The organism is Streptosporangium sp. NPDC002721, from assembly GCF_042888905.1.
In the GTDB taxonomy this organism is placed as follows: domain Bacteria; phylum Actinomycetota; class Actinomycetes; order Streptosporangiales; family Streptosporangiaceae; genus Streptosporangium.
Window position 1 is genome coordinate 11,893 of sequence record NZ_JBIAQI010000017.1, and the last position, 115,343, is coordinate 127,235.

Annotated in this window: 36 protein-coding genes and 2 pseudogenes (1 of these 38 running past the window's edge); 11 read left to right on the plus strand and 27 right to left on the minus strand. The window is 73.0% G+C overall.

The features are described from left to right. Positions 1-174 precede the first annotated feature (174 nt). From ACFYWM_RS24350 to ACFYWM_RS24365, 4 genes are all read right to left on the minus strand, one after another. Positions 175-2,946 (minus strand): AAA family ATPase, encoded by a 2,772-nt coding sequence (locus ACFYWM_RS24350; RefSeq protein ID WP_389917738.1) that lies wholly within the window; start codon positions 2,944-2,946, stop codon positions 175-177. 212 nt (positions 2,947-3,158) lie between these two features. Then, positions 3,159-3,446 carry a DUF5988 family protein gene (locus ACFYWM_RS24355; RefSeq protein WP_389917739.1) on the minus strand — a complete coding sequence of 96 codons (288 nt, stop codon included), beginning with the start codon at positions 3,444-3,446 and terminating at the stop codon, positions 3,159-3,161. Between the two features lie 63 nt (positions 3,447-3,509). Next, on the minus strand, positions 3,510-4,373 hold the full coding sequence (locus ACFYWM_RS24360; RefSeq protein ID WP_389917740.1) for an ABC transporter permease: 864 nt from the start codon (positions 4,371-4,373) through the stop codon (positions 3,510-3,512). Then, complete coding sequence (locus ACFYWM_RS24365; protein ID WP_389917741.1) at positions 4,370-5,215, minus strand: ABC transporter ATP-binding protein; 846 nt, start codon at positions 5,213-5,215, stop codon at positions 4,370-4,372. Before ACFYWM_RS24365 ends, ACFYWM_RS24360 begins: the two co-directional genes overlap by 4 nt. 206 nt (positions 5,216-5,421) lie before the next feature. Between ACFYWM_RS24365 and ACFYWM_RS24370 the strand changes: the two genes are divergently transcribed. The 5 genes from ACFYWM_RS24370 to ACFYWM_RS24390 all read left to right on the plus strand — a co-directional run bounded on the left by ACFYWM_RS24370 (position 5,422) and on the right by ACFYWM_RS24390 (position 11,312). Next, entirely contained in the window at positions 5,422-6,135 is a 714-nt protein-coding gene (locus ACFYWM_RS24370) for an ABC transporter ATP-binding protein (RefSeq protein WP_389917742.1), read from the plus strand. Next, the gene (locus ACFYWM_RS24375; protein ID WP_389917743.1) at positions 6,135-6,857 is read left to right on the plus strand and encodes an ABC transporter permease; all 723 of its coding nucleotides are present in this window, start codon (positions 6,135-6,137) and stop codon (positions 6,855-6,857) included. Before ACFYWM_RS24370 ends, ACFYWM_RS24375 begins: the two co-directional genes overlap by 1 nt. Further along, positions 6,854-8,074 (plus strand): sensor histidine kinase, encoded by a 1,221-nt coding sequence (locus ACFYWM_RS24380; RefSeq protein WP_389917744.1) that lies wholly within the window; start codon positions 6,854-6,856, stop codon positions 8,072-8,074. Before ACFYWM_RS24375 ends, ACFYWM_RS24380 begins: the two co-directional genes overlap by 4 nt. Positions 8,075-8,077: 3 nt before the next feature. Beyond that, positions 8,078-8,716: a response regulator gene (locus tag ACFYWM_RS24385; RefSeq protein WP_389917745.1), complete on the plus strand. Its 639-nt coding sequence runs from the start codon at positions 8,078-8,080 to the stop codon at positions 8,714-8,716. 118 nt (positions 8,717-8,834) lie between these two features. Next, positions 8,835-11,312: a PEP/pyruvate-binding domain-containing protein gene (locus ACFYWM_RS24390; RefSeq protein WP_389917746.1), complete on the plus strand. Its 2,478-nt coding sequence runs from the start codon at positions 8,835-8,837 to the stop codon at positions 11,310-11,312. A 139-nt stretch (positions 11,313-11,451) separates the two neighbouring features. On the opposite strand, the gene ACFYWM_RS24395 is transcribed toward ACFYWM_RS24390, so the two are convergent. From ACFYWM_RS24395 to ACFYWM_RS24415, 5 genes are read right to left on the minus strand one after another with little or no spacing between them, the layout of a single operon-like run. Then, entirely contained in the window at positions 11,452-12,429 is a 978-nt protein-coding gene (locus ACFYWM_RS24395) for a methyltransferase (RefSeq protein WP_389917747.1), read from the minus strand. Positions 12,430-12,483: 54 nt separating this feature from the next. Beyond that, positions 12,484-13,224, minus strand: coding sequence for a thioesterase II family protein (locus tag ACFYWM_RS24400; RefSeq protein WP_389917748.1), 741 nt, complete (start codon positions 13,222-13,224; stop codon positions 12,484-12,486). Then, positions 13,221-14,279: a Gfo/Idh/MocA family oxidoreductase gene (locus tag ACFYWM_RS24405; RefSeq protein ID WP_389917749.1), complete on the minus strand. Its 1,059-nt coding sequence runs from the start codon at positions 14,277-14,279 to the stop codon at positions 13,221-13,223. The genes ACFYWM_RS24400 and ACFYWM_RS24405 overlap by 4 nt, the downstream gene beginning before the upstream one ends. After that, entirely contained in the window at positions 14,276-15,340 is a 1,065-nt protein-coding gene (locus tag ACFYWM_RS24410) for a saccharopine dehydrogenase NADP-binding domain-containing protein (protein ID WP_389917750.1), read from the minus strand. Before ACFYWM_RS24410 ends, ACFYWM_RS24405 begins: the two co-directional genes overlap by 4 nt. After that, on the minus strand, positions 15,337-17,415 hold the full coding sequence (locus ACFYWM_RS24415) for a methyltransferase (protein WP_389917901.1): 2,079 nt from the start codon (positions 17,413-17,415) through the stop codon (positions 15,337-15,339). Before ACFYWM_RS24415 ends, ACFYWM_RS24410 begins: the two co-directional genes overlap by 4 nt. Positions 17,416-17,862: 447 nt before the next feature. On the opposite strand from ACFYWM_RS24415, the pseudogene ACFYWM_RS24420 reads away from it, so the two are divergent. Then, positions 17,863-17,922: pseudogene (locus ACFYWM_RS24420) on the plus strand (hypothetical protein); the annotation flags it as partial. Between the two features lie 234 nt (positions 17,923-18,156). On the opposite strand, the pseudogene ACFYWM_RS24425 reads toward ACFYWM_RS24420, so the two are convergent. The 16 genes and pseudogenes from ACFYWM_RS24425 to ACFYWM_RS24500 form a co-directional block, all read right to left on the minus strand. Next, positions 18,157-20,946 (minus strand): annotated as a pseudogene (locus ACFYWM_RS24425) (amino acid adenylation domain-containing protein); the annotation flags it as partial. Next, positions 20,943-27,284, minus strand: coding sequence for an amino acid adenylation domain-containing protein (locus tag ACFYWM_RS24430; RefSeq protein WP_389917751.1), 6,342 nt, complete (start codon positions 27,282-27,284; stop codon positions 20,943-20,945). The pseudogene ACFYWM_RS24425 and the gene ACFYWM_RS24430, both read right to left, overlap by 4 nt. 40 nt (positions 27,285-27,324) lie before the next feature. Then, a complete protein-coding gene (locus ACFYWM_RS24435; RefSeq protein WP_389917752.1) occupies positions 27,325-30,408 on the minus strand; it encodes an amino acid adenylation domain-containing protein in 3,084 nt (1,027 codons plus the stop codon). Further along, the gene (locus tag ACFYWM_RS24440; RefSeq protein WP_389917753.1) at positions 30,405-31,226 is read right to left on the minus strand and encodes a hypothetical protein; all 822 of its coding nucleotides are present in this window, start codon (positions 31,224-31,226) and stop codon (positions 30,405-30,407) included. The genes ACFYWM_RS24435 and ACFYWM_RS24440 overlap by 4 nt, the downstream gene beginning before the upstream one ends. Before the next feature lie 14 nt (positions 31,227-31,240). Further along, on the minus strand, positions 31,241-53,968 hold the full coding sequence (locus ACFYWM_RS24445; protein ID WP_389917754.1) for an SDR family NAD(P)-dependent oxidoreductase: 22,728 nt from the start codon (positions 53,966-53,968) through the stop codon (positions 31,241-31,243). 28 nt (positions 53,969-53,996) lie between these two features. Then, entirely contained in the window at positions 53,997-54,887 is an 891-nt protein-coding gene (locus ACFYWM_RS24450) for an FG-GAP repeat domain-containing protein (protein ID WP_389917755.1), read from the minus strand. 378 nt (positions 54,888-55,265) lie between these two features. Further along, positions 55,266-56,039: an ABC transporter permease subunit gene (locus ACFYWM_RS24455; RefSeq protein ID WP_389917756.1), complete on the minus strand. Its 774-nt coding sequence runs from the start codon at positions 56,037-56,039 to the stop codon at positions 55,266-55,268. Continuing rightward, positions 56,036-56,935, minus strand: a complete 900-nt coding sequence (locus tag ACFYWM_RS24460; protein WP_389917757.1) for an ABC transporter ATP-binding protein — start codon at positions 56,933-56,935, stop codon at positions 56,036-56,038. Before ACFYWM_RS24460 ends, ACFYWM_RS24455 begins: the two co-directional genes overlap by 4 nt. 30 nt (positions 56,936-56,965) lie before the next feature. Next, positions 56,966-58,474 (minus strand): isochorismate synthase MenF, encoded by a 1,509-nt coding sequence (locus tag ACFYWM_RS24465; RefSeq protein ID WP_389917758.1) that lies wholly within the window; start codon positions 58,472-58,474, stop codon positions 56,966-56,968. Positions 58,475-58,607: 133 nt separating this feature from the next. Further along, on the minus strand, positions 58,608-60,209 hold the full coding sequence (locus tag ACFYWM_RS24470) for a (2,3-dihydroxybenzoyl)adenylate synthase (RefSeq protein ID WP_389917759.1): 1,602 nt from the start codon (positions 60,207-60,209) through the stop codon (positions 58,608-58,610). Between the two features lie 84 nt (positions 60,210-60,293). Next, positions 60,294-69,872, minus strand: coding sequence for a type I polyketide synthase (locus ACFYWM_RS24475; protein WP_389917760.1), 9,579 nt, complete (start codon positions 69,870-69,872; stop codon positions 60,294-60,296). A gap of 31 nt (positions 69,873-69,903) precedes the next feature. Beyond that, on the minus strand, positions 69,904-80,859 hold the full coding sequence (locus ACFYWM_RS24480; protein WP_389917761.1) for a type I polyketide synthase: 10,956 nt from the start codon (positions 80,857-80,859) through the stop codon (positions 69,904-69,906). 44 nt (positions 80,860-80,903) lie between these two features. After that, positions 80,904-106,487 (minus strand): SDR family NAD(P)-dependent oxidoreductase, encoded by a 25,584-nt coding sequence (locus ACFYWM_RS24485; protein ID WP_389917762.1) that lies wholly within the window; start codon positions 106,485-106,487, stop codon positions 80,904-80,906. A 37-nt stretch (positions 106,488-106,524) separates the two neighbouring features. Beyond that, the gene (locus ACFYWM_RS24490; protein WP_389917763.1) at positions 106,525-107,268 is read right to left on the minus strand and encodes a thioesterase II family protein; all 744 of its coding nucleotides are present in this window, start codon (positions 107,266-107,268) and stop codon (positions 106,525-106,527) included. A gap of 16 nt (positions 107,269-107,284) precedes the next feature. Further along, positions 107,285-107,476, minus strand: coding sequence for an acyl-CoA carboxylase subunit epsilon (locus ACFYWM_RS24495; RefSeq protein WP_389917764.1), 192 nt, complete (start codon positions 107,474-107,476; stop codon positions 107,285-107,287). Continuing rightward, positions 107,476-108,993 carry an acyl-CoA carboxylase subunit beta gene (locus tag ACFYWM_RS24500; RefSeq protein WP_389917903.1) on the minus strand — a complete coding sequence of 506 codons (1,518 nt, stop codon included), beginning with the start codon at positions 108,991-108,993 and terminating at the stop codon, positions 107,476-107,478. Before ACFYWM_RS24500 ends, ACFYWM_RS24495 begins: the two co-directional genes overlap by 1 nt. Positions 108,994-109,615: 622 nt before the next feature. Here ACFYWM_RS24500 and ACFYWM_RS24505 point away from each other — a divergent pair. From ACFYWM_RS24505 to ACFYWM_RS24520, 4 genes are all read left to right on the plus strand, one after another. Next, positions 109,616-110,656, plus strand: a complete 1,041-nt coding sequence (locus ACFYWM_RS24505) for a MupA/Atu3671 family FMN-dependent luciferase-like monooxygenase (RefSeq protein ID WP_389917765.1) — start codon at positions 109,616-109,618, stop codon at positions 110,654-110,656. Between the two features lie 21 nt (positions 110,657-110,677). Continuing rightward, positions 110,678-111,178, plus strand: coding sequence for a flavin reductase family protein (locus ACFYWM_RS24510; RefSeq protein WP_389917766.1), 501 nt, complete (start codon positions 110,678-110,680; stop codon positions 111,176-111,178). Between the two features lie 258 nt (positions 111,179-111,436). Beyond that, positions 111,437-112,402 carry an acetylxylan esterase gene (locus ACFYWM_RS24515; protein WP_389917767.1) on the plus strand — a complete coding sequence of 322 codons (966 nt, stop codon included), beginning with the start codon at positions 111,437-111,439 and terminating at the stop codon, positions 112,400-112,402. A 63-nt stretch (positions 112,403-112,465) separates the two neighbouring features. Next, positions 112,466-113,002, plus strand: coding sequence for an NUDIX hydrolase family protein (locus ACFYWM_RS24520; RefSeq protein ID WP_389917768.1), 537 nt, complete (start codon positions 112,466-112,468; stop codon positions 113,000-113,002). 59 nt (positions 113,003-113,061) lie between these two features. Here ACFYWM_RS24520 and ACFYWM_RS24525 read toward each other — a convergent pair whose 3' ends face one another. Both ACFYWM_RS24525 and ACFYWM_RS24530 read right to left on the minus strand, forming a co-directional pair. Beyond that, entirely contained in the window at positions 113,062-113,460 is a 399-nt protein-coding gene (locus tag ACFYWM_RS24525) for a hypothetical protein (protein ID WP_389917769.1), read from the minus strand. Positions 113,461-113,588: 128 nt separating this feature from the next. Further along, positions 113,589-114,812, minus strand: a complete 1,224-nt coding sequence (locus ACFYWM_RS24530; RefSeq protein ID WP_389917770.1) for a helix-turn-helix domain-containing protein — start codon at positions 114,810-114,812, stop codon at positions 113,589-113,591. A gap of 292 nt (positions 114,813-115,104) precedes the next feature. Here ACFYWM_RS24530 and ACFYWM_RS24535 point away from each other — a divergent pair, with 292 nt between their 5' ends. Beyond that, on the plus strand, positions 115,105-115,343 hold the start of the coding sequence (locus ACFYWM_RS24535) for an endonuclease Q family protein (RefSeq protein WP_389917771.1). The gene runs 1,048 nt beyond the window's last position; 239 of the gene's 1,287 nt are visible here — the first part of the coding sequence; its start codon is at positions 115,105-115,107; the stop codon falls past the right edge of the window.

A 115,343-nucleotide genomic window follows, 5' to 3' on the forward strand; every position in this document is an offset into this window, starting at 1 on the left:
CGCGTGAACCCGCCGCGGACATGCGTGACTGGCCGCTCGTCCGACACGTGCCACGACCGCGTGAACCCGCCGCGGACATGCGTGACTGGCCGCTCGTCCGACACGTGCCACGACCGCGTGAACCCGCCGCGGACATGCGTGACTGGCCGCTCGGGCGAGCGGCCGGTCACGCCTTCAGCGGCCGGTGGCCGGCCCGGGCTGGTGTCGCGCCTCGCGCGCGAGGCCTGGGACGCGGCCGGGCTGGGCCGTCAGGTCCGGCGGCAGGTCCGAGCGCTGGCTGATGTTCAGCTTGCGGTACACGCGGGTCAGGTGCTGCTCGACGGTGCTCACCGTGATGAACAGCTTGGCGGCGATCTCGCGGTTGGAGTAGCCGACCGTGGCAAGGCCGGCCACCCTGCGCTCGGCGTCGCTGAGGATGGCCACCACCCTGCCCGCCTCGCCGTCCCCGTCGTCGGGGCCGCACTCGTCGGCGAGCGCCTGGCTCAGCGGGCGGGCGCCGCACTCCTGGGCCAGGGCCCGCGCGCGGCTGGCGATGATGCCCGCCCTGCGGAACTCGCCCACGCCGTGGTAGGCCTCGGTGAGGTCGATCAGCGACCTGGCCAGCTCGTAGCGGTCCCCGCAGGTCTGCAGGTGCTCGGAGGCCTGGCGCAGGAACATCGGCCGGTGCCGCACCTCGCTGGTGGCGGCCAGCACCCGCAGCGCCACGCCGTCGGTGCGCTCCGAGCCGGCGCCCGACCGGCCCAGCTGCTCCTCGACCAGCTCGCGGGCCTCCTCGTGCCTGCCCAGGGCGATGAGCGCCTCGGCCACGTCCGTACGCCAGGCGACGAACCCCGGGGTGTCCATCTTCCAGGAGGTCAGCAGTTCCCCGCAGAGCCGGAAGTCGCGCAGCGCCGCCACCGGGTTGTCCACGGCGAGCTGGTAGCGGCCGCGGGCCTGCAGGAACCGCACGCCGCACCTGGTCTGCAGCATCGCCTCGGGGAACGCCTGGTTGAGCTGCGCGAGCGCCTCGTCGTAGCGTCCCATCGCGGTGGCGGCGAGCATGAGGGTGGCCACCGGCCCGCCCACGGCCACGCCCCAGCTGCTCGGCGGGATGATCTCCAGGGCCTGGCGGGCGTACGACGCGGCCTCCTCCAGCTCTCCCTGGCGCAGCGAGAGCTCGGCCCGGATCGCGGTGAGGCGCGCCCGGCGGGCGGGCGAGCCCCCGGAACGCAGCTCCGCGATCAGCGCGTCGCACCGCGGCGCCGCCCGGTTGGAGCGCCCGGAGTACACCAGGGCGAGCAGCGCGCTCTCCACGGTGTCCATGGACATCTCGTCCAGGTTGGAGCCGCGCAGGATCCGCTCGGCCGTGCTCACGATCTGGTCGTGGGGGCCGCCGGTGAGCGCGCCGGCCAGCGCGTTGATCGACTCCAGGCGCCGGCTCACCTGGAACGGCAGCACCGCCTCGCTGATCTTCTTGCCCGCCCAGCTGCTCATGTGGGCCAGGAGGGGCGGCGCGTAGCAGCGCATCCACATCCTGGTGCTCACGCCCTCCGCGACCGTGTGCGGGTCGGAGTCGCCGAACTCCGCCGTACGCTCCAGGACGTCGCAGGCGACGTCCGCCCTGCCGTGCCACAGCAGCGCCCTGGCCAGGATGATCGCGTCACTTCCGCGCAGGCTCCCGTTGTGCAGCGCGTCGGTGAGCTCCTCCATGTGGCTGATCGGTGCCTTGGGGTCGATGCGCCACTCGGCGCGCATCAACATGGTCGCGATCGACGTGCGTTCCTGGTCGTCCAGGCGTCCGCGCAGGGCGAGCTTGAGATAGTCGACGGCCGACTCGACCTCGCCGTCGGTCAGCCTGCGGCGGGCCGCCGAGCGCAGCACGGGCACGGCCCAGGGGGCCTCGGCGTCGTCGGCCTTGCTCAGGTGCTCGGCGATCGCCAGGTCGGAGGCGCCCTCGCCGTTCAGCAGTTCGGCCGCGCGCCGGTGCATGTACTGGCGCTTGTCGGCCCCGAGGTCGGCCAGGACCGCCTCCTCGCCCGCCTCGTGGTGGAAGCGGCCGTCCGCCAGCAGCCCCGCCGTCTCCAGCCAGCGGATCGCCAGGGGGACCGAGGGCGTGTCCGAGCGGGCCAGCCGGTGGACGAGCGCGGGGTCGTCGATCGCCGCCACCCACCTGGCCACGTCCAGCAGGGCCGGATCGACCCGGTGCAGGCAGGACAGCACGGCCTCGCCGTACCGCTCCGCCGGCGCTCCCGTGCCGTTCCTCGCGAAGTCCTCCAGCAGCCCGTTCACGAGGATCGGGTTGCCACCGCTGAGGTCGTGCCACTCCGGCGCCAGCCGCTCGGCCGTCTCCTGCCCCAGCCGCTCGCCCACCATGCTCAGCACGGCGCCGTGCGAGAGCGGGTGCAGCCGGATGGCGGTGCAGTGCGGCTGCCGGATGATCTCGGTGGGGAAGAACCTGTCCGCCTGGTGCGGGTAGTCGGCGTGCCCGAACACCGTCATCACCGGCGACGACCTCGCCCGGCGCATGAAGTAGGACAGGCACATCTGCGAGGGGCGGTCGGAGTCGTGCACGTCGTCGACGACGATCACCAGCGGGAGCTGTTCCGCCAGGGAGAGCAGCACCCCGCAGAGCCCCTCGACGACCCGGGTGTCGATGTTCTCGCCGCTGTTCTCGCCGCCCTCGCGCAGGAGGTCCATCGCGCGCTCGCGCACCCGCTCGCCCAGGGGGGCGTTGTGGAAGAGCTGTCCCAGCACGCCGAGCGGGAGGTCGCTCTCGGCCCGCGACGCCGTCGCCACGAGCGGGAGCGCCCCGCGGTCGTAGACCCGCTCGGCGAAGGAGTGCAGCAGCTCGCTCTTCCCGGTGGCGACCACCCCGGTCACCATCGCGACCCTGCTCCTCCCCTCGATCGTCTCGGTGAGAAGCCTCTGCAGGGAGGCCGTCGCCGCTTCTCTCTCAAAGAACCCCATACCGAACACCCCTCACGAGAGTGAGAACGATTGCCCATGGCCCGAATAACCGGTTCATGACCAATAAGCTACGCCGCCCCTTATACGCCCACAACGGGGTGACCCTTAATAGCATCCGGTCTACAACTTTCGATTCCCCGCCCGCACAGAAAAGCGCCGCGCCCGGATTTCAAGGGGCGCGGCGCACGGAATCTGGCCTCTGCGGTGTCTGATTATTCAGCGATCCTCGTCCTGGTCGTCCAGCGGTAGATCAGTCCCTGGCAGTCGCCCGCGAGGTGGTAGTGCTCCTCGGTACGCTCGAAATGCTCGTAGCCGCTCCTGTACTGGATCTTGACCTTTCCGTCCGCCTTTTCCAGCCGTCGGGAACGGGCTTTCTCCGGAAAGTCGACGGGGCCGCCCAGGAGGAAGACATTGACATCGTACGGACCGTGGTCGGAAATTGTGCAATCCGCGTGAACCTCTCGTGTCGGGCTGGGGGCTGGGGTCACGGGCACCTCCATGGAATTGACTTTCAACACATATTAGAAAACTGTTTTCCAGGGGGCACCCCCGATCGACCCCTACTACTGGCTGTCGCGCGCGGTCCAGCGGAACGCGCGCAGGCAGAGGAGCAGGCCGACCACGCACCAGATGCCCAGTGCCAGGGCCACCATCGGGAGCTCCCAGGCGCCGCTCGGCTCCAGGGCGACCGCCTGCTCGGGCAGGAACACCGACCGCATGCCCTGGGTCATCCACTTGAGGGGGAAGATCGACGCGAACATCTGCAGGATCCACGGCACGTCGGAGAAGGGGATGTAGACGCCGGAGCAGAACTGCACGATGAGGAAGGGCAGCGTGATGATCGCGTTGGCCCCGCGCGTGGACTTCGGCAGGCTGCCGACCGCGATGCCCAGGAAGGTGCAGGCCATGCCGCCGAGGACGAGGACCCAGGTGAACGTGAGCCACTGACCGACGTTGTCGGGCAGCTGGATGCCGAACATCAGCACCCCGACCGTGATCAGGAGGATGACCTCGGCGACCATGCACACCAGGACCTGGATGATCTTCCCGCCGAAGTAGGCCGTGCGCGGCATGGGCATGCCGTACAGCCTCTTGAGCGTGCCGTCGTGGCGCTCCAGCGTGATGTTGATGCCCAGGTTCTGGAAGGAGGTGCCCATGATGCCGGCGCCGATCATGCCGGCGGTGAGGATCTGGGCTCCCGTGACGCCGGGGAGTCCCGGCCTGCTGGCCGACATGGCGCCCAGCAGCACCAGCATGATCGCCGGGAGCGAGAAGATGACGATGAACTGGCCCTTCGTGCGGAAGAAGCCCTTGAGCTCCATCGCGCCGCGTTTCAGGGCGAGCCGGCCGGCGCTGGGCATCCGCACCGTCTGCACCGGTCTGATGTCGGTCGGTTGCGCCGGTTGCATCGGCAACGTGGTTGTCACAACTGTTCTCCGATAAGGCCGAGGTAGGTGTCTTCGAGAGTCGGCCGCGTGACGGTCAACTCGGGGATCTCCCCGTCGAACTGCGCGATGAGGTCCGCGACGACCTTCGTGGGCGTCGGGGTCCTCACGCGGTGTTCCCCGGCGGGGGTCGACCAGCTGACCGTGGCGTCCGCCTCGGCGCGCCCGGCCAGCGTGGCCGGCTCGCCGATCGCGACGACCCTGCCTCCCGCGATCACCCCCACCCGGCTCGCCAGCGCCTCCGCCTCGTCGAGGTAGTGCGTGGTCAGCACGATGGTGGTGCCCTCGTCGGCCAGCAGCGAGATCAGGCTCCAGAACTGGCGGCGGGCCTCGGGGTCGAATCCCGTGGTCGGCTCGTCCAGGAAGAGCAGTTCGGGGTTGCCCACGACGCCCAGGGCCACGTCGACCCTGCGCCGCTGGCCGCCGGAGAGGTTGCGGATGTGGGCGTCGGCCTTGCCCGACAGGCCCACCAGCTCGATCACCGAGTCCGGGTCGCGCGGGCGCGGGAAGTAGCTCGCGAAATGGTGCACCGTCTCGCGGACGGTGAACTCGGCGGCGTCGGTGGCCGACTGCAGCACGATTCCGAGCTTGGACCGCCAGACGCGTCCGGCCCGGCCGGGATCCTCACCGAGCACGCTGACCTCACCGCCGTCCCGGCGGCGGTGACCCTCCAGAATCTCGACAGTGGTCGTCTTGCCCGCGCCGTTGGGCCCCAGGAGCGCGAAGACCTCCCCCCGGGCGATGTCCAGGTCGATGCCGTCTACGGCGGTTACGTCGCCGTATTTCTTACGCAGCTCACGTACACGTACTGCTGTGTCGCTCATGCTCCATAGGGTTCGAGATTGGCAGGATTTGCGATATTCATCCTTCGGAACCCCGTATCTACGTCCTTCGATACCCCTACGGGGATCCGTACCAGTTCAACGACCTGATTCGCCGCCCTCGCGGGCGGAACCCCGAGTCACCCGGCCGACCCCCATCAACCGTTCGGTGGATTACGGAGGCCCGGCACAGCGGGGATTCTCGACACATGACAGTCATCGAGATCAACGGCCTGCAGAAGAGTTACCGGACACGCAAGGTGCTGGAAGACGTCACCCTGACGGTCGAGCGGGGTGAGATCTTCGGCGTCCTCGGCCCCAACGGAGCCGGCAAGACCACCACGGTGGAGTGCATGTCCGGGCTGCGCAAGCCCGACGGCGGCACCCTGCGCGTGCTCGGCCTGGACCCGCGGACGCAGCGGCGCGAGCTGCTGCAGCGCGTCGGCACCCAGTTGCAGGAGGCCGCCCTGCCCGACGCCATCAAGGTCGGCGAGGCGCTGAAGCTGTACGCCTCCTTCTACGACAGGCCCGCCGACTGGCAGGCCCTGATGGAGGAGTGGGGGCTGGCCGAGAAGAGGAACGCCCGCTTCGCGGGGCTGTCCGGCGGCTGGAAGCAGCGCCTGTTCATCGCGCTGGCCCTGGTCGGCAACCCCGAGGTCGTCTTCCTCGACGAGCTGACCACCGGCCTCGACCCCTCCGCCCGCCGGCTGACCTGGGGCCTGATCCGTGACATGCGCGACCGCGGCGTCACCGTCGTGCTGGTCACCCACTTCATGGACGAGGCGGACGCCCTCTGCGACCGCATCGCCGTCATCGACCAGGGGCGCGTCGTCCACCAGGGCAGCCCCCGCGACCTCCTCAGCAGGGACTCCTCCGGCTCCCTCGACGACGCCTATTTCGCACTCATCGAGAGGACCGTGTGATGAAGGGTCTCGGCAACGTCATCGCGATCGAGCTCAAACTGGCCATGCGCGACCCGATGTCCGCCTTCTTCGCGCTGGCCTTCCCCATGGTCATCCTGTGGGTGAAGATGCGCAACGGCGGCTCACTGCCCAGCGGGCTGCCCATGATCGACGCCGTCGTCCCGATGCTCAGCGTCTTCGTCATCGGCCTGGCCTCCCTGGTCATCCTGCCGGCCACGCTGGCCCAGTACCGCGAACGCCGCGTGCTCAAGCGGCTGCGCGCCACCCCGGCCGCCCCCACCATGATCTTCGGCGCCCAGTGGGTCGCGCACATGCTGCTCGCGGTGCTCGGCAGCGTCCTGATCGCCGTCGTCGGCCTCGCCGTCTACGGCATGGGCGGACCGGTCGACCCGGTCAGCGTCGTCGTCGCCTGGGTCCTCGGCGCGCTCAGCCTGGGCTCCATCGGGCTGCTCATCGGCGCCCTGGTGCCCAGCGGCCGTACCGCCACGGTGATCGGCCTGGCCGTCTTCTTCCCCATGGTCTTCGTCTCCGGCGCCATGAGCGCCCGCGAGACGCTGCCGGAGTCGATGCGCTCCGTCGGCGACCTGACCCCGATGGCCCCGGCCGTCCAGGCCATTCGCGCCGCCTGGGAGGGCCAGCCCGCCTCCCCGCTCACCCTGGCCGTGATGGTCGCGATCTTCATCGTCGCGGGCGGGGTCGCGCTGAAAGCGTTCCGCTGGTGACGAGCGCCGAGGCCGACGTCTCGCGATGGGACCGTGCCTGGCCGGCCCTGCCGTACCTCTTCGTCCTGCTCCCGACGGTCTTCGCCCTGGTGCGGGACTGGAGGGCGGACGTGGTGGTCCTGGCGGTGTGCACCGGGGTCTGGCACTGGTTCATGGTCTCCTCGCGATTCAGCCGGATCGAGCGGCCGGCGGTGGCGATCGTCTACTTCGCCGTGATGCTCGCCTTCGTCGCGGCGCTGATCAGGATCGACCCGGTGTTCACGGTGGCCGGCCCCGGCGCGTTCATCCAGGCCTTCACCCTGCTGCGCGGCTGGACGGCCTACCTGGGGGTGGCCGCCGCGGCCGCCGTCCTGGTGGGCGTCCGCCCCGAACCCCGGCCGGTGAACGAGCTGGTCTTCTCCTTCCTGGTCGCCGTCCTGGTCGCCTCGACCGTCGGGCTGTTCATCCAGACCATCTCCAAGCAGAACCAGCAGCGCAAGGTGATGATCGCGCAGCTGAAGGCGACCGGCACCAAGCTGGCCGCCATGGCGGAGGAGAACTCGAACCTGCAGTCGCAACTGCTGACCCACGCCCGCGAGGCGGGCGTGCTCAGCGAGCGCCAGCGGATGGCCAGGGAGATCCACGACACGATCGCCCAGGGGCTGACCGCGATCCTCACCCAGCTGGAGGTCGCCGAGAACGTCATCGAGGACGTGCCCGCCGCCCGCTCCCGGCTGAACACGGTGCGCGGGCTGGCCAGGGACAGCCTCAACGAGGCCCGCCGGTCGGTGCTGGCGATGCGCCCCGCCCCGCTGGAGGAGGCCCAGCTCGCGACCGCGCTGGAGGACGTCGCGGCCACCTGGTCGCGGGCGTCCGGCGTGCCGGCCCCGGTGTCGGTCACCGGCGACGCCAGGCCGCTGCACGCCGAGGTGGAGATGACCCTGCTGCGGGTGGCCCAGGAGGCCCTGGCCAACGTCGGCAAGCACGCCTCCGCCAGCAGGGTCGCCGTCACCCTTTCCTACATGGAGGATGTGGTGGTGCTCGACGTACGCGACGATGGGAAAGGATTCGACCCCGAGACGGTAGAACCGTCCATCGCGGGCGGATTCGGACTTATCGCGATGCGTCAGCGCGTCACCCGGCTGGCAGGGGACTTCGAGATCGAGACCGCTCTCGGCCAGGGGACGGGCGTCTCTGCTACGGTGCCCGCCATCACCGCCGACTCCAGAAATGCGTGAGGCATGCCGATTCGTATCATCGTCGTGGACGATCACCCGGTCGTCCGCGACGGGTTGCGCGAGATCTTCTCCACCGACGAGGCCTTCGAGGTCGTGGGCGAGGCGGCCGACGGCCCGGAGGCTCTCGTACTGACACGCCAGACCAACCCCGACCTCGTGCTCATGGACCTGCGGATGCCGAAGATGAGCGGCACCGAGCTGATCCGCAGGCTGCGCGAGCAGACACCGGGCATCAACGTGCTGGTCCTGACCACGTTCGACAACGACGCGGACGTGCTGCCCGCCATCGAGCAGGGCGCCACCGGCTACCTGCTCAAGGACACCCCGCGTCTCGAACTGCTCCGCGCCGCGCAGGCGGCCGCCCGCGGCGAGACGGTGCTCTCCCCCACCGTGGCCGGGCTGCTCATGCAGAAGGTGCGCGCGCCCGAGCAGCAGACGCTGAGCCGGCGGGAGCTGGAGGTGCTCGGCCTGATCGCCCGCGGCGCCACCAACCGCGAGGCCGCCGCGAAGCTGTTCATCACCGAGGCGACGGTCAAGACGCACCTGCTGCACATCTTCGCCAAGCTCGGGGTGAAGGACCGCGCCGCGGCGGTGGCGACGGCCTACGAGACCGGGCTGCTCAAGCGGGCCTCCGAGACCTGACTCAAGGGCGCCGCTTAAGGGCGCCTAGGGGTGGGCCGCCTCGTCCGGTGATCCGTAGCGTGAACATGTCTGCCCTGTTCATGCGAGTGGACACCCCCGGGACGAATGGAGATGGTCCATGAACACGCTTGCGCTGGCCGACCCCCGTACCGAGCTGGAGACCGTGGGAGGCAAGGGCGAGTCCCTCGCCCGCCTGGCCCGCGCCGGGCTGCCGGTCCCGCCCGGCTTCCACGTCACCACCGACGCCTACCGCGCCTTCGTGGCCCGGTACGACCTGCGGGAACGGATCCTGTCCTGCGACGCGGCGGAGGCCGCCGCCCTGTTCGCCGCCCACGAGGTGCCACAGGACATCGCCGACGACATCAGGGCCGCCTACCGCGAGCTGGGCGACGAGCCGGCGGTGGCCGTACGGTCGTCGGCGACCGCCGAGGACCTGCCCGGGATGTCGTTCGCCGGGCAGCAGGACACCTACCTCAACATCCGCGGCGCCGAGCAGGTCCTGGACGCGGTGCGGCGCTGCTGGGCCTCGCTGTGGACCGAACGGGCCGTCGCCTACCGCGAGCGCAACGACGTCCCGCACGACGAGGTGGCCCTCGCCGTCGTCGTCCAGGAGCTCGTGCCCGCCGACGCGGCGGGCGTGATGTTCACCGAGGACCGCGACCACCTGAGCATCAACGCCGCGTGGGGGCTGGGCGAGGCGGTCGTCGGCGGGCTGGTCACGCCCGACACGATCACGCTCGACCGCTCCGACCACACGATCGTCGAGGAGCACGTCGCGACCAAGACCGTGATGACCGTCCGCGGGCCCGAGGGCACCCACGAGGTGGAGGTGCCGGAGACCGGGCGCGACCTGCCCGTGCTCTCGCGGGCGCAGGCCGTACGGCTCGCCGAGCTGGGCATGACGATCGAGGAGCTGTACGGCCACGCCGTGGACGTCGAGTGGGCCTTCCACGACGGCCGGCCGTACATCCTGCAGGCAAGGCCCATCACCGGGCAGCGCGAGGTGTGGAACGACTCGCTCAAGGGCGACTACCTGTGGAGCAACGGCAACCTGGGCGAGGCGATCCCCAGCGTGATGACGCCGTGCACCTGGTCGCTCGTGCAGGCGTTCATCCACGAGATCATGATCGCCGGGCACCTCGGCGGCCACCCCCACTGCGGCAACATCGGCGGCCGGGTCTACATGAACATGAGCCTGACCGCCTCCCTCGGCAGGGCCCTGGGGATGACAAAGAAGATCAGGGACACCCAGGAGCCGGTGTACGGGCGGCTGCCGGAGGGGGTGGAGACCCCGCTGCTGCCGATGACGCGCTGGCAGACCCTCAGGGCGGCCAGGCCGATCCTGGGGGGCCGCCGCGCCATCCAGCGGCTCGTGGAGCGGATCCCCGAGTACGTCGCGACCGCGCCCCGGATCACCGAGGCCGTCCGCGCCGGGATCGCGAGGACCGCCGGCGCCGAGGACCTGGCCGCGCTCTGGGAGAGCGAGGTGGAACCGAGGTTCCGCGAGTGCAACCGCATGCTCGCCGCCGCCGCCCGCCAGGACGCCGGCTCGCTGATCTATCTCGGCTCGCAGCTGACCAGGCTCGTCGGGGAGGCCGACGCCGCCGTGCTGATGTCCGGGATCCAGGCCGCGGACGGCCGGCTGGAGAGCCTCGGCCCGCTGCTCGGCCTGGCGCGGTTCAAGCGCGGCGAGATCTCCCGCGAGGAGTACGTCCGCAGGTACGGCCACCGGGGACCGGACGAGTTCGAGGTCTCGGTGGCCCGGCCCGTGGAGGACCCGGCCTGGCTCGACGCGCAGATCGCCGGGCTCACGGTCGACCCGGCCGAGCTGCTGTCCCGCCAGGACGAGGCGAGCGCCGCCGCCTGGCTCAGGTTCCGCGAGCGGTACCCGAGGCAGGCCGAGAAGTTCCGCCGCAAGATCGACCGCTGGGAGGCTATCGTCCGCGCCCGCGAGGAGACCCGCTCGGAGATGATGCGCGGCTTCTGGATGGTGCGCGACTTCGTCGTGCGGGCCGGCGCGGTGACCGGACACGGCGACGACCTGTTCCTCCTGAGGATCGAGGAGATCCTGGAGGTGCTGCGCGGCTCGCGCCGGCCGCTCTCGCAGGTGGCCAGGCGCCGGGCGACCTACGAGCTGTACCGGTCGCTCCCGCCGTACCCGGGCATCATCCGGGGGCGGTTCGACCCGGAGCGGTGGGCGGCCGACCCGAACCGCCGCGGCGACGTGTTCGACGCCGGCGCGACGGTGGCGCCCCCCTCGCAGACCATCAGCGGCTTCCCCGGCGCGGCCGGGGTGGTCGAGGGCGTCGCCCGGGTGATCACCTCCGTGGCGGACGGGGACCGGCTCGCGGAGGGCGAGATCCTGGTGACGACCGTGACCAACGTGGGCTGGACGCTCCTGTTCCCGCGTGCGGCCGCGGTGGTCACCGACGTCGGCGCGCCGCTGTCGCACGCGGCCATCGTGGCGCGTGAGCTGGGCATCCCGGCGGTCGTCGGCACCAGGAACGCCACCATGCGCATCCAGGACGGCGACCTAATCCGCGTCGACGGCGGCGAGGGCAGCGTCGAGATCGTCCGGGTGCCGGCGGTGGTCTGACCGGCACGAGAAAGGCCGCGGTCCCGACGGGACCGCGGCCTTTCTCGTGTCGCCCCTACCGTCCCGGAGGAGCAGCGGGTCCTGCCTGTCGCCTCTTTGAGGGGATCAGCGGGCCTTGCCTGTTGTCTCGTTGAGGGGATCAGCGGGTCGCGGTGAGCATCCGCATCCCGAGCGGGAGGTCGACCAGCTCGCCGGGGAGCAGCTCCGCGCTCTCCAGCAGCGCCCGGTACTCCTCCTCCGTACGCTCCCGCCCGCCGGTCATCACCATCATGTGCAGGTCGAAGGCGAGCGGCAGGTGGGTGTCGGCGGAGACGACGCGTTCGATGACCAGCAGTTCCGCGCCCTTCCCCATCGCCCGCGCGCAGTTGCGCAGCAGCCGGACGCACCGGTCGTCGTCCCAGTCGTGCAGGATGCGGGAGAGCAGGTAGACGTCCCCGCCCTCGGGGACGGACTCGAACAGGTCGCCGCCGACCAGCTCGCACCGCTCCAGCACCCCCATCCGGTCCAGGTGCGCGGGCGCGTTCGCGACGACGCCGGGCACGTCGAACAGGATCCCCCCGGCCTCCGGGTGGTCCCGCAGGACGGTGCCGAGCAGGGCGCCGGTGCCGCCCGCCAGGTCCACCACGGTCCGGGCGCCGGAGAAGTCGTGCGCCACGGGGACCTCGCGGAAGAACGCGGCGCCCGCCGCCATCCCGGCGTTGAAGACGGACGCCTTGCCGGGGTCTCCCTTCAGGTGCGCGAAGACGGGCTCGCCGAAGACGTGCTCGAAGGCCGTCTCGCCGGTGCGCAGGGTGTGGGGCAGCCCCCGCCACGCGGCGCCGAAGTAGTCCTCGCCGTAGAGCTCGACGAGCGGGCCCAGCCTGTCGCGGCCCAGCAGGGCGCCCATCGGGGTGAGGCCGTACCTGCCGTCCTCGTCGACGTCGGCCAGGCCGACCCCCGCCAGCAGGCGCAGCAGTCGGCCGAGGGCCTCCGGGTGCGCGCCGACCTTCTCCGCGATCTCGCCGGGGCTCAGGCGGTGTCCCGCGATCGTGTCGGCGACCCCGAGCCGGACGGCGGCGAAGGTCGCCTCCGCCACCCATCCGCCGGTGAGGATCCTCATGAGCTCGTGTTCCGTCATCGAATGCCTCCAGCTTGGGGGCGCGGCCGTGGCCGCGGGGAGGAAGTCAGGGCGTTACGGGGTGGAGGGCCAGGCCATGGAGACGGTACGGAGCACGTGGGAGACCACGTCCGCCTGTCGTGGCACGAGATAGAAGTGGTCGCCGTCCAGCACGTGGGCGGCGAACCGGTCGTGGGTGAGCTCGCCCCACCGCGCGGCCTGCTCCGGGGTCACCTCGGGATCGGCGTCGCCGAGGACCGCGGTGACGGGACAGCGCAGCCGCCCGCCCGGACGGTGCCGGTAGGTCTCGTCGACCCGGTAGTCGTTGCGGACCACCGGCAGCGTCAGCTCCCTGACCACCGGGTCCGCCAGGTGTTCCCGCGCCACGCCGCCGAGGCGTACCAGGTCGGAGATCAGGTCGTCGTCGGAGGTGTGGAGGTCGCCCGGCCGGTGGTCGTGCGGCGCGTGCCGGCCGGAGGCGAACAGGTGGACCACGCCCCGGCCGCGCGCCTCCAGCTCGCGCGCCACCTCGTAGGCGATCAGGGCTCCCATGCTGTGCCCGAACAGCGCGACCGGCCGGTCGAGGAGGGGCGCCATCGCGTCGGTGACGAGCTTGGCGATGTGGTGGGCGTCGTCGGCCATCGGGTCGGCGCGCCGGTCGGCGCGTCCCGGGTACTGCACGGCGCGAACCTCGACGGCGGGCGGCAGGGTCCGGTGCCAGGAGCGGTAGAAGGTGGCGGAACCGCCGGCGTGCGGGAAGCAGAACAGCCGCAGTCCCGACCGCGGCCTGGGGTCGTAGCAGTGGAACCAGCTCATGAAATCTCCGCTGCGGAAAGGGGGAGGGGCGCGGTCTGGACGAGCAGTTCTGGGCGGCCGATCGCCGCGGTGGCGTCCAGCCAGAGACGGCTGAGCGTCAGGTAGTACTGGCCCTGCCGCAGCGGGTCGGCGCCTTCCCCTGCGGTCTTCCCTGCGGTTTCCTCGGCGGCCTGGCGCAGGCCGGTCAGCGCGCGCCGGATGCCGCTCGGCCACAGCGTACCGACGATTTCCCGAAATGTCGGCGCTTCTTGTGGTCCGAGGAGCGTGGCACTCGGCAGCCGGAGATGGTCGTCGTCGAGGGCGAAGCGGTCGTCGGCGTCGCGGCCGACGTACATGCGGGGGCTCCACACGATCGGGCCGTGCGTGTTGACCAGCGTGAGGTTGCCGCCCTCCGTCCCTATCGTGACGCGGTGCAGCAGGTGCAGGTGGGCGTCGGGGTCGTTGGGGGCGATCTGGTTCTGCACCCGCAGGGTGAGCGGCACGCCGCCGACCGTGCCGGTGAGGCAGCTGAACGGCGTCCCTTGCGCCGCCGGGCCGAACGTCCACGGCCGCAGCCCGCCGAGGGCGCGGCCGAGGATGTCGAACAGGGCGTAGGCGACGTGGACACTGCAGGCGGCGTCGACGTAGAGGGGCTTCTGCAGCGCGCACAGCCTGCGGGCGGCCTCGACGAAGCGGCGTACCGGGTCCAGGTGCACGTAGAGGGTGTTCACGTGGTGCACCGCCGGGGCGGCGCGCGCGGTGCGCAGGCAGCGGGCCAGCTCGTCCGCGTGCAGCGGGTGCTCCTGGAGCACGTGGACGCCGCGGGCCAGGAGCGCCCCGGCCAGCTCGCTGCCCTCCCCGCCGACGACCCCGGACCGCACGACGACGCAGGCCAGGTCCGCCAGGTCGGGCACCTGGTCGGGGTCGGTGAGCAGCGGGACGCCGTACTCCCCGGCGTACGCGGCGGACCGGGCGCTCCCCCGGGCCAGGATGCCCGTCAGCTCGAACGGCCCCTCCGCCAGGGCCGACAGGTAGACCTGGCCGAACTTCGTCCCGCAGACCACGACCCGCCTCACAGCGCGCCCTCCTCGAAGGCCGGCGCGGCCAGGTCGATCCTCGGGATGTCGTCGGAGACCTCGATCTTGGCCACGGGTTCCAGGTCGGCCAGCATCCCGGCGGGGTCGAGCACGCCGTCGGCGTAGTGCGGACCTGCCCCGACCTCGCCCCGCAGCACGGCCTCCGTCGTGTGCGCCACGACCGCGGCGGTGAGCTCGTAGGAGTCGGCCGCCCGCAGCGCCATCGTGCGGGTGCTCCCGGGGCCGCTGAGCTGGAAGAGCAGGACGTAGTACGGGGTGCGCCCGGCCAGTTCGAGCTCGGCCACGCGCATCAGGTCGGCCGCCGAGACCGCCGCGCTCATCGCTGCCAGGACGCGGTCACCGGTGATGACGTTGTACCAGCGCGCCTCCTCCAGCCCCAGCTCCCCCGCCACCCGCGCCGCCTCGGTGCCGAGGAAGGGGTAGGCGGTGACCGGCCCGTGGAAGTAGGGCAGCTCGACGCCGTACGCCGGGGACAGCGCCCGCGAGACCGTACCGCCGCCGCGCCAGGCGGCCAGGGCCTCGCCGTGGTCCCCCCTGCCGCTCAGCAGGACGTCCCCGGCGGCGGCGGGGGTGAGCCGGTCGAGGCCGCCGGTGTACACGTCGAGCCGGTGCGGGCCGGCTCCGGCGAAGCGCGCGAGGTGGCGCGGCAGCAGCCCGGTGAGGCCGGGCAGCATCCCCGCGGAGAGCACCGCCGTCGCCCCGGCCGTCCCCGTGGCCGCGAGCCTGTCGAACACCGGGCCGTCGCCCGCGGCGTCCACGTAGTCGGCCCCGGCCAGGAACGAGGCGCGCGCCACCCGGTCGAGCAGCAGGTAGGAGGGGCCGGCGCAGTTGACCACGACCGTGCAGCCCCGGCAGAACCTGGCCAGGCCGGCCTCGTCGTAGGCGTCCACCTCCCAGGCCTCGCCGCGGCCGCCCAGCTCCTCGCTCACGAAGCGGCGGGCCGCCTCCAGGTCGCGCCCGCCGACGCGGACGCCGTGACCGGCGAGCAGCCGCGCCGCCGCGCCGCCGACCGCGCCGTACCCTCCGACGATCCCGATCACGCCGGACCCCCGGTGATCAGCCGGGCCACGCCGGGGGCGCGCTCCTGGTCGAGACAGCTGAAGTGGTCGCCGGCCACGTCGATGACGGTGAGCCGGCCCAGGCAGAGCTCCTGCCAGAATCCGGTCATGTCGTCCTGGAGGGTCGGAACGACGTTGGTGACGCCACTCTGGCGCAGGAAGGTGATGTCGCCCGCGTAGGGCTCGGGGTCGTAGTGGGTGACGGCCGCGAAGCTCTGCCTGAACACCCGGTGGGCGAGCTCCACCCGCTCGGGCGGCTGCCCCAGCTCGCGGGCGAGGGCGGCGAGCCGTTCCGGGCGCGGGGGCAGGGCGAGCGCGGCGAAGCGGCGGCCGACCTCCGCGAGGCCGGGGTCGGGGTCGGCCGCGAGGGCGGCGAGGGCTCCCTCGCGCACCAGTCCCGGCGAGCTCTCCTGCACGGCCCGCAGCGCCCTGGCCAGGTCCCCGCCGGGGAAGCCGAGCCGGACCGGGTCGACGCCGCACGCCTGGGCGAAGCCGTACTCCAGCATGAGCTCGTCGGTGATCCGGTACGGGAAGCGCGAGCTGCTGATGACGGTGAGGTCCTCGACGACCGCGCCGCTCTCGGTGAGCTGGCGGGCGAGCTCGGTGGCGATCAGGCCGCCCATGCAGTAGCCGACGACGCGCACGCGCGTCACGCCCTCCTTGAGCAGCAGCCGCGCGTAGGATCCGGCCAGCGTCTCGGCCGCCGTGTCGGGGTCCAGCTCCAGGTAGCGCTCGGCGTCGTCGATCGCGAGGCCGAACAGCGGCGTGCCCGCGAGTTCCGCGGTCAGCGCCCGGTAGGGGGTGAGGGTCCCGGTGCCGTCGTGGACCAGCACGCGGGGCGTCCCCTCGCCCTCCGACAGGCGTACCAGCGAGCTGGCGTGGGTGCGGGTGAGCCCGTGGTCGCGGTCCTCGCGCGCCTGGCGGAGGTGGGCGGCGAGCGCGGCGACGGTCGGCTGGTTGACCAGCTGGCGGACGAGGCTGTCCCAGTAGAAGTTGCCCGCCTCGGGCAGCTCCTCGCGGACCCGCCCGGCGAGCCGGGTGACGAGCAGGGAGTCGCCGCCCAGGGTGAAGAAGTCCTGGTCGCGGCCGACGCGCGGCAGTCCGAGCAGCTCCGCCCACAGGGCCGCGAGCCGCCGTTCCAGGTCGTCGCGCGGCTCCTCGCCCGCGGGCGCGGCCTCCCCCGCGGCCCGGGGGAGCAGGGTGGCCAGCGTGTTCCTGTCGATCTTGCCGTTCTCGGTGAGCGGCAGCTCGTCGACCACCTGGATGTGGGACGGGATCATGTACTCGGGCAGCCGCTCGGCGAGGAAGGCGCGCAGCTCGGCGAGGTCGACGTGCTCGCGGTCGGCGGGGAAGCGGGCGGCGACGACGCACTGGCCCAGCGGCGCCAGCGGGTCGGCGGGCTCGGGCAGGCAGGCCAGGGTCTCCGCCCCGGCCCCGGCCAGCAGGTCGAGCCACTCCTCGCGGGTGATGAACGTGCGGTCGCGGCCCCGCCGCACGTCGTCGTAGTCGCGCGGGCTCATCAGGAACTCCATCGAGCTCATGATCTGCACGTGCTCCCTGGTGGTCTCGATGAACACCAGCCAGCCGCCCGGCACGAGCAGCTCGCGGAACCTGTCGAGGACCGCGCCCGCGTCGTGGGCGTTGTGCAGGACGTTGGCGCAGAGGACGACCTCGAAGGAGTTGGGCTCGTAGCCCTGGTCGCGGTAGTCGGCGTTGATGTCGAACAGGCCGTAGCGCACCCAGGGGTGGTCGGCGAACCGCTCGGCCGCCCGGGTGAGGAAGAAGCGGGACAGGTCGGTGAAGAGGTAGTCGACCCGGTGGCCGGCGAGTTCGGGGACGAGCTCGGCGCTGGTGCCGCCCACGCCCGCGCCGACCTCCAGCACGCGCAGCGGCCCGCCGGTGTGTCCACCGGTGTGTTCCTCCGCTACGCGGCCGATCACGGCCCGGACGACGCGGTTGACGTAGCGGCTGAGGACGTTGTCCTTGTACGCGCCCTCGGCCGTCTCCGTTCCCGCCTCGGGGAAGAGCAGGTCGCGGGCGTCGAGCTCGCCGCGCATCAGCTCGGGCAGGTGCGTGGTGCTGACGCGCAGGAATCCGATCAGCTCGGCGCCGTAGTCGAGCCCGTCCGCCAGCTCGTCGACCCGGCGCCAGAGCGCGTCCAGGTCGGCGCCGGTACGCAGGTTCCGGTAGCGGCCGGCCGGGTCGAGGTCGAGCAGGCCGTGCTCGCACAGCGCGGTGAGCCAGCGGCGGACCAGCCGGTGGTGGTCGGGCCTGACCCGCGCGATCTCCAGGATCTCGGCCGCCTCGTGCCCGCCGTCCTGATGCCCGCCGTCCTGATGCCCGTCGCCCTCGTGAGCGTCGCCCTCGTGCCCGTCGTTCTCGTGCCCGTCGTTCTCGCGGGCGTCGTTCTCGCGGGCGTCGTTCTCGCGGGCGTCGTTCTCGCGGGCGCCGTTCTCGCGGGCGCCGTTCTCGCGGGCGCCGTTCTCGCGGGCGCCGTTCTCGCGGGCGCCGTTCTCGCGGGCGCCGTTCTCGCGGGCGCCGTTCTCGCGGGTGAACAGTCCTGAGGCGCGCAGCGCGGCCGCCATCGACGCCAGCGCGATCTCGTCGAGCGTCTCGGCCACCGCGATCACCCGTGGCAGGTCGACACCGGCCGTCGCCGCGTCCGCCGCCTCCCTCGCCGCCGCCCCGACGTGCGGTACTGCCTCCTCCCGCTGCTTGGGGGCGGCCTGCGCGAAGGCGATCAGGCGCCGGTCGAGGGCGCGGTCACCGTCGACGATCACGGTGCCGGCCGCGACGGCCGGGTGGGCCTGCAGGTGGGCCTCGACCTCGGCCAGCTCGATGCGGTGGCCCCGGATCTTGACCTGGGAGTCCTCCCTGCCGAGGAACTCGATGTTCCCGTCCGGCCGGTACCGGCCCAGGTCTCCGGTGCGGTAGAGGCGCTCGCCGCGATGGTGGACGAACCGCTCGGCGGTCCTGGCCTCGTCGCCGAGATAGCCCAGCGCCACGCCCGCGCCGCCGATGTACAGCTCCCCGGGCACCCAGTCGGGGCTCGGCCGCATGCTCGCGTCGTAGACGTGGAAGCTCTGGTTGGCGAGCGGTCTGCCGTACGGGACGCTGGCCCAGCCGGGCAGGTCCGTGCCGATGGGGTGGTAGATCGACCAGATCGCGGCCTCGGTCGCCCCGCCCAGGCTGACCAGCTCCAGGCCGGGCAGCCGTCGCCGGATCCGGCCGGGGAGCGCCACCGGGATCCAGTCGCCGGAGAGCAGGGCGAGCCGCAGCGACGGCAGCTCCACCTGTGTCTCCGCCTCAAGGTAGTGCTCCAGCATCTGCAGCTGCGCGGGTACCGAGTTCCAGACCGTGACCCCGTGCTCGGCGACGAGCGCGGCCCAGTGGGAGGGGTCCCCCCTGCGCAGCGCGTCCGGCAGCACGAGGGCGGCGCCGGTGGCGAGGGGGCCGAAGATGTCGTAGACCGACAGGTCGAAGCCCAGGTTGGCCAGGCCGAGCACGCGGTCCTCGGCTCCGACGCCGAAGCGGGCGCCGATGTCGTCGACGGTGTTGCGCGCCGCCCGGTGGCTGATCACCACGCCCTTGGGCGTCCCGGTCGAGCCGGAGGTGTAGATGACGTAGGCGGGCTCGTCCGGGTGCCGCTCGACCGCGGGGCCCGGGGGCGCGGGCTCCAGGGTGTCGACCGCGATCCAGCCGCCCTCGGCCAGCCATGACTGGGTGAGCACCAGCCGCGCCGAGGCGTCGGCGAGGATGCGGTCGCGCCTGCCCGGCGGCTGGCCGGTGTCGACCGGGAGGTACACGCCCCCGGCCAGCAGCGTGCCCAGCACCGCCACGACCTGCTCGACGCCCTTGTCCATCACCACGGCGACGATCTCGCCGGGTGCGTGCCCCGCCTCGCGCAGCGCCCGCGCCACCCCCCACGCCCGTACCAGCAGCTCGCCGTAGGTCAGCGAGCGGTCGCCGACGACGGCGGTCCGGCCGGGGGTACGTCCGGCCTGGGCCACGACCTCGTCGTGCAGCAGGCCGTACGGGAGCGGCGCGACGGTGTCGTTGACGTGGTCGCGGCGGCGGGCCTGGACGTCGGGCAGCTCGACGGGCGAGGCGCACGCCCAGGTCTCCTCCTCCGTCAGGCGGCCGAGCAGGGCGGTGAACGCGGCGAACATGTCGTCCACGAGCCCGTCGGGGAACACCCCCTCGCGGACGTCCCAGTTGATCAGCAGCGCCCCGCCGTACTCCTTGACCTGGCAGTCGATCCACACCTGGGGGGTCTGGCTGATGCCGTACACCGGCATGCCGTGCTCGGCCTCGTCCCGGCCGATGCCGATGGCGCTGGTGAACACCACGGGCATCAGGCCGGCGGCCCTGCCCCGCCTGCGGGCCAGCTCGCGGATGACCTCCATGCCGCCGCAGCGGCGGTGTTCCAGGTCGGTGAAGAGCTGTCGGCCGATGGCGGCGGCGCGGTCGGCGAACGGAGCGTCCGGCGTGGTGTCGACGGCGAGGAGGTCGAGCGAGGTGAAATCGCCCACGACCTCGTCGATCCGCGGGTGCAGCGGCGGGCGGTCGAGCAGCGTCAGGTTGAGGGTGAACGCGGGCCTGCGGCTCCATCGCCCGATGACCTCGGCGTAGGCGGCGAGCACGGCCTGCGACGGGGTGACGCCCGCCGCGCTCGCGCGGGCGCGGAGCCGCGCCCACTCCCCCGGCTCCAGCGTGGCCTCCCAGCGGGTGAACCTGGCGCCCGCGTCCTGGCCCAGCGCGGGCAGTTCGGGCGCGGGGGGCAGGTCGTCGATCCTGGCCCACCAGTAGGCGCGGTCCCGGTCGTACCGGCTGCTCTCGCGCTGGGAGCGCAGGCCGAGCACGCAGTCGCGGAAGCCGAGCGGCAGCGGCGGCAGGACGGCCTCCGGGTCGTCGAGCAACCGGTGCAGCTCGGCGAGCAGCAGCTGGATGCTGACGTAGTCGGCGATGAGCAGGTCGATCGAGGCGTGCAGCAGGGACGCGCCGTCGGTGTGGGTGATCCGCAGCTCGAACAGCGGCCAGGCACCCGGCGGGTAGACCTTGTGCGCCATCTCCTCGCGGATCGCGGCGAGGCCCTCCTCCGGGTCGGCGCCGCGAAGGTCGGCCACCCGGACCTCGTAGCCGGGGACCTCCGCCTGGACGTTCTGGTGACCGTCCGGATGGATCACGGCGCGGAGCATGTCGTGGCGGCCGATCAGGGTCCGCCAGGCGGCCTGCACGCGGTCCGCGTCGAGCTCGGCGAAGGCGACCTCGACGTAGCCGTGGCAGGCGACGCCGCCGTAGCCGAACGCGTCGTTGCGTCCGACGAGGTACGCCTGCTGGATGTCGGTGAGCGGGAAGGGGTCCAGGCGCCGTTCCGGCTCCGGGCGCACGGTCTCCGACGCGGTCTCGCGGCGCAGCTGCTCGATGATCTCCGGCTTGGCGTCCAGCAGGGCCGCACGCCGGTCCTCGGTCAGCGCCCCCTTGGGAGCGCGGAACCTGAGCTGTCCCTCCTCCTCCCACAACCTGATCCCCGCCGACTCCATGTCGGCGATCAGTCCGCGTACGGCAGGTGCCTGGGCCTGGGTCACAGCACGCCCTCTTCCGTGTCATTGTCGTCGTCGATCGACAGCGCGCAGTCCGCGATGGTGGGGGCGGCGAAGAAGCGCCGCAGGGTCACCTCCACGCCGAGCCGCCGCCTGGCGATCTCCGCGAAGCGGGTGGCGAGCAGCGAGTCGCCTCCCAGGGTGAAGAAGCTCTGGCTGCGGCCCGGTTCCGGGATCTCCAGGAGTTCCGTCCAGATCTCGGCGAGCCGCCGTTCCGTTCCCGGTCGTGGCGGATCGTCCTCGGGCGGGGGTTCGAGGGTGGTGGTGAGGGCGGATCTGTCGATCTTCCCGTTGGGGGTGAGGGGCAGGTGATCGAGGGTGGTGATGGTCGGCGGGATCGCGTGCGCCGGGAGGCGGTCGGTCAGGAAGGCGCGCACCTTGTCGGGGTCGGCGTCGGCCGGGGTGAGGAACGCGGCCAGGCGACGCTGGCGACGCTCGCCCACCGCGACCACCACCGCCCGGTTCACCTGCGGGCTCGCCTCCAGGACGGCCTCGACCTCGCCCAGCTCCAGCCGATGACCCCGGATCTTCACCTGATGATCGACACGGCCCAGGAACTCCAGCGTGCCGTCGGCCCAGTACCGGCCCAGGTCCCCGGTCCGATACCAACGGCTTCCGGCGTACTCCACGAACTTGGCCGCCGTGGTCTCCGCATCACCCCGGTAGCCCTTTGCCACTCCGGCGCCGCCGATCCACAACTCGCCCGCCACCCAGTCCGGGCAGTCACGACCCCGGCCATCGACCACCCGGAAACGCTGGTTACGCAGCGGGAACCCGTACGGTACCGACGTCCAGTGCGCCGGGACGTGGGCCACCTCCCACACGTTCGACCAGATCGCCGCCTCCGTCGCACCCCCCAACGCCACCAGGCGGCACCGGCCACCGCTACCCGTGGCCAGCCGGGCCTGCAGATCCAACCCCACCCAGTCACCCGACACCAACGCCACCCGCAACCGTGGGGGGACCCGATCCACCGCTGAGAGCAACATCTCCAGCAGCGTCGGGACGCTGTTCCAGATCGTCACCCCATGCAGGACGCACAACTGCGCCCACCGTTGTGCGTCGCGGCGCTCGTCCTCTGCGACCAGCACCACCGCGCCGCCCGCCGACAGCAACCCGAACACGTCGTAGACCGACAGGTCGAAGTCCAGCGCCGAGACCGCCAGCACTCGATCCCCGGGGCCAACTCCGAAGCGCTCGTTGACGTCGGCCACCGTGTTCAACGCCGCCCGATGCGAGACCTCCACACCCTTCGGCACTCCCGTCGAACCGGAGGTGAAGATCACATACGCCGTCGCATCCGGCGACACCCCCACCGGAGCCACCAGCCGCTCACCGGCCGGTATCTCCGTCAGCACCCGCACCACCCCGGCCCGCGCCAGCATCGACTCCCGGCGCGCCGTCGGCTGGTCCACCCCCACCGGCACGTACACCCCACCGGCCGCCAGCACCCCCAGCACCGCGACCACCTGATCCACACCCTTGGGCAACACCACCCCCACCGCGTCACCCGCGCCCACACCCCGGGCCCGCAACGACCCCGCCACCCGCAACGCCCGATCCGCCAGCTCCCCGTAGGTCACCCGATTCCCGTCCGAGATCAGGGCGGGCAGGTCCGGTTCGGCGGCGGCGCGGGCGAAGAACGCCTCGTGCAGGGTGCCGTCCGGTACGGGGCCCACGGTGTCGTTGGCCCGGCGGCGGACGAGCTCCTGCTCCACCGGCAGGCCGACGGGGGCCGGGGCCGACCAGTCGCCCTCCGACAGCCACTCCAGCAGGCTCAGATGCGTGTCGAACATCGCGTCCAGCACGCCGGGCGCGAACAGCTCCTCCACCGCGTCCCAGCGGACGAGCAGCTCACCGTCGACCTCCGCCACCTGGTAGTCCAGCCACACCTGCGGGGTCTGCGACACCCCCCAGACCTGCTCGGCGAAGGAGGGGCCGAGCGTGCCGCCGTCGGAGACGCCGAGCATGCTGGTGAACACCACGGGCATGGTCATCTCGATCGAGTCGGCCCGCCTGGCCAGCTCGCGCATCACCCACACGGCCGAGACCTCGCCGTGCTCCAGTCCGCGCCAGACCTCCTCCTGCAGGCGGCGCGCGCCCTCCAGCCAGCCCAATCCCGACCGATAGCCGACGAGCATCAGCGAGGTGAAGTCGCCGAGGACGCGGTGGATGTCGGGGTGCACCTCGCGCCGGTCGAACAGCGTGAGGTTGAGCGTCAGCTCCGGCTGGGCGCTCCAGGCGGAGAGGATCTCGCCGAAGGCGGCCGCCAGCACCGTGGAGGCGGTCAGGTCGTGCTTCCTGGCCAGGTCGGAGACGCGGCCCCAGCGCTCGGCGTCCATCCTGACCTCGCGGCGGACGAACCGGGGCCGGTCGATCATGGCCGGATCGACGCGCAGCGGCAGTCGCGGCGCGGGGGGCAGCTCGGGCAGGCGGCGGCCCCAGTACTCCTTGGCCGCCTCGAAGACCGCGCGGTCGGGGACCATCCCGAGCACGTAGTCGCGGAACGACACCTCCAGGGGCGGGAGCACGGTGGCGGGGTCGCGGTAGAGCAGGTCGAGCTCGGCGAAGAAGGCCATCGTGCTCAACGCGTCGATGATGATGTTGTCGAAGCCGACCCCCAGCCGGACGCGGCCCTCGTGCCGCGCGGCCCGCGCGTCGAACAGCGGCCAGGTGGCCGGGTCGAACACCTGGTGCGACATCTGCTCGCGCAGCCGCTCGGCGCTCTCGACCATGGTGATCGAGAAGCGCGGCACCTCGGGCAGGATGCGCTGGAACCCCTCCGCGTCGAAGACGGCGCGCAGCATCTCGTGCCGCTCGATCAGCAGGTTCCACGCGGTCTGCAGCCGGTCGAGGTCGATGTCGCCGTCGAACTCGGTGTAGAAGTGGCAGCCGACGCCGCCGAGCGTGAAGTGCTCGGCGCGGCCGAGCCAGTAGGCGCGCTGCACCTCCGTCGGCGGGAACGGGTCGTGGCGGTGTTCGAGGTCGGCGCTCAGCACCGGGGCGGGCGCGAGCGTCTCGTCCAGGGTGAGGGTCGCGGCGAAGTCGGCGAGCACCGGCGAGTCGAACAGCAGGGTGAGCCTGGCGTCGGTGACGCCCGCCGACCGCAGCCGCGCGATCATGCGGGTGGCGAGCAGCGAGTCGCCGCCGAGGGCGAAGAAGCTGTCCGCGCGGTGCACCGCGGGCAGGTCGAGCAGGCCGGCCCAGACCTCGGCGAGCAGGACCTCGGCCGCGCCGATCGGCGCCTCCCCCTCCTCGCTCACCGGCGTGTCCTCCGCGAAGGAGACGAGGGCGGATCTGTTGACCTTTCCGTTGGGGGTGAGGGGCAGGTGATCGAGGGTGGTGATGGTCGGCGGGATCGCGTGCGCCGGGAGGCGGTCGGTCAGGAAGGCGCGCACCTTGTCGGGGTCGGCGTCGGCCGGGGTGAGGAACGCGGCCAGGCGACGCTGGCGACGCTCGCCCACCGCGACCACCACCGCCCGGTTCACCTGCGGGCTCGCCTCCAGGACGGCCTCGACCTCGCCCAGCTCCAGCCGATGACCCCGGATCTTCACCTGATGATCGACACGGCCCAGGAACTCCAGCGTGCCGTCGGCCCAGTACCGGCCCAGGTCCCCGGTCCGATACCAACGGCTTCCGGCGTACTCCACGAACTTGGCCGCCGTGGTCTCCGCATCACCCCGGTAGCCCTTTGCCACTCCGGCGCCGCCGATCCACAACTCGCCCGCCACCCAGTCCGGGCAGTCACGACCCCGGCCATCGACCACCCGGAAACGCTGGTTACGCAGCGGGAACCCGTACGGTACCGACGTCCAGTGCGCCGGGACGTGGGCCACCTCCCACACGTTCGACCAGATCGCCGCCTCCGTCGCACCCCCCAACGCCACCAGGCGGCACCGGCCACCGCTACCCGTGGCCAGCCGGGCCTGCAGATCCAACCCCACCCAGTCACCCGACACCAACGCCACCCGCAACCGTGGGGGGACCCGATCCACCGCTGAGAGCAACATCTCCAGCAGCGTCGGGACGCTGTTCCAGATCGTCACCCCATGCAGGACGCACAACTGCGCCCACCGTTGTGCGTCGCGGCGCTCGTCCTCTGCGACCAGCACCACCGCGCCGCCCGCCGACAGCAACCCGAACACGTCGTAGACCGACAGGTCGAAGTCCAGCGCCGAGACCGCCAGCACTCGATCCCCGGGGCCAACTCCGAAGCGCTCGTTGACGTCGGCCACCGTGTTCAACGCCGCCCGATGCGAGACCTCCACACCCTTCGGCACTCCCGTCGAACCGGAGGTGAAGATCACATACGCCGTCGCATCCGGCGACACCCCCACCGGAGCCACCAGCCGCTCACCGGCCGGTATCTCCGTCAGCACCCGCACCACCCCGGCCCGCGCCAGCATCGACTCCCGGCGCGCCGTCGGCTGGTCCACCCCCACCGGCACGTACACCCCACCGGCCGCCAGCACCCCCAGCACCGCGACCACCTGATCCACACCCTTGGGCAACACCACCCCCACCGCGTCACCCGCGCCCACACCCCGGGCCCGCAACGACCCCGCCACCCGCAACGCCCGATCCGCCAGCTCCCCGTAGGTCACCCGATTCCCGTCCGAGATCAGGGCGGTGCGGTCGGGCTCGTGACCGGCCCAGGTGAAGAAGCCCGCGTGCAGCAGGCTCTCGGGCAGCGGCCCGGACGTGTCGTTGACCTGCTCGCGGACGAACTCCTGCTCCATCGGCAGGCCGACCGGGGCCGGGGCCGACCAGTCGCCCTCCGACAGCCACTCCAGCAGCCGTCCGTACGCGTCGAACATCGCGTCCAGCACGCCGGGCGCGAACAGCTCTTCCACCGCGTCCCAGGCCAGGTGGAGGCCGTGCTCGTACTCGTTGATCTGGTTGTCGAGCCAGACCTGCGGCGTCTGGGTGATCATCCATCCCGGCTCGCCGAACGCCTCGCGGACCGCGGGGACGATCAGCTCGGTGCCCAGGTTGCAGGCGAAGACGACCGGCGCTCCCGTGTGCTCCCCGTCGCGGGCGAGGTCGCGGAGCACCTCGACGCCGGAGTAGCCGGTGTGCCGGGCGTCGGTACGGAACCTGGCCTGCAGCGTCCTGGCGCGCTCCGCGAACGGCAGCTCCTCGGACAGGTCGGCGGCGAGCAGGATCAGGTTGGTGAAGTCGGCCACCATTCCGGCCACGTCGGGGTGGACGGTGTCGTCACGGTCGAACAGCGGCACGTTGACGAGGAAGCGCGGCTCGCCGCTCCAGGCGGCGAGGACCTCGCAGTAGGCGGCGGCGAGCACCATGGCCGGGGTGAGCCCGTGCGCGCGGGCCCGCTCCTGGACCCGCTGCCAGGCGGGGAGGGAGAGCCACCTCTCGCGCCGGACGAACCGGGGCCGGGCGATCATGGCCGGGTCGAGCGCGAGCGGCAGCCTCGGCGCGCCGGGCAGGTCGGGCAGGCGGCCGAGCCAGTACTCCCGGTCCCTGGCGTGCTCCCGGGAGCGCTCCGCGTCGCGCGCCGCGAGATACCGGGGGAACGAGCAGGCCAGCGGCGCGGGCGGGTACCCGGGATCCAGGTAGAGACACGCCAGGTCCTTCATCAGGATCTGGAGGCCGAGCACATCGGCGACGAGGAAGTCCACCTCGAAGTGGACCCTGGAGCGGGCGCCCGGCAGCAGCGACAGCTGGACGTCGAAGACCTCGCCGCGGGAGGCGTCGAACCGCCGGTGCGACAGCCGGTCCCGCACCTGCCCGGCGGCCTCCTCGCCGAGCTCCGACAGGTCGTGCACGGTCAGGCCCGGCCACGGGCTGGTGTCCATGATCTGCTGCGTGCCGTCGTCGTGGAAGGTCGCGCGCAGCATCCCGTGCCGGTCGATCAGGGCGCGTACGGCCTCCTCCAGCCTCGCCGGGTCGACGCCGAAACCGTCGAACTCAAGGTAGGCGTGGCAGCCCACGCCCCCGATGACCTGGCCGTCCCCACGGCCGATCCAGTAGGCCAGCTGTACGGGGGTGAGCGGGAACGGGGCCGTCTCGTCCACGTCCCGCTCCCGCCCGGCCGGGAAGGCCGGGACGGCGGGCGACAGCCGCGAGCCGACCAGCGACCACCAGGCGGCGAGCGTCAGCTCCTCCGCCAGCTCGGCGAAGACGATACGGGCTCCCGCGCGCCGCCAGCGCCCGGCCAGCCGCATGGCCCGGAGCGAGTCCAGGCCGAGGCTGACCAGGTCGTCGTCGTCGCCGACTTCGGAGGGGGCGATGCCGAGCTGGTCGGCGACGTCCGCGCGCATCGACTCCATCGTCAGGGCGGCGACTGCGGTTTCTTCCATCACAACGAGAGCCCAACCTTCGTATCGTGTCTGAGGCGGTTCAGCCGGTGGTGGTCGCGTGCAGCCTGCGGGCCAGGCCCGCGGGTGTCGGCTCCTCGAAGATGTCCTTGAGCTTGAGCCGGATCTGGGTCGCCCGCTTGATCTCCTGGAGGAGCTTCACGGCCAGCAGCGAGTGCCCGCCCACGGCGAAGAAGTTGCTGTCCGGCCCCAGGTCGGTGCGGTTGAGCATCGCCCGCCACAGCAGGACCAGCGAGTCGGTCAGGTCGTCGCCGCTGCTCACCGCGAGGTCGGCCTCCTCCGGGCCGGCCGCGGCGGCGCGCAGCTCGGTGGCGAGCCGGCGCAGCGCCGGGTAGTCCACCTTGTCGTTGCCGGTCATCGGGAAGGAGTCCAGGACGACGTACTCCTGCGGCGTCGCCGAGTAGGGAAGCGACGAGCTGGCGTGCTCCCACAGCTCCGAGGTCACCTTGGGATTCCCCGGGGCCGTCACGAACGCCCACAGGACCGCGTCGGCGCTGGGGTCGCCGACGACCACGACCGCCGCCGCCCGGACCTCCGGGTGGGTGAGCAGCACGCCCTCGACCTCGGCGAGCTCGATCCTGTTGCCGCGCAGCTTGATCTGGCGGTCGAGCCTGCCGAGGATCTCCAGCTTGCCGTCCCCGGTCCACTGGGCCAGGTCGCCGGTGCGGTAGAAACGGCCGTACCAGGCGTGCGTGCCGAACCGCTCCGAGGTGAGCTCGGGACGGTCGTGGTAGCCGATGGCCAGCCCCTCGCCCGCGATGCACAGCTCCCCGCGGGTTCCGATCGGCAGCGGCCTGCCGTGCGGGTCGGCCACGTACACCTTCGTGTTCGCGATCGGCACGCCCACGTCGACGCGGTCGCTCGCGGGGTCGATCCGCCCGGCGGTGGACCAGATCGTGGTCTCGGTCGGGCCGTACACGTTGTAGAGCTCGCACCCGGTGACGGTGAGCTGCCTGGCCAGTACGGCGGGCATCGGCTCGCCGCCGCACAGCACGCGGCGGCCGGCCAGCAGCCCGGAGACCTGGTCGATGACGAGCCGCCAGGTGGTCGGCGTGGCCTGGACGACGGAGATGTCGTAACGGAGCAGCGCCTCGGCGAGCGGCTCGCCCTGGGTGCGGGCGTCGTCGGGCGCGACGGCGAGCCGCGCGCCCGCCGTCAGGGGCAGGAACAGCTCCAGCGCGGAGATGTCGAAGCTGAACGTGGTCAGCCACAGCACGGTGTCGTCGGCGTCCACCGCCAGCTGGTGCGCGAAGTGCGCGATCAGGTTGGCGAGGGCGCGGTGGTCGATCAGCGTCCCCTTCGGCAGCCCGGTGGAACCGCTGGTGTAGATCAGGTACGCGCAGTCTCCGGGCGAGACGGGGCTGGACGGCAGCACCTTCCCGGTCACCGGCCTCACCGAGTCGACCGGGACGAGGGACAGCACCGTACGGTCGCCGGGAACGATGATCCCCTCCCCGGCGAGGACCACCGAGGCGCCGGAGTCGTCGAGCTGGTAGTCGAGGCGCTGCTCGGGGTGGTCGGGTTCGAGCGGCAGGTAGGCCGCCCCGGCGAGCCACACGCCGATCGCCGCGGCGGCCAGCTCGGGACCGCGCCGCGCCAGCAGCGCGACGACGTCGCCCGCGCCGACCCCGGCCTCCGCCAGCCGGTCGCGGGTGGCCTCGGCGGCGGCCCACAACCGGCGGAGGCCGACGCCGCGGTCGCCGTCGAGGACCGCGGCGGTGTCCTCGGCGGGCGCGCCCGACACCCGGTTGGCGATCATCTCCAGCACGGTCGCGGGCGTCACGGTGCGTTCCGTGGCGTTGGCCATCTCGATGGCCGCCCGGTCCTGGTAGCACCAGACGGGCGCCTCGCCGAGCGGCCTGTCGGGCTGCTCGGCGAGCGTGACGAGCATCTCGTCGAAACGGGCCAGCAGCAGCTCAACGTCGGTCCGGTCGAGCACGTCCACGCAGAACGCGGTCCTGATCCTGATCGTCTCGGGGGTGGAGGTGACGAAGAACTCCAGGTCGAACTTGCTGTAGCCGTTCTCGACGACGACCTGCTCGGCCCGCGCGCCGTCCAGGGTGAACTCGGCGCCGAGGTCGGCCGGGATGTAGTTGAAGGTGTGGCGGAAGAGGTTGTTGCGCCAGCCGTCGCGCGAGACGAGCTCCATCATGTCGTCGACGGGATAGTCGGCGTGCGCCATGGCCTCCATGAACGTGCGGCGCGTCAGGCGCGCGTACGTGCGGAAGCTCTGCTCCCAGTCGACCCGCGTACGCAGGGTGAGGACGTTGATGTGGTAGCCGATGGCCAGGCCGGCCTCGGGTGAGCGGACGCTGACGGGCGAGCCGATGGTGAGGTCGGGGCCCGCGCCGTGGGCGGCCAGCAGCACGCCGTACGCCGCCATGAGGATGACGGACTCCGGCGCGCGCAGCTCGCGCTGCATCTGCCGGGCCGCCCTGCGCGCGGCGGGAGAGAGCTCCCAGTTGATGATGTCGCCCGCGAGCGTGGTCTGGGAGGCCTCCGGCTTCTCGCACCACAGGTCCAGCTCGGCGGCGCTGAACCCGGCCAGCTTGTCGCGCCAGAAGTCCGCGCTGCGCGGGTCGGCGGCCGGTTCCTCCCAGGCCTGGACGACCGTGGACTCGGGCACGCCACCCGCGGCCAGAGTGTTGTAGAGCGTGATGAGCTCGTTCAGCAGCAGTGCCGCCGACAGCCCGTCGAAGACCGAGTGGTGGATCGCCAGGCAGTAGACCTCGCCCCCCGGCTCCTCGATGACCGCGGCGCGCACCAGCGGCTCGCCCTCGGGCTGGAACGGCCGGGCGAGGAACCCCGTCAGCCACTGCCGCGTCGCCCCGGGACCGCCCTCCTCGATGCGGAGGTCGATCTCCTCGGGCGTCAGGACCTGCCGCATCATCCCCTCGGCCTCGACGCGGAACACCGTCCGCAGGATCTCGTGGCGGTACAGCAGGCGGTTGACCGCCTCCAGCAGGAGGGGGCGCCGCAGCCCTCCCGCCACGCCGAAGGCCACGCTCAGGTTGTTGACCCCGGTTCCGGGGACGAGTTCTTCGAGCATCCACAGCGCCTGCTCCTTGCGCGTGGCCCGCTCACCCAGCATCTGCTTCATGGTCATCTCTCCAGTACCTTCGTGACGGCCCGGGCGATCTCGTCGGATCTGAACAGTTCGGCGTGCGTCTCCTCGAACCTGAGCTCCTCGGCCACCAGCGGGCCGGGGGCGGTGTCGCGCAGCCTGTTCAGCCCGTTGTGCGGGGTGGACGAGCTCACCGCGACGGCCTTCCGCCAGTTGCCCCACGGGTCGAACTGGTCGGCCAGGCTCATGTAGGACAGGAAGGCGCTGAACGTGCCGAGCATCTCCTCGGCGTACTCCATGTCGAGCCCCGCCCTCTCGAAGGCGTTGTGGGCGATCTGGCTGAAGGTGCCGTAGAGATGGTCGGCGTAGCGCCCGACCGTGACCCCCTCCTGCCCGATCAGCCGGTCCATCGCCTCCTGGGTCGCGACGACGTCCTCCGGGGTGAGGATCGAGGAGAGGATGTCGAAGACCTTGCCGAACTGGAAGTAGATGTTCTCCAGGGTGATGGGTTCGGGATCGAAGACGACGAGCGCGGGTGCCCGCTCCTGCACCTCGGCGAGCCGGGTGGCGAGTTCCCCCGCGTAGACGGCGCCCACGCAGTAGCCCAGGACCGCGGTGACGTTCCGGCCGCCCGCCATGATCGGCGGAAGCCACGAGCCGAGGTAGCCCGGCCCGTCGACGCCCGAGCCGGGCGCGAGCCCCGGCGGGTCGACGTGCCAGAAGGTCGCGTCGAGGTCCATCCGGGCGACCAGGGTGGAGAAGCCCGCCTCGGCACGGCCGGTTCCGGTGAAGTCGACACAGAGAACGAGATCCGCCGAGTCTGACTCTTTGAGCGTCGTCCAGTTGGTTACCAGATTCATGATCACTTCCTTGCCTAGGAACCCCCGCCTTCGAGGGCGAGTTGAATCAGGAGGTCGGCGTCCATGCTGTCGATCGCCTCGGCCTCGGTCGGGTCGTTCGTGTCGCGGTCGTCGAGGCGGGCCAGGCGGAACAGGCTGTCCAGCAGCCCGGCCTCTCGCAGCCGTGAGATGGGGATGGTCGTCAGGAACTGGCGCACCTCGGCGTCGCTGCGCGCCGGGGTCGCCTCGGCGGCGGCCACGGCCGGGAAGAGCTGCTCCAGGACGAACTGGGTCAGCGCGCCGGGGTTCGGGTAGTCGAAGATGAGGGTGGCCGGCAGCCGCAGGCCGGTGACCGTGTTGAGCTGGTTGCGCAGCTCGACCGCGGTGAGGGAGTCGAAGCCGAGATCCTGGAACTGGCGCTGCGGTTCGATCGCCGATCCGTCGGCGAACCCGAGGACCGCCGCCACCTGGCCCGTGACGAGATCGGCCAGGGTGGCGTGCAGCTGCTCCGGGTCCATCGTCGCCAGGCGCTCCGACAGGGGCTGGACCGGCTGGGTGCGGCGGGGCTGCGGGCGGGTCCTGGCCTTGGCGAACCGCGCGGGGACGAGCGCGGGACGGTCGGCGCGAAGAGCGGCGTCGAACAGTGCCAGCCCTTCCGGTACGGACAGCGGCTTGACGCCCGCCCGTTCCATCCGTCGCAGGTCGGCCTCGGTCAGCTCGCCCGCCATGCCGCCCGAGGCCCACAGTCCCCAGGCCAGCGAGACGGCCGCGAGCCCCTGTGCCCGGCGCCGGTGGGCGAGGGCGTCCAGGTAGGCGTTGGCGGCGGCGTAGGCGGCCTGGCCCGCGCTGCCCAGCACCCCGGCCACCGAGGAGAACAGCACGAAGGCGGACAGGTCGAGGTCCTGGGTCAGCTCGTGCAGGTGTCGGGCGGCGTCGGCCTTGGGTCGTAGTACGGCGTCGAGGCGCTCGGGGGTGAGGGAGTCGACGATGCCGTCGTCCAGTACCCCGGCGGTGTGCACGATGCCGGTCAGCGGAGCTGATGCGACCAGTCTCGCCAGGTCCTCGCGGTCGCCGACGTCGCAGGCCGCGACCTCGACCGTCGCGCCCAGCTCCGTCAGCTCCGCCACCAGCTCGGCGGCTCCGGGCGCCTGGACGCCGCGACGGCTGGCCAGCAGCAGGTTTTGCACGCCATGGTCTGTCACCAGGTGCCTGGCCACCACCGCGCCCAGGCCGCCGGTGCCGCCGGTGACCAGCACCGTGCCCTCCGGCCCGAACACCGGCTGCTCGTCTCCGATGTACGCGCCGCGGTTCAATCTTGGTGTCAGCAGTTGCCCGGCTCGCACCGCCACCTGCGGTTCTCCCGTGGCCAGCGCCTGGCCGACCGTGTGCTCGTCGAGCGACTCGGTGTCCAGGTCCAGCAGCACGAACCGGCCCGGCTGCTCTGCCTGCGCCGCCCGTACCAGACCCCACACCGCGGCCAGCGCCAGGTCCGGCACCTCGCCCTCGACCGCCACCACCGCGCCACGCGTGACGACGACCAGCCGTGAGGAGGCGAACCGCTCCTCGGCCAGCCACTCCTGCACCAGGCCCAGCACCTCGTGCGTCACCGCGCGCGGCTCCCCGCCCGAAGGGAGGGTGACCAGCACCGCCTCGGGCGCCTCCGCGACCGAGTCCAGGCGGGCCCCCGCGTCCAGCGACGTCCAGCGGGGCGGTTCCGCGCCCGCTCCGGCCGCGACGGCGGTCCAGTCCACCTGGTGCAGCCAGCCCTGACCGCTCGACGCGGCCAGGTCCGAGGTGGACAGCGGGCGCAACGTGAGCGCCTCCACCTCCGCCACCGGCGCGCCGCGCTCGTCGGCGATGGCCAGCGCCATGCTGGTGCCGCCCGTTCCGATGATCTTCACTCGCAGGCCGGTGGCCGCGGCGGCGTACAGGGACACCCCGGACCAGGAGAAGGGCAGGAAGGGCCTGCCCGGCTCGGGCTCCGGCAGCAGGGCGCCCAGCGCGCTGGCGTGCAGCACCGCGTCCAGCAGCGCCGGGTGGACCCCGAAGCGCGCCGCGTCGGCGTGCGCCTGCTCGGGCAGCGACACCTCGGCGAACACCTCGCCCGGCCGCGCCCAGGCCCGCGTCACCCCCTGGAAGATGGGGCCGTACTCCACACCGACCGCCGCGAGGTCGTCGTACAGACTGTCGACCGCCACCGGCCGCGTGTCCGCCGGCGGCCACTGCACCAGGTCGAACACCGGCATCGGCAGCTCGGAGGTGATCAGACCCTGCGCGTGCTGCGCCCATTCCGTGGCGTCCTGGGCACGGGAGTGGACGGTCAGCGGCCGTACTCCCGACTCCTCCGTGGCCCCGATGGCCACCTGGATCTGGACGCCACCCCGGGCGGGTACCACCAGCGGCGCCTGGATGGTCAGTTCCTGCAGGTAGGAGCACCCGACCTCGTCGCCCGCCCGGATGGCCAGCTCGACCAGCGCCGCCCCCGGCACCAGCACCTGACCGCCCACCAGGTGGTCGGCGAGCCACGGCTGCGTGGCGACCGACAAGCGCCCGCTGAAGATCACCGACTCGCCACCGGCGACCTCGGTCACCGCGCTGAGCAACGGGTGGTCGATCGCACCCAGACCGGCCGCGTCCATGTCCCCGGCCTCGCTCAGCGTCGGGATCCAGAACCGGTCACGCTGGAAGGCGTACGTCGGCAGGTCGAGGTGCGCTCTCGGGGTGAGGATGGCCGTCCAGTCGACGGTGACGCCGTGGGTGTGCAGCCGTCCCAGTGCCTCGACCAGGGCCCGGACCTCGTCGCGGTCCTTGCGCGCGGTCGCGACGAAGGCGCCGTTCTCGACGCTCTGCTGGGCCAGGCTGGTGAGCACCCCGTCCGGTCCGACCTCCAGGAACACCCCCGCCTGGCAGGCGGTCACCCCGTCGGCGAAGCGCACGGCCTCACGGACGTGCCGCACCCAGTAGCGCGGGTCGGTGAGCAGGCCCGGCTCGGCTGGTCGGCCCGTCACGTTGGAGATGACGGGGATGGCCGGCTCGGCGAAGGTCAGGGTGGAGACGACCTGCTGGAACTCGGCGAGCATCGGCTCCATCAGCGGTGAGTGGAAGGCGTGGGAGACGCGCAGGCGCCGGGTCCGTGCGGTGACCTGCTGGGCGATCTCCTCTATCGCGTTCTCGCTGCCGGAGATCACCACGGCCGCCGGGCCGTTCACCGCTGCGACGCTCACGTCCTCGCGGCCTTCCAGCAGGGGAAGGATGTCCGCCTCGGGGGCGGCGATGGCCAGCATCGCCCCACCTTCCGGCAGCGCCTGCATCAACCGGGCGCGGGCCGAGACCAGGGAGCAGGCGTCGGCCAGCGAGAGCACTCCCGCCACGTGAGCGGCGGCGATCTCCCCGACCGAGTGACCCACCAGGACATCCGGGGTGACGCCGAAGGAAGTGAGCAGCCGGTACAGAGCGACCTCGAAGGCGAACAGGGCCGGCTGGGTCGTTCCGGTCTCGTTGAGCACGCCATCGGGACCGGAGAACATCGTCTCGCGCAGCGAGCCGGGAAGTAGCGCGCAGATCTCGTCCAGCGCCTCGGCGAACACCGGGAACGCCTCCGCCAGCTCACGCCCCATCCCGACCCGCTGGCTGCCCTGACCGGCGAACAACATCGCCAGCCCACCACCGGCCGACTCCAGCACCGTCGTGCCGTCGGCCAGCGCACGCAGACCCGCCACCAACTCGGACCGGTCGGCACCCACCACCACCGCACGCCGCTCCAGCACCGAACGGCCGGTCGCCAGCGTCCAGGCGGCACCGGTCACGTCCAGTTCCGGATGCTCCTGCGCCCAGTCCGCGAGCCGGGAAGCCTGTCCCCGCAGCGCCTCCGGCGTCTTGGCCGAGATCAGCCACGGCGTCACCGGCAGCTCACCACCGTCAGGGAGCTCCGGCTCCGACACCGGGCCCTGCTCGATGATCACGTGTGCGTTCGTGCCGCTGATCCCGAAGGAGGACACCGCCGCCCGGCGCGGGCGGTCCTGCACCTCCCAGGGACGGGCCTCGGTCAGCAACTCCACCGTGCCCGCCGACCAGTCGATGTGCCCCGACCGCTCCTCGGCGTGCAAGGTCTGCGGCAGCGTCCCGTGCCGCATCGCCATCACCATCTTGATCACACCGCCGACACCGGCGGCGGCCTGGGCGTGGCCGATGTTCGACTTCAGCGACCCCAGCCACAGCGGACGGTCCTCCGGACGGTCCTGGCCATAGGTGGCGATCAGCGCCTGCGCCTCAATCGGGTCGCCCAGCACCGTCCCGGTGCCATGAGCCTCGACCACGTCCACATCCGCGCTCGACAACCCCGCGTTCGCCAGCGCCTGACGGATCACCCGCTGCTGCGAGGGACCGTTCGGCGCGGTCAGGCCGTTGCTCGCACCGTCCTGGTTGACCGCGCTGCCCCGCACCACCGCCAGCACCCGGTGACCGTTGCGACGCGCGTCCGACAGCCGCTCGACCAGCAGGACACCGACACCCTCACCCCAGCCGGTGCCGTCGGCCTCTGCTGAGAACGCCTTGCACCTGCCGTCCGGTGACAGGCCACGCTGTCGCGAGAACTCCACGAACGTGCTCGGCGTGGCCATCACCGTGACGCCGCCCGCGAGGGCCAGGTCGCACTCGCCGGTGCGCAGTGCCTGCGCGGCCAGGTGCAGCGCCACCAGCGACGACGAGCACGCGGTGTCGACGGTGACCGCCGGACCCTCGAACCCGAACGTGTACGACACCCGGCCCGAGGCGATGCTCCCCGAACTACCGGTGCCGATCAGGCCCTCCAGTTCGCCCGGCACGTTCGAGAGCTGGGGCGCGTAGTCGTGGTACATCACACCCGCGAACACACCCGTACGGCTGCCGCGCAACCCCACCGGGTCCAGCCCCGCCCGCTCGACCGCCTCCCACGACGCCTCCAGCAACAAACGCTGCTGCGGGTCCATGGCCAGGGCCTCGCGCGGCGAGATGCCGAAGAAGCCGGGGTCGAAGTCGGCGGCGTCGTACAGGAAACCGCCGTGCCGCACGTACGAGGTGCCCCGGCTGTCGGGGTCGGTGTCGTAGAGCCGCTCCATGTCCCAGCCGCGGTCGGCGGGGAACTCGCCGATGGCGTCCGTACCGGCCGACACCAGCTCCCACAACCCCTCGGGCGAGGACACCCCGCCCGGGAACCGGCAGGCCATCCCCACGATCGCGATCGGCTCGTCGGCCACCGAGACGTCGGCCGCGACCACCCGCGAGACCTGACCACCGGCCAGCTCCGCCGCCAGATAGTCGGCCAGCGCCTCGGCTGTCGGGTAGTCGAAGACGAGGGTGGCCGGGAGCCGCAGCCCGGTCGCCGTACTGAGCTGGTTGCGGAACTCGACCGCGGTCAGCGAGTCGAAACCGATCTCCTGGAAGCGCTTGGCCGGCTCGACCGCCTCCGTGTCGGAGAAGCCGAGGACCGTCGCCGCCCGGGTGCGTACCAGCCGGAGGAGATCGGCCGGATCGGTCACGGTCGCGCCGGTCCGCCGGGCCGGCGCGCGGACCAGTCCGCGAAGGGCCGCCGGCAGCGTGCCCGCCTGGGCCTGAGCCTGCAGCGCCGGGAGGTTCAGCGAGGCGGGGACCAGCACGGCCCGCTCGTGGCCGACCGCGACGTCGAACAGGGCGAGGCCGTCGTCGACGGGCAGCGGCGTGATGCCGCCGCGCTCAAGGCGGTGCAGGTCGGACTCGGTCAGCTCGCCCGCCATGCCGCCCGAGGCCCACAGTCCCCAGGCCAGCGAGACGGCCGCGAGCCCCTGCGCCCGGCGCCGCTCGGCGAGGGCGTCCAGGAAGGTGTTGGCCGCGGCGTAGTTGCCCTGGCCCGCGCTGCCCAGCACCCCGGAGAGCGAGGAGAACAGCACGAAGGCGGACAGGTCGAGGTCTTGGGTCAGCTCGTGGAGATACCAGGCGGCGTCGGCCTTGGGGCGTAGTACGGCGTCGAGGCGCTCGGGGGTGAGGGAGTCGACGACGCCGTCGTCCAGCACCCCGGCGGTGTGCACGATGCCGGTCAGCGGAGCTGATGCGACCAGTCTCGCCAGGTCCTCGCGGTCGCCGACGTCGCAGGCCGCGACCTCGACCGTCGCGCCCAGCTCCGTCAGCTCCGCCACCAGCTCGGCGGCTCCGGGCGCCTGGACGCCGCGACGGCTGGCCAGCAGCAGGTTTTGCACGCCATGGTCTGTCACCAGGTGCCTGGCCACCACCGCGCCCAGGCCGCCGGTGCCGCCGGTGACCAGCACCGTGCCCTCCGGCCCGAACACCGGCTCGGCACCGCTCAAGAGCTCGTCGCCGACGTTCGCGCCGCGGTTCAGTCTCGGCGTCAGCAGCTGCCCGGCTCGCACCGCCACCTGCGGTTCTCCCGTGGCCAGCGCCTGGCCGACCGTGTGCTCGTCGAGCGACTCGGTGTCCAGGTCCAGCAGCACGAACCGGCCCGGCTGCTCTGCCTGCGCCGCCCGTACCAGACCCCACACCGCGGCCAGCGCCAGGTCCGGCACCTCGCCCTCGACCGCCACCACCGCGCCACGCGTGACGACGACCAGCGGCGAAACGCCTGGGTCCGCCTGCAGCGCGGCGAGGACCGCGCTCGTGGCGCGCCTGACCGCCTCGGGAGCGGGCGCCTCGTCCGAGGGCACGTCGAGGAGTGTGTACGGAAGATCCGTCCGTCCGGTACGACCCGCCCGCACCCACTCCAGCTGGAACAGGGAGTTGCGCCGCGCCGACGACCGCTCGGCGGACCGGGGGCGGAGGATGAGCGAGCCGACCTCCGCGACGGCCGCTCCCGTGGTGTCCGCCACCTCCAGACCGAACACGCCGGTGCCACCCGCCGGGGTGATGCGGACCCGCAGGGCCGCCGCCCCCTCGGCGTGCAGCGTCACGTCGTTCCAGGCGAAGGGGATGAACGGCCGGCCGGGCTCCGCCTCGGGCAGGAGCCCGGCCATGGGGATGGCGTGCAGGGAGGCGTCGAGCAGCGCCGGGTGCAGCCCGAACCGCCGGGCGTCGGCACCGGACCGCTCCGGCAGGGCGACCTCGGCGTAGACGACGCCGTCCCGCCGCCAGGCGGCCTGGAGGCACTGGAAGGTCTCGCCGTACTCCATGCCGATCGCGGCGAGGTCGGCGTAGACGCTGTCCACGTCAAGGACCTCGGCGCCGGGTGGTGGCCACTGCGCGAGATCGAAGGCGGGCGCGACGGCGGCCGCCGGGGCGAGGACGCCCTGGGCGTTCTGCCGCCAGTCCGCCGCGTCCCCGGCGCGCGAGTGGATCGTCACCTGGCGGCGACCCGAGTCGTCGGCACCCGCGACCACGACCTGGAGCTGGAGGCCGCCGCCCTCGGGCAGCACCATGGGGGCCTGGAGGGTGAGCTCGTCGAGTACCGGGCAGCCGATCTCGTCCCCGGCGCGTATCGCGAGCTCGACCTGCGCCGCGCCCGGTACGACCACCTGGCCGTCCACGGCGTGGTCGGCCAGCCACGGCTGCGTGGACAGGGACAGGCGGCCGATGAGCGTGAGCGTGCCGGAGGCGGGAGCCGGGACGACCGCGGTCAGCAGCGGGTGATCCGTCGCCACCAGGCCGCCGCCGGAGGTGACTTCGGCCGTGGCGTCGAGCCAGTAGCGGCGGCGCTGGAAGGCGTAGGTGGGCAGCTCCACGTGACTGGCGGGCACCGAGCCGAAGTAGGTGTCCCAGTCGACGGTGACGCCGTGGGTGTGCAGCCGTCCCAGCGCCTCGACCAGGGCCCGGACCTCGTCGCGGTCCTTGCGCGCAGTCGCGACGAAGGCGCCGTTCTCGACGCTCTGCTGGGCTAGGCCGGTGAGCACCCCGTCCGGTCCGACCTCCAGGAACACCCCCGCCTGGCAGGCGGTCACCCCGTCGGCGAAGCGCACGGCCTCACGCACGTGCCGCACCCAGTACGCCGGGTCGGTGAGCAGACCCGCCTCGGCCGGTCGGCCCGTCACGTTGGAGACGACGGGGATGACCGGCTCGGCGAAGGTCAGGGTGGAGACGACCTGCTGGAACTCGGCGAGCATCGGCTCCATCAACGGTGAGTGGAAGGCGTGGGAGACGCGCAGTCTGCGGGTGCGGGCACTCACTTGTGCGGCGATCTCCTCTATCGCGTTCTCGCTGCCGGAGATCACCACGGCCGCCGGGCCGTTCACCGCTGCGACGCTCACGTCCTCGCGGCCTTCCAGCAGGGGAAGGATGTCCGCCTCGGGGGCGGCGATGGCCAGCATCGCCCCGCCCTGCGGCAGCGCCTGCATCAACCGGGCGCGGGCCGAGACCAGGGAGCAGGCGTCGGCCAGCGAAAGCACTCCCGCCACGTGAGCGGCGGCGACCTCCCCGACCGAGTGACCCACCAGCACATCCGGGGTGACACCGAACGAGGTCAGCAACCGGTACAGGGCGACCTCGAAGGCGAACAGCGCCGGCTGAGTCGTCCCCGTCTCATCCAGCACCTCCGCCGGACCGGAGAACATCGTCTCCCGCAACGAGCCGGGAAGCAGAGCACACACCTCGTCCAGCGCCTCGGCGAACACCGGGAAGGCGGAAGCCAGCTCACGCCCCATCCCGACCCGCTGGCTGCCCTGACCGGCGAACAACATCGCCAGCCCAGCACCGGCTGACTCCAGCACCGTCGTCCCGTCGGCCAGCGCACGCAGACCCGCCACCAGCTCGGACCGGTCGGCACCCACCACCACCGCACGCCGCTCCAGCACCGAACGCGTCGACACCAGTGCCTTGCCGACGGCGGCCGGCGAGACGTCGTCCTGTGACGCCCCCCAGTCCGCGAGCCGACCGGCCTGCGCCCGGAGGGCCTCGGTGTCGTTGGCGGAGATCAGCCACGGCACGACGGGAAGCTCGACGGCGTCGGCGGGTGCGGTGGCGGCCGGGCTCTGCTCGATGATCACGTGCGCGTTCGTGCCGCTCACCCCGAAGGACGAGACACCGGCCCGGCGCGGGTGCTCCTCGGTTTCCCAGGGACGCGCCTCGGTCAGCAGCTCGACGGCGCCCGCCGTCCAGTCCACGTGCGGCGACGGCTCCTCGACGTGCAGCGTGCGCGGCAGCGTCCCGTGCCGCATCGCCATCACCATCTTGATCACACCACCCACACCGGCGGCGGCCTGGGTGTGACCGATGTTCGACTTCAACGAGCCCAGCCACAGCGGACGGTCCTCCGGCCGGTCCTGGCCGTACGTGGCCAAGATGGCCTGCGCCTCGATCGGGTCACCCAACCTGGTGCCCGTGCCGTGCGCCTCGACCGCGTCCACGTCCGCGCTCGACAACCCGGCGTTCGCCAGCGCCTGACGGATCACCCGTTCCTGCGCCGGGCCGTTGGGGGCGGTCAGGCCGTTGCTCGCGCCGTCCTGGTTGACGGCGCTGCCGCGCAGGACGGCGAGGACCTGGTGACCGTTGCGACGCGCGTCCGAGAGCCGCTCGACGAGCAGCATGCCGACGCCCTCGCCCCAGCCGGTGCCGTCGGCCTCCGAGGAGAACGCCTTGCACCGCCCGTCCGCGGCGAGCCCTCGCTGCCGGGAGAACTCGATGAAGACGCCGGGCGTGGCCATGACGGTCACACCTCCGGCCAGCGCCAGGTCGCACTCGCCCGACCGCAGCGACTGCGCGGCCAGGTGCAGCGCGACCAGCGACGACGAGCACGCGGTGTCCACCGTGACCGCCGGACCCTCCAGCCCGAAGGTGTAGGCGACCCGGCCCGAGGCGATGCTGCCCGCGCTGCCGTTGAGGACGAAACCCTCGAAGCCCTCGGGCGCGTGCGGCAGGCGGCCGCCGTAGTCGTGGTACATCACCCCGGCGAAGACGCCCGTCCGGCTGCCGCGCATCGCCTTCGGGCTGATCCCCGCCCGCTCGATCGCCTCCCACGAGGTCTCCAGCAGCAACCGCTGCTGCGGGTCCGTCGCGGTGGCCTCGCGCGGCGAGATGCCGAACAGGGCGGTGTCGAACTGGTCGGCGTCGTGCAGGAAGCCGCCTTCGCGCGCGTAACTCGTACCGGCGTGGGCGGGGTCGGGGTCGTAGAGCCGCTCCAGGTCCCAGCCTCGGTTGCCGGGGAAGGAGGTGATCGCGTCGTCGGCCCGGACGAGGAGCCGCCAGAGGTCGTCGGGAGAGTCCACACCGCCGGGGTAGCGGCAGGCCATGCCGACGATCGCGATGGGCTCGTCCGCGGGACCGGTGTGGGCGCTCACCTGTTCGGCGCGCGAGGCGCCGGTGAGCTGCTCGTGCAGGTGGTCGGCGAGCGCGTCCGTGGTGGGGAAGTTGAACAGCAGGGTGGCGGGCAGCCGCAGCCCGGTGGCGGCGTTGAGCCTGTTGCGCAGCTCCACGGAGCTCAGCGAGTCGAAGCCGAGGTCCTTGAAGGCGGCCTCGGCGTCCACGGCGTTGGCGTCGGCGTGTCCGAGCACGAGGGCGATGTTCGTCCTGATGAGCGAGAGCAGCGCCGCCCTGTCGGCTCCCACCCGCACGGGCCTGGCCGTCGCGGTCCGCCGCGCCTGGGGCTTGACCAGCGCCCGGAAGACGGCGGGGATCTCGTCCTGGCGACGCAGTGTCGCGGTGTCGAGGCGGGCGGGGATCTGCACCTCCCTGTCGAGCGTGAGCGCCGCGTCCAGCAGGGACATGCCCTGCGCCGCCGGGAGCGGGGCGAGCCCGATCCTGCCGAGGCGGGCCACGTCGGCCTGGCTGAGCGCGCCCGCCATGCCGCTGTCGGTCTCCCACAGCCCCCAGGCCAGGGAGAGTGCGGGCAGCCCCAGCGCGCGGCGGTACGACGCCAGCGCGTCCAGGTAGGTGTTGGCCGCGGCGTAGTTCGCCTGGCCGGCGCTGCCGACGATGCCGGCGATGGAGGAGTACATCACGAAGAACGACAGGTCGAGCTCGCCGGTGAGCTCGTGCAGGTACCAGGCCGCGTCCGCCTTCGGCGCGAAGACCCGGTCGATCCGCTCCGGGGTGAGCGCCGTCACCGCGCCGTCGTCGACGACCCCGGCGAGATGGATCACCCCGGTCAGCGGCCGGTCGCCGGGGACGTCCGCCAGCAGGGCGGCGAGCTCGGCCCGGTCGGACACGTCGCAGGCGGCGATCGTGACCTGCGCGCCGAGCGCCGTGAGCTCGGCGAGCAGGTCGTCGGCCCCGGGCGCCGCCGGGCCGCGGCGACCGGCCAGCAGCAGGTTCCGGGCCCCGTGCTCGGTGACGAGCCGGCGCGCGGCCAGGCGGGCGAGCTCGCCGGTGCCGCCGGTCAGCAGCACCGTCCCCTCCTGGATCCCGGACGGACGCTCGGCCACCGGCGCGGCGGTCAGCGGTACGATCCGCGGCACCCGGATCGCACCGGAGCGCAGGGCCAACTGCGGCTCGCCGGAGGCACAGGCGCGAAGCAGCGCGGCCTCCGAATCGGGGTGGCCGTCGGTGTCCACGAGGACGAACCGCCCGGCGTGCTCGGACTGGGCGGACCTGATCAGTCCCCAGACCGGGGCGGTGGACAGGTCGGGCACGTCGCCCTCGGCCACGCCGACCGCGCCGCCGGTGACCAGCACCAGCCGCGACCGCGCCAGCCGCTCGTCCGCGAGCCATTCCTGGACGAGCCGCAGCACCTCGTACGTCCGCTCGCGGCCCGTACCGGCCGGGACGCGCATGATGACGTGCTCCGCGCCGACGGCCTCCTCCAGGGAGGAGGGGTCGCGGAGTTCCACCACCCGTCCGGGCTCCGCCCCACCGGCCCGCACGCTCACCCAGTCGAGCGCGTACGGCGTGCTCTCCGGGGACAGCTCCGTCGCCACGGGCCTGACCACCAGGGAGTCCACCGTGAGGATCGGCGCGCCGGTGTGGTCGGCGACGCTCAGCGAGAGCTCGCCCGGTCCCTTGGCGGTGGTCCGTACCCGCGCCGCGGTCCCGCCCGCCGCGTGCGCCGAGACGCCGGACCAGGCGAAGGGCAGGAACGGGTGGCCGGGCTCGCTGGGCGGCAGGAGGTCGCCGAGCGTGATGGAGTGCAGTACCGCGTCGAGGAGGGCGGGGTGGAACCCGAACCGCTCCGTACCGGCCCGCGCCTGGTCGGGCAGGACGATCTCGGCGTAGACGGCGCCGTCCCGCTGCCAGGCGCTCACCAGGCCCTGGAAGGCGGCTCCGTACTCCAGACCCGTGACGGCGAGGTTGTCGTAGAGGTCGTCGACGTCGACGGGCCGCGCGCCCGGCGGCGGCCACTGCGCCAGGTCGAAGCCGGGCTCGGCCGCGGCGGGGCCGAGCGTCCCCTGGGCGTGCCGCTGCCAGGTGGTCGTGCCCTCGGGCCGTGAGTACAGGGCCAGGCCGCGCTGCCCACCGCCGTCGGGGGCGTCGATGACGACCTGGAGCTGGACGGGGTGGTCGTGCGTGAGGACGAGGGGTGCCTGCAGGGCCAGTTCGGAGACCGTCTCGCAGTCCTCGGTCTCGGCCGCGGCACGCAGCGCTATCTCCAGGAAGCCCGTACCGGGGAGGATCGCCGTGCCGTTGACCGCGTGGTCGGCGAGCCAGGGCAGCGTGGCCAGGGAGAGCCGCCCGGTGAGCGTGAGGCTGTCGCCGTCGGGGGCCGGGACGGCGGCGCTGAGCATCGGGTGGTCGACGGCGCCGAGCCCGGCCGCCGCCACGTCACCACCGGACCTGCCCGACTCCAGCCAGTAGCGCTGGTGCTGGAAGGCGTACGTCGGCAGGTCGAGGTGCGCTCTCGGGGTGAGGATGGCCGTCCAGTCGACGGTGACGCCGTGGGTGTGCAGCCGTCCCAGTGCCTCGACCAGGGCCCGGACCTCGTCGCGGTCCTTGCGCGCGGTCGCAACGAAGGCGCCGTTCTCGACGCTCTGCTGGGCCAGGCCGGTGAGCACCCCGTCCGGTCCGACCTCCAGGAACACCCCCGCCTGGCAGGCGGTCACCCCGTCGGCGAAGCGCACGGCCTCACGGACGTGCCGCACCCAGTAGCGCGGGTCGGTGAGCAAGCCCGGCTCGGCTGGTCGGCCCGTCACGTTGGAGACGACGGGGATGGCCGGCTCGGCGAAGGTCAGGGTGGAGACGACCTGCTCGAACTCCGCGAGCATCGGCTCCATCAACGGTGAGTGGAAGGCGTGGGAGACGCGCAGGCGCCGGGTCCGTGCGGTGACCTGCTGGGCGATCTCCTCTATCGCGTTCTCGCTGCCGGAGATCACCACGGCCGCCGAGCCGTTCACCGCTGCGACGCTCACGTCCTCGCGGCCCTCCAACAGGGGAAGGATGTCCGCCTCGGGGGCGGCGATGGCCAGCATCGCCCCACCTTCCGGCAGCGCCTGCATCAACCGGGCGCGGGCCGAGACCAGGGAGCAGGCGTCGGCCAGCGAGAGCACTCCCGCCACGTGAGCGGCGGCGATCTCCCCGACCGAGTGACCCACCAGCACATCCGGGGTGACACCGAACGAGGTCAGCAACCGGTAGAGGGCAACCTCGAAGGCGAACAGCGCCGGCTGGGTCGTCCCCGTTTCGGCCAGTGCCTCCGCCGGACCGGAGAACATCGTCTCCCGCAATGACCCCGGCAGCAGAGCGCACACCTCGTCCAGCGCCTCGGCGAACACCGGGAAGGCGGAAGCCAGCTCGCGGCCCATGCCCACCCGCTGGCTGCCCTGACCGGCGAACAACATCGCCAGCCCACCACTGTTCGGCTCCAGCACCGTCGTACCGTCGGCCAGCGCACGCAGACCCGCCACCAGCTCGCTCTGGTCGGCACCGACCACCACGGCACGCTGCTCCAGCACCGAACGGCCGGTCGCCAGCGTCCAGGCGGCACCGGCCACGTCCAGTTCCGGATGCTCCTCCACCCAGGACGCCAGCCGCGAAGCCTGTCCCCGCAGCGCCTCCGGCGTCTTGGCCGAGATCAGCCACGGCGTCACCGGCAGCCCGGTCCCCGCAGATCCAGGCTCCTCCACCGGACCCTGCTCGATGATCACGTGCGCGTTCGTGCCGCTCACCCCGAAGGACGAGACGGCGGCCCGGCGCGGGCGGTCGTGCACCTCCCAGGGACGGGCCTCGGTCAGCAGCTCCACCGCGCCCGCGGACCAGTCCACGTGCGGCGACGGCTCCTCGGCGTGCAGGGTTCGCGGCATGACGCCGTTGCGCAGGGCCATCACCATCTTGATCACGCCACCGACACCGGCCGCGGCCTGGGCGTGGCCGATGTTCGACTTCAGCGACCCCAGCCACAGCGGACGGTCCCCGGGACGGTCCTGGCCGTAGGTGGCGATCAGTGCCTGCGCCTCAATCGGGTCGCCCAGCACCGTCCCGGTGCCGTGCGCCTCGACCACGTCCACGTCCGCGCTCGACAGACCGGCGTTCGCCAGCGCCTGGCGGATCACCCGCTGCTGTGCCGGGCCGTTGGGAGCGGTCAGGCCGTTGCTCGCGCCGTCCTGGTTGATCGCCGACCCGCGGACCACGGCCAGCACCCGGTGGCCGTTGCGCTCGGCGTCCGAGAGCCGTTCGACCAGCAGGACGCCGACGCCCTCGGCCCAGCCGGTGCCGTCGGCCTCCGCTGAGAACGCCTTGCACCGGCCGTCGGCCGACAGGCCGCGCTGCCGGGAGAACTCCACGAACGTGCCGGGCGAGGCCATCACCATCACGCCGCCCGCGAGCGCCAGGTCGCACTCGCCCGTACGCAGTGCCTGGGTGGCCAGGTGCAGCGCGACCAATGACGACGAGCACGCGGTGTCGACGGTGATCGCGGGGCCCTCCAGGCCCAGGGTGTAGGACACCCGGCCGGAGGCGACGCTGGCCAGGCCGCCGGTGAGGAGGTACCCCTCCACGGACTCCGCGGCCCCCGCGCCCTCGAAGCGTCGCGGCCCGTACTCCATGGGGGCGATGCCGGTGAACACCCCGGTCCGGCTTCCCCGCAGCTCCGCCGCGTCGATGTCGGCGTGCTCGACCGCCTCCCACGAGGTCTCCAGCAGCAACCGCTGCTGCGGGTCCATGGCGAGGGCCTCGCGCGGCGAGATGCCGAAGAAGCCCGCGTCGAACTCGGCCGCGTCGTAGAGGAACCCGCCGTACCGGGTGGAGGAGGTGCCCTTGTCGTCCGGGTCGGAGGAGAACAGCCGGTCCAGGTCCCAGCCGCGGTCGGTGGGGAACTCGCCGACCACGTCGGCACCGGCCGCCACCAGGTCCCACAGGTCCTCGGGCGAGGAGACCCCGCCGGGGAAGCGGCAGGCCATCCCCACGATCGCGATCGGCTCGTCGTGTCCGGTCGTCCGGACCGCCGAGGAGACCGCCGTGGTGTCGCCCAGCAGTTCCGCCCGCAGGTACTCCGTCAGCGTCGTCGGCGACGGGTAGTCGAACAGCAGCGAGCTCGGCAGCCGCAGGCCGGTGGCCGCGTTGAGCCTGTTCCTGAGCTCGACCGCGGTCAGCGAGTCGAAGCCAGCGTCCTTGAACGCGCCCGTCGCGCTGATCACGTGCGGTGTGACGTGCCCGAGCACCAGGGCCGCCTGGCCGCGTACCAGGTCGAGGAGCGTGCGTTCCCGCTCCTCGGGGCTCATGCCGCGCAGGAGCTGCCCGAGGGCCACGTCGTCGGACTCGCCGGACGCTCCGGCCGCGCGGCGCTCGATCGGCGTGCGCAGCAGGCCGCGCAGCATCGCGGGCGCCGGATCGGCGACCCTCGCCAGGCTCAGCCGCGCGGGAAGCACCGTCTCCGCCCGCGCGGCGAGCGCCGCGTCGAGGAGCGTGAGCGCCTGGTCCGGCGGCAGCGGGGCGACGCCCAGCCGCGCCCACCGCGCCAGGTCGGCCGTGGCGAGCGTCGCCCCCATGCCGCCGGACTCCGAGGAGCTGTCCCACAGGCCCCACGCGAGCGCCGTCGCGGGCAGGCCGAGCGCGCGGCGGTGCCGGGCCAGGCCGTCCAGGAACGCGTTGGACGCGGCGTAGTTGGCCTGGCCCGCGCTGCCCAGCGTGCCCGCGCACGACGAGAACAGCACGAACGCCGACAGGTCGCGGTCGCGGGTCAGCTCGTGCAGGAGCCAGGCGGATTCGGCCTTGGTACGCCACACGGCGTCGAGCCGTTCCGCGTTCAGGGACGAGACGACGCCGTCGTCCAGGACTCCGGCGATGTGCACGACCCCGGTCAGCGTCCGGCAGGAGCCGATGAGCGACGCCAGCGCGTCACGGTCGGACAGGTCGCACGCGGTCAGCTCGACCCGCGCGCCGAGCGCGGTCAGCTCGGCCGCCAGCTCGACGGCGCCCGCCGCCCCCGGGTCGCGGGTGGGCAGCACGAGGTCGCGTACGCCGTGCGTGGTGACGAGGTGCCGGGTGACCACCCGCCCCAGCCCGCCCGTGGCGCCGGTGACCAGGACGGTGCCGTCGGATGCCCACGGCGCCTCCCCCGGCGGCAGGTCGCGCCTGGCCAGCCGGGGAACGAAGATCTTTCCTTCTCGTACCGCCAGCTGCGGCTCGTCGTAGGCGAGGGCGGCGGCGACGTCCTGTGAGGCACTGTCCCGTGAGGCGCTGTCCTGTGAGGCACTGTCCCGTGAGGCGCTGTCCTGTGAGGCACTGTCCCGCGAGGCGCCGTCATGGTCGAGCAGCACGAACCGGCCGGGGTACTCGGTCTGCGCGGACCGCACCAGGCCCCAGACGGCCGTCGCGGCCAGGTCGGGCTCCGCGCCGGTCGCGCCCCTGGTGAGGATCACCAGCCGCGAGGACGAGGGGTGGTCGCCGGCGAGCCGGTCCTGGACGGCGGAGAGCACGCGCAGCACGGCCGCGCGGGCCCGTGCCGTCTCGTCCCGCCCGTCCTCGTCCACCCAGTCCAGGAACACGTCGCCGGAGGCGGCGCCCCCGGGAGCGCCGGTGGCCGGTACGGGGACCCAGTCGACCTCGAACAGCCCGGTGTGCTCCGTGGGCATGGTGACGGGCCCGCCGGACTCCAGCCAGTACCGCTCGCGCTGGAAGGCGTAGGTGGGCAGATCGACGCCACGGGCCGGGACGGCGGCGAAGTAGGCGTCCCAGTCGACGGCGGTGCCGCAGGCGTGGAGCCTGCCGAGGGCCTGCACGAAGGTACGGGCCTCCTCACGCTCCTTGCGCGCGGCCGCGACGAACACCCCGTCGGCGAGCGTCTGCTGGGCCAGGCCGGTCAGGATCCCGTCGGGCCCGACCTCCAGGAAGACGTCCGCCTCCGTGGCGCCGATCGCGTCGGCGAAGCGGACCGGCCGCCGCACGTGCTCGACCCAGTACCGGGCGTCGGTGAGCTGGCCGGGGGTCGTGAGCTCGCCGGTGACGGCGGAGACGACCGGGATGCGGGGCTCGTGGTAGGTGATGGTGTCCGCGACCCGACCGAACTCGGCCAGCATCGGCTCCATCAGCGGCGAGTGGGAGGCGTGCGAGACCCGCAGCCGGCGCGTGCGCACGGTGACCTGCCGGGCGATCTCCTCGACCACGGACTCGACGCCGGAGATCACCACCGAGGTGGGCGTGTTGACGGCCGCGATGGCGACCTGGTCCTCGCGCCCCTCGACGAGCGGCAGCACGTCGGCCTCCGAGGCGGCGATCGCGAGCATCGCCCCGCCCGAGGGAAGCTCCTGCATCAGCCTGGCCCGCGCCGCGACCAGCGTGCAGGCGTCGGCCAGGGAGAAGACGCCCGCCACGTGGGCCGCGGCGATCTCGCCGACGGAGTGGCCGGTCACGACGTCCGGCCTCACGCCCAGGGAGCCCAGCAGGCGGGAGAGCGCGACCTCGAAGGCGAAGAGGGCGGGCTGGGTCATCAGCGTCTCGTCGAGCACGCCGTCGGGGTCGGTGAACATCGCCTCGCGGAGCGGGTACGGCAACCGCGCGTCCAGCAGGGCGCGGATCTCCTCCAGCGCCTCGGCGAACACCGGGAAGGCGGCGGCCAGGTCGCGGCCCATGCCCAGCCGCTGGCTGCCCTGCCCGGTGAACAGCAGGGCCAGCCTGCCGCCCTGGCCGCCGCCGGTCACCACGCCGGGTGCCGCCGTACGCTCGGCCAGTGCCCGCAGGCCCGCCAGCAGTTCCTCGCGGTCGGCGCCGACGACCACCGCGCGCTGTTCCAGCGGCGCGCGACCGGCGGCCAGGGCGGCGCCGGTCGCGGCGATCGGCGTGTCCGGCGTCATCCACGACGCGAGCCGCCCGGCCTGCGCCCGCAGCGCCTCCGGGCTCCTCGCGGAGACCAGCCAGGGCGTGACGGGCAGCTCGACGTCGCCGGTGCCGGTGTCCGGCTCCCGGGGCCCCTGCTCGATGATCACGTGCGCGTTGGTGCCGCTGATGCCGAAGGAGGAGATCGCGGCCCGGCGCGGGCGCTCCTCGACGGCCCAGGGACGGGCCTCGGTCAGCAGCTCGACGGCGCCCGCCGACCAGTCCACGTGCGGCGACGGCTCCTCGACGTGCAGCGTGCGCGGCAGCGTCCCGTGCCGCATCGCCATCACCATCTTGATCACACCACCCACACCCGCCGCCGCCTGGGCATGGCCGATGTTCGACTTCAGCGACCCCAGCCACAGCGGACGGTCCTCGGGACGGTCCTGGCCGTACGTGGCGAGGATGGCCTGCGCCTCGATCGGGTCGCCGAGCACGGTCCCGGTGCCGTGGGCCTCGACCGCGTCGACGTCGGCCGCCGACAGGTTCGCGCTGGCCAGGGCCTGGCGGATCAGCCGCTGCTGGGAGGGGCCGTTGGGGGCGGTGAGCCCGTTGCTGGCGCCGTCCTGGTTGATCGCGCTGCCGCGCATGACGGCGAGGACCCGGTGGCCGTTGCGCCGGGCGTCCGAGAGCCGCTCGACGAGCAGCATGCCGATGCCCTCGGCCCAGCCGGTGCCGTCGGCCTCCGAGGAGAACGCCTTGCACCGCCCGTCCGGCGACAGGCCGCGCTGGCGGGAGAACTCCACGAACATGCCGGGCGAGGACATCACGGTCGCGCCGCCGGCGAGGGCGAGGTCGCAGTCGCCCGAGCGCAGCGACTGCGCGGCCAGGTGCAGCGCGACCAGCGACGACGAGCACGCGGTGTCGACCGTGACGGCCGGGCCCTCGAAGCCGAACGAGAACGCCACGCGTCCGGAGATCACGCTGCCGGTGGTCCCGGTCAGGACGTAGCCCTCGGCGTTCCCGACGGCCTCGTGCAGCCTGGGGCCGTAGTCCTGGGCCGTCGCGCCGGCGAACACCCCGGTGCGGCTGCCGCGCAACCCGGCCGGGTCGATCCCGGCCCGCTCGATCGCCTCCCACGAGGTCTCCAGCAGCAACCGCTGCTGCGGGTCCATGGCGAGGGCCTCGCGCGGCGAGATGCCGAAGAAGCCGGGATCGAACTCCGCGGCCTCGTACAGGAAGCCGCCGTGCCTCGCGTAGGAGGTGCCGCTGCCGCCGGGGTCCGGGTCGTACAGCCCGGCCAGGTCCCAGCCGCGGTCGACGGGGAACTCCCCGATCGCGTCCCCTTCCGAGACCACCAGCTCCCACAGGTCGTCCGGGGAGACCACGCCGCCGGGGAACCGGCAGGCCATGCCGACGATCGCGATCGGCTCGTCGTGTCCCACCACCCGTCCCACCACCGGCGCGGGCGCGGGGTCTCCGGGGCCACCCGTCAGCTCCGTACGCAGGAACGCGGCGAGCGCGGCCGGCGTGGGGTAGTCGAACAGCAGCGAGCTCGGCAACGCCAGGCCGGTGGCCGCGTTGAGCCTGTTCCTGAGCTCGACCGCGCTGTAGGAGTCGAACCCGAGCGCCTTGAAGGCGGTGCCGGCGTCCACGGTCGCGGTGGTGGCGTGGCCGAGCACGAGCGCGACACAGGTCCGTACGACGTCGAGGAGCACCTGCTCCCGCTCCGGCCCGGCCAGCCCGGCCAGGCGGCCGGTGAGCGGCCGGGTGTCGTCGGCGGCGGCAGTGTCAGTGCCGGCACCGGCACCGGCGGCGGCGGGCGCGGCCGGCGCGGTGTCGGTGAGCCAGTGGCGGGTGCGCTGGAAGGCGTAGGTGGGCAGCTGGACGCGCCGGGCGCCGGGGAACACCGCCTCCGCGTCCACCTCGGCGCCACCGGTCTGCAGCGTGGCGAGCGCGAGGCTCGCGGTGAGCGGTTCCGGGCGGCCGTCCCGCAGCGTGGTGACGAACCGCGCGCCGGCGTCCGGCGGCAGGCACTGCTGCCCCATCGCGGTCAGGACGGCGCCCGGACCGATCTCCACGAACGTGCTCACGCCCTCGGCCGCCAGGGCGCGGACGCCGTCGCCGAACCGTACGGCCTCGCGCACGTGCCTGACCCAGTGGTCGGGCGAGCACAGCTCCCGGCCGGACGCGGTGGCGCCGGTGAGGTTCGACACGACCGGGACGACCGGCTCGTGGTAGGTGAGCGACTCGGCCACCCGCCGGAACTCCGCCAGCATCGGGTCCATCAGCGGCGAGTGGAAGGCGTGGCTGACGCGCAGGCGGCGGACCTTTCGCCCGCGCTCACGCATCTCCTCGGCGATCTCCGCGACGCGGCCCTCCGCGCCGGAGACGACCACGGACTCCGGCCCGTTGATCGCGGCGATGCTCGCCGAGGCGTCGAGGAGGGGAAGGATCTCCTCCTCCGTGGCCTGGACGGCGACCATCATGCCGCCGGCCGGCAGGTCCCGCATCAGCCTGCCGCGCGCCGAGACCAGGGCGCAGGCGTCCTCCAGCGACAGCACGCCGGCGACGTGCGCGGCGGCGATCTCGCCGACGGAGTGGCCGATGAGACGGCCGGGGCGGATGCCCCAGTGCCCGTACAGCCGGGTGAGGGCGACCTCGAAGGCGAAGAGGGCGGGCTGGGTCGTGCCCGTCTCGTCGAGCACGCCGCCGGGGTCGGTGAACATCGCTTCGAGCAGGTCGCCCTCGAAGTGGGCGGCGACCTCGTCGAGGGCCCGCGCGAAGACGGGGTACGCGCGGTACAGCTCCCGCCCCATGCCGCGGCGCTGGCTGCCCTGCCCCGCGTACAGGAAGGCGATCTCGCCGGTGCGCGGCCGGCCCGTCACGATCTCGGCGGCGAGCTCGCCACGGGACAGCTGCCCGAGTACGCCGGCCAGGCGCGCCGGTTCCTCCACGACGACGCTCGCCCGGAACGGGAACGCCGTGCGCGTGGTGGCCAGCGAGTAGGCGACGTCCACGGGATCGGCGCCGGGGGTGGCGAGCAGGTGCTCGCGCAGCCGCGCGGCCTGGCCGCGCAGCGCGGCCTCGCTCTGCCCGGACAGCGGCACGATCAACGGCACGGCGGACGGTACGGACGGCTCGGACGGCTCGGACGGGGTTGACGACGCGGACAGCACGGAAAGCACCGACGACGCGGACGGCGCGGACAGTGTGGACAGCACCGAGAGCACGGACGGCTCGGACGACGCGGACGACGCGGACGACGCGGACGACGCGGACGACTCAGACGACTCAGACGACTCAGACGACTCAGACGACTCAGACGACTCAGACGACTCAGACGACTCAGACGACTCAGACGACTCAGACGAGGCGGACTTGGACGACGCGGACGACGCGGGCGGCGCGGACGCCTCCTGCGGGGGCTCCGTGAGGATCATGTGGCAGTTGGCGCCGCCCATGCCGAACGAGCTGACCCCGGCCACCAGTGGCGCGTCGGCGCGCGGCCAGGGGCTCAGCTCCGTGTTGACCCGGAGGTTGAGCTCGTCGAGGGGGATGAGCGGGTTGGGCGTCTCGAAGTTCAGCGACGCGGGAAGCTCGCGGTGGCTGATGGCCAGCGCGGTCTTCAGGAGGCCAACGATCCCCGCGGCCCCTTCGAGGTGGCCGACGTTGGTCTTGGCCGAGCCGACGAGCAGCGGCGCGCCCGGCTCCCTCGCGGCGCCGATGGCGGTGCCGAGCGCGCGGGCCTCGACGGGGTCGCCGACCCGGGTGCCCGTGCCGTGCAGCTCGACGAACTGGATGTCGGCGGCGCCCACCCCGGCCCGCTCGCGGGCCAGGCGGATGACCTCCTCCTGGGCGTGCTGGTCGGGAACGGTGAGGCCCTCTCCCCCGCCGTCGTTGTTGACCGCGCTGCCAGCGATCACGCAGTACACACGGTCGCCGTCGGCGAGCGCGCGGGCCAGCGGCTTGAGCACGACGATCCCGCCGCCCTCGCCGCGCACGTAGCCGTTGGCGCGCGCGTCGAAGGTGAAGCACCTGCCGTCGGGCGACAGGGCGCCGAACCTGGCGGCGGCCAGCGTGCTGTCGGGGGTGATGTTGAGGTTGACGCCGCCGACGATGGCCAGTCCGGATTCGCCGTTCCGCAGGCTCTCACACGCCAGGTGCACGGCGGTCAGCGAGGCCGACTGCGCCGAGTCGACGGTCAGGCTGGGGCCCTGCAGCCCGAGGGTGTAGGAGATCCGGTTGGCGAGCAGGGCGCGGCTGAGGCCGGTCAGGCTGTGACGGGACACGTTGCCCTGGAGCAGCTGGGCGTAGTCACCGGCCATGGCGCCGATGTAGACGCTCGTGCCGGTGTCGCGCAGGCTCTCCGGGACGATGCCCGCGTCCTCCAGCGCCTCCCAGCTCAGTTCCAGGACCAGCCGCTGCTGGGGGTCCATCATCGCGGCCTCGTTCGGCGCGATGCCGAAGAACTCGGCATCGAACTCGGCGATTCCGTTGATGAAACCGCCGCGCATCGAAGCGGTCTCCGGCGATTCCCACCGGCCGCCCGGCACCTCGGTAATGGCGTCACGGCCGTCGCGAAGCAACCGCCAGAATGATTCGGGATCGGGGGCCTGAGGAAGGCGACAGGATATTCCGACGATCGCCACCGCGTCGTCGGAAAAATTACGGGAGGAGAGTTCGAATTGCATTGAACCTATCCAGATTCCGACGGAGTGGTCAGCTGATGACGTCGTAGATCCCGAATCCTGTGGCGACGGTTACCGGCTCCTGGAAAAGCTCCAGCGGGGATTCGGGATTGAATTTCCCGCAGTGCCGATGGACGGCGAGCGTGCCGTCCTGGTCCAGCCCGAGCAGGTCGGGGTGGCCGTCCATGTCGATGTCGGTGAGCGCCATCAGGCGCATGTCCTGCCAGCCGGTGGCGACCGTGTGCCAGGTGCCCCCGGTCGCCGTGCCCGGCCTGCCGTCGAACTCGTACAGGTCCAGGTCGCCGTTGGCCCGGCGGACCAGCAGGTCGGGGTTCCCGTTGCCGGTGAAGTCGGCCATCGCGACGGGGAGGTCGTCGACGTCGATCTCGGTGAGCCGCACCGGATCCTTGTCGTAGGTCTCGTTGCGCAGGACGCCCAGGTCACGGTGGGGAAACACGTCCACGTTGCCGGCGTCCTTGCCCCGGCCGAACGTGTCGTCCGTGCCGGTGCCCGTCACGTCGGCGAACCCGATCGTCTCCCACTGCCGGCCGTCGTCGCGCTTGCCGGACACCCGCATCGGCTCGGCGAACGGGCCGATCTCACCCGGTGCGCCCAGGTTCCGCAGCAGGAAGAAGCCGTGCTCCCCGTTCTCTCCGGGATTGATGTCGAACTCGTGGGCGCTGAACGCGCAGATGTCCGCCTGCCCGTCCCCGGTGGCGTCGATCGCGCGGACGAAGAAGAAGCGCCACCAGCCGAACCCCTCGCCGATACTGACCGGCTCGTCGAACGTGGCGGTGCCCCTGAATTCACCGCTGTGCGGGTAGACGAAGAGCTCGCCCGTTTCCGTGTTCCGTACGAGCAGGTCCGGCCGGCCGTCACCGCGGAAGGACCGGCACTGACCGTTCGCGAAATTCGGTGCCATTCTTTTAGCTCCTCCCACCGGGTTCACCGAACTTCAGTATTCGCGAGGCGGGAGAAAGCGGGTAACCCCTAGGGCCACTTAAAGCGCTGGTAGAGCCGTCAATAGGGGCCGTGACACGGCGACGCCCGGCGGGCCTGTTCGGCCGTGCCGGGCGTTCGGGCGCCGGTGCTGCTGCCGTGGCTGCCGACGCCGTCGGGCGCCGGTGCTGCTGCCGTGGCTACCGACGCCGTCGGGCGCCGGTGCCACCGCCGTCGACACCGCCGCCACAGGGCAGCCGGCACCGCCACCGTCGGACAACCGGTACCGCCGCCGTCAGGCAGCCGGTACCGGTGCCATACGACAGCCGCTGTCGGTGCCGTGAGACAGCCGGTACCGCTGTCAGGCGTCCCGCGAGCGGAACACCGCGAAGGCCACCGCCAGCAGGACGGCGGTGAAGGCGGCCATCAGGCCGAGCCCCGTCCAGGGCGCCAGCCGTTCCGCGTCCTGGACGGTGGTGGTGATCCGGAGACCGGCCGAGATCGGCCAGTACGTGGTCACCCAGTCCCCGGCGGCCTCGGGCATGAGCCTGGGCCCGATGATCGGGATGATGAAGTTGACGACCACCACCACGGTCGTGGCGGCCGTCGTGGCGCGCACCAGGAAGCCGATCGCCACGCCGATGAGACCCACCAGGACCCAGACCAGCCCCATGCCGGCGACGGCGCGCAGGACCCCGGGCTGGCCGAGCGAGGCGGGCGGGGCGCCCGCGGCGCCGATCACGGTCTGGCCGAGGAGGAACGCGCCGAAGGCGGCGATCTCCCCCATCACCAGGGTGACCAGGCCGAACGTCCAGACCTTGGCGGCCAGCAGCCGTCCTCGCCTCGGGACCACGGTCAGGCTCGTGCGGATCATCCCGGTGGCGTACTCGGAGGTCACCACCAGCACGCCGAGCGCGGCCACGGCGAGCTGGACGAACAGGAACCCGCCGTACATGCTGACGTAGGTGGCGTCGAACGCCGGCCCCGCCTCCCGATAGCCCCGGGCCGCGCCGTTGGCGGTGAGCGCGCCCGCGCCCACCATGACGGCGACGGTCGCCAGCAGGACGGGCACGTTGGACGGTATCGTCCGGAACTTGGTCCATTCCGACCGCATCGTGTCGGCCATCGCGCTCATGCCACACTCGCCTGGAACTCGACGCTGTCGCGGGTCAGATCCATGTAAGCCTGCTCCAGTGAACGTTGTGGTGTCAGTTCCGTCAGCACGACCCCGGCGGCCAGCGCGGCCTCGCCGATCCGCCTCGACTCCAGCCCGGTGACGACGAAGGAGCCGTCGGTGCCCTGCTGGACGGAGCCGCCCGCCTCGACCAGGTGGGGGATGAGCCGCTCCTGGTCGTCCGTCCGCACCAGCACGTTGGAGCCCTGGCGGACGAACTCGCCGATCCCGGTGTCCGCGATCAGCTTTCCCCTGCCGATGACGATGAGGTGGTCGGCGGTCTGCGCCATCTCGCTCATCAGGTGGCTGGAGACCAGGACGGTGCGGCCCTCCCCGGCCAGCCCGCGCATCAGCTCGCGGATCCACTTGATGCCCTCGGGGTCCAGGCCGTTGACCGGTTCGTCGAACAGCAGTGTCTTCGGGTCGCCGAGGAGCGCCACCGCGATCCCGAGCCGCTGGCCCATGCCCAGGGAGAAGGATCCGGCCCGCTTGCGCGCCACCGACTCCAGCCCGACCAGTTCCAGCACCTCGTCCACCCGCTTGCCGGGGATGCCGTTGGTCTGGGCGAGGCAGAGCAGGTGGTTGCGCGCCGTACGCCCGCCGTGCAGCGCGCGGGCGTCCAGCAGGGCGCCCACCTCACGCATGGGCCTGGCCACGCCCACGTAGCCGTGGCCGTTGACCGTCACGCTCCCGGAGTCCGGCGCGTCGAGGCCGAGGACCATTCTCATGGTGGTCGACTTGCCCGCTCCGTTCGGGCCGAGAAAGCCGGTGACCCGGCCGGGCTCGACGGTGAACGTCAGGTCGTCCACGGCTGTCCTGTCGCCGAAGCGCTTCGTCAGTCCGTCTATCTGGATCACGTTCCCGTGCCTCTCGTGCGTGTTTCCCGATCAAGAGGTTCCCGCCCCGTCCGGCCCCGTGGGCACGGCGAGGGCATCGAGCATAGGCCGGAACTTGAGCCCGGTCTCCTGGAGCTCCACATCCGGGTCGGAGCCCGCCACGATCCCGCACCCCGCGTACAGGGTGGCGGTCCCCTCGTGCAGGTGGGCGGAACGGAGGGCGACGGCGAAGTCCCCCTCCTGGTCGGCGTTCATCCAGCCGACCGGGCCCGCGTACCAGCCGCGGTCGAAGGGCTCGGTCGCGGAGATCCAGTCGAGCGTCCCGCGCCGGGGGTGGCCGCCGACGGCCGGTGTGGGATGCAGCCGCTCGACGAGGTCGAGCACGCCGGTGTTCTCCGGGTCGGCGATCACGCCGTCGATGCGGCTGTGCAGGTGGCGCAGGTTCGGCAGGTCGAGCACCTGCGGCTCGGCGGGCACCGACACCTCGCGGCACACCTGGTCGAAGGCCTGGCGGAGCATCGCGGTGACGACCTGCTGCTCGCGCCGGCTCTTGTCGTCCTCCAGCAGGGCGGCGCGCAGCCGGGCGTCCTCGGCCGGGGTGGCGCCGCGCGGCATGGACGCGGCCAGGCTCATCGACCTGGCCCGCCCGGCGTGCAGGCTGACCAGCCTTTCCGGGGTGGCGCCGACGAAGGCGTGCCCGTCGGCCGCGACGGCGAAGACGGTGGTCCCGGCCTGGGCGCGGAGCAGGGATCCCAGCACGGACGGCACGTCGTAGGGACAGGGCGAGCTCACGCGCAGCTGGCGGGCCAGGACCGCCTTGTCGAACCTGCCCCGGCCGATCTGGTCCGCCGCCCGCGCGACCAGCGCCTTCCACTCGGCGGCGGAGGGGACCTCCGTGACGGTCGTCCCCGCGAGGTAGGGGCTGGGACACGGTCGCCCGCCCACGGCGGAGAGCAGGCCGCGGGCCTGGGCGATCACCCCTGCCACGTCGTCCTGCACGGGGTCGCCGGGATCGACGCCCACGCTGAGCGAGAGCGTGGTCCGCCCGTCCCGGTCGCGGGCGACCAGGATCCTGGGCACCCACATCAGCGCCTCGGGGAGCGGCCCCGGTCGCGGGGCGAAGGCGAAGCCGCCGACCAGCGACGGCGTGCCGCGCGAGCCGGGCCCGCCGGCCACCGCGTTCCGCGCGGCTCTCTCCCAGCCCGTACGGATGCCGGCGAAGCGGCCCGCGCCGCGTTCGACGAAGTCGGCCGCGCTGCCCATGGCGATCACGCTCGACTCCGGCGACACCCAGACGAAGGCCCGCCTCGTCCGCACGAACACCGGACTCAGGAGCTCGGCCGGATCGACGGGGTCGATCTCCTGGCGCCAGGTCGCCAGGGTCCTGCTCGCGCTGTTGCGCGCCTCGGCGGTCGCCTTCGCGTGCACCTCCAGGAATCCGGCCAGATCGATGTCCGGCAGGTGCGGGCCGGTGCCCGGAGGAAGACCGGTGCTCCGCGGGCGCGGACCGGTACTCCCCGGGTGCGGGCCGGTGCTCCCCGGGCGCGGGCCGGCGCTCAAGGAAGGGCCGACACTCGGGGAGGGGCCGGTGCTCAAGGAAGAACCGGTGCTCGGGGAAAGGCCGATACTCAGGGAAGGGCCCGTGCTCGGGGAAAGGCCGGTGTCTGGCAGGTGCATGGGGAACCGTCCTCCGTTAGCCGAACATGCCCGCGAGCCGCTTCTTGCTGACCTTGCCGAGCGGCGTGAGGGGAAGCGCCTCGACGATCTGCAGGCGGTCGGGGAACTTGAAGGCCGCGACGCCGCGCCCGCGCAGGAACGCGGTGAGCTCCGCCAGCGTCGGCGGCGTGCCGCGTGGTACGACGCAGGCACAGCTGCGCTCGCCGAGGATCTCGTCGGGCAGCCCCACCACGGCGACCTCGCGGACGGTCGGATGGGCGAGGAGGTGGTTCTCCACCTCCTCCGCGGCGATCTTGTCGCCGCCCCGGTTGATCTGGTCCTTCACCCTGCCCTCGAAGATCACGTGCCCGGTCGGCAGCAGTCGTACCAGGTCACCGCTGCGGTAGAACCCGTCCGCGGTGAACGCCCGCGCGTTGTGCTCGGGCGCCCGGTAGTAGCCGCGGGTGGTGTACGGCCCTCGGGCCAGCAGCTGGCCCACCTCGCCGGGGGCGACGTCGTTGTCGTCCTCGTCCACCACCCGTACCTCGTCGTCCGGGGAGACGGGCAGTCCCTGGCTGACGAGGACCACGTCCGCCGGGTCGTCGGGCCGGTGGAACCCGCACAGGCCCTCCGCCATGCCGAAGGCCTGCTGGAGCCGGCATCCGAGCGCGGGTTCCACCCGGCGGGCCAGCTCGGGCTGCAGCTTCGTGCCGCCGATGGTCACCCGGCGCAGGCTGGAGATGTCGTGCTCGCCCCACTCGGCGGCCTCCATCCAGAGCAGGGCCGCGCCGGGGATGAGGCCGGTCTCGGTCACCCGCTCGCGCTCGACGAGCGGGAAGGACTCGTCCGGGCTCGGCCCCGGTGCCAGCACGAGCGTCCCGCCCGCGTGGAAGGTGGCGAGCAGCCCGTGGGTGAGCGGCCAGTTGTGGCTGAGCGGCAGGCTCACCATGTGGACGGTGTTCTCGTCGTAGCCGCAGGCCTCGGCGACCGCGCGCCCGCTGTAGCTCCACTCCTGGTGGGCGCGCGGCACGAGCTTGGGGACCCCGGTCGTGCCGCCGGACAGCAGGAAGAGCGCCACCCCCGCCGGGTCGGGACGGGGCAGGTCGGGCAGGCGCTCGCCCCGCACGTCGTCCAGCGCCACGAACCCGTGCGAGCCACCCGGGTCTCCCGCGACGAGGACGTGCTTGACGGTGGGTACGCGGGCGACGACCTCGGCGGCCAGCTCCCGGTGGTCGAACCCGAGATGCGTGTCCGCGACGACGTAGGCGACCGCCTCGGTGAACTCGCAGAAGTAGGTGATCTCGCTGCTGCGGTGGGCGGGCAGCGCCAGGACCGGCTGGGCGCCGATCCTGAACAGCGCGAAGAACAGCGGCACGAGCTCCGGCACGTTGGGCAGCTGCACGACGACGCGGTCGCCGGCGCCGATGCCGAGCTCGTGCAGCCCCGCCGCCATCCGGTCGGCCCGCGAGTCCAGCTCGGCGTAGGTCCACCGGTGCGGGCCCACCACGAGGGCGGTCCTGTCCGGGTGGGAGCGGGCCAGCCGGCGCAGGAACTCGCCGAGGTTCTCGTCGGTCCAGTGGCCCGCCGCCCGGTAGCGTTCCGCGAACTCCTGCGGCCAGGGGGTGAATCCATCGAGCACGGGGTCGTCCTTTCCCTCTCGGTTCCGTCTCGGCGCCGTCGCAGCGCCGCCTTAGCGCCTTCGCAGCGCCGCCCTAGCGCCGTCTCAGCCCGCGGCCGGGGCCGTGGCCTCGGCGAGCAGGTGCTCCGCCAGCTCGGCGGGGGTGGGGTAGTCGTAGACGGCGTCGGCGGCCAGCTCGATGCCGGTCAGCTCGCCGATCCGGTTGCGCAGCTCCACCGCGGCCATCGAGGAGAAGCCGAGCTCGAAGAACTCCGCGTCGGGCTCGACCGCCTCGGGCATCGGGAACCGCAGGATGACGGCGGCCTGGCGGCGCACCACGTCGAGCATGATGCCGTGGTGCTCCTCGGCCGGGCTGTCGTCCAGCAGGCGGCGGAAGGCCGCGGCGCCGTCGACCAGGTCCTCCGGCTCGTCCTGGACGAGCGCCGCCTCGGGGATGGCGTCCAGGAGCGGCGAGCGCGTCGCGGCGGCCAGCGCGATCCAGTCCGGGTCGGCGACGACGAGCGTCGTGTCCCCCTGGCGCAGCGCGTGGCGGACGGCGGCGACCGCGTCGGCCGGTTCCCTCAGGCCGACCGCGCCGGACAGCGCCGGCAGCCCCGCCTCGCGCCGCGCGACGGCCAGCGCGTTGAAGTACTCGTGGTCCGAGGCGCCGTCCTCGCCCCAGGCCGCCCGCGCCGGCGCCAGCATGACGAAGGCCGCCAGGTCCGCCGGACGGGTCCGCTCGTCGAACAGCCGGGCCGCCTCCGGCGTCGTGCAGACGACGGCGGTCACCGGGAGGTCCAGGAGGGCCGAGAGCACCGGGAGGGCCGGGAGGCCGTCGCCGATCGCCCGTACGACCACGCCGGGCTCGTCCGCGAGCCTGGCGTCGGGCTCGGTGAGGATGACCTGGTCCGCGCCGTTGCGCGCGGCCCACCTGCCCAGCTCGGCGGCGGTCTCGTCGAGCGGACCGGCCAGCACGACCGTGCCGCCGGGCCGCCACTCGGTCCCCAGCGCCGCTCCCCGGCCCGGTGCGGGCCGCAGCCTGCGCGCGAACACCCCGCCGAGCCGTACGGCCACCTCGTCCTCCCCGGTCACGCCGGAGAGGACCACGCACAGCTGCCGCAGCACCTGCTCGTCCAGCCTGGCCGGGAGGTCGACCAGCCCGCCGTCCCGCAGCCGTCCCTCGCGGGCCGCGGTCCTGAGCGCGCCCCATGCCCGTACGGTCACCGGCACGACGTCCCCGTCGGACGGCGAGACCCGGACCGCGTTCCGGGTGAGGACCCAGACCGGCGCCGAACCGGGCGCGACCTCGGGGAGGGGAGCGCCTTCCGGCAGCAGGTAGACGATGCCCGCCACCCCGGCGTCGGAGGCGGGCAGCTCCGGGAGCACGACGGTGTCGGCCCCGTGCGCGGCCAGCCCGGCCGCCAGGGCCCGGTCCGTCCCGGTGGCGTCGTCCGGCGCGACCACCGGCCAGGTGCCCGACAGGACCGGCGCGGGCAGGTCGGTGAGCGGCTGCCAGCCGAGCTGGTGGCGCGGGTGCTCGGCACCGGTGCCGGCGCCGCCGTGCAGCCTGGCCAGCGCGGGCAGCAGGTCGTCCAGCGTGGCGCCCGCGCCGAGGCCGAGCGTGGCGAGCAGCCCGTCCAGGTCCCGGCGCGCGACGGCGTCCCACAGCTCCCGGCCGGGCTGTGCGGCCGCCACGTCGGCCTCGGCCACCTCGGCCGGGGGCGGGTCGGGCCAGTAGCGCTGCCGCTGGAAGGGGTAGGTGGGCAGGTGCACGGTCGCGCCCGCGCCGACGACCGTACCCCAGTCGACGTCGGTCCCGTTCGCGGAGGCCCGGGCCAGCGCGTCGAGCAGCGCGGCCGCCTCCGGCCGGTCGCGGCGCAGCGCCGGGGCGGCCACCCCGGTCCAGCCCTCCACGCAGTCGCCGACCATGGCCGACAGCACGGCGTCGGGGCCGAGCTCCAGGAAGGTGGTGACGCCGCGCCTGTGCAGCGTCCTGATGCCGTCGCAGAAGCGGACGGCCTGCCGCAGGTGGCGGGCCCAGTACTCCGGCGAGGTCAGCTCCTCGGTGGTGGCCGGCTCGCCGGTGACGTTGGAGATGACGGGGATCGTGGGCGGGTGGAAGGTGAGCTCCCTCGCGACGTCCAGGAAGTCCTCCAGCGCCGGTTCCATCAGCGGCGAGTGGAAGGCGTGGCTGACGGCGAGCCGCCTGGTCTTGTGCCCGCGCCCGGCCAGCAGCTCCGCCAGCTCGAGCACGCTCTCCTCGGCGCCGGACAGGACCACCGAGGCCGGGCCGTTGACCGAGGCGACGCCCACGCGGTCCTCGTACCCGGCCAGCAGCGGCAGCACGTCGGCCTCCGCCGCGCGCACCGAGACCATCGCCCCGCCGGGCGGCAGCGCCTGCATCGCGGCGCCGCGCGCGGCCACGAGCCTGACCGCGTCGTCCAGCGAGAGCACGCCCGCGACGTGCGCGGCGACGAGCTCGCCGATGGAGTGGCCGGCGAGGAGGTCCGGGCGCACCCCCCAGGCCTCCAGGCAGCGGAACAGCGCGACCTCGACGGCGAACAGGGCGGCCTGGGTGTAGCGGGTCTGCTGGAGCAGGCCGGGGTCGCCGGTGATCACCTCGCGCAGCGGCCGGTCGAGGTGGGGGCCGAACCGGGCGCAGACCTCGTCGAACGCCGCCGCGTACTCCGGGTAGGCCGCGTACAGCTCCTCACCCATCCCCTGCCGCTGGCTGCCCTGGCCGGTGAACAGGTAGGCGGTCCTGCCCCGGGAGGCCGAACCGGTGATCACGTTGTCCGCGGGCCGCTGCGCCAGCGCGGCGTCCAGCCCGGCGGCGAGCTCGTCGCGGGTGGCGCCGAGCACGACCAGCCGCCGCTTGAACGAGGAGCGCGTCGTGGCCAGGGACCGGGCGACGTCGGCCGCCGAGTGCTCCGTCCACGTCTCCAGGTGGCCGCGCAGCCTGCGCGCCTGGGCCCGCAGCGCGTCCTGCGTCTTCGCCGACAGCACCCACGGGATCAGCGGGCGCTCGGGGGCCTCCCGCGTCGCGGCGGGCTCCGGCGGCGCCTGCTCCAGGATGACGTGGGCGTTGGTGCCGCTGATGCCGAAGGACGAGACGCCCGCGCGGCGCGGCCGCGCGGTCTCGGGCCACGGGACGGCCTCGGTGAGCAGGCGCACCGCGCCCGCGGACCAGTCCACGTGCGTGGTCGGCTCGTCCACGTGCAGGGTCCGCGGCAGCACGCCGTGCCGCATCGCCATCACCATCTTGATGATGCCCGCGACGCCCGCGGCGGCCTGGGTGTGGCCGATGTTCGACTTGATCGAGCCCAGCCACAGCGGCCTGTCCTCGGGACGGTCCTGGCCGTAGGTGGCCACGATGGCCTGCGCCTCGATCGGGTCGCCGAGGGTGGTGCCGGTGCCGTGCCCCTCGACGGCGTCGACGTCGGCGTTGGTCAGCCGGGCGTCGGCGAGGGCCTGCTCGATCAGGCGCTGCTGGGAGGGGCCGTTGGGAGCGGTGAGCCCGTAGCTGGCACCGTCCTGGTTGATCGCGCTGCCGCGTACCACCGCCAGGACCGGGTGGCCGTTGCGGCGGGCGTCCGACAGCCGCTCCACCAGGAGCATGCCCACGCCCTCGCCCCAGCCGGTGCCGTCCGCCGCGTCGGCGAAGGACTTGCAGCGGCCGTCGGCGGCGAGGCCGCGCTGGCGGCTGAAGTCGACGAAGACCGCGGGGGTGGACAGCACGGTGACGCCGCCGGCGAGCGCGAGCGAGCACTCGCCCCTGCGCAGCGCCTGCATCGCCATGTGCAGCGCGACCAGCGAGGAGGAGCACGCCGTGTCCAGGGTGACCGACGGGCCCTCGAAGCCGAAGGCGTAGGAGACCCGGCCGGAGGCGACCCCGCCCGAGACGCCGGTGCCGACGAAGCCGTCCAGGTCGCTGGGCGCGTTCTGCAGGTGCACCCCGTAGTCGTGGTACATCAGGCCGACGAACACGCCCGTCCTGCTGCCGCGCACGGCGGCCGGGTCGATGCCCGCGTGCTCCAGCGCCTCCCACGACCCCTCCAGCAGCAGCCGCTGCTGGGGGTCCATGGCGACGGCCTCCCTGGGGGAGATGCTGAAGAACGCCGGGTCGAACGCGGTGGCGTCGTAGACGAACCCGGCCTCCCGCGCGTAGGTGGTGCCGGGGTGCTCCGGGTCGGGGTGGTAGAGCTCGTCCAGGTTCCAGTTGCGGTCGGGGGGAAACATCGACATCGCGTCGCCCTCCCCGGCCACCAGGTTCCACAGGTCGTCCGGGCCGGCGACGCCGCCGGGCAGCCGGCAGCTCATGCCGACGATGGCGATCGGCTCCTCCGCGCTGATCGCGCCGTGACCGGACACCGCCGCCCTGGGGCCGTCGAGGAGCCTGCCGCACAGGTACTGGACGAGGGCGACGGGCGTCGGATAGTCGAAGATCAGCGTGGCGGGCAGCCGCAGCCCGGTGGCCGCGTTCATCCGGTTGCGGAACTCCACGGCCGTCAGCGAGTCGAAGCCGGCCTCGTTGAGGGGCCGGTCCTGCTCCACGGCGCCCGGGTCGGGGTAGCCGAGCACGGTCGCCACCTGGTCGAGCACCAGGTCCATCACGATCTTGTGGTGCTCGCTCTCGGGCAGGCGGGCCAGGCGCTCGCGCAGCTGCGACGCGGCGGCCGGGTCGGAGCCGACCACGCGCCGCTTGGAGACCGGGACCAGCTCCCGCAGGATCGGGGGCAGCGCGCCGAACTGCGCCGCCATCCGCAGGTTGCGCATCTCCAGCCGGATGGGGACCAGCGTCGCCCGGTCGGCGGCGCAGGCCGTGTCGAGCAGGGCCAGGCCCTCCTCGGTGGTCAGCGGGACGACTCCGGTACGGGCCAGCCTCGCCCGGTCGGCCTCGCCGAGGGTGCCGGTGAGCCCGCTGTCCTGCTCCCACAGGCCCCAGGCCAGGGAGAGGGCGGGCAGGCCGAGCGCGCGTCGCCGTACGGCGAGGGCGTCGACGAAGGCGTTGGCCGCCGCGTAGTTGCCCTGGCCGGGGCCGCCGAAGACGCCCGCGGCCGAGGAGAACGTCACGAACGCCGAGATCGGCAGGTCCCTGGTGAGCTCGTGCAGGTTCAGCACGGCGTCGGCCTTGGGGCGCAGCACCGCGTCGATCCGCTCGGGGGTGAGGGTGGCCAGCACGCCGTCGTCTAGCGTGCCCGCCGCGTGGACCACCCCGGTGAGCGGGTGCTCCGCCGGGACGGTGGCCAGCACGGCGGCGAGCGCCGCGCGGTCGGCGGCGTCGCAGGCTGCGACGGTCGCCTCGGCGCCGAGCTCGGCGAGCTCGGCCACGAGCCGGTCCGCGCCCTCCGCGCCGGGGCCCCGGCGGCTGGTCAGCAGCAGCCTCCGTACGCCGTACTCGGTCACCAGGTGGCGGGCGACGATGCCGCCCAGGGTACCGGTGCCCCCGGTGATCAGCACGGTCCCGCCGGTCTCCCAGCTCGCGGCGCGACTCCCGGTTCCGGTCTCGTCGCCCGGCTCCCCGCTCGGGTGGCGGGTGAGGCGCGGTACGAGGGCCTCGCCCCCGACCAGCGCGATCTGGGGCTCTCCCGAGGTCGCGGCGGCCGGGACGGCCCGCCAGGACTCGTCCGTGCCGTCGACGTCCAGCAGGACGAAGCGGCCGGGGTTCTCCGACTGCGCCGAGCGGATCAGCCCCCACACGGCGGCGCCGGGCAGGTTGTCGCCCGACACGGCTCCCTGGGTGACGACGACGAGGGGGACGTCGGCGTACCTCTCCTGGTCGAGCCAGGACTGCGCCACCGCGAGCACCTCGGTGGTCGCCGCCCGCGCCCCGTCCGCCGGGTTGGCCTCGGTGACCGGGGCGCAGGGCAGGAACGCCAGCTGTGGCGGCGGCCCGTCCGGGTCGGGCGTGCCGACCCGCGCTCCGGCCGCCTCCAGGACGGTGGCGAGCCGCGAGCCGTCTCCCCCGGCGATGACGTGGTACGCCTCGACGGGCTCGGCGGGCTCTCGGGTGGCCGCGGGACGCGCCGCCACCCAGTCGAGGGCGAAGAGCGCGTCGCGCAGCGGGTCGGCGCCCGTTTTCAGGTCCTCGGCGGCCATCGCCCGTACGACCAGCGAGTCCACGCAGGCGACGGGCGTGCCGGTGGTGTCGGCGACCTCGACGCGGACGCCGTTCGTCCCGGCGGGCGAGAGCCGCACGCGCAGGGCGGCGGCGCCGGTGGCCGCGAGCCGCACGTTGGTCCAGGCGAAGGGGAGCATCGGGCCGCCCCCGGCCCCGGTGTCGAAGAAGCCGCCCACCGCGAGCGGCTGGATCGCCGCGTCGAGGAGGGCGGGGTGCAGGCAGAACTCGCCGGCCTCGGTGCCCTCCGGCAGGGCGACCTCTGCGAAGAGCTCCCGGTCCCTGCGCCACACCGCGCCCAGCCCGCGGAAGGCCGGGCCGTAGTCGACGCCGATCCCGGCCATCAGCTCGTACACGTCGCCCGCCTGCAGCGCCGTCGCGCCCGGCGGCGGCCAGGACGGCTCGGCGAAGGTGGCCGCGGCGGTGTCCCTGGCGAGGAAGCCGCTCGCGTGCCTGGTCCACGGCTCCTCGTCGGCGCGGGAGTGGATGGTCAGCGCGCGCCTGCCGTCCTGGTCGGGCGCGCCGACGGCGATCTGCACGTGCACGCCGCCGGTCTCGGGCAGGAAGAGCGGCGCCTGCAGCGTCAGCTCCTCCAGCAGGTCGCAGCCGACCTCGTCGCCCGCCCGCACGGCCAGCTCCACGAAGGCGGTGCCGGGCAGGATCACCTGCCCGTTGACCGCGTGGTCGGCGAGCCAGGGGTGCGTCCTCAGCGACAGCCTGCCGGTCAGCAGGACGCCCTCCGCGTCGGCCAGCGACACGGCGGCGGCCAGCAGCGGGTGCCCGGTGGTGCCCAGGCCGAGCTGCGTGAGGTCGCCGCCGGTCCGGACGCTGGCCGGCCAGTAGTGCTGGTTCTGGAAGGCGTAGGTGGGCAGGTCCACCCGGCGAGGCCGGGCCGGGGCGAGCGTCCGCTCCCAGTCGACGTCGCCGCCGCGTACCCACACCTCGGCCGCGCTCGTCCACAACCGGCGCAACCCGCCGTCATCACGCCGCAACGAGCCCACCACCACACAGGCGTCCGCGACCCCGGCCGCCTCCACACTCTCCAGCACCCCGATCCGCAACACCGGATGCGCGCTGCACTCCACGAAGAACCGATGCCCCTCACCCGCCAGCGCCTCCACCGCCGGACCGAACCCCACCGTCTCGCGCAGGTTCTCGTACCAGTACGCGCCACCGGCCTCCACACCCTCCAGCCAGCACCCCCGCACCGTCGAGTACCACGGGACGGCACCGCCCCTGGGGGTCACCGGGGCCAGCGACGTCCTCAGCTCGTCCTCGATCGCCGTGACGTACGCCGAGTGCGAGGCGTAGTCCACCTCGATCCGCTTGGCCCGCACCCCCGCCAGCTCCCACTCGGCCAGCAACCCGTCCAGCGCGTCCACCTCGCCGGAGATCACCGTGGAGGCCGGGCCGTTGACCGCCGCCACCGACACCCGGCCGTTCAACGCCGCCAGCCGCTCGGCCACCCGCTCCGACGGCAACGGCACCGACACCATCCCGCCCTGACCCGCGAGCGCGACGATCGCCCGGCTGCGCAACGCCACCACCCGCGCGCCGTCCTCCAGCGACAACGCCCCCGCCACCACCGCGGCCGCGATCTCACCCTGGGAATGACCCACCACCGCCGACGGAGCCACCCCGAGCGACTGCCACACCTGAGCGAGGGAGACCATCATCGCCCACAACACCGGCTGGACCACGTCCACCCGATCGAACCCCGGCTGCCCTTCCTCGGCGCGCAGAACACCGGTCAGCGACCAGTCCACGAACTCCGACAGCGCCACCTCACACTCCGCCATCCGCGCCGCGAACACCGCCGACGACTCCAGCAGCTCCACCCCCATCCCCAGCCACTGCGAACCCTGACCGGGGAAGACGAACACCGTCTTGCCCACGGTCCCCGCCGCTCCCTCGACGGCGCCGGACACCGCGCCGGAGGCGAGCCGCTCCAGGGTCGCCGTCAGCTCGGCCCGGTCCCCCACCACCACGGCCCGGCGCTCGAAGGCCGACCGCGACACCACCAGCGAGTGCGCCACGTCGGCCACGCCCAGCTCGGCGCGCCCGGCCGTCCACGACGCCAGCCGCCCGGCCTGCGCCCGGAGCGCGTCGCCCGTCTTCGCCGACAGCACCCACGGCACCACCGGCACCTCGACGGGCGCCTCGGCCTCGGCCTCCTCCAGGGCGGGGGCCTCCTCCAGCACCACGTGCGCGTTCGTGCCGCTCATGCCGAACGAGGACACGCCCGCCCGGCGCGGTTCCGCGCCCGCCGGCCAGGGACGGGCCTCCGTCAGGAGCTCCACGTCGCCCGCCGTCCAGTCGATCTGCTCGGAGGGCTCCTCGGCGTGCAGGGTGGCGGGCATGACGCCGTTGCGCATGGCCATCACCATCTTGATCACCCCGGCGGCACCCGCGGCGGCCTGGGCGTGGCCGATGTTCGACTTCACCGACCCCAGCCACAGCGGCCGGTCCTCGGGACGGTCCTGGCCGTACGTGGCCAGGATGGCCTGCGCCTCGATCGGGTCGCCGAGCGCGGTGCCGGTGCCGTGCGCCTCGACCACGTCGACCTGGACGGGGGCGAGCCTGGCGTCGGCCAGCGCCTGGCGGATCACCCGCTGCTGGGAGGGGCCGTTCGGCGCGGTCAGGCCGTTGCTCGCGCCGTCCTGGTTGATCGCCGACCCTCGGATCACCGCCAGGACCGGGTGGCCGTTGCGGCGGGCGTCCGACAGCCGCTCGACCAGGAGCACCCCGGCGCCCTCGGCGAGCGCCATGCCGTCGGCGGCGTTGGAGAACGCCTTGGAGCGCCCGTCCCGGGCCAGTGCGCGCACCCGGCTGAAGCCGACGAACGTGCCGGGGGTCGACAGCACGGTCACCGCCCCGGCCAGCGCCATCGAGCAGTCGCCGTTGCGCAGCGCGCGCACCGCGAGGTGGAGCGCGACCAGCGACGAGGAGCAGGCGGTGTCGATGGTGACGGCCGGGCCCTCCAGTCCCAGGGTGTAGGAGACGCGGCCGGACACCACGCTGGTGGCGACGCCGGTCATCAGGTAGCCCTGCAGCTCCGGCGGGGCCTGCGTCATCATCGTGAGGAACTCGGGGCTGTTGGCGCCCACGAACACGCCGGTCCTGCTGCCGTGCAGCGTGGCCGGGTCGATGCCGGCCCGCTCGATCGCCTCCCACGAGGTCTCCAGCAGCAGCCGCTGCTGCGGGTCCATCGCGACGGCCTCGCGCGGGCTGATCCCGAAGAAGGCGGGGTCGAACTCGGTGATGTCGTGCACGAACCCGCCCTCGGCGACGTACGAGGTGCCGACGGCGTCGGGGTCGGGGTTGTAGAGCGTCTCCAGGTCCCAGCCGCGTCCCTCGGGGAAGGCCGAGATGGCGTCGGTCCTGTCGGTCACGACCCGCCACAGGTCCTCCGGGCTCTCGATCTCCCCGGGGTAGCGGCATCCGATGCCGATGATGGCGATGGGCTCGTGGTCCTTCTCCTCGGCCGCGTGCAGGCGCTTCCTGCTGTCGTGAAGCTCGGTCGTCACTCGCTTCAGGTACTCGACGAGCTGTGCTTCGGTTGCCATCTGCCTTCCTCTCTCGCGCTACTACGCCTGCTCAGGAGATGCCGAGCTCGTTGTCGATGAAGTTGAGAATCTCGTCCGCCGTGGCGGCGGCCAGCCGGTCGGCCACGTCCTCCTCCGCGGGGCCGGAGTCCGGACTCCTCTCCTTCCAGGAGAAGAGCAGCTGCTCCAGCCGGGCCGTGATGTCCTCGGAGGTCGCGCACCCGGCCGCGACGACGGCCAGCCTGGCCTCGATCCGGTCGAGCTCGGCCAGGATCTGCCGGTCCGCGCTGTGCGCCGGCGGCGCGATCTCCTCCAGCAGGTGCCCGGCCAGCGCGGCGGGGTTGGGGTAGTCGAAGACCAGCGAGGCGGGCAGCCGCAGCCCGGTGGCGGCCCTGAGGCGGTTGCGCAGCTCCACCGCGGTCAGCGAGTCGAAGCCGATCTCCTTGAACGCCCGGCCGGGCTCCACCGCCTCGGGCCCGGCGAAGCCGAGCACCGCGGCCACGTGGCCCCGTACCAGGTCGAGCAGCATCGCCGTCCGGTCGGCCTCGGGGAGGGCCGCCAGCCGGTCGCCGAGGGACTCGGCCTCCTGCGCCCCGGCCACCACGACGCGGCGGGCGGTGGTCCGCACCAGGCCGCGCAGCAGCGGGTGCCCGAAGCCGGCCGCCGCGCCCGCGCGCAGCGTGGCGAGGTCGAGCCGCATGGGTACGAGCGCCGCCTGGTCCGCGCCCATGGCCAGGTCGAACAGGTCGAGGCCCTGGTCCAGGTCGAGCGCGCCCATGCCGGACCTGTTCAGCCTGCCGATGTCGGCCTCGTCCAGGTGGCCGGTCATCCCGCTGCCGCTCCGCGGCGACCACAGGCCCCAGGCCAGCGACGTCGCCGCCTGCCCGCGTGCCCGGCGGTGCGCCGCGAGCGCGTCCAGGAAGACGTTGGCCGCCGCATAGTTGCCCTGGCCGGGGCTGCCGAACACGCCGGCCGCGCCCGAGTAGAGCACGAACCGCGCCAGGTCGAGCCCGGCGGTGAGCTCGTGCAGGTTGACGGCCGCGGTGACCTTCGGCCGCAGCACGGCCTCGACGCGCTCGGGGGTGAGCGAGGAGATCATCCCGTCGTCCAGCACGCCCGCCGTGCTGAACACGCCGGTCAGCGGGTGCTCGGCCGGGATGTCCGCGAGCAGCGCCGCCAGGGCGTCCCGGTCGGCCGCGTCGCACGCGACGATCCGCACGGTGGCCCCCAGGGCGGTCAGCTCCTCCTCCAGCTCGGCGGCGCCCGCGGCCTCGGGGCCCCGGCGGCCGGCCAGGACCAGGTGCCGCACGCCGTGCCCGGTCACCAGCCGCCTGGCCGCGAGCGCGCCGAGCGCGCCGGTGCCGCCGACGACGAGCACGGTGCCCTCGCCGTCGAGCTCGGCCGGCATGGTCAGCACGACCTTGCCGATGTGACGGGCCTGGGCGACGTGCCGGAACGCGTCGCCGGCCCGGCGGACGTCCCAGTCGCGGATCGGCGGCAGCCGCAGCGCGCCCCGCGCGAACAGCTCGACGACCGTGGCGAGGATCTCGCCGGTGCGGGCCGTGCCGAGCCGGGTGAGGTCGAAGTTCTCGTAGCGCGCGGGGAGCACCGAGGCCGGGTCCCGCACGTCCGTCTTGCCCATCTCGATGAACCGCCCGCCGGGGCGCAGCAGCCCGAGCGAGGCGTCGACGAACTCCCCGGCGAGGGAGTTGAGCACCACGTCCACCCCGGCGCCGAAGGTCCGCGCGAACTCCAGGGTCCGCGAGGAGGCGATCCGCTCGCGGGGCACGCCCAGCGCGTGCACCGCGTCCCACTTGCCCTCGCTCGCGGTGCCGCAGACCTCGGCCCCCAGGTGGTGGGCGAGCTGCACGGCGGCCGTCCCGACGCCGCCGGCGGCGGCGTGCACCAGGAGCGACTCCCCGGCGCGCAGGCCGGCCAGGTCCACGAGCGCGTGGTAGGCGGTGACGAAGGCGATCGGCACGGACGCCGCCTCGGTGAACGTCCACCCGTCGGGGATACGGGCGAGCAGCCGGTGGTCGGTGACGGCCAGCCGGGCGAAGCCGTCGACGATGCCCATCACCCGGTCGCCCACCGCCAGAGTGGTGACGTCGTCGGCGACCTCGACGACGACGCCCGCGCCCTCGCCGCCCATCGGGGCGTCGCCGGGATACATGTCCAGGGCGATGAGCACGTCGCGGAAGTTCAGTCCCATCGCCCGCGTCGCGATCCTGACCTCGCCGGGGGCGAGCGGCGGGTTGTCCGCCGGCAGCAGCGCCAGGTTGTCGACCGTGCCCCGGCCGGTCACGTCCAGCCGCCAGTTCCCGGCCCCGGCGGGCGGGACCATCGCGCCGCCGCGGCCGGACCCGGCGCGGGCCAGCCTGGGCGCGTACGCCGTCCCCTCGCGGAGCGCGAGCTGGGCCTCCCCCCCGGCCAGCACGGCGGGCAGCGCCCGGCGGGAGTCGGGGTGATCGTCCAGGTCGAGCAGGATCAGCCGGTCGGGGTTCTCCGACTGCGCCGACCTGGCCAGCCCCCAGACCGCCGCGTTCGCCAGGTCCGCCACCTCGTCGTGGCCGGTCGCGGCGACGGCGCCGTGGGTGACGAGGACGAGCCTCGAGGCCGGGAAGCGCTCCTCGGCCAGCCAGGTCCGCAGCAGGCCGAGCACCTCGCACGTACGGGCGGCGACGGCCTCGGCGAGCGGGCCCGCCGGTCCACCGTCCAGCGACACGTACACCAGGTCGGGCACCTGTTCCGTCGCGAGGAGGGCGGCCAGGCTCTCGTGCCGTACGGCGTCGATCCCGGCCCGGGACAGCTCGGCCGCGTCGCCGACGACGGCCCACCGCTGCCCGGCCGGTACCTCTCCGGCCGGGACGGGCGCCCAGTCGAGGACGTGGAGCGAGTCGAGCGCCGCGCCGGCGGCCGGGGAGGCGCCGCCGGCGGGCAGCGGGCGCAGCAGCAGAGCCGCCACGTCGGCGACCGGGGCGCCCGCCTGGTCGGTGACGGTGAGCGCCACCCGTCCGGCCTCCGGGATCGAGAGCCGGGCGCGGACCGAGGTGGCCCCGGTGGCGTGCAGCCGCACGCCGGTCCAGGCGAACGGCATCTGCGGCCCGGCCTGCGCGCCGGTCTCGTGCAGCGCGACGGAGTGCAGCGCCGCGTCCAGGAGCGCGGGGTGCAGGCCGAAGCCGCCGGTGTCCGTGCCCTCCGGCAGGGCGACCTCGGCGAAGACCTCCTCGCCGCGCGTCCAGACGGCGCGTAGCCCCTGGAAGGTGGGGCCGTAGCCGAGACCGGCCTCGGCCAGCAGGCCGTACATGCCGGAGACGTCCACGGCCTCGGCGTCCGCGGGCGGCCAGGCGGTGGTGTCCGGCACCGGCCGCCGGGCCGGGCCGGTGGCGAGGACTCCGGCGGCGTGGCAGGTCCACGGGTCGTCGGACAGCCCGCCGTCGGGCCGCGCGTGGACGGCGAGCGTGCGCCGTCCCTCGTCGTCGGGCGCTCCGACGGCCAGCTGGAGCTGGACCGCCCCCCGCTCGGGCAGGGTGAGCGGCGCCTGGATGGTGAGCTCGTCGACGAGGTCGCAGCCGACCTCGTCACCGGCGCGCAGCGCGAGCTCGACGAAGGAGGTCCCGGGCAGGATCACCTGCCCGTTGACCGCGTGGTCGGCGAGCCAGGGGTGCGTCCTCAGCGACAGCCTGCCGGTCAGCAGGACGCCCTCCGCGCCGGCCAGCGGCACGGCCGCGCCGAGCAGGGGGTGTCCGGCCGCGCCCAGGCCGGCCGCGCCGACGTCGCCGGCCTGGGCGGTGCGCTCCTCCAGCCAGAAGTGCCGGTGCTGGAAGGCGTAGGTGGGCAGGTCGACGACGCTGGGGTGGGCCGGGGCGAGCACCCGCTCCCAGTCGACGTCGCCGCCGCGCGTCCACAGCTCGGCCGCGCCGGACCACATCCGGCGCTGGCCGCCCTCGTGGCGCCGCAGGGTGCCGACGGCCGTGACGTCGCGGCCGGCCGCGTCCGCCGTGTCCTGGACGGCCATGGTCAGCACGGGGTGGGCGCTGCACTCCACGAACACGCCGTGTCCCTGCTCCATCAGCGCGCGCACCGACGGCTCCAGCCGGACCGGCCGTCGCAGGTTGGTGTACCAGTACCCGGCGTCGAGCCCGGTGCCGTCGAGCCAGTCGGCGGTCACGGTGGAGAAGAACGGGGTGTGGCCGGCGCGGGGCTCCACCGGCGCCAGCAGCCTGGCGAGCTCGCTCTCGATGGCCGTGACGTGCGCCGAGTGCGAGGCGTAGTCCACCTCGATCCGCTTGGCCCGCACCCCGGTCGCCTCGTACTCGGCGAGCAGTTCCTCCAGGGCGTCCACGTCGCCGGAGATCACCGTGGCGGCCGGGCCGTTGATCGCGGCGATGGACACCCGGCCGTCCCAGGGGTCCAGCCGCTCGGCCACCCGCTCCGACGGCAGCGCGACGGAGACCATGCCGCCCTGACCGGCGAGCGCGATGATCGCCCGGCTGCGCAACGCCACCACCCGGGCGCCGTCCTCCAGCGACAACGCCCCCGCCACCACCGCGGCCGCGATCTCACCCTGGGAGTGACCGACCACCGCCGAAGGGGTCACCCCGAGGGACTGCCACACCGCCGCGAGCGAGACCATCATCGCCCACAGCACCGGCTGGACCACGTCCACCCGATCGAAGCCCGGCTGGCCCTCCTCGGCGCGCAGAACACCGGTCAGCGACCAGTCCACGAACCCCGACAGCGCCACCTCACACTCGGCCATCCGCGCCGCGAACACCGCCGACGACTCCAGCAGCTCCACACCCATCCCCAGCCACTGCGAACCCTGGCCGGGGAAGACGAACACCGTCTTGCCACCCGAGCCGGGCGTGCCCTCGATCACCCCGGCGACGGCGGTGCCGTCCGCCAGGGCGCGCAGCCCGGCCAGCAGCTCGTCGCGGTCCGCGCCCACGACCACCGCGCGGTGGTCGAACGCGGACCTGGAGACGGCGAGCGAGTGGGCCACGTCCTCCGGGCGCGTCCCGGATCCGGCGACCGCCGACGCCAGCCGTCCGGCCTGGTCGCGCAGCGCCTGGGCGTTCCGCCCCGACAGCACCCACGGCACCGCGGGCAGCGCCTTCGGCTCCTCGCCGGCTTCTGCCGCGTCCTGCGCGGGGGCCTCCTCCAGGACGACGTGCGCGTTCGTGCCGCTGATGCCGAACGACGAGACGGCGGCGCGGCGCTCGCGCCCGCTGTCGGGCCAGGCGACGGCCTCGGTCAGCAGCTCCACCGCGCCGGCCGACCAGTCCACGTGCGGGCTCGGCTCGTCCACGTGCAGCGTCCTCGGCAGTACGCCGTGCCGCATCGCCATCACCATCTTGATGACCCCGGCCACGCCGGCCGCCGACTGGGTGTGGCCGATGTTCGACTTCACCGACCCGAGCCACAGCGGCCGGTCCTCGGGACGGTCCTGGCCGTAGGTGGCGATCAGCGCCTGCGCCTCGATCGGGTCGCCGAGGGTGGTGCCCGTGCCGTGCGCCTCGACCGCGTCCACGTCCGCGGGCGACAGACCGGCGTTGGCCAGCGCCTGACGGATCACCCGCTGCTGCGAGGGACCGTTCGGCGCGGTCAGGCCGTTGCTCGCGCCGTCCTGGTTTATCGCCGACCCGCGTACCACCGCCAGGACCGGGTGGCCGTTGCGGCGCGCGTCCGACAGCCGCTCGACCAGGAGCATGCCGACGCCCTCCGACAGGCCGAAGCCGTCCGCCGCGCCGGCGAAGGCCTTGCAGCGGCCGTCCCTGGCGAGCGCGCCCTGCAGGCTGAAGCCGATGAAGCCGAGCGGGGTGCACATCACCGTGACACCGCCCGCCAGGGCGAGGTCGCAGTCGCCGTTGCGCAGCGCCTGCACCGCCAGGTGCAGCGCCACCAGCGACGACGAGCACGCCGTGTCGACCGTGACCGCGGGCCCCTCGAACCCCATCGCGTACGCGACGCGGCCGGAGGCGATGCTGCTCAGCGTGCCGGTGACCAGGTGCCCGACGGACTCGATCGGCACCTGGTCGGAGTGGCGGCCGTACTCCTCGTAGGCCGCGCCCACGAACACGCCGGTGCGGCTGCCGCGCAGCGAGCCGGGGTCGATGCGGCCGTGCTCGATCGCCTCCCAGGAGGCCTCCAGCAGCAGCCGCTGCTGCGGGTCCATCGCGAGTGCCTCGCGCGGGCTGATCCCGAAGAACTCGGGGTCGAACTCGCCCGCGCCGAGCACGAAACCGCCGTCCTGCGTGTACGAGGCGAAGACCGCCTCCGGGTCCGGGTCGTAGATCCCCTCGACGTCCCACCCCCGGTTGCCGGGCAGCCGGGAGATGGCGTCCCCGCCCTCGGCGACCAGCCGCCAGAGGTCGTCGGGGCCGTTCACCCCGCCCGGGGTGCGGCAGCTCATCCCGACGATCACGATCGGGTCGTCGGACGCGTCGCCGCGAACCGCCCCGGCGGCCGTGACGTCCTCCTGGACGCCCAGAATCTCGGTCCTGGCCAGCTCCGCGAGCGCCTTCACGTTCGGGTAGTCGAAGACCACGGTGGCCGGCAGGCGGATGCCGAGGGCGAGGTTGAGCTTGCCGCGCAGTTCGACGGCCGTGACGGAGTCGAAGCCGAGGTCGCGGAAGGCCCGGTCGACGCCGACCTCGGCCGGGTCCGCGTAGCCGAGCACGCCGGCCACCTCCTTGCGGACCTGGGCGACCAGGAGGCGGGTCTGGTCCTGCGGGCTGAGCCGGGCCAGCTGGGCGCCCGTCTCGGACACCTCGCCGCCGGTCTCGGCGCCGGTGCCGAGCACCTCGACGGCCTCGGGGACGCCCTCCAGCAGGGGGCGGCGGCGGGCGACGCTGAAGAGCGGGGCGAAGCGCGGCCAGTCGATGTCCGCGATCACCAGGTTGGTCTCGTCGTCGTCCAGCGCCTGCCGGAGTCCCTCGACGGCCGTGAGCGGGTCCATGTAGCGGATGCCGCTCCTGCGGGCGTCGTCCTCGCCGAGCAACGTGGTCATCCCGCCGCCCGCGGCGTCCCAGAAGCCCCAGGCGATCGCGGTCGCGGGAAGGCCGCGGGCGCGGCGGTGGGCGGCGAGCGCGTCGAGGAACGCATTGCCCGCGGCGTAGGCCCCGTTGTGGGTGCCGCCCCAGACGCCGGCGCCGGAGGAGAACAGCACGAAGGCGTCGAGCGGGCCGGCGAAGAGCTCGTCCAGATGGGCGGCGCCGGTGATCTTGGCCTGGGTGGCCAGGGCGAGCTCGTCGGGGCCGAGGTCGCGCAGCGGCTGGATGTGCGGGACTCCGGCCGTGTGGAAGACCGATCTGATGGGGTCGCCGCCCGCCTCGGCCTCTCCGGCCAGGGCGGCGAGCGCGTCGCGGTCGGCCACGTCGCACGCGGCGACCGTGACCCGCGCGCCCAGCCCCTCCAGCTCGGCCACGAGCTCCGGGACGCCGGGGGCGTCCGCGCCGCGCCTGCTGGTGAGGAGCAGGTGCTCGACGCCGTCGCGGGCGAGCATGCGCGCCACGTGCGCGCCCAGGCCGCCGGTGCCGCCGGTGATCAGGGCGGTGCCGCGCGCCCGCCAACGCTCTGCCGGGGCCTGCCGCTTCCTGGGCGCCCTGGTCAGCCTCCTGGCGAAGGTACCGGAGGCGCGGACGGCCAGCTGGTCCTCCTCCCCGGCTCCGGCGAGCACGCTCACCAGGCGGTCGAGGACACGGGTGTCGAGGGTCTCCGGAAGGTCGACGACGCCGCCCGCGCGGCCGGGGTGTTCCAGGCCGAGGACGCGGGCGAGCCCGGCCACCGCGCCCTGGACGGGGTCGCGGACGGCGTCGGCGCGGCTCACGCCCTCGCCGCCGTCGGTGCCGATCCACAGCGGCGCGTCCACGCCGTCCGTGGCCTGGATCAGCGAGAGGATCCGGGCCGGGTCGCAGTGCAGGGAGAGCACGCCCGCGGGGGCGGCCTCACCGTGAAATGGCATCTCGTCGCCCAGCGCGACCACCTCGGGCCTGGCGCCGTGCCGCTCCAGGGCCTCGGCGACGGAGAGCACCGAGTCGTCGGCGGCGCGCGCCGCCGGGACCGCGATCAGCCAGGTGCCGGACAGCGAGGACGGCCCGGCGTCCGGCAGGGTGACGGGTTCCCAGGTCACGCGGTAGCGCCAGGAGTCCAGCACGTCCTGCTCGCGCCTGCGGCGCCGCCACGACGACAGCGCGGGCAGCACGGCGGCGAGCGGCGAGCCGTCCTCGATGTCCAGTGTCGCGGCGAGCGCGGCCACGTCCTCGCGCTCCACGGCCGACCAGAACTCGGGGTCGGCGGCGGCGTCGGCCGCCTGCTCGGGCGCGGCGTTGCCCGGCATGAACCAGAAGCGCTTGCGCTGGAAGGCGTAGGTGGGCAGGTCGACGCGCCGGGGGCAGGCGTCGGCGAAGTAGGCGTCCCAGTCGATGGCCAGGCCCCTGTTGTGCAGGTGGCCGAGGGCCTCGACGAGCGCTCGCGCCTCGTCACGGTCCCTGCGTCCGGCCGGTACGAAGGCGACGGCGTCGTCACCGTCGAGGACCTGCCTGGCGAGGCTGGTCAGGACGGCGTCGGGGCCGATCTCGACGAACACCGTGGCGCCGTCGGCGCGGGCGGCGGTGACGGCGTCGGAGAAGCGGACCGCCTGCCGTACGTGGTCCACCCAGTAGCCGGGGTCGGTCAGCTGTCCCGGCCGGGCGCGCTCGCCGGTGACGTCGGAGATGATCGGCACCGCCGGCTCGTGGTAGGTGAGCGATTCGGCGACCCGGCGGAACTCCTCCAGCATCGGCTCGACCAGCGGCGAGTGGAAGGCGTGCGAGACCCGCAGCCTGCGGGTGCGGGCGCTCACCAGCGCGGCGACCTCCTCGATCGCGGCCTCGCCGCCGGAGATCACCACGGCCTCCGGGCCGTTGACCGCCGCTATGCCGACGTCGCGCCCCTCCAGCAGCGGCAGCACCTCGGCCTCGGGGGCGGCGATGGCCAGCATCGCCCCGCCGGAGGGCAGCGCCTGCATCAGCCGCGCCCGCTCGGAGACCAGCGCGCAGGCGTCGGGCAGCGAGAGCACCCCGGCCACGTGGGCGGCGGCGATCTCCCCGACCGAGTGCCCGACCAGCACCTCCGGGGTGACGCCGAGCGAGGTGAGCAGCCGGTACAGGGCGACCTCGAAGGCGAACAGCGCCGGCTGGGTCATCCCCGTCTCGGCCAGCACCTCCTCCGGGCCGGAGAACATCGCCTCGCGCACCGGGTGCGGCAGCATCGGGTCGAGGACCTTGCATACCTCCTCCAGCGCGTCGGCGAACACCGGGAACGCCTCCGCCAGGGTGGCGCCCATGCCCACCCGCTGGCTGCCCTGGCCCGCGAACAGGAAGGCGAGCTGCCCGCCCGTCCCGGTCCCCGTGACGGTTCCCGGCAGGGGCGCGTCCTCCGCGAGGGCCTGGAGGCCGGCCAGCAGCTCGGCCCGGTCCGCCCCCACGACCACCGCGCGCCGGTCCAGCACGGCCCGGCCGGTCGCCAGGGACCAGCCCACGTCCGCCACCGGCAGGTCCTCGTTCGAGGCGGCCCACGTGTGGAGCCGGCCGGCCTGCGCCGCGAGCGCCTGCTCGTCCCTGGCGGAGACCACCCAGGGCACCAGCGCGAGCGGCAGCCTCTCCGGCTCGGCCTCCTCGGGCCGGACCGGCGTCTCCTCGATGATCATGTGGGCGTTGGTGCCGCTGAACCCGAAGGCCGAGACGGCCGCCCGGCGGGGCGCCTCCTCGCGCTCCCAGGGGCGGGCCTCGGTGAGCAGCTCGACGGCGCCCGCCGACCAGTCCACGTGCTCGGTCGGCTCGTCCACGTGCAGCGTCCTGGGCAGTACGCCGTTCCGCAGCGCCATCACCATCTTGATGACGCCGCCGACGCCCGCGGCGGCCTGGGTGTGGCCGATGTTCGACTTCAGCGAGCCCAGCCAGAGCGGCCTGCCGGGGGCCCGGTCCTGGCCGTAGGCGGTGATGAGCGCCTGCGCCTCGATCGGGTCGCCCAGGACGGTGCCGGTCCCGTGCCCCTCCACCGCGTCGACCTGCGAGGGCGACAGGCCCGCGTCGGCCAGCGCCTCCCTGATCACCCGGACCTGGGAGGGGCCGTTCGGCGCCGAGAGGCCGTTGCTGGCGCCGTCCTGGTTGACCGCGCTGCCGCGGATGACCGCGAGCACGTCGTGCCCGTTCGCCGTGGCGTCCGAGAGGCGTTCGAGCAGCAGCACGCCCACGCCCTCGCCCCACCCGGTGCCGTTGGCCGCGGTGGCGAACGACTTGCACCTGCCGTCACCGGACAGGCCCCGCTGCTGGGAGAACTCGATGAACGTGTTCGGCGTCGCCATCACCGTGACGCCGCCGGCGAGCGCCAGCGAGCACTCGCCCCTGCGCAGGGCGTGCACCGCCAGGTGCAGCGCCACCAGTGACGACGAGCACGCCGTGTCGACCGAGACGGCCGGGCCCTCCAGGTCCAGGGCGTAGGCGACCCGGCCCGAGGTGACGCTGCCGAGCGCCTCCGCGCGGAAGTAGTCGTGGTACATGACCCCGGCGTAGACCCCGGTGCGGCTGCCCCGCACCGAGACCGGGTCGATGCCCGCGTTCTCGAAGGTCTCCCAGCACGTCTCCAGGAACAGCCGCTGCTGCGGGTCGGTCCCCAGGGCCTCGCGCGGGGAGATGGCGAAGAACCCCGCGTCGAAGTCGGCGGCGTCGTAGAGGAAACCGCCGTGCCTGGCGGTGGTCGTGCCGGGGTTGTCCGGGTCGGGGTGGTACAGGTCCTCTCGCCAGCCGCGGTCGGCGGGGAACTCGGAGATCCCGTCACCGCCCTCGGCGACCAGCCGCCACAGCTCCTCGGGCGAGGTGGCCCCGCCCGGGTAGCGGCAGCTCATGCCGACGATCGCGATGGGCTCGCGGTCGCGGCCCTCGATCTCGTGCAGCTGCCGACGGGTTTGCTGGAGGTCGGCCGTAACCCGCTTCAGGTAGTCCCTGAGCTTGTCCTCGTTTGCCATCTCGGATATTCCTTCTCAGCAGAAGCGCAGCGGAAGCGCACAGGTCAGGAGACTTCAAGCTCGTTGTCGATGAAGGCGAACATCTCGTCGTCGGTGGCCGCCTCGAAGTGCTCGGCCGTGCCGGCGCCGTTGAGGCCCGTCAGGAAGTCCTTGAGGCGGGCGACCAGCCGGTTGCGGGCGATGCTCTCCTCCGCCAGCCCGGTCACGGTGTTCTCGATCTTCTCGATCTCGGCGAAGAGCCGCAGGGTCTGCGCCTCCTCGTCCTCCGCCCCGTCGAAGTGGTTCACCAGGTAGTCGATCAGCTCGATCGAGGTCGGATAGTCGAAGACCAGCGTGGCCGGCAGCCGGAGCCCGGTGACGGTGCTGAGCCTGTTCCTGAACTCGACCGCGGTGAGGGAGTCGAAGCCCAGGTCCTGGAACTGGCGCTGGGGCTCGATCGCCGAGGCGTCGCCGAAGCCGAGGACCATCGCCGCCTGGCCGCGGACGAGGTCCGACAGCGCCGTCCGGCGCTCCGCGGGCTCCATCGCGGCGAGCCGTTCGGTGAGCCCGTGCAGGGCGCCCGCCCGGGGCAGTGCCGTCCGGGCCGTGGTCCTGGCCTGGACGAACCGGGCGGCGACCAGCGCCGGGAGGTCGTGGTTCAGGCCGGCGTCGAACAGGGCCAGCCCGTCCGCCACCGGGAGCGGCTTCAGGCCCATGCGCTCCATGCGGCGCACGTCGGCCTCGGTCAGGTCCTCCGCCATCCCGCCGCTCTCCCACAGGCCCCAGGCCAGCGAGGTTCCCGCCAGTCCCTGTGACCTGCGGTGCTCGGCGAGCGCGTCGAGGAAGGCGTTGGCCGCGGCGTAGTTGCTCTGCCCGGCGCCGCCGAGCACCCCGGAGAGGGAGGAGAAGAGGACGAACGCCGACAGGTCGAGGTGCCGGGTGAGCTCGTGCAGGTGCCAGGCCGCCTCGGCCTTGGGCCGCATCACCTTGTCCAGCCGCTCTGGCGTCAGCGCGGTGATCACACCGTCGTCCAGGACACCGGCCGCGTGCACCACACCGCTCAGCGGCCGCTCCGCCGGGATGCCCGCGATCAGCTCGGCCAGCGCCTCACGGTCACCGACGTCGCAGGCCGCGACCTCGACCGAGGTGCCCAGCTCCGTCAGCTCGGCCACCAGCTCGGCCGCCCCCGGCGCCTCAGCGCCGCGACGGCTGACCAGCAGCAGACGCCCGACCCGGTACGTGGCCGCCAGGTGCCTGGCCACCACCGCGCCCAGCCCGCTCAGACCACCGGTGACCAGCACCGTGGACTCCGGCCCGAACTCCAGCCGCTCGTACTCCGGTACGGCCGCCCGTGCCAGGCGCGGCGACCACAGCGCGCCCGAGCGCACCGCGACCTGCGCCTCGCCCGAGGCCAGCGCCCGGCCGACCGTGTTCTCGTCGAGGGGGTCCGTGCCCAGGTCCAGCAGCGTGAAGCGACCGGGCTGTTCGGCCTGCGCCGCCCGCACCAGACCCCAGACCGCGGCCTGCGCCGGGTCCACGTCCTCGACCTCGGCCACCGCCACCGCGCCCCGGGTCACCAGCACCAGCCGCGAGGAGGCGAACCGCTCCTCCGCCAGCCAGCCCCGCACCAGACCCAGCGCCCGGTGCACCCCGGCCGACACCTCGACCAGCACACACTCCGCGACGTCACCCTCCAAGGAGCCCTCCAGCGAGTCCGTTGTCGTCCATCCGGGGACCTCCGCCGAGGCGGAAGCGGCCGGAGCGACGCTCCACTCGAGGCGGTACAGGTTCTGCCCGGCGGTGTTGCCCAGGCCGGCCGTGGACAGGGCCCGCAGCGTGAGCGTCTCGATGTCGGCCACCGGCACGCCGCTGCCGTCGGCGATGTTCAGCGCGATGCCGACGCTCCCGACGTTGGCGTCGGCCTTCCTGGTGGCCCGGACGCGCAGGGAGGTGGCGCCGACCGTGTGGACCGACACCCCGTTCCAGGCGAACGGCAGGTAGGGCCGCCCCGGCTCGGGGGCGGGCATCAGGTCGCCGAGGGCGCCGGCGTGCAGGGCCGCGTCCAGCAGCGCGGGGTGCACCCCGAAGCGGGCCGCGTCGGCGTGCGCCTGCTCGGGCAGCACGATCTCGGCCAGCACCTCACCGGGTCGCACCCACGCCCGCGCCAGCCCCTGGAAGACGGGCCCGTACTCCAGGCCGATCTCGGCCAGGCGCTCGTACAGGTCCTCCACCGCGACCGCGACCGCGTCGGCGGGCGGCCAGACCGTCACGTCGAAGCCCGGCTCGTCCAGGCGCTCGGCGAGCTCACCTTGCGCGTGCAGGGTCCAGTCCTCGGCGTCGTCGGCCCGGGAGTGGATCGCCACCGACCGCGTCCCCGACTCCTGGAGCGCGCCGACCAGCACCTGCACCCGTACGCCGCCCTCGGCCGCCAGCACCAGCGGCGCCTGCAATGTCAGCTCCCGTACCTGCGGGCAGCCCAGCTCCTCGCCCGCCCGGCCCGCCAGCTCCACCAGGGCGGTTCCCGGCACGACGGGCGTCTCGTTGATCACGTGGTCGGCGAGCCACGGCTGCGTGGCGATCGACAGGCGACCGCTGAAGACCACCGACTCGCCACCGGCGACCTCGGTCACCGCACTCAGCAACGGGTGGTCGATCGCGCCCAGACCGGCCGCGTCCATGTTCCCGGCCCCGGCCTGTGCCGCCACCCAGAACCGCTCGCGCTGGAAGGCGTACGTCGGCAGGTCGGCGCGCGCCGGCCGGGCGGGGGCGAAGAAGGTGTCCCAGTCGACGGCGACGCCACGGACCTGCAACTGTGCCAGGGCCCTGACCAGGGTCCGGGCCTCGTCGCGGTCCTTGCGCGCGGTCGCGACGAACGCCCCGTCGTGCACGCTCTGCTGCGCCAGCGCGGTCAGGGTGGCGTCCGGCCCGACCTCCACGAACACGTTCGCCTGGCAGGCGGTCACCCCGTCGGCGAAGCGCACGGCCTCGCGCACGTGCCGCACCCAGTAGCGCGGGTCGGTGAGCAGTCCCGGCTCGGCCGGTCGGCCCGTCACGTTGGAGACGACGGGGATGGCCGGCTCGGCGAAGGTCAACCCGGAGACGATCTGCTCGAACTCGGCCAGCATCGGCTCCATCAGCGGCGAGTGGAACGCGTGCGAGACCCGCAGCCTGCGAGTGCGGGCACTCACCAGCGCCGCGATCTCGTCCACCGCGTTCTCGGCACCGGAGATCACCACGGCCTCGGGCCCGTTCACCGCGGCGACGCCCACATCCGAACGGCCCTCCAGCAGGGGAAGGACGTCCGCCTCGGGGGCGGCGATCGCCAGCATCGCCCCGCCTTCCGGCAGCGCCTGCATCAGCCGGGCGCGGGCCGAGACCAGCGTGCAGGCGTCGGCCAGCGAGAGCACCCCCGCCACGTGGGCGGCCGCGATCTCTCCCACCGAGTGGCCGACCAGCACGTCCGGGGTGACGCCGAAGGAGGCCAGCAGCCGGTGGAGGGCGACCTCGAAGGCGAACAGCGCCGGCTGGGTCATCCCCGTCTCGGCCAGCACGCCGTCGGGATCGGAGAACATCACCTGGCGTACGGGGTGCGGCAGCAGCGCGCAGATCTCGTCCAGCGCCTCGGCGAACACCGGGAAGGCGGAAGCCAGCTCGCGGCCCATGCCCACCCGCTGGCTGCCCTGACCGGCGAACAGCATCGCCAGCCTGGCCCGCCCGTGTACCGGCCCGGACTCGACCACCGACTCGCCCGGCTCGCCCTCGGCCAGCGCCGACAGCGCCTCCAGCAGCCCGGCGCGGTCCGCGCCGACCACCGCCGCGCGCTGCTCCAGCAGCGCCCGGCCCGTCGCGAGCGACCAGCCCGCGTCCGCCACGTCCAGCTCCGGCCGCGCCAGCATCCAGGACCTGAGGTGCCGCGCCTGGGCCCGCAGCGCCGCCGTCGACTTCCCGGAGAGCAGCAGCGGGACGGCGGGCAGTGCCTCGCCCGGCTCCCTGTCCGGCTCGGCCGGGGACTCCTCCAGGACGACGTGCGCGTTCGTGCCGCTGATCCCGAAGGAGGAGACGGCGGCCCGGCGCGGGCGGTCGTGCACCTCCCAGGGACGGGCCTCGGTCAGCAGTTCCACCGCGCCCGCGGACCAGTCGATGTGCTCCGACCGCTCCTCGGCGTGCAGGGTCTGCGGCATGACGCCGTTGCGCAGGGCCATCACCATCTTGATCACACCGGCCACACCGGCTGCCGCCTGCGCGTGGCCGATGTTCGACTTGATGGAACCCAGCCACAGCGGACGGTCCTCCGGCCGGTCCTGGCCGTAGGTGGCGATGAGCGCCTGCGCCTCGATCGGGTCGCCCAGCACCGTCCCGGTGCCGTGCGCCTCGACGAGGTCGACGTCCGCGCTCGACAGCCCGGCGTTGGACAGGGCCTGGCGGATCACCCGCTGCTGCGAGGGACCGTTCGGCGCGGTCAGGCCGTTGCTCGCGCCGTCCTGGTTGACCGCGCTGCCCCGCAGGACGGCGAGGACCCGGTGGCCGTTGCGCCGCGCGTCCGACAGCCGTTCGACGAGCAGCATGCCCACGCCCTCCGAGAGACCGACGCCGCCCTCCGCCTGGGCGAACGCCCGGCAGCGGCCGTCCGGCGAGAGGTTGCGCTGCCGGGCGAACTCGATGAACGTCCACGGGGTGGCCATCACCGTCACGCCACCCGCGAGGGCGAGGTCGCAGTCGCCCGAGCGCAGTGCCTGCGCCGCCAGGTGCAGCGCGACCAGCGACGACGAGCACGCGGTGTCCACGGTCATCGCGGGCCCCTCGAACCCGAAGGTGTAGGAGACCCGGCCCGAGGCGACGCTGCCCGAGTTGCCGGTGCCGATCAGGCCCTCCAGCTCCTCCGGTATGGAGGTGAGCTGGCTCGCGTAGTCGTGGTACATCACACCGGCGAACACGCCCGTACGGCTGCCGCGCAGCCCGTGCGGGTCGATTCCCGCGCGCTCGATCGCCTGCCAGGAGCTCTCCAGCAGCAGGCGCTGCTGCGGGTCCATCGCGACGGCCTCGCGCGGGCTGATCCCGAAGAAGCCGGGGTCGAAGTCGGCGACGTCGTAGAGGAAACCGCCGTGCCGGGCGTAGGAGGTGCCGTGGTTGCCGGGGTCCGGGTCGTACAGCCTCTCCAGGTCCCAGCCCCGGTCCGTGGGGAACTCGCCGACCGCGTCGCCCGCCTGGGCCACGAGCCGCCACATGTCCTCCGGCGACTCGACCCCGCCCGGGTAGCGGCAGGCCATGCCGACGATCGCGATGGGCTCGTCGTCCCCGGCCGTGACCCGCGTCGCTACCGCGACCTCCCGCCTGCCGAGCAGCTCGCCGGACAGGAACGGGACGAGCGTCGCCTGGGTCGGGTAGTCGAAGATCAGCGTGGCCGGCAGCCGCATGCCGGTGACCTGGCCGAGCCGGTTGCGGAACTCCACCGCCATCAGCGAGTCGAAGCCGAGCTCCTGGAAGGAGACGCCGTCGTCGAGCGCGGAGGTGTCGGCGAAGCCGAGGACCACGGCCAGCTGGTCGCGTACCAGGTCCTCCAGGACGGCCCGCTGCCCGGCCGGGGGCAGGCTCGCCAGCCGCTGCTTCAGGGTGGCCGCCGCCTCGGAGGCCGCCGTCGCCACCCGCCTGGCCGGGGCGGACACCAGGCCGCGCAGCAGCGGTGGCAGCGAGTCGGCCTGGGCGCCGAGGATCTTGAAGTTGAGCTGGGCCGGGAGCAGCGTGGCCCGTCCCGTGTCGAGCGCGGCGTCGAAGAGGGTGAGGCCGTCCTCGGCGGTGAGCGGGTCGACGCCGGAGCGCGCGAGGCGCCGCAGGTCGGCCTCGTCCAGGTCGGCCAGCCCGCCCTCGCGCCACAGGCCCCAGGCCAGCGAGGTGCCCGCCAGCCCCTGTGACCCGCGGTGCTCGGCGAGCGCGTCGAGGAAGGCGTTGGCCGCGGCGTAGTTGCCCTGCCCGGGACCGCCCAGCACCCCGGCCATCGAGGAGAAGAGGACGAACGCGGACAGGTCGAGGTGCCGGGTGAGCTCGTGCAGGTGCCAGGCCGCCTCGGCCTTGGGCCGCATCACCTTGTCCAGCCGCTCTGGCGTCAGCGCGGTGATCACACCGTCGTCCAGGACACCGGCCGCGTGCACCACACCGCTCAGCGGGTGCTCCGCCGGGATGCCCGCGATCAGCTCGGCCAGCGCCTCACGGTCACCGACGTCGCACGCCGCGACCTCGACCGTCGCACCCAGCTCCGTCAGCTCGGCCACCAGCTCAGCCGCCCCCGGCGCCTCAGCGCCGCGACGGCTGGTCAGCAACAGGTGCCCGACCCGGTACGTGGCCGCCAGATGCCTGGCCACCAGCGCGCCCAGGCCGCTCAGACCGCCGGTGACCAGCACCGTGCCCTCCGGCCCGAACACGGGGACGCGATCCTCCTCGACCGGCGCCACCGCCGTACGCACCAGACGCGGCACCCACACCGCGCCCGAGCGCACCGCGACCTGCGCCTCGCCCGAGGCCAGCGCCCGGCCGACCGCCTCCACGTCCAGCGGCCCGTCCTCCACGTCCAGCAGTACGAACCGGCCCGGCTGTTCCGTCTGCGCCGCCCGTACCAGGCCCCACACCGCCGCCTGCGCCGGATCCGGCGTCTCGTCCGCGACGGCCATCGCACCCCGGGTCACCAGCACCAGCCGCGAGGAGGCGAACCGCTCCTCCGCCAGCCAGCCCCGCACCAGACCCAGCGCCCGGTGCACTCCGGCCGACACCTCGACCAGCACACACTCCGCGACGTCACCTTCCAAGGAGCCTTCCAGCGAGTCCGCCACCGTCCACCCGGGGGCCCGCACGGAAGCGGCCGGGGCCTCGCTCCACTCGACGTGGAACAGCTTGTTCCTGAGCCCCGCGGTGCGGCCGACCTCCGGCGGGCCGGCGGAGACCGGGCGTACGGCCAGCGACGCGACCGTCGCCACCGGCAGGCCCGCGGTGTCCATCAGCTTGAGCGAGACCCCGCCCTGGGCGAGCAGCGAGATCCTGATGCGGAGCTTCGTGGCCCCGGAGGCGTGCAGCGCCACCCCGTTCCAGGCGAACGGCAGCGAGGGCCGGCCCGGCTCGGAGCCGGTCGCGAACTCGCCGAGGGCGGTGGCGTGCAGGGCGACGTCGAACAGCGCGGGGTGCAGCCCGAACCTGGCGGCGTCCCGTGTCATGTCCTCGGGCAGCGCCAGCTCGGCGAAGACCTCGTCGCCCTTGCGCCACGCGGCCTGCAGCCCGCGGAACGAGGGACCGTAGCCCAGGCCGATGGCGGCGAAGTCGTCGTACAACCCGTCCAGGCCGACGGCCCGCGCGCCCTCCGGGGGCCAGGTCTCCTCGGCCTCCGGGGCGACGACGCCGACGCGGGCCAGCACTCCCGCGGCGTTCTGGGTCCAGGGCTCATCCTGCGCGTCGTGCGTCCGGGAGTAGATGCCCACCTGCCTGCGTCCGTCCTCGCCGGGAGCGCCGACGGCCACCTGGAGCTGGACGGCTCCGCGCTCGGGCAGGAAGAGCGGCGCCTGCAGCGTCAGCTCCTCCAGCAGGTCGCAGCCGACCTCGTCGCCCGCCCGTACGGCCAGCTCCACGAGACCGGTCCCGGGCAGCAGCACCTGCCCGTTGACCGCGTGGTCGGCGAGCCAGGGGTGAGTGGCGATCGACACGCGTCCGGTGAGCACCGCCGCCCCGCTCTCCGCGAGCCCGGTGGACGCGCCGAGCAGCGGGTGCCCGGTGGCCCAGAGGCCGAGGCTCTCCGCGTCGCCCGCGCCGCCCGTCTCCAGCAGCCAGTAGCGCCGGTGCTGGAAGGCGTAGGTCGGCAGGTCGACGACGCCGGGCCGGGCCGGGGCGAGGGCCGCCTCCCAGTCGACGTCACCGCCGCGTACCCACACCTCGGCCGCGCTCGTCCACAACCGGCGCAACCCACCGTCATCACGCCGCAACGAGCCCACCACCACACAGGCGTCCGCGACCCCGGCCGCCTCCACACTCTCCAGCACCCCGATCCGCAACACCGGATGCGCGCTGCACTCCACGAAGAACCGATGACCCTCACCCGCCAGCGCCTCCACCGCCGGACCGAACCCCACCGTCTCGCGCAGGTTCTCGTACCAGTACGCGCCACCGGCCTCCACACCCTCCAGCCAGCACCCCCGCACCGTCGAGTACCACGGCGTGTGGCCGATGCGCGGCGCCACCGGCGCCAGCAACCCGGCCAGCTCGTCCTCGATCGCCGTGACGTACGCCGAGTGCGAGGCGTAGTCCACCTCGATCCGCTTGGCCCGCACCCCGGCCGCCTCGTACTCGGCGAGGAGCTCCTCCAGCGCGTTCACCTCACCGGAGATCACCGTGGAGGCCGGGCCGTTGACCGCCGCCACCGACACCCGGCCGTTCAACGCCGCCAACCGCTCGGCCACCCGCTCCGACGGCAACGGCACCGACACCATCCCGCCCTGACCCGCGAGCGCGACGATCGCCCGGCTGCGCAACGCCACCACCCGCGCGCCGTCCTCCAGCGACAACGCCCCCGCCACCACCGCGGCCGCGATCTCACCCTGGGAATGACCCACCACCGCCGAGGGCGCCACCCCGAGCGACTGCCACACCTGAGCGAGGGAGACCATCATCGCCCACAACACCGGCTGGACCACGTCCACCCGATCGAACCCCGGCTGCCCTTCCTCGGCGCGCAGAACGCCGGTCAGCGACCAGTCCACGAACTCCGACAGCGCCACCTCACACTCCGCCATCCGCGCCGCGAACACCGCCGACGACTCCAGCAACTCCACCCCCATCCCCAGCCACTGCGAACCCTGACCGGGGAAGACGAACACCGTCTTGCCCGCCGAGCCGGGCGCACCGGTCACCACTCCGGCGCTGACGCCGCCCGAGGCCAGCGTCGCCGTACCGGCGAGAAGCTCACCCCTGTCCGCGCCCACGACCACCGCGCGGTGGTCGAACACCGACCTGGAGGACGCCAGGGAGTGGGCCACGTCGACGTCGGTATCGGTTCCCGCCTCCACCCACGCCCCGAGCCGCTGGGCCTGCGCCCGGAGCGCCTCGCCCGTCTTCGCCGACAGCACCCACGGCACCACCGGCACCTCGACGGGCGCCTCGGCCTCGGCCTCCTCCAGGGCGGGGGCCTCCTCCAGCACCACGTGCGCGTTCGTGCCGCTGACCCCGAAGGAGGAGACCGCGGCCCGGCGCGGGTGATCCTCGGGGTTCCACGAGCGGGCCTCGGTCAGCAGTTCCACGGCGCCGGCCGACCAGTCCACGTGCGGGCTCGGCTCGTCCGCGTGCAGCGTCCTCGGCAGTACGCCGTGCCGCATGGCCATCACCATCTTGATGACCCCGGCGGCACCCGCGGCGGCCTGGGCGTGGCCGATGTTCGACTTGATGGAGCCGAGCCAGACGGGCCGGTCCTCGGGACGGTCCTGGCCGTAGGTGGCCATCAGCGCCTGCGCCTCGATCGGGTCGCCGAGCGGCGTCCCGGTGCCGTGCGCCTCGACCACGTCCACGTCCGTGGGCGACAGCCCCGCGTTGGACAGCGCCTGGCGGATCACCCGCTGCTGCGAGGGACCGTTGGGAGCCGTCAGGCCGTTGCTCGCGCCGTCCTGGTTGACCGCGCTGCCCCGTACGACCGCGAGGACCCGGTGGCCGTTGCGACGGGCGTCCGACAGCCGCTCGACGAGCAGTATGCCCACGCCCTCGCTCCAGCCCGCGCCGTCCGCGCCCGCCGAGAACGCCTTGCACCGGCCGTCGACGGACAGGGCGCCCTGCCGGCAGAACTCGACGAACGTGCCCGGGGTCGCCATCACCGTCACGCCACCGGCGAGGGCCAGGTCGCACTCGCCGTTGCGCAGCGCCTGCACCGCCAGGTGCAGCGCCACCAGCGACGACGAGCACGCCGTATCGACGGTGACGGCCGGACCCTCGAACCCGAAGGTGTACGACACCCGCCCGGAGGCGACGCTGCCGGAGTTGCCGGTGCCGATCAGGCCCTCCAGCTCCTCCGGTATGGAGGTGAGCTGGGAGATGTAGTCGTGGTACATCACGCCGGTGAACACGCCCGTGCGGCTTCCTCGCAGGTGGTTCAGGCGGATGCCGGCCCGCTCGACCGCCTCCCACGAGGTCTCCAGCAGCAACCGCTGCTGCGGGTCCATCGCGAGGGCCTCGCGCGGCGAGATCCCGAAGAAGCCGGGGTCGAAGTCACCGGCCTCTCCCAGGAACCCGCCGTGACGCACGTAGGAGGTGCCGTGGGCGTCGGGGTCCGGGTTGTATACCTTGTCCAGGTCCCAGCCGCGGTCGGCAGGGAACTCGCCGATGGCGTCCGTACCGGCCGACACCAGCTCCCACAGCTCTTCAGGTGAGGAGACCCCGCCGGGATAGCGGCAGGCCATTCCCACGATCGCGATCGGCTCGTCGTCGACCGCCGCCGTCCTGGCCACGGTGCCCGCACCGGCCGCCGAGGTGGCCCCGCCGAGCTCGGCCACCAGGTGGTCGGCGACCGCTTCGGCGGTGGGGTAGTCGAAGACGAGGGTGGCGGGCAGTCGCAGCCCCGAGGCCGCCATCAACCGGTTGCGCAGCTCGACCGCGGTCAGCGAGTCGAAGCCCAGCTCCTGGAAAGCCCGATCCGGCTGCACCGCGCTCGCCGAGGCGTGTCCCAGCACGGTGGCCACCTCCTGGCGGACCACCTCCAGCACCACCTCACGGCGCCTCCCCTCCTCCTGAACCCCGGCCAGCCGCCGCACCAGCGCCGACCCACCCGAGCGCACCGCCCGCCGCACCGGGGCGCGCACCAGGCCCCGCAGCAACGCCGGCAACCCCTCACCCCGCGACCGCAACGCCACCGCATCCACCCGCAACGGCACCAACGTCGCCGCCTCCGACACCAGACCCGCATCGAAGGAGGCCAGCCCCTCGGCCACCGACAACGCCGGCAGGCCCTGACGGCGCATCCGCTCCCGGTCCGCCTCGCTCAACCAGCCGCTCAACCCGGTGTCGGCATCCCACAACCCATACGCCAGCGACGTGGCCACCAGCCCCTGTGCCCGCCGCCTGGCCGCCAGCGCGTCCAGGAACACGTTCGCCGCCGCGTAACTACCCTGACCGGCCGCCAGCACCAACCCACCGGCCGAGGAGAACAACACGAACGCCGACAGATCCAGATCCGCCGTCAGCTCGTGCAGATGCCACGCCGCGTCCGCCTTCGCCCCCAGCACCCCGTCCAGCCGCTCCGCGGTCAGCGAACCCACCAGGCCGTTGTCGGCCACCCCGGCCGCGTGCACCACACCCTTGAGCGGATACTCCTCCGGAACGCCCGCGATCAGCTCGGCCAGCGCCTCACGATCACCCACATCACACGCCACGACCTTGACCGTGGCGCCCAGCTCCCACAGTTCCGCCACCAGGTCCGCGACGCCCGGGGCCTGCTCACCGCGCCTGCTGGCCAGCAGCAGATGCCTGACCTGGTACGTGGCCGCCAGATGCCTGGCCACCAGCGCGCCCAGACCTCCGGTGCCTCCGGTGACCAGCACCGTGGCCTCCGGCCCGAACTCCAGGCGCCCGTCGTCCGGCGTGACCGCGCGCGCCAACCGGGGCACCCACACCTCGCCCCCGCGGATCGCGGCCTCCGGCTCCTGCGAGGCCACCACCGCCTCCAGGGCCTCCTCCACACCGGTGTCCACGTCCGCGTCCACGTCCACCAGCACGAACCGGCCCGGGTTCTCCGCCTCGGCCGCCCGCACCAAACCCCACACCGCCGCCTGCGCCGGATTCGGCGCCTCGTCCGCGACCGCCATCGCGCCCCGCGTCACCACCACCAGCCGCGAGGAGGCGAACCTCTCCTCGGCCAGCCACTCCCGCACCACACCCAGCACTTCGGCCGCCGACTCACGCACCGCACCCAGCACCTCGACCGCCGGCGAGACGACCTCGTACACCACCGCCTCGGGCACCACCGCACCCTCCGCGACCACCTCACCCAGATCGACCAGCCCCGACCCCGCCGACTCCACAGCCCCGGCCTGCCCGGACGGAAGCGGCGTCCAGGTCACCCGGTGGAGGAAGTTCATGTCGGTGTTCGGGGTGGCCGTCGACAGGGGACGCACGATGAGTGCCTCGATGTCGGCCACGGGCACGCCGTCGCCGTCGGCGATGTTCAGCGTGACGCCGGTGGTTCCGGCGTCGGTGTTCCTGGTGGCCCGGACGCGCAGGGAGGTGGCACCGGCCGTGTGGACCGACACCCCGTTCCAGGCGAACGGCAGGTACGGCTGCCCCGGCTCCGCGGTAGGCAGCAGATCACCGAGGGCACTGGTGTGCAGGGCCGCGTCCAGCAGCGCCGGATGCACCCCGAAGCGGGCCGCGTCGGCGTGCGCCTGCTCGGGTAGCACGATCTCGGCCAGTACCTCACCGGGTCGCACCCATGCCCGTGCCAGTCCCTGGAAGACGGGCCCGTACTCCAGGCCGATCTCGGCCAGGCGCTCGTACAGGTCCTCCACCGCCACCGTCACCGCGTCGGCGGGCGGCCAGACCGTCACGTCGAAGCCCGACTCGTCCAGGCTCTCGGCGAGCTCGCCCTGCGCGTGCAGGGTCCAGTCCTCGGCGTCGTCGGCCCGGGAGTGGATCGCCACCGACCTGGTCCCCGAGTCCTGGAGCGCGCCGACCAGCACCTGCACCTTCACGCCGCCCTCGGCCGCCAGCACCAGCGGCGCCTGCAGCGTCAGCTCCCGCACCTGCGGGCAGCCCAGCTCCTCACCTGCCCGGACCGCCAGCTCCACCAGCCCCGTCCCCGGCACGATGAGCGTCCCATTGACCATGTGGTCGGCGAGCCACGGCTGTGTGGCGATCGACAGGCGACCGCTGAAGACCACCGACTCGCCACCGGCGACCTCGGTCACCGCGCTGAGCAACGGGTGGTCGATCGCCGCCAGGCCGGCCGCGTCCATGTCCCCGGCCTCGCTCAGCGTCGGGATCCAGAACCGGTCACGCTGGAAGGCGTACGTCGGCAGGTCGAGGTGCGCTCTCGGGGTGAGGATGGCCTTCCAGTCGACGGTGACGCCGTGGGTGTGCAGCCGTCCCAGTGCCTCGACCAGGGTCCTGACCTCGTCGCGGTCCTTGCGCACGGCCGGAACGAAGGCGCCGTTCTCGACGCTCTGCTGGGCCAGGCCGGTGAGCACCCCGTCCGGTCCGATCTCCAGGAACACGCCCGCCTGGCAGGCGGTCACCCCGTCGGCGAAGCGCACGGCCTCACGGACGTGCCGCACCCAGTACGCCGGGTCGGTGAGCAGGCCCGGCTCGGCCGGTCGGCCCGTCACGTTGGAGACGACAGGGATGGTCGGCTCGGCGAAGGTCAACCCGGAGACGACCTGCTCGAACTCGGCGAGCATCGGCTCCATCAGCGGCGAGTGGAAGGCGTGGGAGACGCGCAGGCGCCGGGTCCGTGCGGTGACCTGCTGGGCGATCTCCTCTATCGCGTTCTCGCTGCCGGAGATCACCACGGCCGCCGGGCCGTTCACCGCTGCGACGCTCACGTCCTCGCGGCCTTCCAGCAGGGGAAGGATGTCCGCCTCGGGGGCGGCGATGGCCAGCATCGCCCCGCCCTGCGGCAGCGCCTGCATCAACCGGGCGCGGGCCGAGACCAGGGAGCAGGCGTCGGCCAGCGAGAGCACCCCGGCCACGTGAGCGGCGGCGATCTCCCCGACCGAGTGACCCACCAGCACATCCGGGGTGACACCGAACGAGGCCAGTAACCGGTAGAGGGCAACCTCGAAGGCGAACAGCGCCGGCTGGGTCGTCCCCGTCTCGGCCAGTGCCTCCGCCGGACCGGAGAACATCGTCTCCCGCAACGACCCCGGCAACAGCGCGCAGATCTCCTCCAGCGCCTCGGCGAACACCGGGAACGTCTCCGCGAGTTCGCGGCCCATCCCGACCCGCTGGCTGCCCTGACCGGCGAACAACATCGCCAGCCCACCACCGGCCGACTCCAGCACCGTCGTCCCGTCGGCCAGCGCACGCAGACCCGCCACCAACTCAGACCGGTCGGCACCCACCACCACGGCACGCTGCTCCAGCGGTGCGCGGCCGGTGGCCAGCGTCCAGGCGGCATCGGCCGGGTCCAGTTCCGGCTGGGTCTCCGCCCAGTCGGCGAGCCGGGAAGCCTGTCCCCGCAGCGCCTCCGGCGTCTTGGCCGAGATCAGCCACGGCGTCACCGGCAGCTCACCACCGTCAGGGAGCTCCGGCTCCGACACCGGGCCCTGCTCGATGATCACGTGTGCGTTCGTGCCGCTGATCCCGAAGGAGGAGACCGCGGCCCGGCGCGGACGCTCGCTGTCCCAGGAACGCGCCTCGGTCAGCAACTCCACCGTGCCCGCCGACCAGTCGATGTGCCCCGACCGCTCCTCGGCGTGCAACGTCTGCGGCAGCGTCCCGTGCCGCATCGCCATCACCATCTTGATCACACCACCCACACCCGCCGCCGCCTGGGTGTGACCGATGTTCGACTTCAGCGACCCCAGCCACAGCGGACGGTCCCCGGGACGGTCCTGGCCATAGGTGGCGATCAGCGCCTGCGCCTCGATCGGATCCCCCAGCACCGTCCCGGTGCCATGAGCCTCGACCACGTCCACATCCGCGCTCGACAACCCCGCGTTCGCCAGCGCCTGGCGGATCACCCGCTGCTGCGAGGGACCGTTCGGAGCGGTCAGGCCGTTGCTCGCGCCGTCCTGGTTGACCGCGCTGCCTCGTACGACCGCGAGGACCCGGTGACCGTTGCGACGCGCGTCCGACAGCCGCTCGACCAGCAGGACACCGACACCCTCGCCCCAGGCGGTACCGTCCGCCGTGTCACCGAACGACTTGCACCGGCCGTCGGGCGCCAGGCCGCGCTGCCGGGAGAACTCGATGAAGGTGCCCGGTGTCGACATGACCGTGACGCCGCCCGCGAGGGCCAGGTCGCACTCGCCCGAGCGCAGTGCCTGCGCCGCCAGGTGCAGCGCCACCAGCGACGACGAGCACGCGGTGTCCAGGGTCATCGCGGGTCCCTCGAACCCGAAGGTGTAGGAGACCCGGCCGGACACCAGGCTTCCGCCGCTGGTCGAGGCGGGGGTACCGAGGCCGTAGTCGTGGTACATCAAACCGGCGAACACGCCCGTGCGGCTGCCGCGCAGCTCGACGGGGCTCACACCGGCCCGCTCCATCGCCTCCCACGACGCCTCCAGCAGCAACCGCTGCTGCGGGTCCATGGTCAGCGCCTCGCGCGGCGAGATGCCGAAGAAGCCGGGGTCGAAGTCGGCGGCGTCGTACAGGAAACCGCCGTGCTTCACGTAGGAGGTGTCCTTGCTCTCCGGGTCCGGGTTGTAGATCCGCTCCATGTCCCAGCCACGGTCGGCGGGGAACTCGGAGATGGCGTCCGTACCGGAGGCCACCAGGTCCCACAGTCCCTCGGGCGACAGCACGCCGCCCGGGTAGCGGCAGGCCATGCCCACGATCGCGATCGGCTCGTCGTCGACCGGCGTCCTGGACGTCGTGACCGAGGTGGCCGCGGACGCGGCGCCGGTCAGCTCCGACCCCACGTACTCCGCCACCGCTCTGGCGGTCGGGTAGTCGAAGATCAGCGTGGCCGGCAGCCGGAGTCCGGTGACGGTACCGATCCTGTTCTTGAACTCGACCGCGGTGAGGGAGTCGAAGCCGAGGTCCTGGAAGGCGCGGTCCGGCTGGACGGCCTCCTTCGAGGCGTGCCCGAGCACCGTCGCCGCTTCCTGGCACACCAGGTCGGCGAGGACCGACCGGCGTTCCGCGGGCTCCATCGCGGCGAGCCGTCCCGCGAGACCGTTGGGGGCGCCCGCTCGTGGCAGTGCCGTACGAGCCGGAGTCCTGGCCTGGACGAACCGGGCGGCGACCAGCGCGGGCCGGTCGTGGCGCAGCGCGGCGTCGAACAGCGCCAGCCCGTCCGCGGCCGACAGCGGCTTCAGGCCCATGCGCTCCATGCGGCGCACATCGGCCTCGGTCAGCTCCTCGGCCATCCCGCCGATCGCCCACAGGCCCCAGGCCAGCGAGGTTCCCGCCAGCCCCTGTGACCCGCGGTGCTCGGCGAGCGCGTCGAGGAAGGCGTTGGCCGCGGCGTAGTTGCCCTGCCCGGGACCACCCAGCGCCCCCGCCACCGAGGAGAACAGCACGAACGCCGACAGGCCCAGTTCCCGGGTGAGCTCGTGCAGGTGCCAGGCCGCCTCGGCCTTGGGCCGCATCACCTTGTCCAGCCGCTCTGGCGTCAGCGCGGTGATCACACCGTCGTCCAGGACACCGGCCGCGTGCACCACACCGCTCAGCGACCGCTCCGCCGGGATGCCCGCGATCAGCTCGGCCAGCGCCTCACGGTCACCGACGTCGCACGCCGCGACCTCGACCGTCGCACCCAGCTCCGTCAGCTCGGCCACCAGCTCGGCCGCCCCCGGCGCCTCAGCGCCGCGACGGCTGACCAGCAGCAGACGCCCGACCCGGTACGTGGCCGCCAGATGCCTGGCCGCCAACGCGCCCAGGCCGCTCAGACCACCGGTGACCAGCACCGTGCCCTCCGGCCCGAACACCGGAGCGCGCCCCTCCCCGACCGGCGCCACCGCCGTACGCACCAGACGCGGCACCCACACCGCACCCGAGCGCACCGCGACCTGCGCCTCGCCCAAGGCCAGCGCCCGGCCGACCGCCTCCACGTCCAGCGGCCCGTCCTCCACGTCCAGCAGTACGAACCGGCCCGGCTGTTCCGTCTGCGCCGCCCGTACCAGACCCCACACCGCCGCCTGCGCCGGATCCGGCGTCTCGTCCGCGACGGCCATCGCACCCCGGGTCACCAGCACCAGCCGCGAGGAGGCGAACCGCTCCTCCGCCAGCCAGCCCCGCACCAGACCCAGCGCCCGGTGCACCCCGGCCGACACCTCGACCAGCACACACTCCGCGACGTCACCGTCCAGCGAGTTCGCCATCGTCCATCCGGGGACCTCCACCGAGGCGGAAGCGGCCGGAGCGACGCTCCACTCAAGCCGGTGCAGGGCGTCGGAGCGGTGGGTGGTGAGCTGGTCGGCCGTGATCGGACGCGCGGCCAGCGACTCCACCGACAACACCGGCGCACCGGCCGAATCGGCGATCGCCAAAGCGACCGTGTTCTCCCGCACCGGCGAGATACGCACCCGGATCTCGGTCGCCCCGGCCGAATGCAGACACACCCCCGTCCAGGAGAACGGCAACACCGTCTGCCCGTCCCCCACCACCAACGGCGCGTGCAACGCCGCATCCAACAACGCCGGATGCACCCCGAAGCGCACCGCGTCCCCATAAGCCTGCTCGGGCAACGCGACCTCGGCGAAGACCTCCTCACCCCGCCGCCACACCGCCTTCAACCCCTGAAAGACGGGCCCGTACTCATACCCCATGCCCAGCAACACCTCGTAGGCATCGGCGACCTCCACCGCCACCGCCCCCACCGGCGGCCAGACCCCCACCTCCAACGCCCCCGCGCTCTCCGAACCCAGCACCCCCTCGGCATGACCCGTCCACGACCCCGCGACATCACCTTCGGGACGAGAATGAATCGACACCGCACGAACACCGGAGGCCTCAACGGCGCCGACGACGACCTGCACCTGCAGACCACCCTCGACCGGCAACACCAGCGGAGCCTGCAACGTCAGCTCCCGCACCAACGGCCGACCCACCTCGGCCCCGGCACGCAACGCCAGCTCCAGCAACCCGGTACCCGGCACCAGCACCGTCCCGTTCACCGCGTGATCAGCCAGCCACACCTGCGTCGCCACCGACAAACGGCCACTGAAGACCACCGACTCACCACCGGCGACCTCCGTCACCGCACTCAGCAACGGATGATCGATGGCGACGAGTCCCACCTCGGCCATGTCACCGGTCTCGATCCGCGTGGGGATCCAGAACCGGTCACGCTGGAAGGCGTACGTCGGCAGATCGACACGCGCTCCCGGCGTGAGGATGGCCTTCCAGCCGACCGTCACACCGTGGGTGTGGAGTCGACCAAGTGCCTCGACCAGGGCCCGGACCTCGTCGCGGTCCTTGCGCACGACCGGAACGAAGGCCCCGTTCTCGACGCTCTGCTGCGCCAGCGCCGTCAGGGTGGCATCCGGCCCGATCTCCAGGAACACCCCCGCCTGGCAGGCGGCCACCCCATCGGCGAACCGCACGGCCTCGCGCACGTGCCGCACCCAGTACGCCGGATCGGTCAACAGGCCCGGCTCGGCCGGCTGCCCCGTCACGTTGGAGATGACGGGGATGACCGGCTCGTTGAAGGTCAGCCCGGAGACGACCTCCTCGAACTCGGCCAGCATCGGCTCCATCAACGGCGAATGGAACGCGTGCGAGACCCGCAGCCTGCGAGTGCGGACAGTCACCTGCGCGGCGAGCTCCTCCACCGCGCTCTCGCTACCGGAGACCACCACGGCCGCCGGCCCGTTCACCGCCGCGATCCCGACATCCAAGCGGCCCTCCAGCAACGGAAGCACCTCCGCCTCGGGAGCCGCGATCGCCAGCATCGCCCCACCCCGCGGCAACGCCTGCATCAACCGAGCCCGAGCCGAAACCAGCGCACACGCATCGGCCAGCGACAACACACCCGCCACATGAGCAGCCGCGATCTCCCCGACCGAGTGACCCACCAGCACATCCGGAGTGACACCGAACGAGGCCAGCAACCGATACAGCGCCACCTCGAAGGCGAACAGCGCCGGCTGGGTCATCCCCGTCTCATCCAGCACCTCCGCCGGACCGGAGAACATCGCCTCCCGCAACGACCCCGGCAACAGCGCACACACCTCGTCCAACGCCTCGGCGAACACCGGGAAGGTGGAAGCCAGCTCACGCCCCATCCCCACCCGCTGGCTGCCCTGACCGGCGAACAACATCGCCAGCCCACCACCGGCCGACTCCAGCACCGTCGTACCGTCGGCCAGCGCACGCAGACCCGCCACCAGCTCAGACCGGTCCGCGCCCACCACCACCGCACGCCGCTCCAGCACCGAACGGCCGGTCGCCAGCGTCCAGGCGGCACCGGTCACGTCCAGTTCCGAACGCTCCTCCGCCCAGTCCGCGAGCCGCGAAGCCTGCTCCCGCAGCGCCTCCGGGGTCTTGGCCGAGATCAGCCACGGCGTCACCGGCAACCCGGCACCCGCAGGCTCCGGCTCCGACACCGGACCCTGCTCGATGATCACATGTGCGTTCGTGCCGCTGATCCCGAAGGACGACACAGCCGCCCGGCGCGGACCCTCGCTGTCCCAGGGACGGGCCTCGGTCAGCAGCTCCACCGCGCCCGCCGACCAGTCCACGTGCGGCGACGGCTCCTCGGCGTGCAGGGTTCGCGGCATGACGCCGTTGCGCAGGGCCATCACCATCTTGATGACACCGCTCACACCGGCGGCGGCCTGGGCGTGGCCGATGTTCGACTTGATGGAGCCCAGCCACAGCGGCCGGTTCTCCGGACGGTCCTGGCCGTAGGTGGCGATCAGTGCCTGCGCCTCGATCGGGTCACCCAGCACCGTTCCCGTACCGTGCGCCTCGACCACGTCCACGTCCGCGCTCGACAGACCGGCGTTGGCCAGCGCCTGGCGGATCACCCGCTGCTGCGAGGGACCGTTCGGCGCGGTCAGGCCGTTGCTCGCACCGTCCTGGTTGATCGCACTGCCGCGCAGGACGGCGAGGACCTGGTGACCGTTGCGACGGGCGTCCGACAGCCGCTCGACGAGCAGCATGCCGACACCCTCGGCCCAACCGGCCCCGTCCGCGGTGGCGCCGAACGCCTTGCACCGGCCGTCGGGCGCCAGGCCGCGCTGCCGGGAGAACTCGATGAACATGCCGGGCGTCGACATCACCGTCACGCCGCCCGCCAGCGCCAGATCGCACTCGCCCGTACGCAGCGCCTGCGCCGCCCAGTGCAGCGCGACCAGCGACGACGAGCACGCGGTGTCGACGGTGACCGCGGGGCCCTCCAGGCCCAGGGTGTAGGAGACCCGGCCGGACACCAGGCTTCCGCCGCTGGTCGAGGCGGGGGTACCGAGGCCGTAATCGTGGTACATCACACCCGCGAACACACCCGTACGGCTGCCCCGCAACCCCATCGGGTCCAGCCCCGCCCGCTCGACCGCCTCCCACGACGCCTCCAGCAGCAACCGCTGCTGCGGGTCCATGGTCAGCGCCTCGCGCGGCGAAATGCCGAAGAAGCCGGGGTCGAAGTCGGCGGCGTCGTACAGGAAACCGCCGTGCCTGGAGTACGAGGTGCCCTGGCTGTCGAAATCGGGGTTGTACACCTTGTCCAGGTCCCAGCCGCGGTCGGCAGGGAACTCGCCGATGGCGTCCGTACCGGCCGACACCAGCTCCCACAACCCCTCGGGCGAGGACACCCCGCCCGGGAACCGGCAGGCCATTCCCACGATCGCGATCGGCTCGTCGGCCACCGAGACGTCGGCCGCGACCACCTGCGAGACCTGACCACCGGCCAGCTCGGCCACCAGGTAGCCGGTCACCGCTTCGGCGGTGGGGTAGTCGAAGACGAGGGTGGCGGGCAGTCGCAGCCCCGAGGCCGCCATCAACCGGTTGCGCAGCTCCACCGCGGTCAGCGAGTCGAACCCCAGCTCCTGGAAGGCCCGATCCGGCTGCACCGCGCTCGCCGAGGCATGCCCCAGCACGGTGGCCACCTCCTGGCGGACCACCTCCAGCACCACCTCACGGCGCCTCCCCTCCTCCTGAACCCCGGCCAGCCGCCGCACCAGCGCCGACCCACCCGAGCGCACCACCCGACGCACCGGAGCGCGCACCAGGCCCCGCAACAACGCCGGCAACCCCTCACCCCGCGACCGCAACGCCACCGCATCCACCCGCAACGGCACCAACGTCGCCGCCTCCGACACCAGACCCGCATCAAACGACGCCAGCCCCTCGGCCACCGACAACGCCGGCAGGCCCTGACGGCGCATCCGCTCCCGATCGGCCTCGCTCAACCAGCCGCTCAACCCGGTGTCGGCATCCCACAACCCATACGCCAGCGACGTGGCCACCAGCCCCTGTGCCCGCCGCCTGGCCGCCAGCGCGTCCAGGAACACGTTCGCCGCCGCGTAACTACCCTGACCGGCCGCCAGCACCAACCCACCGGCCGAGGAGAACAAAACGAACGCCGACAGATCCAGATCCGCCGTCAGCTCATGCAGGTGCCACGCCGCGTCCGCCTTCGCCCCCAGCACCCCATCCAGCCGCTCCGCGGTCAGCGAACCCACCAGGCCGTTGTCGGCCACCCCGGCCGCGTGCACCACACCCTTGAGCGGATACTCCGCCGGAACGCCCGCGATCAGCTCGGCCAGCGCCTCACGATCACCCACATCACACGCCACGACCTCCGTACGGGCACCGAGCTCGGTCAGCTCGGCGACCAGTTCGGGCACCCCGGGAGCCTGCGCGCCGCGCCTGCTGGCCAGCAGCAGGTGCCGCACCCCGTAGGCGGTCACCAGATGCTTGGCCACCAGCGCGCCCAGGCCGCCGGTGCCACCGGTGACCAGCACCGTGGCCTCCGGACCGAACTCCGGCCGCTCCCCCTGCGGTACGGCGGCGTGTGCCAACCGGGGCACCCACACCTCGCCCCCGCGGATCGCGGCCTCCGGCTCCTGCGAGGCGACCACCGCCTCCAGGGCCTCCTCCACACCGGTGTCCGCGTCTACGTCCACGTCCACCAGCACGAACCGGCCCGGGTTCTCCGCCTCGGCCGCCCGCACCAGACCCCACACCCCGGCCACCCCGAGGTCCACGTCCTCGTCCGCGACCGTCACCGCGCCCCGCGTCACCACCACCAGCCGCGAGGAGACGAACCTCTCCTCAGCCAGCCACTCCCGCACCACACCCAGCACCTCGGCCGCCGACTCACGCACCGCACCCAGCACCTCGACCGCCGGCGAGACGACCTCGTACACCACCGCCTCGGGCACCACCGCACCCTCCGCGACCACCTCACCCAGATCGACCAGCCCCGACCCCGCCGACTCCACAGCCCCGGCCCGCCCGGACGGAAGCGGCGTCCAGCCGATCCGCAGCAGGGCGTCGGAGCGGTGGGTGGTGAGCTGGTCGGCCGTGATCGGACGCGCGGCCAGCGACTCCACCGACAACACCGGCGCACCGGCCGAATCGGCGATCGCCAAAGCGACCGTGTTCTCCCGCACCGGCGAGATGCGCACCCGGATCTCGGTCGCCCCGGCCGAATGCAGACACACCCCCGTCCAGGAGAACGGCAACACCGTCTGCCCGTCCCCCACCACCAACGGCGCGTGCAACGCCGCATCCAACAACGCCGGATGCACCCCGAAGCGCACCGCGTCCCCATAAGCCTGCTCGGGCAACGCGACCTCGGCGAAGACCTCCTCACCCCGCCGCCAGACCGCCTTCAACCCCTGAAAGACGGGCCCGTACTCATACCCCATGCCCAGCAACACCTCGTAGGCATCGGCGACCTCCACCGCCACCGCCTCCACCGGCGGCCAGACCCCCACCTCCAACGCCCCCGCGCTCTCCGAACCCAGCACCCCCTCGGCATGACCCGTCCACGACCCCGCGACATCACCTTCGGGACGAGAATGAATCGACACCGCACGGACGCCGGAGGCCTCAACGGCGCCGACGACGACCTGCACCTGCAGACCACCCTCGACCGGCAACACCAGCGGAGCCTGCAACGTCAGCTCCCGCACCAACGGCCGACCCACCTCGGCCCCGGCACGCAACGCCAGCTCCAGCAACCCGGTACCCGGCACCAGCACCGTCCCGTTCACCGCGTGATCAGCCAGCCACACCTGCGTCGCCACCGACAAACGGCCACTGAAGACCACCGACTCACCACCGGCGACCTCCGTCACCGCACTCAGCAACGGGTGGTCAAGCGCACCCAGTCCGGCGGCGCTCATCTCCCCGGCCCCGGCACGTCCCGGGATCCAGTAGCGCTGGTGCTGGAAGGCGTACGTCGGCAGGTCGACATGCCGTGCCGGGGTGAGGATCGTCCCCCAGTCGACCGTCACGTCATGGCCGTGCAGCCGTCCGAGCGCCTCGACCAGGGTCCGGACCTCGTCACGGTCCTTGCGCGCGGTCGCGACGAACACGCCCTCCTCGACGCTCTGCTGCGCCAGCCCGGTCAGCACCCCGTCCGGCCCGACCTCCAGGAACACGCCCGCCTGGCAGGCGGCCACCCCATCGGCGAACCGCACGGCCTCACGCACGTGCCGCACCCAGTACGCCGGATCGGTCAACAGGCCCGGCTCGGCCGGCTGCCCCGTCACGTTGGAGATGACGGGGATGACCGGCTCGTTGAAGGTCAGCCCGGAGACGACCTCCTCGAACTCGGCCAGCATCGGCTCCATCAGCGGTGAATGGAACGCGTGCGAGACCCGCAGCCTGCGAGTGCGGACAGTCACCTGCGCGGCGAGCTCCTCCACCGCGCTCTCGCTACCGGAGACCACCACGGCCGCCGGCCCGTTCACCGCCGCGATCCCGACATCCAAGCGGCCCTCCAGCAACGGAAGCACCTCCGCCTCGGGGGCGGCGATCGCCAGCATCGCCCCGCCCCGCGGCAGCGCCTGCATCAACCGAGCCCGAGCCGAGACCAGAGAGCAGGCGTCGGCCAGCGAGAGCACCCCGGCCACGTGAGCCGCCGCGATCTCCCCGACCGAGTGACCCACCAGCACATCCGGAGTGACACCGAACGAGGCCAGCAACCGATACAGCGCCACCTCGAAGGCGAACAGCGCCGGCTGGGTCATCCCCGTCTCATCCAGCACCTCCGCCGGACCGGAGAACATCGCCTCCCGCAACGACCCCGGCAACAGCGCACACACCTCGTCCAGCGCCTCGGCGAACACCGGGAAGGCGGAAGCCAGCTCACGCCCCATCCCCACCCGCTGGCTCCCCTGACCGGCGAACAACATCGCCAGCCCCCCGGCCACCGCACCCGGCACCGCATCCGTCCCGTCGGCCAGCGCACGCAGACCCGCCACCAGCTCAGACCTGTCCGCGCCCACCACCACCGCACGCCGCTCCAGCACCGAACGGCCCGTCGCCAGCGTCCAGGCGACGTCCGCCACCTCAAGCTCCGGACGCTCCTCCACCCAGGACGCCAGCCGCGAAGCCTGCTCCCGCAGCGCCTCCGGAGTCTTGGCCGAGATCAGCCACGGCGTCACCGGCAACCCGGCACCCGCAGGCTCCGGCTCCGACACCGGACCCTGCTCGATGACCACGTGCGCGTTCGTACCGCTCACCCCGAAGGACGAGACACCGGCCCGGCGCGGGCCCTCGGTGTCCCAGGGACGGGCCTCGGTCAGCAGCTCGACGGCACCCGCGGACCAGTCCACGTGCGGCGACGGCTCCTCGACATGAAGCGTGCGCGGCAGCGTCCCGTGCCGCATCGCCATCACCATCTTGATCACACCACCCACACCCGCCGCCGCCTGGGTGTGACCGATGTTCGACTTCAACGACCCCAGCCACAGCGGACGGTCCTCCGGCCGGTCCTGGCCGTACGTGGCCAAGATGGCCTGCGCCTCGATCGGGTCACCCAACCTGGTGCCCGTGCCATGCGCCTCGACCACGTCCACGTCCGCGCTCGACAACCCGGCGTTCGCCAGCGCCTGGCGGATCACCCGCTGCTGGGAAGGGCCGTTCGGCGCGGTCAGGCCGTTGCTCGCACCGTCCTGGTTGACCGCGCTGCCCCGCACCACCGCCAGCACCCGGTGACCGTTGCGACGCGCGTCCGACAGCCGCTCGACGAGCAGCATGCCGACACCCTCACCCCAGCCGGTGCCGTCGGCCGACGCGGAGAACGCCTTGCACCGCCCGTCCACCGACAGGCCACGCTGCCGGGAGAACTCCACGAACGTCGTCGGGGTCGCCATCACGGTCGCCCCGCCGGCCAGCGCCAGGTCACACTCGCCGGTGCGCAGCGCCTGTACGGCCAGGTGCAGCGCGACCAGCGACGACGAGCACGCGGTGTCCACCGTGACCGCCGGACCCTCGAACCCGAACGTGTACGACACCCGGCCCGAGGCGATGCTCCCCGAGTTGCCGGTGCCGATCAGGCCCTCAAGCTCGCCCGGCACGTTCGAGAGCTGGGGCGCGTAGTCGTGGTACATCACACCCGCGAACACACCCGTACGGCTGCCGCGCAACCCCACCGGGTCCAGCCCCGCCCGCTCGACCGCCTCCCACGACGCCTCCAGCAACAAACGCTGCTGCGGGTCCATGGCCAGGGCCTCACGCGGCGAGATGCCGAAGAAGCCCGCGTCGAACTCGCCCGCGTCGTGCAGGAACCCGCCGCGCCGCGAGTACGAGGTACCCCGGTCGTCCGGGTCGGTCGAGAACAGCCGGTCCAGGTCCCAGCCGCGGTCGGTGGGGAAGTCCCCGATCACGTCGGCGCCGGTGGCCACCAGGTCCCACAGGCCCTCGGGCGAGGACACCCCGCCGGGGAACCGGCAGGCCATCCCCACGATCGCGATCGGCTCGCGGGCCGCGTCGGTGAGGGAACGGTTCTGCGCGCGCAGCCGTTCGGTCTCCTTCAGGGAGGAACGCAGGGCCTCTATGAGCTTGGTGTCGTTCGCAGTCATGCTCGCCTCGTACTCTTCGCGCTGTCGAAAAGGGGTTCTACGCGCTCGGGATGTTCTCGGTGATCATCCGCATCACCGCTGGGGCGTGGGAGTTCAGGTAGAAGTGACCGCCACGGAAGACCCGCATGTCGAAGGCGCCGCTGGTGTGTTCCTTCCAGCGGATCGCCTCGTCCAGGGTGACGTGGGGGTCGTTGTCGCCGACCAGTGCGATGACGGGTGCGTCGATCTTGATTCCGGGCAGGCACCGGTAGGTCATGATGGCCTTGTAGTCGCCGCGCAGCGAGGGCAGGATCATGCTCACGACCTCGGGGTCGTTCAGCATGCGCAGGTCGGTCCCGCCGAGCCGCCGCACCTCGGCCAGGAGCGCCTGGTCGCCCTCCTTGTGCACCGTCTCGTGACGGGTGCACGACGGCGCGCGCCGGCCCGACGCGAACAGCGTCAGCGGCGAGATCCCCTGCGTCAGCAGCCTTCTGGACACCTCGAACGCGACCACGGCGCCCATGCTGTGGCCGAAGAAGGCCATCGGCCGGTCGGCCAGCGGGACGAGCTCCTCGGCGAGCCGGTCCGCGAGCGTCGCGATGTCGTCTATGCACGGCTCGTGACGGCGTTCCTGCCTGCCCGGGTACTGGACGGCCAGCACGTCCAGTCGCGAGGAGAGCTCCCTGGCCACGGGATGGAAGTACGAGGCCGAGCCGCCCGCGTGCGGGAAGCAGATCAGGCGGGTGGAGAACGGCGGCGCGGCCTGGAACGACCGCAGCCACATGCCGGTTTCGGTGATCACTTGCACTCCTTCTGGTTCACCGGGAGGACCATGAGTTCGGCGCCTCGAAGACCCCCGGCTCACCCCAGGAAGGGGGAGGAGCGGGGGCGTCGCCGTCGCGAGGCCGGATCACGAAGGTGCGCGACAGGGCCGCCATCACGGCGGCCACCTCTTCCTGGTCGGGCTCACCGCGTACGAACCGGAACATCACCTCGTCGTCGCCGGCCATCACATCGGCAGGTTTCCGTGCTTGCGGTACGGGACCTTCGCGTTCTTCGCGCGGAGCATGGCGAGCGACCGGGCCAGCACGGCCCTGGTCTCGGCCGGGTCGATCACGTCGTCCACCAGGCCGCGCTCGGCGGCGTAGTAGGCGTGCATGAGCTCCTGCCGGTACTCCTTGATCATCTCGGCGCGCGTCATCTCGGGGTCGTCGGCCGCGGCGATCTCCTTGCGGAACACGACGTTCGCCGCGCCCTCGGCGCCCATGACGGCGATCTCGTTCGTCGGCCAGGCGAAGGACAGGTCCGCGCCGATGGACCGGGAGTCCATCACGATGTAGGCCCCGCCGTACGCCTTGCGCAGGATGACCTGGACGCGGGGGACGGTGGCGTTGCAGTACGCGTACAGCAGCTTCGCCCCGTGCCGGATGATGCCGGCGTGCTCCTGGTCCTTGCCCGGCAGGAAGCCGGGCACGTCGACCAGGGTGACCAGCGGGATGCTGAACGCGTCGCAGAACTGGACGAACCGCGCCGCCTTCTCCGAGGCGTCGATGTCCAGCGCGCCGGCCAGCGAGGAGGGCTGGTTGGCCACGATCCCCACCACCTGGCCGTCGATCCTGGCCAGGGCGCAGATGACGTTGGTCGCCCACAGGGTGTGGACCTCGAAGAAGTCACCGAGGTCGACGATCTCCCTGATGACCTCGCGGATGTCGTACGACCTGCTGAGCTCGACGGGCACGATGTCGAGAAGGGCGTCGCAGCGCCGGTCGGCCGGGTCGGCCGTCGGCAGGTCGGGCGGCGCCTCGCGGTTGTTGGACGGCAGGAGGGACAGCAGGTAGCGGACCTCCTCAAGGCAGTCCGCCTCGTTGTCGTAGACGAACCCGGCGGCGCCCGAGAGCGTCCCGTGTACCTGGGCGCCACCGAGCCCGTCGTGGCTGATCTTCTCGCCGGTCACGGCCTCGACCACGCTCGGGCCGGTGATGTACATCTGCGAGATGCCGTCGACCATGAACGTGAAGTCGGTCAGCGCCGGCGAGTAGGTGGCGCCGCCCGCGCACGGGCCGAGCATCACGCTGATCTGCGGGATGACCCCGGAGGCCCGCACGTTGCGCTGGAAGATCCCGCCGTAGCCGGCCAGGGCGGTCACGCCCTCCTGGATCCTGGCGCCCGCCCCGTCGCTGAGGCTGACGAGCGGCGCGCCCGTCGCCGCCGCGAGGTCCATCAGTTTGTGGATCTTCTGCGCGTGCGCCTCGCCCAGCGAGCCGCCGAAGATCCGGAAGTCGTGGGCGTAGGCGAAGACGGTGCGTCCGTGCACGGTGCCCCAGCCGGTCACGACGCCATCGGTGTACGGCCGCCGGTTCTCCATGCCGAAGCCGCTGGCCCGGTGCCTGCGCAGCTGCTCGATCTCGGTGAAACTGCCGGGGTCGAAGAGCAGTTCCAGCCGTTCGTCGACGGTGAGCTTGCCCTTGGCCCGCTGCTGCTTCGTGGCCGGCTGAACGTCACCGCCACGCGCCTGATCCTTGAGCATTCCGAGTTCGGCGACCCTCTCCCGCAGCGAGAGAGGTGTTTCCAGGCCGCGTTCTGTGGTAAGAGTCACGTTGCGTATATCCTCTCGGCCAATAAGCAGGGATATTCGACAATGCGCCATTCATTGCGTGAACGGATGCCCCGCCTCATTCACGCCTCATTCCAGCCCATGAGACAGCGGCGTAGCTACCGGGGCTCGCCCCTAAAGATTTCGCCGGGTTTCCCCTACGAGGTCCTTCACGGCGGACGGCGGGCTAAGGGGCCGCGTCCGGCGCCGGGCGGCACGGAACGCGGATGATTCGGGGTGGACCCCGATCTCCGGCCCGAAACGACCGCGCGGCGGGCCGTCCCCATCGCCGTCCGGACGGGCTCGCGGCTTCGGTACGCGACGACCTGGGCGTTTGACGCGACGCCACCCGCGACGGCGCGCGTTTCCCCGAGGTCCGGGTCGGCCGTCCGCGTGCGGGAGAGGCAGCGGGAAATCGGGGGTCATCGGGCTCCCGCCGCGCGCCTAGTGGATTCTAGGGGTTACTCGGCTTCTCCGATCGCGCCAATAATGGTGCCGCTTGGCCGTATATGAGCGCGTGCTCCATGCGAGCCCTACAGCACGTTAGGAGAAACCGTTGGACTTTGGCCTTTTCTATTTCGCTGACGAGGCAAGGGCAGGAACCGATCAGTACCGGCTGTTGCTGGAAGGGGCCCGATTCGCCGACACCCACGGTTTCTCCGCGGTGTGGACGCCGGAACGGCACTTCCATGAGTTCGGTGGCCGCTACCCCAACCCGGCCGTCACCGCCGCGGCCATCGCGGCCGTGACGGAGCACGTCGCGATCCGCGCCGGGAGCGTCGTGGCCCCGCTGCACCACCCGGCGCGCATCGCCGAGGAATGGTCGGTCGTGGACAACCTGTCCGGCGGCCGGGCCGGCGTCGCCTTCGCGACCGGCTGGCACCTGAACGACTTCGCGCTCCGGCCGGAGAACTACGGCAACCGCAGGGAGGTGACGACCGAGACGGTCGACATCGTGCGGCGCCTGTGGCGGCAGGAGTCGGTGGAACTCGGCGACGGCGCCGGGGAGCCCATCAAGGTCCGGACCCACCCGGCCCCGATCCAGCCGGAACTGCCGACGTGGCTCACCAGCTCGGGCAACCCCGGGACGTTCCGCCAGGCGGGCGAGCTCGGCGTCGGGATCCTGACGCACCTGCTCGGCCAGAGCCTGGACGAGCTGGCGGTCAAGGTCGCCGACTACCGCGAGCACTTCGCCAGGAACCACGGCGGCACCGGCCATGTCGTGCTGATGCTGCACACCTTCATCGGCGAGGACCGGGCCCGGGTGCGCGAGGTGGTCCACCAGCCGTTCACCGACTACCTGCGCAGCTCGATCGGGCTGGTCATGAAGGCGGCCGAGGAGCTGATCCCCGGCCTGGACCCGGAGTCGATGGACGCCGAGGACATCGAGTTCCTCCTGGAGATCTCCTTCGACCGCTACTTCGACACCGGCGGCCTGTTCGGCACGGTCGACGACGGCATGGCCATGCTGGGCTCCCTGGAGCGGATCGGCGTCGACGAGATCGGCTGTCTGATCGACTTCGTCCCCGACACGGACACCGTCCTCGACGGCCTCGGCCACCTCGACCGGCTCAAGCGGGCATGGGAAGCGCGGTGAGTGATGATCGATAGCCTGAGAATGCGACGCGTGCTCGGCCGGTACCCGACCGGGGTGGTGGTGATCGCCGCGGTGTCGGACGGCGAGCCGTGCGGTTTCACGGTCAACTCCTTCACCTCGGTCTCCCTCGACCCGCCGATCGTGGCCTTCTGCGCCGCGCACACCTCGACCACGTGGCCGCGGATCAGGGCCGCGGGCGCCTTCACCATCAGCCTGCTGAGCGTCGGGCAGGAGGCGGTGTGCCGATCGTTCGCGACCAGGGGCGCCGACCGGTTCTCCGGCATCGGCTGGTCCGTGAAGGAGGGCGGCCACCTGGCGATCGACGGCGCGCTGGCGTGGATCGACTGCGTCCTGGAGACGAGCCACCTGGTGGGGGACCACGAGTTGATCCTCGCCAGGGTGACCTCGCTTGCCACGAACGACGACGACGGGGACCCACTCGTCTTCCATCAGGGACAGCTGCACCGGGTGTGCGCCGACGCCCTGGCGACACCCTGCCGAACCCTCCAGACGGTCTCGTGACCCCGTACCCGGACGGTCTCGTGACCTCTGCCCGGACGGTCCCGTGACCCCGTACCCGAACGGTCGCGTGACCCCGTACCCAGACGGTCCGGTGACCCGAGGCGACACAAAGCCCAGGTCCGCATCCTCGCATCCGGACCTGGGCTTTCATCGTGCGCCCGGTCTCCCGGCCTGATCGTTCCGGCCGGACTCGTGTTGACAGCGACCGGTGTGACGGGTTCACCTTCGATGGCACCGGACACCGACGGAAGGCGGCCCATGGGCTGGGAACTACCCCTGGACGACGTGGCGAACCACCGACCGAACCTGCACACGCCAGAAGATCTCCATGAGTTCTGGCAGAAGACCCTGGACGAGGCCGCCGGTCACCCGTTGAACGTGACGGCGGAGCCGGTCGAGGACACTCCCCTGCGGTCGGTGGCCGTCTACGACGTCACCTTCGCGGGATTCGGCGGCCAGCCCATCCGCGCGTGGTACCTCGTGCCGAGGGACGCCGACGGCACGCGGGCGACCGTCATCGAGTACATCGGCTACGGGGGCGGCCGCGGCCTCCCCCACGAGTGGCTCTACTGGTCCGCGGCCGGCCATCCGCATCTGATCATGGACACCCGCGGTCAGGGCAGCGCCTGGCGTACGGGAGACACCCCCGACACGGGCAGCTCGGGGCGCCCGCGCGTCCCGGGGTTCCTGACCGACGGGCTGCCGGACCGCGACTCCTACTACTACCGCCGCCTGTTCACCGACGCGGTCCGCGCGGTGGACGCGGCCGCGCTGCTCCCCTTCGCCGACCGGACACGGCTCGTGACGACCGGGACCAGCCAGGGCGGCGCGCTGGCACTCGCCGCCGCGGCCCTGAACCCGGCGGTCGCGGGCACGATGCCCAACGTCCCGTTCCTCTGCGACATCCGGCGTTCGGCTCACATCGCCACCCAGGGCCCCTACGCCGAGCTGGTGAAGTGGTGCCGCACCCACCGCGCCGAGGCCGGTGCCGCCCTGGCCATGACCTCCTACTTCGACCTCGCGGTCCTCGCGCCCCGGGCGACCTGCCCGGCGCTGTTCAGCGTGGCGTTGCGTGACGAGACCTGCCCGCCGTCGGGCGGCTACGCGAGCTTCAACCACTACGGCGGCCGGAAGAAGATGATCGCCTACGAGTGGAACGACCACGAGGGAGGCGAGGCCTTCCTACAGCTCGAACAGGCCGACTGGCTCTCGCGGCTCTTCTGACAGGGCGGGCGGATCACGGGGAGGGAACGCGTTTCGGAGCCGACCGCGACGTACGATCGGTCAATGACCGAAATGACCGAAACCACGCCCGGCTGGCTCGCTCCCGAGGAACTGGAGTCGGCCCGCGCGCGGATGCCGATTCTCTACATCGACGCCGTTCCGGTACGGGTCGACGAGACGGGAGTGGTCACGCGTGTCGGCCTGCTGCTGCGCATCGGAGCGGACGGGGCGGTCAGCCGCGCCCTCGTCTCCGGTCGCGTGCTCCACCATGAGCGCGTCCGTGACGCGCTCATGCGCCACCTGGAGAAGGACCTCGGTCCGACGGCGCTGCCCCGCGTCCCCGCCTCTCCGCAGCCGTTCACCATCGCCGAGTACTTCCCGACCCAGGGCGTCACCCCCTACCACGACCCCCGGCAGCACGCGGTGTCCCTCGCCTACGTCGTGCCGGTCGCGGGTGACTGCCGTCCCCGGCAGGACGCCCTCGACCTCGTCTGGTTCACCCCCGAGGAGGCCTCGTCACCGCTGGTGCAGCAGGAGATGCTCGGCGGGCAGGGCGTCCTGCTGAAGCAGGCCCTCGCGCACGTCGGCTGCCTTTCCTGACCGCCCCGGCCGACCCCCCTCGGCTCGCGACACCCTGGAACCGGCGGGCGAGCCGACGGTCACGACCGCTCGCCCAGCCGGTCGGTGACGATCAGCTCCACGACCATGTGGGGCTGCTCCCGCCTGACGGCGTGGAGGTTGAGGCCGCTGCGGACGGACACCAGGTAGCAGCCGGAGCGCGGACCTATGGTCACCGTGGCGGCACGCCGCCCCTGAGCGATCACGGTCAGCTCGGGCGGGTGCCGGTCCGTCCGCGAGCGGAAGCCGGGCCTCCCGGGCCCGCTGGGAGCACCCGGACGGGTGGTGAAGATCCCCAGGTTGATCGTGTGGTGGCGGTGGGCGCGGATTCCCCTCTCGATCAGCAGCCGCTGCACGACCGCCAGCGCCCTGTCATGGCGTGCCATCGTCGCCTCGTCGACCATGCCCCGGGATTCAGCCCGCACCGCACGCCGTGTCACCCATCCTCCAAGGTCGGAATCACCGGATCCGGATGGCGAGGGTCGCGGTTCTCACCACCACGACGACCTTATGAAGAATCGCCGCCACCAGTGTTCACGATTTCCCGTGAACAAATCTCCGGATAAGACTAGAAGGCCATTCGATTTTCCAGGCCGCGCAGCTGTTCGGGGACGGTCCGGTAATAGGTGCCCAACTGCCTGACGGCCTCTCTGGCCGTGGGGTGGAATCGCGCCATCTGCGGGGCGATTCGCTCGGCGTTGAGCACTCGCCTGAGCGCTTTGTCGTGTTCCTTGAGCAACAGGTGCGTCCTGGACATGTCGATCTCGTGATGCGCCCTGCGCTCGGCGTAGAGCTTGGGAGAGGGTGTGAACCCCGAGTCCAGGCGGACCGCCGTGTCGTAGTCGCCGAGCTCCGTCGCCACCGCGCACCCGTGGATCACCGCGTTGACGGGACTCACCTGAAGCCCGTACGGGTCGGGCCGCGACAGCGCCTCGATCCGTGCCGCCGCCTCCGTCGCGAGGCCGTGGTGCTCCCAGGCGTCCGCCCCGTACCCCATCCGCGCGGCGGAGACGGCGGCGCGCAGCTGGAGGGAGCCGTAGACCTGCAGCCCCGCCGGGTCCGACCGGTCCACCTCGCCCGCCGCCCGCCTCACCATGGTCAGCGCGATGTCCTCGGACCCCAGGGTGAGCAGCAGCAACGCGCGCGACAGCGAGACCAGGTGCCGCAGGTGCGGGTCGTCGGCGCGCGGCGCGGCGATCGCGGCCCGCTCGACGGCGACCTGCGCCAGGTCGCTGTGGCCGAGCCTCCGGGCCAGGGACACCGCTATGGCGTACGCGTGGTTCAGCAGGCGCCACGCCCTCGGGAGGTCCGACTCGACCGCGTGGACCGTCAGCTCCTCGATGGCCGCGGGCAGGCGGGCGCCGAGACGGACGTGCGCGGCGGCCCCCTGCAGTCTCTGGAGCTTGACCAGCTCCGAGGCGAGCGCGTCGAGCGACCTGGGCGGAACCCCCAGGTCGGGGGAGACGTCGGCGTAGGCCAGGGCGCGCCTGATGGAGGGCATCGCCGCGTGCACCGCCTCGGTGTGCCTGCCGCCTCCCCGCTCCTGCCCCCCGTGGGGCCATCCGACGATCTCGGCGGCGTCGACCGCGCACGCTCTCGCCACGGCCGCGACGAGCGACGGGGTGGCCCGTTTGTGGCCCGCCTCGACCTGTGCGATCAAGCTGCGAGAAACATTCGCCTTTGCCGCCAGGCCGATTTGGGTGAGCCCCCTGCGTTTACGCGCCCTGGCAATTCGACGACCCGTGGATTCGCCCTCACCACCCGGATCGGGACCCCATTCCTGCCCGGCCATCCCGGCACCTCCCCGCGCTCGCGCGACATCTCCACGATAACGGCCCGCCCGGTCCGCCGAGACGAACATTCTCATCGGCGGCCTCCCTTTCCGGCGCGAAATCATCAGCGGTCTCTTTCTTTCACACAAAAAATGATCATCGGGCTTTTCCCGGGCCCGGAGGATCATCCGCAGGTCACCGCGGCGGTCCTGGCCGATGAGAAGAGGCGGCGGGTCCGTCCGACGAGGAGAGGAACAGGGGAGAACACCCCTTTCCTGATCTTCACATCTGGCCTGTGGCAGAATGTGATGGATGCGGTTCCATGCCGACCTGCACATTCACTCGAAATACGCCCGGGCCTGCAGCAGGGACAGCGACCTGGAGCATCTGGCGTGGTGGGCTCGGCGCAAGGGCATCGCGCTGATGGGCACCGGCGACTTCACGCATCCGACCTGGTTCGAGCAGTTGCGCGAGAATCTCGTACCGGCCGAGCCCGGGTTGTTCCGGTTGCGCGACGAACACGCCCCCGACGCCCTCGGCCCGTCGCCCGC

Bases quoted from the DNA above. Each gene is read 5' to 3' on its own strand.
- ACFYWM_RS24400 (WP_389917748.1), bottom strand. From the start codon at position 13,224: ATGAGCTGGTTCCACTGCTACGACCCCAGGCCGCGGTCGGGACTGCGG.
- ACFYWM_RS24515 (WP_389917767.1), top strand. From the start codon at position 111,437: ATGGGCTGGGAACTACCCCTGGACGACGTGGCGAACCACCGACCGAAC.
- ACFYWM_RS24520 (WP_389917768.1), top strand. From the start codon at position 112,466: ATGACCGAAATGACCGAAACCACGCCCGGCTGGCTCGCTCCCGAGGAA.
- ACFYWM_RS24415 (WP_389917901.1), bottom strand. From the start codon at position 17,415: ATGCGCGGCGAGCTCGACGCCCGCGACCTGCTCTTCCCCGAGGCGGGA.
- ACFYWM_RS24455 (WP_389917756.1), bottom strand. From the start codon at position 56,039: ATGAGCGCGATGGCCGACACGATGCGGTCGGAATGGACCAAGTTCCGG.
- ACFYWM_RS24435 (WP_389917752.1), bottom strand. From the start codon at position 30,408: ATGACCATGAAGCAGATGCTGGGTGAGCGGGCCACGCGCAAGGAGCAG.
- ACFYWM_RS24350 (WP_389917738.1), bottom strand. From the start codon at position 2,946: ATGGGGTTCTTTGAGAGAGAAGCGGCGACGGCCTCCCTGCAGAGGCTT.
- ACFYWM_RS24500 (WP_389917903.1), bottom strand. From the start codon at position 108,993: ATGCTCAAGGATCAGGCGCGTGGCGGTGACGTTCAGCCGGCCACGAAG.
- ACFYWM_RS24485 (WP_389917762.1), bottom strand. From the start codon at position 106,487: ATGACTGCGAACGACACCAAGCTCATAGAGGCCCTGCGTTCCTCCCTG.
- ACFYWM_RS24530 (WP_389917770.1), bottom strand. From the start codon at position 114,812: ATGGCCGGGCAGGAATGGGGTCCCGATCCGGGTGGTGAGGGCGAATCC.
- ACFYWM_RS24365 (WP_389917741.1), bottom strand. From the start codon at position 5,215: ATGAGCGACACAGCAGTACGTGTACGTGAGCTGCGTAAGAAATACGGC.
- ACFYWM_RS24450 (WP_389917755.1), bottom strand. From the start codon at position 54,887: ATGGCACCGAATTTCGCGAACGGTCAGTGCCGGTCCTTCCGCGGTGAC.
- ACFYWM_RS24385 (WP_389917745.1), top strand. From the start codon at position 8,078: ATGCCGATTCGTATCATCGTCGTGGACGATCACCCGGTCGTCCGCGAC.
- ACFYWM_RS24370 (WP_389917742.1), top strand. From the start codon at position 5,422: ATGACAGTCATCGAGATCAACGGCCTGCAGAAGAGTTACCGGACACGC.
- ACFYWM_RS24390 (WP_389917746.1), top strand. From the start codon at position 8,835: ATGAACACGCTTGCGCTGGCCGACCCCCGTACCGAGCTGGAGACCGTG.
- ACFYWM_RS24375 (WP_389917743.1), top strand. From the start codon at position 6,135: ATGAAGGGTCTCGGCAACGTCATCGCGATCGAGCTCAAACTGGCCATG.
- ACFYWM_RS24480 (WP_389917761.1), bottom strand. From the start codon at position 80,859: ATGGCAAACGAGGACAAGCTCAGGGACTACCTGAAGCGGGTTACGGCC.
- ACFYWM_RS24355 (WP_389917739.1), bottom strand. From the start codon at position 3,446: ATGGAGGTGCCCGTGACCCCAGCCCCCAGCCCGACACGAGAGGTTCAC.
- ACFYWM_RS24440 (WP_389917753.1), bottom strand. From the start codon at position 31,226: ATGAATCTGGTAACCAACTGGACGACGCTCAAAGAGTCAGACTCGGCG.
- ACFYWM_RS24495 (WP_389917764.1), bottom strand. From the start codon at position 107,476: ATGGCCGGCGACGACGAGGTGATGTTCCGGTTCGTACGCGGTGAGCCC.
- ACFYWM_RS24430 (WP_389917751.1), bottom strand. From the start codon at position 27,284: ATGGAAGAAACCGCAGTCGCCGCCCTGACGATGGAGTCGATGCGCGCG.
- ACFYWM_RS24395 (WP_389917747.1), bottom strand. From the start codon at position 12,429: ATGACGGAACACGAGCTCATGAGGATCCTCACCGGCGGATGGGTGGCG.
- ACFYWM_RS24510 (WP_389917766.1), top strand. From the start codon at position 110,678: ATGCGACGCGTGCTCGGCCGGTACCCGACCGGGGTGGTGGTGATCGCC.
- ACFYWM_RS24475 (WP_389917760.1), bottom strand. From the start codon at position 69,872: ATGGCAACCGAAGCACAGCTCGTCGAGTACCTGAAGCGAGTGACGACC.
- ACFYWM_RS24445 (WP_389917754.1), bottom strand. From the start codon at position 53,968: ATGCAATTCGAACTCTCCTCCCGTAATTTTTCCGACGACGCGGTGGCG.